At 71.2% G+C, this 112655-nt stretch carries 105 protein-coding genes and 3 pseudogenes; 55 read left to right on the plus strand and 53 right to left on the minus strand.

Features of this window, described 5'->3' with window-relative positions:
- Positions 1-122 precede the first annotated feature (122 nt).
- From fxsT to ACFT32_RS37860, 5 genes are all read right to left on the minus strand, one after another.
- On the minus strand, positions 123-4625 hold the full coding sequence (fxsT, locus tag ACFT32_RS37840) for an FxSxx-COOH system tetratricopeptide repeat protein (RefSeq protein ID WP_382498232.1): 4503 nt from the start codon (positions 4623-4625) through the stop codon (positions 123-125).
- Entirely contained in the window at positions 4625-5716 is a 1092-nt protein-coding gene (locus tag ACFT32_RS37845; RefSeq protein WP_382498234.1) for an AAA family ATPase, read from the minus strand. Before ACFT32_RS37845 ends, fxsT begins: the two co-directional genes overlap by 1 nt.
- 16 nt (positions 5717-5732) lie before the next feature.
- Entirely contained in the window at positions 5733-7250 is a 1518-nt protein-coding gene (locus ACFT32_RS37850; RefSeq protein ID WP_382498236.1) for a hypothetical protein, read from the minus strand.
- A gap of 95 nt (positions 7251-7345) precedes the next feature.
- A complete protein-coding gene (locus ACFT32_RS37855) occupies positions 7346-9886 on the minus strand; it encodes a polynucleotide kinase-phosphatase (RefSeq protein ID WP_382498238.1) in 2541 nt (846 codons plus the stop codon).
- Positions 9883-11346, minus strand: coding sequence for a 3' terminal RNA ribose 2'-O-methyltransferase Hen1 (locus ACFT32_RS37860; protein ID WP_382498240.1), 1464 nt, complete (start codon positions 11344-11346; stop codon positions 9883-9885). Before ACFT32_RS37860 ends, ACFT32_RS37855 begins: the two co-directional genes overlap by 4 nt.
- Positions 11347-11509: 163 nt before the next feature.
- Here ACFT32_RS37860 and ACFT32_RS37865 point away from each other — a divergent pair, with 163 nt between their 5' ends.
- Positions 11510-12280 (plus strand): SAM-dependent methyltransferase, encoded by a 771-nt coding sequence (locus ACFT32_RS37865; RefSeq protein WP_382498685.1) that lies wholly within the window; start codon positions 11510-11512, stop codon positions 12278-12280.
- A gap of 67 nt (positions 12281-12347) precedes the next feature.
- Here the strand turns inward: ACFT32_RS37865 and ACFT32_RS37870 are convergent, their stop codons facing one another.
- Positions 12348-13271, minus strand: coding sequence for an LLM class F420-dependent oxidoreductase (locus ACFT32_RS37870; protein WP_382498241.1), 924 nt, complete (start codon positions 13269-13271; stop codon positions 12348-12350).
- A 239-nt stretch (positions 13272-13510) separates the two neighbouring features.
- Here ACFT32_RS37870 and ACFT32_RS37875 point away from each other — a divergent pair, with 239 nt between their 5' ends.
- Complete coding sequence (locus ACFT32_RS37875; RefSeq protein ID WP_382498243.1) at positions 13511-13684, plus strand: hypothetical protein; 174 nt, start codon at positions 13511-13513, stop codon at positions 13682-13684.
- 90 nt (positions 13685-13774) lie between these two features.
- On the opposite strand, the gene ACFT32_RS37880 is transcribed toward ACFT32_RS37875, so the two are convergent.
- The 4 genes from ACFT32_RS37880 to ACFT32_RS37895 all read right to left on the minus strand — a co-directional run bounded on the left by ACFT32_RS37880 (position 13775) and on the right by ACFT32_RS37895 (position 16428).
- The gene (locus tag ACFT32_RS37880) at positions 13775-14245 is read right to left on the minus strand and encodes a DUF6099 family protein (protein ID WP_382498245.1); all 471 of its coding nucleotides are present in this window, start codon (positions 14243-14245) and stop codon (positions 13775-13777) included.
- Between the two features lie 173 nt (positions 14246-14418).
- Positions 14419-14748 (minus strand): nucleotide pyrophosphohydrolase, encoded by a 330-nt coding sequence (locus ACFT32_RS37885; protein ID WP_382498247.1) that lies wholly within the window; start codon positions 14746-14748, stop codon positions 14419-14421.
- Complete coding sequence (locus ACFT32_RS37890; RefSeq protein WP_382498249.1) at positions 14741-15940, minus strand: ATP-binding protein; 1200 nt, start codon at positions 15938-15940, stop codon at positions 14741-14743. The genes ACFT32_RS37885 and ACFT32_RS37890 overlap by 8 nt, the downstream gene beginning before the upstream one ends.
- A gap of 92 nt (positions 15941-16032) precedes the next feature.
- The gene (locus ACFT32_RS37895) at positions 16033-16428 is read right to left on the minus strand and encodes a cell division protein SepF (RefSeq protein ID WP_031134653.1); all 396 of its coding nucleotides are present in this window, start codon (positions 16426-16428) and stop codon (positions 16033-16035) included.
- A 194-nt stretch (positions 16429-16622) separates the two neighbouring features.
- Between ACFT32_RS37895 and ACFT32_RS37900 the strand changes: the two genes are divergently transcribed.
- Together ACFT32_RS37900 and ACFT32_RS37905 are read left to right on the plus strand one after the other, a co-directional pair.
- Positions 16623-20735, plus strand: a complete 4113-nt coding sequence (locus ACFT32_RS37900; RefSeq protein WP_382498251.1) for a molybdopterin-dependent oxidoreductase — start codon at positions 16623-16625, stop codon at positions 20733-20735.
- Positions 20736-20818: 83 nt separating this feature from the next.
- A complete protein-coding gene (locus ACFT32_RS37905) occupies positions 20819-22549 on the plus strand; it encodes a hypothetical protein (RefSeq protein WP_382498253.1) in 1731 nt (576 codons plus the stop codon).
- A 5-nt stretch (positions 22550-22554) separates the two neighbouring features.
- On the opposite strand, the gene ACFT32_RS37910 is transcribed toward ACFT32_RS37905, so the two are convergent.
- Positions 22555-23070 (minus strand): YceI family protein, encoded by a 516-nt coding sequence (locus ACFT32_RS37910; protein ID WP_382498255.1) that lies wholly within the window; start codon positions 23068-23070, stop codon positions 22555-22557.
- A 119-nt stretch (positions 23071-23189) separates the two neighbouring features.
- On the opposite strand from ACFT32_RS37910, the gene ACFT32_RS37915 reads away from it, so the two are divergent.
- The 5 genes from ACFT32_RS37915 to ACFT32_RS37935 all read left to right on the plus strand — a co-directional run bounded on the left by ACFT32_RS37915 (position 23190) and on the right by ACFT32_RS37935 (position 27260).
- Positions 23190-23693 (plus strand): MarR family winged helix-turn-helix transcriptional regulator, encoded by a 504-nt coding sequence (locus tag ACFT32_RS37915; RefSeq protein ID WP_382498256.1) that lies wholly within the window; start codon positions 23190-23192, stop codon positions 23691-23693.
- A 212-nt stretch (positions 23694-23905) separates the two neighbouring features.
- Positions 23906-25240, plus strand: coding sequence for a hemolysin family protein (locus ACFT32_RS37920; protein WP_382498258.1), 1335 nt, complete (start codon positions 23906-23908; stop codon positions 25238-25240).
- Positions 25237-26259, plus strand: coding sequence for a hemolysin family protein (locus tag ACFT32_RS37925; RefSeq protein WP_382498260.1), 1023 nt, complete (start codon positions 25237-25239; stop codon positions 26257-26259). The genes ACFT32_RS37920 and ACFT32_RS37925 overlap by 4 nt, the downstream gene beginning before the upstream one ends.
- A 401-nt stretch (positions 26260-26660) precedes the next feature.
- Positions 26661-26888 (plus strand): hypothetical protein, encoded by a 228-nt coding sequence (locus tag ACFT32_RS37930; RefSeq protein WP_382498262.1) that lies wholly within the window; start codon positions 26661-26663, stop codon positions 26886-26888.
- A gap of 204 nt (positions 26889-27092) precedes the next feature.
- A complete protein-coding gene (locus ACFT32_RS37935) occupies positions 27093-27260 on the plus strand; it encodes a hypothetical protein (RefSeq protein ID WP_382498264.1) in 168 nt (55 codons plus the stop codon).
- Here the strand turns inward: ACFT32_RS37935 and ACFT32_RS37940 are convergent.
- From ACFT32_RS37940 to ACFT32_RS38000, 13 genes and pseudogenes are all read right to left on the minus strand, one after another.
- Positions 27229-27340: pseudogene (locus ACFT32_RS37940) on the minus strand (DNA-binding protein); the annotation flags it as partial. The gene ACFT32_RS37935 and the pseudogene ACFT32_RS37940 overlap by 32 nt on opposite strands.
- A 29-nt stretch (positions 27341-27369) precedes the next feature.
- Complete coding sequence (locus ACFT32_RS37945) at positions 27370-27600, minus strand: DUF2945 domain-containing protein (protein ID WP_382498266.1); 231 nt, start codon at positions 27598-27600, stop codon at positions 27370-27372.
- A gap of 55 nt (positions 27601-27655) precedes the next feature.
- On the minus strand, positions 27656-28747 hold the full coding sequence (locus ACFT32_RS37950) for an acyltransferase family protein (RefSeq protein WP_382498268.1): 1092 nt from the start codon (positions 28745-28747) through the stop codon (positions 27656-27658).
- Positions 28748-28888: 141 nt separating this feature from the next.
- Positions 28889-30592, minus strand: a complete 1704-nt coding sequence (locus tag ACFT32_RS37955; protein WP_382498270.1) for an ABC transporter ATP-binding protein — start codon at positions 30590-30592, stop codon at positions 28889-28891.
- Entirely contained in the window at positions 30589-31383 is a 795-nt protein-coding gene (locus ACFT32_RS37960) for an ABC transporter permease subunit (RefSeq protein ID WP_382498272.1), read from the minus strand. The genes ACFT32_RS37955 and ACFT32_RS37960 overlap by 4 nt, the downstream gene beginning before the upstream one ends.
- Positions 31380-32339 carry an ABC transporter permease gene (locus tag ACFT32_RS37965; RefSeq protein WP_382498687.1) on the minus strand — a complete coding sequence of 320 codons (960 nt, stop codon included), beginning with the start codon at positions 32337-32339 and terminating at the stop codon, positions 31380-31382. Before ACFT32_RS37965 ends, ACFT32_RS37960 begins: the two co-directional genes overlap by 4 nt.
- A gap of 65 nt (positions 32340-32404) precedes the next feature.
- Positions 32405-33970, minus strand: coding sequence for an ABC transporter substrate-binding protein (locus ACFT32_RS37970; protein WP_382498274.1), 1566 nt, complete (start codon positions 33968-33970; stop codon positions 32405-32407).
- A 24-nt stretch (positions 33971-33994) separates the two neighbouring features.
- Positions 33995-34801 carry a class I SAM-dependent DNA methyltransferase gene (locus ACFT32_RS37975; RefSeq protein WP_382498276.1) on the minus strand — a complete coding sequence of 269 codons (807 nt, stop codon included), beginning with the start codon at positions 34799-34801 and terminating at the stop codon, positions 33995-33997.
- Entirely contained in the window at positions 34798-36021 is a 1224-nt protein-coding gene (locus tag ACFT32_RS37980; protein WP_382498277.1) for an MFS transporter, read from the minus strand. The genes ACFT32_RS37975 and ACFT32_RS37980 overlap by 4 nt, the downstream gene beginning before the upstream one ends.
- Entirely contained in the window at positions 36005-37057 is a 1053-nt protein-coding gene (locus ACFT32_RS37985; RefSeq protein ID WP_382498279.1) for a dipeptide epimerase, read from the minus strand. Before ACFT32_RS37985 ends, ACFT32_RS37980 begins: the two co-directional genes overlap by 17 nt.
- Complete coding sequence (locus tag ACFT32_RS37990) at positions 37054-38145, minus strand: PLP-dependent cysteine synthase family protein (protein ID WP_382498281.1); 1092 nt, start codon at positions 38143-38145, stop codon at positions 37054-37056. Before ACFT32_RS37990 ends, ACFT32_RS37985 begins: the two co-directional genes overlap by 4 nt.
- Positions 38142-38981: a Rossmann-like domain-containing protein gene (locus ACFT32_RS37995; RefSeq protein WP_382498283.1), complete on the minus strand. Its 840-nt coding sequence runs from the start codon at positions 38979-38981 to the stop codon at positions 38142-38144. Before ACFT32_RS37995 ends, ACFT32_RS37990 begins: the two co-directional genes overlap by 4 nt.
- Positions 38978-40234 carry an ATP-grasp domain-containing protein gene (locus tag ACFT32_RS38000; RefSeq protein ID WP_382498285.1) on the minus strand — a complete coding sequence of 419 codons (1257 nt, stop codon included), beginning with the start codon at positions 40232-40234 and terminating at the stop codon, positions 38978-38980. Before ACFT32_RS38000 ends, ACFT32_RS37995 begins: the two co-directional genes overlap by 4 nt.
- A gap of 91 nt (positions 40235-40325) precedes the next feature.
- Here ACFT32_RS38000 and ACFT32_RS38005 point away from each other — a divergent pair, with 91 nt between their 5' ends.
- Entirely contained in the window at positions 40326-41816 is a 1491-nt protein-coding gene (locus ACFT32_RS38005; protein ID WP_382498287.1) for an alpha/beta hydrolase, read from the plus strand.
- Between the two features lie 12 nt (positions 41817-41828).
- Here ACFT32_RS38005 and ACFT32_RS38010 read toward each other — a convergent pair whose 3' ends face one another.
- On the minus strand, positions 41829-42890 hold the full coding sequence (locus ACFT32_RS38010; RefSeq protein ID WP_382498288.1) for an N-acetylmuramoyl-L-alanine amidase: 1062 nt from the start codon (positions 42888-42890) through the stop codon (positions 41829-41831).
- A gap of 249 nt (positions 42891-43139) precedes the next feature.
- On the opposite strand from ACFT32_RS38010, the gene ACFT32_RS38015 reads away from it, so the two are divergent.
- Positions 43140-44579: a hypothetical protein gene (locus ACFT32_RS38015; protein WP_382498290.1), complete on the plus strand. Its 1440-nt coding sequence runs from the start codon at positions 43140-43142 to the stop codon at positions 44577-44579.
- 31 nt (positions 44580-44610) lie between these two features.
- On the opposite strand, the gene ACFT32_RS38020 is transcribed toward ACFT32_RS38015, so the two are convergent.
- The 5 genes from ACFT32_RS38020 to dctA all read right to left on the minus strand — a co-directional run bounded on the left by ACFT32_RS38020 (position 44611) and on the right by dctA (position 50226).
- The gene (locus tag ACFT32_RS38020; protein WP_382498292.1) at positions 44611-45885 is read right to left on the minus strand and encodes a phosphatase PAP2 family protein; all 1275 of its coding nucleotides are present in this window, start codon (positions 45883-45885) and stop codon (positions 44611-44613) included.
- Positions 45886-46065: 180 nt separating this feature from the next.
- Entirely contained in the window at positions 46066-47172 is a 1107-nt protein-coding gene (locus ACFT32_RS38025; RefSeq protein ID WP_382498294.1) for a tartrate dehydrogenase, read from the minus strand.
- Positions 47173-47285: 113 nt separating this feature from the next.
- Positions 47286-48221, minus strand: a complete 936-nt coding sequence (locus ACFT32_RS38030; protein ID WP_382498296.1) for a LysR family transcriptional regulator — start codon at positions 48219-48221, stop codon at positions 47286-47288.
- A 37-nt stretch (positions 48222-48258) separates the two neighbouring features.
- Positions 48259-48612 carry a glycerate kinase gene (locus ACFT32_RS38035; protein WP_382498298.1) on the minus strand — a complete coding sequence of 118 codons (354 nt, stop codon included), beginning with the start codon at positions 48610-48612 and terminating at the stop codon, positions 48259-48261.
- 192 nt (positions 48613-48804) lie between these two features.
- Complete coding sequence (dctA, locus tag ACFT32_RS38040) at positions 48805-50226, minus strand: C4-dicarboxylate transporter DctA (RefSeq protein ID WP_382498300.1); 1422 nt, start codon at positions 50224-50226, stop codon at positions 48805-48807.
- Positions 50227-50445: 219 nt separating this feature from the next.
- On the opposite strand from dctA, the gene ACFT32_RS38045 reads away from it, so the two are divergent.
- Genes ACFT32_RS38045 through ACFT32_RS38060 form a run of 4 tightly spaced genes read left to right on the plus strand, consistent with a single transcriptional unit; the run spans position 50446 to position 55464 of the window.
- Positions 50446-51096 (plus strand): (2Fe-2S)-binding protein, encoded by a 651-nt coding sequence (locus tag ACFT32_RS38045; protein WP_382498301.1) that lies wholly within the window; start codon positions 50446-50448, stop codon positions 51094-51096.
- 9 nt (positions 51097-51105) lie between these two features.
- Positions 51106-52086 (plus strand): FAD binding domain-containing protein, encoded by a 981-nt coding sequence (locus ACFT32_RS38050; protein ID WP_382498302.1) that lies wholly within the window; start codon positions 51106-51108, stop codon positions 52084-52086.
- The gene (locus ACFT32_RS38055; protein WP_382498304.1) at positions 52083-54278 is read left to right on the plus strand and encodes a xanthine dehydrogenase family protein molybdopterin-binding subunit; all 2196 of its coding nucleotides are present in this window, start codon (positions 52083-52085) and stop codon (positions 54276-54278) included. The genes ACFT32_RS38050 and ACFT32_RS38055 overlap by 4 nt, the downstream gene beginning before the upstream one ends.
- Positions 54279-54297: 19 nt before the next feature.
- Positions 54298-55464, plus strand: coding sequence for an XdhC family protein (locus tag ACFT32_RS38060; RefSeq protein WP_382498306.1), 1167 nt, complete (start codon positions 54298-54300; stop codon positions 55462-55464).
- Here the strand turns inward: ACFT32_RS38060 and ACFT32_RS38065 are convergent.
- Entirely contained in the window at positions 55447-56316 is an 870-nt protein-coding gene (locus ACFT32_RS38065) for a helix-turn-helix domain-containing protein (protein ID WP_382498308.1), read from the minus strand. The genes ACFT32_RS38060 and ACFT32_RS38065 overlap by 18 nt on opposite strands.
- Positions 56317-56499: 183 nt before the next feature.
- On the opposite strand from ACFT32_RS38065, the gene ACFT32_RS38070 reads away from it, so the two are divergent.
- The 9 genes from ACFT32_RS38070 (at position 56500) to ACFT32_RS38110 (ending at position 63683) form a co-directional block, all read left to right on the plus strand.
- Positions 56500-57516 carry a zinc-dependent alcohol dehydrogenase family protein gene (locus ACFT32_RS38070; protein WP_382498310.1) on the plus strand — a complete coding sequence of 339 codons (1017 nt, stop codon included), beginning with the start codon at positions 56500-56502 and terminating at the stop codon, positions 57514-57516.
- A 27-nt stretch (positions 57517-57543) separates the two neighbouring features.
- The gene (locus tag ACFT32_RS38075) at positions 57544-58209 is read left to right on the plus strand and encodes an SDR family NAD(P)-dependent oxidoreductase (protein WP_382498312.1); all 666 of its coding nucleotides are present in this window, start codon (positions 57544-57546) and stop codon (positions 58207-58209) included.
- Between the two features lie 17 nt (positions 58210-58226).
- On the plus strand, positions 58227-58745 hold the full coding sequence (locus ACFT32_RS38080; RefSeq protein WP_382498314.1) for a cyclophilin-like fold protein: 519 nt from the start codon (positions 58227-58229) through the stop codon (positions 58743-58745).
- Between the two features lie 34 nt (positions 58746-58779).
- Entirely contained in the window at positions 58780-59547 is a 768-nt protein-coding gene (locus ACFT32_RS38085) for an SDR family NAD(P)-dependent oxidoreductase (protein WP_382498316.1), read from the plus strand.
- 61 nt (positions 59548-59608) lie between these two features.
- Positions 59609-60334, plus strand: a complete 726-nt coding sequence (locus ACFT32_RS38090) for a GntR family transcriptional regulator (protein ID WP_382498318.1) — start codon at positions 59609-59611, stop codon at positions 60332-60334.
- A gap of 106 nt (positions 60335-60440) precedes the next feature.
- Positions 60441-61526, plus strand: a complete 1086-nt coding sequence (locus tag ACFT32_RS38095; RefSeq protein ID WP_382498320.1) for an Ldh family oxidoreductase — start codon at positions 60441-60443, stop codon at positions 61524-61526.
- Positions 61523-61825, plus strand: a complete 303-nt coding sequence (locus ACFT32_RS38100; RefSeq protein WP_382498322.1) for a putative quinol monooxygenase — start codon at positions 61523-61525, stop codon at positions 61823-61825. The genes ACFT32_RS38095 and ACFT32_RS38100 overlap by 4 nt, the downstream gene beginning before the upstream one ends.
- A 14-nt stretch (positions 61826-61839) precedes the next feature.
- Positions 61840-62262 carry a cupin domain-containing protein gene (locus tag ACFT32_RS38105; protein ID WP_382498324.1) on the plus strand — a complete coding sequence of 141 codons (423 nt, stop codon included), beginning with the start codon at positions 61840-61842 and terminating at the stop codon, positions 62260-62262.
- On the plus strand, positions 62259-63683 hold the full coding sequence (locus ACFT32_RS38110) for an aldehyde dehydrogenase family protein (protein ID WP_382498326.1): 1425 nt from the start codon (positions 62259-62261) through the stop codon (positions 63681-63683). Before ACFT32_RS38105 ends, ACFT32_RS38110 begins: the two co-directional genes overlap by 4 nt.
- On the opposite strand, the gene ACFT32_RS38115 is transcribed toward ACFT32_RS38110, so the two are convergent.
- The 7 genes from ACFT32_RS38115 to ACFT32_RS38145 form a co-directional block, all read right to left on the minus strand.
- Positions 63626-64279, minus strand: a complete 654-nt coding sequence (locus ACFT32_RS38115; protein WP_382498328.1) for a DUF3105 domain-containing protein — start codon at positions 64277-64279, stop codon at positions 63626-63628. The genes ACFT32_RS38110 and ACFT32_RS38115 overlap by 58 nt on opposite strands.
- Before the next feature lie 109 nt (positions 64280-64388).
- Complete coding sequence (locus tag ACFT32_RS38120) at positions 64389-64778, minus strand: hypothetical protein (RefSeq protein WP_382498330.1); 390 nt, start codon at positions 64776-64778, stop codon at positions 64389-64391.
- A gap of 39 nt (positions 64779-64817) precedes the next feature.
- A complete protein-coding gene (locus ACFT32_RS38125; protein WP_382498332.1) occupies positions 64818-65486 on the minus strand; it encodes a DsbA family protein in 669 nt (222 codons plus the stop codon).
- A gap of 59 nt (positions 65487-65545) precedes the next feature.
- The gene (locus ACFT32_RS38130) at positions 65546-66145 is read right to left on the minus strand and encodes a hypothetical protein (RefSeq protein WP_382498334.1); all 600 of its coding nucleotides are present in this window, start codon (positions 66143-66145) and stop codon (positions 65546-65548) included.
- 129 nt (positions 66146-66274) lie between these two features.
- Positions 66275-66877: a response regulator gene (locus ACFT32_RS38135; RefSeq protein WP_382498335.1), complete on the minus strand. Its 603-nt coding sequence runs from the start codon at positions 66875-66877 to the stop codon at positions 66275-66277.
- Complete coding sequence (locus ACFT32_RS38140) at positions 66874-67989, minus strand: sensor histidine kinase (protein WP_382498337.1); 1116 nt, start codon at positions 67987-67989, stop codon at positions 66874-66876. The genes ACFT32_RS38135 and ACFT32_RS38140 overlap by 4 nt, the downstream gene beginning before the upstream one ends.
- Entirely contained in the window at positions 67986-68204 is a 219-nt protein-coding gene (locus ACFT32_RS38145; protein ID WP_382498339.1) for a hypothetical protein, read from the minus strand. The genes ACFT32_RS38140 and ACFT32_RS38145 overlap by 4 nt, the downstream gene beginning before the upstream one ends.
- 164 nt (positions 68205-68368) lie before the next feature.
- On the opposite strand from ACFT32_RS38145, the gene ACFT32_RS38150 reads away from it, so the two are divergent.
- Positions 68369-69253, plus strand: a complete 885-nt coding sequence (locus tag ACFT32_RS38150) for an ABC transporter ATP-binding protein (protein WP_382498341.1) — start codon at positions 68369-68371, stop codon at positions 69251-69253.
- A 56-nt stretch (positions 69254-69309) separates the two neighbouring features.
- Complete coding sequence (locus ACFT32_RS38155; protein ID WP_382498343.1) at positions 69310-70029, plus strand: ABC transporter permease; 720 nt, start codon at positions 69310-69312, stop codon at positions 70027-70029.
- 44 nt (positions 70030-70073) lie between these two features.
- On the opposite strand, the gene ACFT32_RS38160 is transcribed toward ACFT32_RS38155, so the two are convergent.
- Complete coding sequence (locus ACFT32_RS38160; protein WP_382498345.1) at positions 70074-70892, minus strand: hypothetical protein; 819 nt, start codon at positions 70890-70892, stop codon at positions 70074-70076.
- A gap of 235 nt (positions 70893-71127) precedes the next feature.
- On the opposite strand from ACFT32_RS38160, the gene ACFT32_RS38165 reads away from it, so the two are divergent.
- The 14 genes from ACFT32_RS38165 to tgmB all read left to right on the plus strand — a co-directional run bounded on the left by ACFT32_RS38165 (position 71128) and on the right by tgmB (position 84774).
- Positions 71128-71649, plus strand: coding sequence for a DUF4232 domain-containing protein (locus ACFT32_RS38165; RefSeq protein WP_382498347.1), 522 nt, complete (start codon positions 71128-71130; stop codon positions 71647-71649).
- Positions 71650-71680: 31 nt separating this feature from the next.
- Positions 71681-72223 carry a hypothetical protein gene (locus ACFT32_RS38170; protein ID WP_382498348.1) on the plus strand — a complete coding sequence of 181 codons (543 nt, stop codon included), beginning with the start codon at positions 71681-71683 and terminating at the stop codon, positions 72221-72223.
- Positions 72224-72414: 191 nt separating this feature from the next.
- Entirely contained in the window at positions 72415-72924 is a 510-nt protein-coding gene (locus tag ACFT32_RS38175; protein ID WP_382498350.1) for a CinA family protein, read from the plus strand.
- Positions 72925-73045: 121 nt separating this feature from the next.
- Positions 73046-73402, plus strand: a complete 357-nt coding sequence (locus ACFT32_RS38180; RefSeq protein ID WP_382498352.1) for an ArsR/SmtB family transcription factor — start codon at positions 73046-73048, stop codon at positions 73400-73402.
- Entirely contained in the window at positions 73399-73713 is a 315-nt protein-coding gene (locus ACFT32_RS38185) for a hypothetical protein (protein ID WP_382498354.1), read from the plus strand. The genes ACFT32_RS38180 and ACFT32_RS38185 overlap by 4 nt, the downstream gene beginning before the upstream one ends.
- Positions 73714-73914: 201 nt before the next feature.
- Positions 73915-76002: an MMPL family transporter gene (locus ACFT32_RS38190; RefSeq protein WP_382498356.1), complete on the plus strand. Its 2088-nt coding sequence runs from the start codon at positions 73915-73917 to the stop codon at positions 76000-76002.
- Positions 76003-76328: 326 nt separating this feature from the next.
- Positions 76329-76739 carry a hypothetical protein gene (locus tag ACFT32_RS38195; RefSeq protein ID WP_382498357.1) on the plus strand — a complete coding sequence of 137 codons (411 nt, stop codon included), beginning with the start codon at positions 76329-76331 and terminating at the stop codon, positions 76737-76739.
- 3 nt (positions 76740-76742) lie between these two features.
- A complete protein-coding gene (locus ACFT32_RS38200; RefSeq protein ID WP_382498359.1) occupies positions 76743-77717 on the plus strand; it encodes a tyrosinase family protein in 975 nt (324 codons plus the stop codon).
- 356 nt (positions 77718-78073) lie between these two features.
- Positions 78074-80173 (plus strand): bifunctional polysaccharide deacetylase/glycosyltransferase family 2 protein, encoded by a 2100-nt coding sequence (locus ACFT32_RS38205; protein ID WP_382498361.1) that lies wholly within the window; start codon positions 78074-78076, stop codon positions 80171-80173.
- A gap of 19 nt (positions 80174-80192) precedes the next feature.
- Entirely contained in the window at positions 80193-81548 is a 1356-nt protein-coding gene (locus tag ACFT32_RS38210) for an LCP family protein (RefSeq protein ID WP_382498362.1), read from the plus strand.
- A gap of 282 nt (positions 81549-81830) precedes the next feature.
- The gene (locus tag ACFT32_RS38215; protein WP_382498364.1) at positions 81831-82592 is read left to right on the plus strand and encodes an RNA polymerase sigma factor; all 762 of its coding nucleotides are present in this window, start codon (positions 81831-81833) and stop codon (positions 82590-82592) included.
- A complete protein-coding gene (locus ACFT32_RS38220; RefSeq protein ID WP_382498367.1) occupies positions 82580-83443 on the plus strand; it encodes a hypothetical protein in 864 nt (287 codons plus the stop codon). Before ACFT32_RS38215 ends, ACFT32_RS38220 begins: the two co-directional genes overlap by 13 nt.
- Before the next feature lie 192 nt (positions 83444-83635).
- Positions 83636-83827 carry a putative ATP-grasp-modified RiPP gene (gene tgmA / locus ACFT32_RS38225; RefSeq protein WP_382498369.1) on the plus strand — a complete coding sequence of 64 codons (192 nt, stop codon included), beginning with the start codon at positions 83636-83638 and terminating at the stop codon, positions 83825-83827.
- Between the two features lie 14 nt (positions 83828-83841).
- A complete protein-coding gene (tgmB, locus tag ACFT32_RS38230; RefSeq protein ID WP_382498371.1) occupies positions 83842-84774 on the plus strand; it encodes an ATP-grasp ribosomal peptide maturase in 933 nt (310 codons plus the stop codon).
- A 391-nt stretch (positions 84775-85165) separates the two neighbouring features.
- Here tgmB and ACFT32_RS38235 read toward each other — a convergent pair.
- Positions 85166-85363, minus strand: a pseudogene (locus ACFT32_RS38235) (alpha/beta fold hydrolase); the annotation flags it as partial.
- Positions 85364-85418: 55 nt separating this feature from the next.
- Between ACFT32_RS38235 and ACFT32_RS38240 the strand changes: the two are divergent.
- The 3 genes from ACFT32_RS38240 (at position 85419) to ACFT32_RS38250 (ending at position 87696) form a co-directional block, all read left to right on the plus strand.
- Positions 85419-85814: a winged helix-turn-helix transcriptional regulator gene (locus ACFT32_RS38240; RefSeq protein ID WP_382498373.1), complete on the plus strand. Its 396-nt coding sequence runs from the start codon at positions 85419-85421 to the stop codon at positions 85812-85814.
- A gap of 306 nt (positions 85815-86120) precedes the next feature.
- The gene (locus ACFT32_RS38245; protein ID WP_382498374.1) at positions 86121-86633 is read left to right on the plus strand and encodes a hypothetical protein; all 513 of its coding nucleotides are present in this window, start codon (positions 86121-86123) and stop codon (positions 86631-86633) included.
- A 343-nt stretch (positions 86634-86976) separates the two neighbouring features.
- On the plus strand, positions 86977-87696 hold the full coding sequence (locus ACFT32_RS38250; protein WP_382498376.1) for an ABC transporter ATP-binding protein: 720 nt from the start codon (positions 86977-86979) through the stop codon (positions 87694-87696).
- A 288-nt stretch (positions 87697-87984) separates the two neighbouring features.
- Here the strand turns inward: ACFT32_RS38250 and ACFT32_RS38255 are convergent, their stop codons facing one another.
- The 3 genes from ACFT32_RS38255 to ACFT32_RS38265 all read right to left on the minus strand — a co-directional run bounded on the left by ACFT32_RS38255 (position 87985) and on the right by ACFT32_RS38265 (position 92039).
- Positions 87985-88278, minus strand: a complete 294-nt coding sequence (locus tag ACFT32_RS38255) for a putative quinol monooxygenase (RefSeq protein ID WP_382498378.1) — start codon at positions 88276-88278, stop codon at positions 87985-87987.
- Positions 88279-88293: 15 nt separating this feature from the next.
- Positions 88294-90855 carry a GH32 C-terminal domain-containing protein gene (locus ACFT32_RS38260; protein WP_382498381.1) on the minus strand — a complete coding sequence of 854 codons (2562 nt, stop codon included), beginning with the start codon at positions 90853-90855 and terminating at the stop codon, positions 88294-88296.
- A gap of 221 nt (positions 90856-91076) precedes the next feature.
- Entirely contained in the window at positions 91077-92039 is a 963-nt protein-coding gene (locus ACFT32_RS38265) for a carbohydrate kinase (protein ID WP_382498383.1), read from the minus strand.
- A gap of 246 nt (positions 92040-92285) precedes the next feature.
- On the opposite strand from ACFT32_RS38265, the gene ACFT32_RS38270 reads away from it, so the two are divergent.
- From ACFT32_RS38270 to ACFT32_RS38285, 4 genes are all read left to right on the plus strand, one after another.
- Entirely contained in the window at positions 92286-93308 is a 1023-nt protein-coding gene (locus tag ACFT32_RS38270; protein ID WP_382498384.1) for a sugar ABC transporter substrate-binding protein, read from the plus strand.
- 136 nt (positions 93309-93444) lie between these two features.
- Positions 93445-94458, plus strand: coding sequence for an ABC transporter permease (locus tag ACFT32_RS38275; RefSeq protein WP_382498385.1), 1014 nt, complete (start codon positions 93445-93447; stop codon positions 94456-94458).
- Positions 94455-95288, plus strand: a complete 834-nt coding sequence (locus ACFT32_RS38280; protein ID WP_382498387.1) for an ATP-binding cassette domain-containing protein — start codon at positions 94455-94457, stop codon at positions 95286-95288. The genes ACFT32_RS38275 and ACFT32_RS38280 overlap by 4 nt, the downstream gene beginning before the upstream one ends.
- Before the next feature lie 64 nt (positions 95289-95352).
- Positions 95353-96384, plus strand: a complete 1032-nt coding sequence (locus tag ACFT32_RS38285; protein ID WP_382498389.1) for a LacI family DNA-binding transcriptional regulator — start codon at positions 95353-95355, stop codon at positions 96382-96384.
- Between the two features lie 39 nt (positions 96385-96423).
- On the opposite strand, the gene ACFT32_RS38290 is transcribed toward ACFT32_RS38285, so the two are convergent.
- Positions 96424-96774: a hypothetical protein gene (locus ACFT32_RS38290; protein WP_382498391.1), complete on the minus strand. Its 351-nt coding sequence runs from the start codon at positions 96772-96774 to the stop codon at positions 96424-96426.
- A 299-nt stretch (positions 96775-97073) separates the two neighbouring features.
- Between ACFT32_RS38290 and ACFT32_RS38295 the strand changes: the two genes are divergently transcribed.
- The gene (locus tag ACFT32_RS38295) at positions 97074-97694 is read left to right on the plus strand and encodes a DinB family protein (protein WP_382498393.1); all 621 of its coding nucleotides are present in this window, start codon (positions 97074-97076) and stop codon (positions 97692-97694) included.
- Between the two features lie 887 nt (positions 97695-98581).
- Here the strand turns inward: ACFT32_RS38295 and ACFT32_RS38300 are convergent.
- Complete coding sequence (locus ACFT32_RS38300) at positions 98582-99691, minus strand: SPFH domain-containing protein (protein ID WP_382498395.1); 1110 nt, start codon at positions 99689-99691, stop codon at positions 98582-98584.
- A gap of 29 nt (positions 99692-99720) precedes the next feature.
- Positions 99721-100158, minus strand: a complete 438-nt coding sequence (locus ACFT32_RS38305; RefSeq protein WP_382498397.1) for an NfeD family protein — start codon at positions 100156-100158, stop codon at positions 99721-99723.
- Positions 100159-100626: 468 nt separating this feature from the next.
- On the opposite strand from ACFT32_RS38305, the gene ACFT32_RS38310 reads away from it, so the two are divergent.
- Positions 100627-101313: a DUF4232 domain-containing protein gene (locus ACFT32_RS38310; protein ID WP_382498399.1), complete on the plus strand. Its 687-nt coding sequence runs from the start codon at positions 100627-100629 to the stop codon at positions 101311-101313.
- 220 nt (positions 101314-101533) lie between these two features.
- On the opposite strand, the gene ACFT32_RS38315 is transcribed toward ACFT32_RS38310, so the two are convergent.
- Positions 101534-101698 carry a hypothetical protein gene (locus tag ACFT32_RS38315; RefSeq protein ID WP_382498401.1) on the minus strand — a complete coding sequence of 55 codons (165 nt, stop codon included), beginning with the start codon at positions 101696-101698 and terminating at the stop codon, positions 101534-101536.
- Positions 101699-101780: 82 nt separating this feature from the next.
- A complete protein-coding gene (locus ACFT32_RS38320; protein ID WP_382498403.1) occupies positions 101781-103022 on the minus strand; it encodes an MFS transporter in 1242 nt (413 codons plus the stop codon).
- Between the two features lie 135 nt (positions 103023-103157).
- Between ACFT32_RS38320 and ACFT32_RS38325 the strand changes: the two genes are divergently transcribed.
- From ACFT32_RS38325 to ACFT32_RS38335, 3 genes and pseudogenes are all read left to right on the plus strand, one after another.
- Positions 103158-104075 carry a helix-turn-helix transcriptional regulator gene (locus ACFT32_RS38325; protein WP_382498405.1) on the plus strand — a complete coding sequence of 306 codons (918 nt, stop codon included), beginning with the start codon at positions 103158-103160 and terminating at the stop codon, positions 104073-104075.
- Positions 104076-104227: 152 nt separating this feature from the next.
- Positions 104228-104461 carry a Rieske 2Fe-2S domain-containing protein gene (locus tag ACFT32_RS38330; RefSeq protein WP_382498407.1) on the plus strand — a complete coding sequence of 78 codons (234 nt, stop codon included), beginning with the start codon at positions 104228-104230 and terminating at the stop codon, positions 104459-104461.
- Positions 104458-104721, plus strand: a pseudogene (locus ACFT32_RS38335) (helix-turn-helix domain-containing protein); the annotation flags it as partial. The gene ACFT32_RS38330 and the pseudogene ACFT32_RS38335, both read left to right, overlap by 4 nt.
- A gap of 415 nt (positions 104722-105136) precedes the next feature.
- Here the strand turns inward: ACFT32_RS38335 and ACFT32_RS38340 are convergent.
- Positions 105137-106264, minus strand: a complete 1128-nt coding sequence (locus ACFT32_RS38340) for an alpha/beta hydrolase (protein WP_382498408.1) — start codon at positions 106262-106264, stop codon at positions 105137-105139.
- Positions 106265-107057: 793 nt separating this feature from the next.
- On the minus strand, positions 107058-108251 hold the full coding sequence (locus ACFT32_RS38345) for an MFS transporter (RefSeq protein WP_382498410.1): 1194 nt from the start codon (positions 108249-108251) through the stop codon (positions 107058-107060).
- 105 nt (positions 108252-108356) lie between these two features.
- On the opposite strand from ACFT32_RS38345, the gene ACFT32_RS38350 reads away from it, so the two are divergent.
- Positions 108357-108965 (plus strand): TetR/AcrR family transcriptional regulator, encoded by a 609-nt coding sequence (locus tag ACFT32_RS38350; protein WP_382498412.1) that lies wholly within the window; start codon positions 108357-108359, stop codon positions 108963-108965.
- Here ACFT32_RS38350 and ACFT32_RS38355 read toward each other — a convergent pair.
- Positions 108877-109167, minus strand: coding sequence for a hypothetical protein (locus ACFT32_RS38355; protein WP_382498414.1), 291 nt, complete (start codon positions 109165-109167; stop codon positions 108877-108879). The genes ACFT32_RS38350 and ACFT32_RS38355 overlap by 89 nt on opposite strands.
- Positions 109168-109310: 143 nt before the next feature.
- Between ACFT32_RS38355 and ACFT32_RS38360 the strand changes: the two genes are divergently transcribed.
- Complete coding sequence (locus ACFT32_RS38360) at positions 109311-109715, plus strand: hypothetical protein (RefSeq protein WP_382498416.1); 405 nt, start codon at positions 109311-109313, stop codon at positions 109713-109715.
- Between the two features lie 15 nt (positions 109716-109730).
- Positions 109731-110153: a hypothetical protein gene (locus ACFT32_RS38365; protein WP_382498419.1), complete on the plus strand. Its 423-nt coding sequence runs from the start codon at positions 109731-109733 to the stop codon at positions 110151-110153.
- A gap of 59 nt (positions 110154-110212) precedes the next feature.
- On the opposite strand, the gene ACFT32_RS38370 is transcribed toward ACFT32_RS38365, so the two are convergent.
- Entirely contained in the window at positions 110213-111172 is a 960-nt protein-coding gene (locus ACFT32_RS38370) for an alpha/beta hydrolase (protein WP_382498421.1), read from the minus strand.
- A gap of 307 nt (positions 111173-111479) precedes the next feature.
- Positions 111480-112601: a PP2C family protein-serine/threonine phosphatase gene (locus ACFT32_RS38375; RefSeq protein WP_382498423.1), complete on the minus strand. Its 1122-nt coding sequence runs from the start codon at positions 112599-112601 to the stop codon at positions 111480-111482.
- Positions 112602-112655 lie beyond the last annotated feature (54 nt).

The following is a 112655-nucleotide window of genomic DNA, read 5'->3' on the forward strand; positions in this document are numbered from 1 at the left end:
CGCCCCTCGGCCCGTGAGTATCCCACCGCACCCGCCTCACTTGTTTGTTCAAGCCCGCAAAACAACGGGTGGCGGCCCGGGGCGGGGGCGGGTGCCGGGGCCGCGGGCCTCATCCGTTTGCGTCACATGGGCATGGGAGCGATGTCGCACTCGATGCGGCGACGCTGGCGGGCGGCCTGGAGCCAGGGGTGGTCGGTGCGCAGCACCGCGGCGAAGCCGTCCACCGCCTTGCGCTGGAGGACGTCCGCCTCGTCACCGCGCCCGAGGCCCCGCAGATCGAGGGCGAGGTTGGAGGTGCAGGACAGGGTGAGCGGGTGGTCGTCGCCCGCCACCTCGGTCAGCAACGGCAGGTTGGCGGCGTCGATCGCGCGCGCCCGCTCGAAGTCGAGCCTCGCGTAGGCGGTGTTGGCCTGGCCGATGCCGACGGTGAGAGTGATGATGTGGTGCGCTCCGACGGTGTCGCCCAGCCGGCGCACCACGTCGTCCTCCAGCTCCTGCGCGGTGTCCAGGGAACCCAGGGCCCGCTCGGTGGCGGCCAGGTTCGCCCTGGTCACCAGGGTGTGCGCATGGTCCCCGCCGAGGCGCCGCACCAGCCTGCCCGCGGTGGACTCGGCGAGTCGGAGGGAACCTTCCAGGTCCCCGGCCAGACGCCGGTCGACGCACACGTTGGTCGCCGTGGTCAGCGAGTCCATGTGCTCGTCGCCGTAGCGGGACTTGAAGTTGCGCAGGGTCTCCTCGGCGAGCTTGGCACCCTCGGCGAGGTCTCCGTCCCGGCGGCGGCAGACTCCGAGGTCACGGGCGATGCGCAGGGTCAGGGGGTGCTTGTCGCCGAGCGCGGTGAGCGCCCGGCGGTAGACGTCCTCCTGCCATTCGCGCGCCTCGGGGTACCGGCCCGCCTCGCGCGTGTCGATGCCGACGCAGTGCAGGGTGTTGAGCGTGAAGAAGCTGGCGTCTCCGAGCAGCATGTCGCGCTGGCGGGCGGTCTCCTGGTCCAGCGGCAGCGCTTCCCTGAACTCCCCGCACAGTCTCAGGTCGACGCCCCAGCTGTGGCTGCTCCGCAGGGTGGCGGGATCATCCGGGCCGAACAGCGAACGGGCCAGTTCAGTGGCCTCCTTGCCCAGGTCCCGCGCCTCCTGGAACCGCCCCTGGTACCGGCGGGCATCGGACATCTCGCACAGGGAGTCGATGAGTTCCTCGGGCTCGACCTGCACCCGGCGGGAGACCTCCAGCGCCTTTTCGGTGAGCGGGATCGACTCGGCGATCTGGCCGACCTGACGCAGCAGGAACGCGAACCCCTTGGTCATCCGGATGACATAGACGTCCTCCTCGCCCGATGCGGCGAGCCAGGCGCTCCATGCCTGCCGCCCGAAGGCCGCGGCGTTCTCGTGGTCGCCCCAGTAGTAGAGGAACCACATGGTGTCGTAGACCAGGTCGCGCACATAGGGGTCGGTGCTGGTCACCGCCTGGGAGGCGAGAACGTGCGGGAGCAGCGCCTGATAGTCGCGCCACCCCTGGGAGGCTCCGTAGGAGCCCCGGTTGGCGGCGGACAGCAGTTGGTGGGCGGCGTCCCGCATCCTCTCCCGTTCCTCCTCGCTCAGCTTGGCGAGGAGCACGGTCTGGAGCAGGCGGTGCATCTGCAGGGTGCCCGCGCGCGGGTCGACCTTGATCAGGGAGAACTGGCTGAGGTCGCGGATGGCCCGGTTCAGTTTGATCGGCTCGCGCAGCATCGGGTCGATCTGCGGCGTGATGTTGAGGCCTCGGCTGCTGCGCAGGATCGACCGCGGGATCGGTTCGGGGGCCATGCTGGCGCAGATGTCGAGAAGCTGACGGGCGCCCGGGTTGTTCTCCCTGATCCGCTCCAGGGAGATGTCCCAGGCGGCGGCGACGGAGACCGGATAGTCCGGGCTCTGCTCGATCTCGAGGATCTCCGGGCTGCGCTGGGCGAGCAGTCCGAGGTACTCGTCGACCTCCATGCCGGTGACGCCGAGCCATGCGCCCGCCTGTTCCACGGCGAGCGGCAGGTCGCCGAGTGCTTCGGCAAGCCGGTCGGCGTCCTCCCTGGGCAGGTCCTGGGCGCGCTTCTGGAGCAGCTCGATGGACTCGTCGCGTTCGAAGACGTTCACCGGCAGCGAGGTGGCCACCCGTTCCCAGCCCCGGTTCCGGGAGGTGACGATGACCTTGCCCGGACCGTTGTGCGGGAAGTAGCCCCGCACCGCCTCGATGTCCTCGGCGTTGTCGAAGACCAGCAGCCAGTTGTCGTACGGCGTCCCCGTGCGCAGCGCATCCAGTACGGCGGGCACGGCGGTGTTGGCCGCCGCGGCGCCCAGGCTGTCCTGGCCCGACGGGGCGACGCCCAGCTGGGAGGCGAGGGAGGAGAGCGCGGCCAGGATGAGACTCTCGCGTTCGGCGGGGATCCAGCAGATGATCCGGTAGTCGCGCTGGTGGGTGTAGATGTACTCCAGCGCCAGCTGGGACTTGCCCACCCCGCCGAGGCCGTGCAGGGCGTTGGGCAGCACGGCTGCGGTGTCCTGGGCGGCGAGCTGCTCCTCCACGGCCCTCAGCAGCGCCTGGCGGCCGACGAACGAGGTGTTACGCATGGGGACGTTCACCAGTAGGGCCGGCGTTGCGGTCGTGGTGCTCTGCATGAGCGGCTCTGCCTCCGGGGTCTCTTGTCGGTGCGCGCCGGCCGTCGGAGCCGGCGCGGATTCTCCAGTCAAATCGGAAATTTCCGAATCGGGGTCACTGCCCGCTGGGCTGGATGGAGTCGCTTCGCCCGGGATATTCACCTTTGGGGGTGGATGGGCGGACGCGCTGTTCTCCGCCGGTACGGCTGGGGCGGGCCCGTTCCTCGACAGATTCGGTTCGATGCGCCTGGCCCGCTCGGAGTAGGGCCCCGACAGGGCTCGCATCACCGCCAGTTCGCTGCGGGCCCAGCCGCCTTCGGCAGGGTCGGGCAGCCTGGTCCGCAGCGGGTCGTGCAGGGCGGCACGCAGCGCGACGCCACGCTCCCCGGCAGCGGGCAGCTCGCCCACCACGCTGACGGTGCGGGCGAGCTGGCTGCGCGTGGTGGTCGCGAGCAGCGCCTCGCGGACGCCGTCGGCGAACTCGGGGCGCCCCTCCCCTCCGCCCTCCCAGTCGATCAGACCGCCCATGAGGATTTCGGCGAGGTGATCGGGACCGGTCTCCGGCATGACGCGTCGCCGCAACTGCTCGACCAGGTCGAAGTCGAAGGGAACGGCGGCAAGTTCTGTGGCGAGCCGGCGAGCTGAGGGGGTGGCGAGGCTGAAGAAGCGTCGTACGGCGGCCGTGGCCGCACGGGGCAGACGCGGGGCGCGCAGACCGGGAGCGGGCGCGCCCTTGCTCAGGGCACCTGCCAGGACGACGGGCAGCGAACGGCGTACGCCGCGCCCACCGGTGACGAGATCGGACCAGGCCGCGAGGGAGGCGGGCTTCAGGGAGAGCACCGGGACGGCGACGGAGCCGTCGCCCGCGTCGGGCAGAGGGCGCATCGGGTCGGGGCCGCCGGGCGGCGCCCAGTGCCCGAGGCTGTCGTTGGGGGCGCCGAAGCCTCCGGCCTCCAGGACGGCGGGGTACGGGTAGAGCGAGGACCGGTGGCGCAGATGCGGCGGCAGCAGGTGGACGAGGGCGGTGGGGCCCGCGTGGGCGAGGCGGCCGAGGAGTTCATCGGCGGCGGTGGCGGCCCAGCCGTGGGCGAGTCCGTCGGTGACGACGAGGAAGATCCGGCTGCCCCGGCCGTCGAGCAGTTCGGCGGGGGCTGCGACGGCCCGCCCCGTGGACCAGCGCAGGGCGGCGGTGCCGGTGCGCGGCACCGTCGCCCGGATCGTGCGCACGCTGCGGAAGGCACCGCTGTGCTCGGCTGCGCGGGCGAGGCGCGCGGCACTCTCCTCCCAGATCCGCATCGTGGGCGCGTCGTCGAGCAGCAGCACCAGGTCGAAGGCGGAGACCCGGGCGGGCCGCAGGAACGGCATCCACAGCCCGTCGACCAGGCCCTGTTCGGCGGTCGTCTCCTCGTCCAGCTCCAGCCTGTCACGGGACGGGATGCGGCGGGCCAGGTGGTGCAGGGCGCGTGCGAGCAGGGCCGTGACGCGGCCGGGGCCGGACGGGTCGGGTTCGGCCCGGGGCAGCAGCGGCGGCCCGAGGTGCAGGGTGAGGCGGCCTTCGGGGTGAGGTAAGAGACGGCCGGCGGCCTGGGCGACGGCTCGGCCGGAGGAGGTGAGCGATGCGGCGGTGGTGCGGCTCACCGGCGGTGGCTCGGGAGGAGCGTCCTCGTCGTCGGCCCCGGGCAGACCGAGGAGTGCGTCGTCGGCCACCGGTGGGGCGGCCGGTCGTTCGGCCTCGGCGTCCTGCGGGTGTACGGCCTCCACCGCCGGGCCCGGCGCCTCCTGAGCCGCGTTGCCGGGACCGCCGTACCGGCTCCGGTGCGCGGCGAGCCATACCGCGTCGGCGAACTCCTGCCAGCGCGGCAGGAAGTGGTCGGGAGCGGCCTGGACCCGGTCCCCGCGCTCGCTCGCGTGCGCGAGCGGCTCGGGGTACACCGAAGGAAGCGGCGACGATCCCGATGCGGGATCCCCGTCGCCCGGTCCGGATGCGCGCTCCCGGGTCATCAGCGGCCCTTCGCGAGGTCGCGGAGCAGCAGTTCGACGAGCTTACGCCCGTCACCGTCAGCCTGAAAACCACCCGCAGTAGTCATCTGGACAGCGTTGAGCAACTGGTCCAGGGAGTGGGTTCCGCCGGCCTGGACCCGCTGAACGAACAGGTCGACGAGGTCTTCGGTGCCCCGAGCCCTGAGCCCCAGATGCCCTTCCACCATGGCCAGCAACTGCTCCCGGGTGGGGGTGTGCATCTCCATCGGCAGACAGCGGCGGCGGAAGGCGGCGGGGAATTCCCGCTCCCCGTTGCTGGTGATCACCACGACCGGGAACTCCCGGCACTCGACCCGTCCGTCGCGTACCACGGCCCGGCCTCCCGGGTCGCTGGTGTGCACGCGCGCCGCGTCGGCGGCGTCGCGCACCAGCTCCGGAACCTCATAACTTCCATTCTCCAGAACGTGCAACAGGTCGTTCGGCAGGTCGATGTCGCTCTTGTCGAGTTCGTCGACGAGAAGCACCCGGGGCCGTTCGTAGGGCAGCAGGGCAGTGCCCAGCGGCCCCAGTGTAATGAACTCGCCTATAACCGGCGCAAGTTGACGATCCTTTGACGCGGTCGACAGGTTGACGGCCTGTTCGCCGTCTTCGAACACCGGCTCCGTCCGTGCCGTGTCGCGCAGTCCCGCCTGCCAGGCGGCGATGGCTTGGGCACGACCCATGGCATCGTGGACGTACAGGCCGTCGCGCAGGCTGGTACGGCTCACGATGTTCCATTCCAGTACCCGGCCGAGCCCCATCTCACGCGAGATCAGGTAGGCGAGCGTCGACTTGCCGACGCCCGGGGGGCCGGTGATCAGCAGAGGGCGGCGCAGCAGCAGGGCAGCGTTGACCGTCTCTATCTGCTCCTCGTCGAGCTGGGGTGTGAGGCCGCCGGGCCCCAGGCGGCGCAGCGCGGCCTCGGCGTCGTCCGCGGGTGGGGCCTCGACCGGACCGCCACGGAACCTCCGCCAGGGCGGCGGGTCCGGCAGCACGGATGGGGCGTCCTGCGGGCGTCCGGTGGCGTGGAAGACACGCCAGTCGTCCGCGGCCGTCCGTTCCTGTGCACTCATGCCGAAGCCTCCTAGCTCAGCTGGCGAGATCGCCGGGGTCGGTGGTCTGGAAGTCGACGACTCGCGTGGGGTCGTCCCACAGGAATCCGACGTTCCGGGCCAGATACTGGACCGCGTCCTCCGCGCCGCTCTCGGCGTTCAGACGCATGCGGTGAATGACGGAGGGCAGCTGCACGGGCATCGCGACGGCCGCGAAGACCGCGGTCACCACCTCGCGCCTCTCCTCTTTGAACACACCTCTGCGGTCCCAGACGGCCAGCCCGATCCCCTCCGCGATCGCCGCTTTGAGTGCCGCCAGGGTCGGCGCCCCCGTCGGCGCGTCCAACAGCACTGCCGTACTTCTTGATTCCCCGGCGAGCGCGATCTGCCACGCGCGCAGCCGCCGGGCGTCCGCCTCACTCCAGGCATGCACAGTGATCCCATGCTGCTTCAGAGCGGCCCAACGCCGCTGCCACTGCTGCCGGACCACGGCGTTGTCCGTACGCATGCGTTCAAGGCTGCGTAGATGCACCCCGTACCGCAGACCGAGCGGAGTGGGCTCACCGTCCCCCACGGCGAACGTCAACCCCGCCACATCGTGGTTCATCAGATCGTACGGAAGGAGGAACTCTATGTACGCAGGCGGCTCCTGGAGTCCGCTCGAGTCCGGCTCGCGCGGCACCAGCCAGAGTCGGGTGCCGCGCCGGAGTGCGTGGTCGACCGCTCGGCCGAGGTCGTCCAGGGGGATCGTGTCCGGCTCGCCGGGGCGTGGGTCCCAGCGCCCCGGGGTCGCGTTCGTCCAGGTCCGCACGACCACATCCGTGCTGCCGTCCCGGGCCGGGTCGACGGCGACGACCAGGGTGCGGGGGATGTCGGGCGACCACACCACCGCGGCACGTCTCTCCCGGCGCTCCGCCAACTCCGCTCTCAGGCCCGCGCGTCCGGCCCAGTCGTCGGCCCACGCGGTCAGTGCGAGGCGGTGATCGACGGTCCGGGCGAGACGGGCCGCGTGGTCGAGGAGGAGGACGGCGGGCGGCAGTCCGTCCTCTTGCACGTTCCATTCGAGAAGGTGCGTGAAGAGTTGCTCGGGGGTGAGTCCGTCGGGCATGTCGAGCCCGACGAGTTCCTCGGCCAGGCCGTCCCGTAAGCGTGCGGCGGGCAGGTCGCCGCGGGAGAGCGCGACGCGGGCGCTCTTCTCGTCCTCCTTGGACAGCGGTCCGGCCAGGACGGGGGCCGGAGCGATCAGCCGGTCGAGTTCGTCTCCGGCCGGGGCGCCTTCGAGGATGCGGACCACCCCGACAAGTACGTGTTCCCCGCCCGCCACGCTCAGCGCGGCGGTCACCAGACTCACCACATCCTCACGGAGCCTGACGCCGCGTAAGTCCACCGGCCGACAGAGCTGGCCTCCCAGCAGACTGGCGAACTGCACCCGGCTCGGCGCGTCCTCCACGCAGCTCAGCTCGCAGAGGACGTCGGTGAGCTGTAGCAACAGCTCGAATTCCGATGGATGTCCGGATTCGCCGCCGGACCCGCCGGGCGCCGCACCTGTCTGCACCGACTTTCCCCCTGAGTCGGTTCACCTGCATAGACCGACCAGCGAAGTTAGCACGGCAACCAACGGTTAACCAGGGACTGTTGGGAAGCCACGGCTCACAGCCTCGGGTCCACCGGCTCCGATTCCAGGGCCAGCACGCCGAAGACCGCCTCGTGCACGCGCCACAGCGGTTCGCCGTCGGCCAGCCGGTCCAGGGCCTCCAGACCCAGGGCGTACTCGCGGATCGCCAGGGACCGCTTGTGGTTGAGGAACCGGGAGCGCAGGCGCGCCAGGTTCTCCGGGCGGGTGTACTCGGGGCCGTAGATGATCCGCAGGTACTCGCGGCCGCGGCATTTGATGCCGGGCTGGACGAGGCGACCCTGGGGGTCGCGGACGAGTGCGCCGGCCGGCTTGACGACCATGCCCTCGCCGCCGCGGCCGGTCATCTCCAGCCACCAGTCGACTCCGGCCCGGACGGACTCCTGGTCGGCCGTGTCGACGTACAGCCGCCGGGTGGTCCGGAGCAGGCCGCTGCCGTCGTGCTCGACGAGCCGGTCGAGCAGGGCGAGCTGCTCCTCGTGCGGCAGGGCGGCGAGGCTGCGGCCCTGGACCGCGAGGATCTGGAACGGCGCCAGGCGGACACCGTCCAGGCCGTCCGTGGTCCAGCAGTAGCGGCGGTAGGCCTCGGTGAACGCGGCGGCGTCGGCGGACCGTTCGCGGGTACGGGCCAGCAGGCCGGTCACGTCCACGCCCCGCGCGGCGGCGCCCTCCAGCGCCGCCCGTGCTCCCGGGAGCACCGCGCCGGAGGCGGCACCCACGGCGGCGTACTGCGACCGCAGCAGCCCGGACGCCTTCAGCGACCAGGGCATCAGCTCGGCGTCCAGCAGCAGCCAGTCGGTCGCCAGTTCGTCCCAGAGGCCGGCCTCGCCGATCGCCGTGCGCAGCCGGTCGAGGATCTCCGCGGTGAGGGTGTCGTCGTCGAGGAAGGGGCGGCCGGTGCGGGTGTAGAGGGACCCGGCGGGCCCGTCCACCCCGAAGTGCTTGCGCGCCGCGTCGGCGTCCCGGCACACCAGGGCCACCGCCCGCGAACCCATGTGCTTCTCCTCGCACACGACCCGCTCGACTCCGTCCGCCGCGTACTGCGCGAAGGCCTCGACCGGGTGTTCGAGGTAGCCGTCGACCTTGCTGGTCGCCGTCGGTGCCATCGTCGGCGGGAGGTACGGCAGCAGCCGCGGGTCCACCGCGAAGCGGCTCATGACCTCGAGGGCCGCCGCCGCGTTCTCCTCGCGGATCGAGATCCGGCCCTGGTGCCGGGTCTCCACGACCCGGCGGCCCTGCACGTCCGCCAGGTCCAGCGGACGGCCGTCGTGCCCGCCGGGGGCCTCGGTGCGCAGCGGCTTCACCGGCTCGTACCAGACCTGCTCCGCCGGTACGTCGACCAGCTCGCGCTCCGGCCAGCGCAGCGCGGTGAGCTTGCCGCCGAAGACGGCGCCGGTGTCCAGGCAGATGGTGTTGTTGAGCCAGGTGGCCTCCGGAACGGGGGTGTGGCCGTAGACGACGGCGGCCCGGCCTCGGTAGTCCTCCGCCCACGGGTAGCGCACCGGCAGCCCGAACTCGTCGGTCTCCCCGGTGGTGTCGCCGTACAGGGCGTGGCTGCGGACCCGGCCGGAGGTGCGGCCGTGGTACTTCTCGGGCAGCCCGGCGTGGCAGACGACCAGCCGGCCGTCGTCGAGGACGTAGTGGCTGACGAGGCCGTCGAGGAACTCCCTTACCTCGGCGACGAACTCCTCGCTCTCGCCCGCCATCTGCTCGATGGTCTCGGCGAGGCCGTGGGTGTGCTGGACCTTGCGGCCGCGCAGGTGACGGCCGTACTTGTTCTCGTGGTTGCCGGGCACGCACAGGGCGTTGCCGGACTTCACCATCGTCATGACACGGCGCAGCACGCCCGGGCTGTCGGGGCCGCGGTCGACGAGGTCGCCGACGAAGACGGCGGTACGGCCCTCGGGGTGGACTCCGTCGGTGTAGCCCAGCTTGCCGAGCAGCGCCTCCAGTTCGGCGGCGCAGCCGTGGATGTCGCCGACGATGTCGAAGGGGCCGGTGAGGTGGGTCAGGTCGTTGAAGCGCTTCTCGGTGACGACCGTGGCGTGCTCGACCTCGTCGACGCCGCGCAGGACGTGCACCTTGCGGAAGCCCTCGCGCTCCAGGTGCCTGAGGGAGCGGCGCAGTTCCCGGGTGTGGCGCTGGATCACCCGGCGGGGCATGTCAGCGCGGTCGGTGCGGCCCGCGTTGCGCTCGGCGCACACCTCCTCGGGCACGTCGAGCACGATGGCTATCGGCAGGACGTCGTACTGCCTGGCCAGCTCGATCAGCTGACGGCGGGCGTCGGGCTGGACGCTGGTCGCGTCCACGACGGTGCGGCGGCCGGCGGCGAGGCGCTTGCCCGCGATGTAGTGCAGGACGTCGAAGGCGTCCTTGGTGGCGCCCTGGTCGTTCTCGTCGTCCGAGACGAGGCCGCGGCAGAAGTCGGACGAGATGATCTCGGTGGGCTTGAAGTGCCTGCGGGCGAAGGTGGACTTGCCGGAGCCGGAGGCGCCGACGAGCACCACCAGGGAGAGGTCGGTGACGGGCAGGACCCGTCCCTCGCGTACGTCGGTCATGCCGCCTTCGCCTCCTTCGGGCCGGTCAGGGTGAACACGGCCATCTGGGTGGGCGGGCCCACCTCCGGGTCGTCGGGGCCGACGGGTACGAACTCGGCTTCGTACCCGTGCCGTCCGGCCACCGCCTCCGCCCAGGCCCGGAACTCCGCGCGGGTCCATTCGAAGCGGTGGTCGCCGTGCCGGACATGGCCGGCCGGGAGGCTCTCCCAGCGCACGTTGTACTCGACGTTCGGGGTCGTCACGAGGACCGTGCGCGGGCGGGCCGAACCGAACACGGCGTACTCCAGGGCCGGCAGCCGGGGCAGGTCGAGGTGCTCGATGACCTCGCTGAGCACGGCGGCGTCGTAGCCCTTGATCCGCCGGTCGGTGTAGGCGAGGGAGCCCTGGAAGAGCTTGACGCGCGCGGCCTGCCGCTCCCCCATGCGGTCCAGCTTGAGCCGCCGGGAGGCGATGGTGAGCGCCCGCATCGAGACGTCCACGCCCACGATCTCGGTGAACGCCGGGTCCTTGAGCAGGGTCTGCACCAACTGGCCCTGTCCGCAGCCGAGATCCAGGACACGGGCGGCCCCGGACGCCTTGAGCGCGGCGGTGACGGCCTCCCGGCGCTGTACGGCCAGCGGGGTCGGCCGCTCCTCGGTCTCGGTCTCCGCGCCGACCGCGTTGTCGATCTCCTCGACCTCGCTGTCGTCCGTCTCGGCCAGCCGTACCAGCTCCAGCCGCTCCGTCGCGGCACGGGTCAGCGACCAGCGGCGCGCGAGGTAGCGGCTGGTGATCAGCTTCTGCTCCGGGTGGCCGGGCAGCCAGCCCTCACCGGCGCGCAGCAGCTTGTCGACCTCGTCGGGGGCGACCCAGTAGTGCTTGGCGTCGTCCAGGACCGGGAGCAGGACGTAGAGGTGGCGCAGGGCCTCGGCGAGGGTGCGGTCCGTGGACTCCAGTTCGAGCCGGACGTAGCGGGAGTCCCCCCACTGCGGGAACTCGGTGTCCAGCGGCACGGGTTCGGCGGTGACCGTCCAGCCCAGCGGCTCGAACAGCCGCCGTACGAGCCCGGGGCCGCCGCGGGCGGGCAGCGCCGGCACCTCGATACGCAACGGCCTGGGGACTGCGGGCAGTTCGGGCCGGGCGTTGCAGACGCCCTTCATCGCGCTGGAGAAGACACTGCTCAGCGCCACGGCGAGCAGGGAGGAGGCCGCGTACGGACGGTCGTTGACGTACTGCGCGAGCGCCGCGTCCGGGGCACCGCCCCGGCCCTTGCCCTTGCCGCGCCTGACCAGTGCGACCGCGTCCACCTCCAGCAACAGCGCCGCCGTGCAGCGCTCGGCGTCCGCCTCCGGGTAGAGGACATGGGCCGTGCCGTAGGAGGTGGAGAACGTCTGGGCCTTCTCGGGGTGCTTGTGCAGCAGGTAGCCGAGATCGGTCGCGGGGCGTTCCGGGGTGCCGGTGGTGGTGATGGTCAGAAACACGGTGGTGAGCCTCGAAGTAGGGGCTGAACTGCGGATCCACTCACCGTACAGAGGGAACATCGGCAGCATCCGGGAATTTTCGCTAGCCTCCGGTCGACCGGGCGTTCGAGGAGGATGTGCGACTGTGAGCACCATCGACACCAGCAAGCCCCATTCGGCGCGGATGTACGACTACTTCCTGGGCGGGAAGGACAACTATCCGGTCGATGTGGCGGCGGCCGAGCAGGTGACCTCGCACTTCCCCGCCGTGAGCGCGATGGCGCGGACCAATCGCGCCTTCATGCACCGCGCCTCCCGGCTGCTGGCCGAGCGGGGCATCCGCCAGTTCCTCGACATCGGGACCGGCATCCCGACCGAGCCGAACCTCCACCAGATCGTCCAGGGGATCGCCCCGCAGGCCCGGGTGGTCTACGCGGACAACGACCCGATCGTTCTCCGGCACGCCGAGGCCCTGCTGCACAGCGCGCCGGAGGGGAGGACCGCCTATGTCCAGGCCGATGTGCGGGACCCCGGAAGGATCATCGCGACGGCCCGGGAGACCCTCGACTTCAGCCGGCCGATCGCCCTCTCCCTGGTGGCACTCCTGCACCTGGTGGGCGACGAGGACGAGCCCCTCCGGCTCGTACGCGAACTCCTCGAACCACTGGCCCCCGGAAGCCACTTGACGCTTTCGCACGCGACCGGCGACTTCGACCCGGAGACCTGGGAGCGGGTCGTCGAGGTGTACCGCAAGGGCGGCACGGCGGCACAGGTGCGCAGCCTCGGAGAGTTCTCGGAGTTCTTCACGGGCCTCGAGCTGGTGGACCCCGGCGTGGTCCTGGCCGCGCGCTGGCACCCCGAACTCGGCGAACCGCGCGGAGGCGACGGCGGGGCCGCGGAGATCCCCCTCGGCGAGGAGATCCCCCTCTACGTGGCGGTCGCTCTCAAGCCCTGACGGAGGCCCGGCGGATCGCGCTCCACTGCGGCCCGATCCGCCGGGCGGCCGACGCGCCGTGCCGGCCTTACGACAGCTGCGACTGCACCTGCGAGGAGATCAGCTCCAGGTGGTCGAGGTCGTCCAGGTCGAGGATCTGGAGGTAGATCCGCCGGGCGCCGATCTCGGCGTAGCGGCCGATCTTGTCGACGACCTCGGACGGGGAGCCTGCCAGGCCGTTGAGCTTCAGTTCGTCGGGCTCGCGGCCGATCGCGGCGGCACGGCGGGCGACCTCCGCCTCGTCGCGGCCGACGCAGACGACGAGGGCGTTGGAGTAGGTCAGCTCGTCGGCGTCGCGGCCGGCCTCCTCGGCGGCGGTGCGTACCCGGCCGAACTGGCGCTCGCTGTCCTCGACGGAGGCGAAGGGCATGTTGAACTCGTCGGCGTACCGCGCGGCCAGCCGCGGGGTGCGGGTGGCGCCGTGGCCGCCGACGAGCACGGGGATCTTCCGCTGCGCGGGCTTGGGCAGCGCGGGAGAGTCCGTGAGGTCGTAGTGGGTGCCGTGGAAGTCGAAGGTCTTGCCGAGTTCCGTCGCCCAGAGGCCGGTGACGATCTCCAGCTGCTCCTCGAGGCGGGCGAACTTCTCCTTGGGGAACGGGATGCCGTACGCCTTGTGCTCCTCCTCGAACCAGCCGGCACCGAGGCCGAGTTCGACGCGGCCGCCGGACATCTGGTCGACCTGCGCGACCTGGATGGCGAGCACGCCGGGCAGCCGGAAGGTGCCGGCGGTCATCAGGGTGCCGAGCCGGATCCGCTTGGTCTCACGGGCGAGTCCGGCCAGGGTCAGCCAGGCGTCGGTGGGGCCGGGCAGGCCGTCCCCGGAGCCCATGCGGAGGTAGTGGTCGGAGCGGAAGAAGGCGTCGAAGCCCAGGTCCTCGGTGGCCTTGGCGACGGCGAGCAGCGTGTCATAGGTGGCCCCCTGCTGGGGCTCGGTGAAGATGCGGAGATCCATGCTTCCATCCTGCACGCCGGGGTGTGGGGCGACGAGGTCGGTCCCCCGTCCCCCCGCGCGCCCCGGTCGGGTGAAATTACGTCCATACCGCTGGTCACGCGCGCTCCGGCCAGTGACCGGCCCCGGTGGTGATCGTTGGCTCGGGCGGAGCCGGAGCCCCCGGCTTCCGCACCGGCCGGCGACCGCCGGGGCGTCACCCGCGTCGGCCTCCCCGGGGGCCATGGGCCGAGGAGGCCGTCATGTCCGAAGAGACCGTGCCGCAGCAGGGCGGGACCGGGCAGCCGAAAGGGCTGTTGCAGCAGATGGAGGAGCTGATGGCGGCGTTGAATGCTGACCTGTCGGCGTTGGATGCTGATCTTCAGGCAGCAGGGGATGCCGGCCGGGGGCCCGGCGAGGAGGGTTCTGTGGGCTGAGGGCGGTGTCGTCCGGGATCGGCGCCGAGTGGTTGCCGGCCCTGCTCTTGCTGCGGCGCCGTTGTGGCCGACGCTCCAGCGGTCCCTGACCTAGCCCGCTTCCCGCTCCGGTACCACCTGCTCGCGGTCCGCGAGTCTGCGGAGCATTTCGAGGACGCGGTCGCGGGACTCGTCCGCCGCGTCGATGGCCTCCATGCACTGCCAGTACGTGCCCTCGTCGTCCGCGGCGCAGGCGAGGCCCACCAAGGCGATGCCGACCTCGCCGAGGAGGCCGCCGAGGAACATCAGGGTGTGGCGGGCGTCGCCCAACTCGGTGAGATGGCCCGCCCGCAGCTCACCCGGGGCCAGTTCGGGCGGGTCGAGGACGCCGCAGCCCCGGCCCGCCAGCTCTGTCAATCCCAGTGCCTCGCCGCGCAGTTCGGGCGGTCCGGCGACCGCGAGGCGGCTGCCTATCGCCTGCGCGAGGGCCTGCGCCTGCCACACCTCGGCCAGGACCTCCCGCTGGTCGCCACCCGCGGCCAGGGACCGCCTGCTCGTCACGATGAGCCGCACCGCGTCCATGCGCTGCCCCCGTCTGTCCCGACGCGCTCCCGCGCGTACGCCTGCCCGAACTCACTGGTTCACTACCCAGAGTGAAGGGCCGTGAGACGAAAAGCCAGAGGAAGACGGAAATCTGCGGACAACAATTCGGATTCGGGCCGCATTTTGGTTACGCAGCGTACAAGTGGACTTTGCTACTCCTGGATCGGGAACCTCCGCTCGTTCCGGTCGATCTTCGCGTTCAGCGCGGCCAGCGGGTCGATGCCGAGCACCTCGCAGAGCTGGAGCAGATACGCCAGCACGTCGGCGACCTCGTCGGTGACGCGTGGCGCGGCCTCGGGGTCGGTCATGACGCGGGCCGACTCCTCGGGGGTCAACCACTGGAAGATCTCGACCAGTTCGGAGGCCTCCACGCTGAGCGCGGCGACCAGGTTCTTGGGGGTGTGGTACTGCTGCCAGTTCCGCGCGGCGGCGAAATCGGCCAGGCGGCGTTGCAGTCCGGCCACGTCCAGGGGATCAGTCACGGTCCAGGTGTACCACCGTGACCCCCTCCGTCCCGGCGGCCCAGGAAGCGTCGCTCACCGCGCCGACGAGCCGGATGTGCCCCCGCTCGCACATCCGGGCCCCCAGCCGCAGCAGTTCCAGCCGCTGCCGTCCGTCCAGGCCCCGGTCGAAGCCGTCGGCGAGGACGGTGAGCGTCTGGAGCGCGGCGGGCACCTCGCCCGCCGGGTCGACCTCCAGCACGCCCGGTCCCGTGAGCAGGACCAACGCGAGGGCCACGTAGCGCAGTTCGCCGTCGCCGAGCCGTCGCAGGTCCGTACGGACGCCGTCGCCCCGGTCGAGCGTGGCCCGGACCGCTCCCGTCGCCTCCTCGGCCCGGGTGAGCACGTCCGCGACCGGCCCGGCGCAGCCGGCGCGCACCGCCGCGACGAACAGCGCGTGCCGTCGTCCGCACTCGGTGCGGGTGCGCCCGAGCACATCGGCGAGATTCCCGCAGCCACCGAGCAGCCGGCCCGAGCCGGACGGTACGGGTCCGCGCATCCGGGCGGGCTGGGGGTCGCAGGCGAAGACGGAGCGCAGGGCGACCACCATCTGCTCGGCGGCGGCCAGCACCCTGCGCTGGCCGGGTGTCTTGCCGGCCACGCGCAGCGGCAGCAGGGCCGTGCCGAGCCGGTCGTCCGGCAACGGGCCACGGGTCACCGGTGTCGGCCCTGCCGTGTGCCAGGCGGCCTGTACGGCGCGCTTCCCGGGGTCGCGCAGGGCGGTCTCCAGGAGGACCAGGCCGTCGGCTGTCAACCGCTCGCCCACGACCCGCAGTTCGGGCTCGGCCTGCACGGCCACGTCGAGCCGGACCGGGCCCGCGGGGCCGTCGGCCGTGCAGCCGATGCGGAAGCCGCGGCGGCGCTGCGCGTCGGGCCGGGCCCGCTCCGGGACGCAGGCGACGGGGTCGGGGAACGCCTCGCCGAGCCCGGCGCCGCCGCCGAGCCGGGCCAGGGCCTCGTACGCCCGCAGTGCGCTGGTCTTGCCGCAGCCGCTGGGGCCGGCGAGGAGGGTGAGCGGCCCGAGCGGGAACGCGGCGCGGCGGTGGGTGGTGAAGGCGGCCAGGCGCAGTTCCGTGAGGCGGGGGCGGTCGGGCTGCGCGAGGGCTGCGGAAGGTGCGGGAGGTGCGGGAGGAGTCGGGGATGTGGGGGGTGTGGGTGCGGGGGGCTGGGTCATATCCGGACGGTAGGGCTCCGGCGACAGGACGAACCGTTCCGTCTCCGGGGCGTTCCTACGATCGAGCTACCGTCACACCGGTCGAGCCGACGTCACACCCCGGGAAGCCCGGCTCCCTCCATCAGCCCCGTCACCTCGGTGCCGGCCGGCGTCAGCAGGAAAACGTTGCGATCCACCCGGTGCATCCCGCTGGCCAGGCCGAAGACGACGCCCGTGCTGAAGTCGAGGACGCGTTTGGCGACCTCCGTCTCCGCGCCGGTCAGATCGAGCAGCACGGGCACCCCCGCCATCAGCCGCTCGGCGACGTCACGGGCGTCGGCGAAGACGTTCACCCGCAGGACGACGAAGCGGCGGCGGGTCTCCGTCTCGGCCTCGGGTATGGACCGGTGGCCGACGGAGGACGGCCAGGCGTCCCGGCCCCGCAGCGGCACGACCTGGGCGAGCCCCTCCCACTGTTCGTCGGTGACATCGTGGCTGTTCACCGGCATGCTCCGTCCTGGCTCGCACTGACTGTCTGCATCGGGCAATTCTTGCGCAGAGTCACCCGTTCGGCCCAACAGCGACACGCTCCGCGACCTCAATGCACCTCACATCGGCCGGAAGGCGGCTGTGTGACGGGCGTAACTCCTCGTGATCAAGCAATGTGACACCTGCGTAACGGGGTCTTCGTACCGTCGACGGCATGACCACGACTCCCCGGCCGCAGCAGGAGACGAAGCAGGTGCGCACCGTCTGCTCGTACTGCGGTGTGGGCTGCGGCCTCGTCCTCGATGTCGGGGCGGGGCCGGACGGCCGGCGCAAGATCTTGAAGGCGTCCGGCGACAAGGCTCATCCGGCGAACGCGGGGCGGCTCTGCACCAAGGGCGCGACCACGGCCGACATGCTCGCCGCGCCCGGGCGGCTGACCGGTGCGCTGGTGCGGGACGACCGAGGCGAGGAGCCGGTCCCGGCGCCGGTGGCCGACGCGATCACCGAGACCGCCGCGCGGCTGCGGGCGATCGTCGACGAGCACGGGCCGGACGCGGTCGCCTTCTACGTCTCGGGGCAGCTGAGCCTGGAGGCGCAGTATCTGGCGAACAAGCTGGCCAAGGGGTTCGTGCGGACGAATCTGATCGAGTCGAACTCGCGGCTGTGCATGGCGAGCGCGGGCACCGGCTACAAGCTGTCGCTGGGTGCGGACGGGCCGCCCGGGTCGTACGAGGACTTCGATCAGGCGGATGCCTTTCTCGTCATCGGGTCGAACATGGCCGACTGCCATCCGATCCTCTTCCTGCGGATGATGGAGCGGGTCAAGGCGGGCGCCAAGCTGATCGTCGTCGATCCGCGGCGGACCGCGACCGCGGCGAAGGCCGATCTGTTCCTCCAGGTCAGGCCGGGTACCGACCTGGCGCTGCTGAACGGTCTGCTGTATCTGCTGCACGAGGGCGGGCACACCGACCCGGAGTTCATGGCCGCGCACACCGAGGGCTGGGAGGCCCTGCCCGGGTTCCTCGCCGACTACGCCCCTGCCGCGGTCGCGGAGATCACCGGGATCGCGGAGGAGGATCTGCGGACGGCCGCCCGGCTGATCGGCGAGGCGGGCCGGCGGTGGATGAGCTGCTGGACCATGGGGCTCAACCAGTCCACACACGGCACCTGGAACACCAACGCCCTGGTCAATCTGCATCTGGCGACAGGGGCGATCTGCTGCCCGGGCGCCGGGCCGTTCTCCCTCACCGGTCAGCCGAACGCCATGGGCGGGCGCGAGATGGGCTATATGGGCCCGGGGCTGCCGGGGCAGCGGTCGGTACTCGTGGACGAGGAGCGGGCGTTCACCGAGGACGTGTGGGAGCTGCCGCCGGGGACCCTGCGGAAGGACGGCGTCGGGAAGGGCACCGTCGAGATGTTCCGGAGGATGGCCGACGGGGAGATCAAGGCCTGCTGGATCATCTGCACCAACCCGGTCGCCTCGGTCGCAAACCGCCGTACGGTCATCGAGGGCCTGGAGGCCGCCGAGTTCGTCGTCACACAGGACGTGTTCACCGACACGGAGACGAACGCCTATGCCGATGTCGTCCTGCCGGGCGCGATGTGGACCGAGGCGGAGGGCGTCTTCGTCAACAGCGAGCGAAACCTCACGCTGACCCGGCCGGCCGCGGACCCGCCCGGGGAGGCGATGGCCGACTGGCGGATCATCGCGGAGGTGGCGTGCGCGATGGGGTACGAGAAGGGGTTCTCGTACGACAGCGCCGAGCAGGTCTTCGAGGAGATCCGGCGGTTCTGGAACCCGAAGACCGGGTGGGACCTGCGCGGGGTGTCCTACGAGCGGCTGCGCGAGACGCCCGTGCAGTGGCCTGCCGCGCGGGAGGACGGGCCGGCGCGCAATCCCATCCGGTACGTCGGTGACGAGGGGCTGCGTTTCCCGACGGCCTCCGGCCGGGGCGTGTTCTTCGCGCGCCCGCATCTGCCCGCCGCCGAGATGCCGGACGACGACTATCCGTTCGTGCTCAACACCGGGCGGGTTCAGCACCAGTGGCACACGCTCACCAAGACCGGGAAGGTCGCGAAGCTCAACAAGCTGAACTCCGGGCCCTTCGTGGAGCTCCACCCGCTGGACGCGGCCGCGCTCGGCGTCGCGGAGGGCGATCCGGTCGAGGTCGCCTCGCGGCGCGGGCGGGCCGTGCTGCCGGCGGTGGTGACGGACCGGGTGCGGCCGGGGTGCTGCTTCGCGCCGTTCCACTGGAACGACCTGTTCGGCGAGTATCTGAGCGTCAACGCGGTGACCAGCGACGCGGTGGATCCGCTGTCGTTCCAGCCGGAGTTCAAGGTCTGCGCCGTCTCCCTGGCGAAGACGGCGCAGCTGGCGAAGGCGGCGACGCCCGTACCGGAGGCGGCCGCACCCGTGCGCACGGAGCCCGCCCCGGCCCTGACGCCCACGACGGTCACTCCGGGTGCCGCCGATCCCTTCGGCCTGGAGCCCTCCCCTCCGCCGGTCCTCTCCGCTCAGGAACGCCGGTATCTCACCGGTTTTCTCGCCGGGCTCGGCTCGGGCGCACTCGGCGGTGTCCCGGTGCTGCCACCCGACGCGCCCTTCTCCCCCGAGCACGCCCTGTGGGTCAACGGGGTCCTCGCCGGCATGTACTCCCGGACCTCCCCGGCCGCGACCGCCGCGCCACAGGAACCCGTGGGCCGCGAGATCGTCGTGCTGTGGGCCTCGCAGACCGGGAACGCCGAGGAGTTCGCCTCCGCCACCGCCGAGCGCCTGAACGCGACCGGGCATCGCGCGCGTCTCGTCGGCATGGACGAGGCCGACGTCGGGGCGCTCGCCCGCACGGCCGACCTGCTCTTCATCACCAGCACCTTCGGGGACGGCGACGCGCCCGACAACGGCAGCGGCCTCTGGGACGCGCTCTCCGGCGAGCCGGCCCCGCGGCTGGACGGGGTGCGGTACGCCGTGCTCGCCTTCGGGGACTCCTCGTACGACGACTTCTGCGGGCACGGGCGGCGGCTGGACGCGCGGCTCGACGAGCTGGGCGGGGTGCGGCTGGCCCCGCGTACGGACTGCGAGCCGGACTACGAGCCCTCCGCCGGGCAGTGGCTCGACCAGGTGCTCTCGGCGTTGAGCGGCACGAGCACGGCCCCGGCTCAGGCCCCGACTCCGGTGACCGCCCCGGCTCCGGCCGAGATGCCGAGGACCGGCTCCAAGCCCGCCGCCACCGCACGGCTCGTCGGCAACCAGTTGCTCAGCCGGCCCGGCGCGGGCAAGGAGGTCCGCCGGTTCACGTTCGACACGAGCGGTACGGACCTGGCGTACGAGGCCGGGGACGCGCTCGGCGTGCGGCCGGTCAACGCGCCTTCCCTCGTGGACGAGTGGCTGGCGGTGACCGGCCTGGACGCGACAACGGCCGTGCGGGTCAAAGGCGTTGGCGAGGTACCGTTCGCGGAGGCCCTGCACCGGCATTTCGACATCACGAGGATCACACCCGATCTGCTGCGCTTCATCGCCGAACGCGCCCGGGACAAGCACGAGTTGCGCAGGCTGCTGCGGCCCGACAACAAGGACGGGCTGGCGCAGTGGAGCTGGGGCCGACAGGCCGTGGACGTGGCCGCCGAGTACGCGGTGCGGGCCAGTGCCGAGGAGTGGGCCGGGGTGCTGCGGGGGCTCCAGCCGCGGCTGTACTCCATATCGTCCAGCCCGCTGGTGGACGCCCGGCGGGTGTCGCTGACGGTGTCCGTGGTGCGGTACGAGAACCTGCGCGGCCGGGCGCGCGGCGGGGTCTGCTCGCCCTTCCTCGCGGATGCCGAGGCGGACACGGAGGTGCCCGTGTTCGTGCAGCGCTCCCCGCACTTCCGGCCCCCGGGCGACGCCTCGACGCCGATGGTCATGGTCGGGCCGGGCACCGGCGTCGCGCCCTTCGTCGGCTTCCTCCAGGAGCGCCGGGCGCTCGGCCACCGGGCTCCCAACTGGCTGTTCTTCGGCGAGCAGCACCGCGCGACGGACTTCTACTACGAGGAGGAGCTGACCGCGCTGCTCGACGAGGGCGTCCTCACCCGCCTGGACACCGCCTTCTCCCGCGACCAGCGCAACAAGGTGTATGTGCAGGACCGGATGCGCGAGCACGGGCCCGAGCTGTGGCACTGGCTGTGCGAAGGGGCCCGTTTCTACGTCTGCGGCGACGCCTCCCGTATGGCGAAGGACGTGGACCGGGCGCTCAGGGACATCGCGGTGACGCACGGCGGGCTGAGCGAGGCGGAGGCCGCCGCGTACGTGAAGCAACTCGCGGCGGACAAGCGGTATGTGCGGGACGTGTACTGACCTGAGCACCTTTACTCGCCTCACACCGGACTCTTCACCTCCACCCGGTCCTCGCTCACCGGCGGCGATTAGCGTCCTGCGCCGTGTACTCGGCAGAAACCACGCTGGTGGTGCCCGGCCCGCGGACGCAGTCGGGGGTGGCCGTACCGCCGCCCCCGGCCCCGTGGCACCGCGTCCTGACCCTGCTCGCCGACATCAGCCTGCTGATCGGTACGCGTGCCGTGTGGACGTCGGCGGCCGGTCACCGGCCGGCCGTGGCCGCGGTGATCTCGGCGTGCTACGCCTCGGTCCTGGTGTGCGGGGTGCTGGCCCTGGTCGTGCGCCGGGCCCGGTCGCTGGCGCGGGTGGACCTGTGCGTGCTGGTGACGGGCGTGACGCTCACCCTGTGCGCGTGGGTCATGCTGCACGGCGGCTCCGACGAGGCGTTGCTCACCACCCAGGCGGCTCGGGAACTGGCGGCGGGGCACGCGGTGTACGGACAGCCGTGGCCCTGGCTCTTCGGCCACGGCGTGGCCCTCACGCCGACAGTGACCGGTGGCTACGACTTCACCTACGGCTATCCGCCGCTGGCCCCGCTGCTGACGGTGCCGCTGCTGTGGCTGGGCCATGGCGGTGCTCCGGCGACGGCGTTGAGCACGGGCGCGCTGGTCGCCGGCACGGTGACGCTGTGGCGGCTGCTCCCGGCGCCGTGGCGGCCGGCGGCGACCATGGTGTGCCTGGGCTTCGGGATGCTGCCGTCGTACGGGCGGCTCGGCTACCCGGCGATCGTGGCCCTGGCCCTGCTGGTGCCGGTGGTGGTGCGCTGGCCGGGGACGGGTGAGGGCGGGCGGCTCGGCGGTGCGGGTCTGGCACGGGCCGCGTGCCTGGGGGCGGCGTGCGCGGCGCAGCAACTCCCCTGGTTCCTGGTGCCGTTCCTGCTGGCCGGGATCCACGCCGTGCGACGCGGTGAACTGGGCGGACGGGCCGCGGCGTCGGTGGTGCTGCGGTTCGCCGGTGCCGCGGCGACCGTGTGGCTGCTGATCAACACCTATTTCGCCGTCAGCGAGCCGGGCGCCTGGCTCAGGGGGATCGCCCTGCCCCTGACGCAGGGCGCGGTGGTCCACGGCCAGGGCCTGGTGGGCATCTCGCTGTATCTGACGAACGGCGGCGACCGGCTCGACTGGTACTCCCACGCGAGTCTGCTGCTGTTCGCCGGTCTGCTCGTGCTGTTCGTGCTGTTCGTACGGCGGCTGGGCCCGGCCGCGGCCGTCCTGCCCTGGTGCGCCTTCTTTCTGGCGACCCGCTCCCAGGACGGCTACTACCTGATGATGACGCCGCTGTGGCTGGCGACGGCGGTGACCGCTCCCCAGTCGGCGTTCGCCGGGGCGTGGCAGCCTCGTCCGCGTCTGCTGTCGGGCCCGCGGCGCGGTCCGGCCCGGATCGTCGCGACGGCGCTGCTGCTGGCGCCGGCGCTGGGCGGTGCCGCCGTGGCGGCGACGGGCACACCGCCCCTGCGTATGCGGGTCACGGCCGTCAGCCGTCCCACCCCGGTGACCGTCTCCCGCCTCACCCTCCAGGTCAGCAACAGGGAGGGCACGGCGCTCACCCCGCACTTCACCCTGACCACGGGCCAGGGCATGGACCCCTACTGGCGGGTTGTCCGGGGCCCGCGCACGCTGGCCGCGCACAGCACCGCACGGTACGAACTCCGCCCGCCCTCGGGCCGGTTCGCCCTGCCCCGGCCGGGTGTCCGGGTCCGCCTGCGCGCGTTCACGGCGTCGCCGCAGACGCTGTCGAGCGCGGATGTGCGCCAAGCGCTCGGCGCCGCGGACTGAGGCCGTCAGCCCGTGGCGCGGACGAACCGGAGGGCGGCGGTGACCGTGGTCCGGCCGCGGATCATGCCCAGCTGGTTCCAGCCCATGCCGAACTGGTCCCGGTCCACGCTGAACTCGGTGTCCAGGGTGAGCCCGGTGGCGTCCCCGTCCCTCAGGCGGGCGGTGAGGGACAGCGGCCTGCTGATGCCGCGCACGGTCAGCTGGCCGACGACATGCACCTGGTCGCCGTCGCGGAGTTCGGCACCGCGGGCCGCGAAGGTGATCTCGGGGTGGTTGTCGGCGTCGAAGAAGTCGGCGGACCTCAGATGGGTGTCGCGCTTGGCGTTCCCGGTGTCGAGGGAGGCGACGTCGAAGGTCAGGGTGCCGACGGCGGACCCGTCGGGCCGGACCTCGCCCGTGCCGCTCAGCGCGCCGAACGCCCCCTTCACGGTGACCAGGCCCCACATGGTCCTGTGCCGGATGCCGACGGTCGAGGCGGTCGCGTCGAGCTGCCACAGTCCGGTTTCCACGGCGACGGTCATGATCCTTCTCCCACTCGTATCGTCCAAATTTGGATGACTGCAATGACTGCACGCTAGCGGCTCGTCCAAAATTGAACAACCCCCTGTTCCAAATTTGGACGACAGGTACGCTTGACGGCATGGCCGACCCCCAGGAGCACCCCGCCGACCTGCCCGGATGCCCGTCCGCCGAGGGCAGCGGGCTGCTGCCGGCCGAGCTGCGCGCCTGGATGCTGCTGCTGGCCGCGACGGGAGCGGTGGAGCAGCGGCTGCGCGCGGCCGTGAAGGAGAAGCTGGACATCTCGCACGACGAGTTCCTGATCCTGTGCCTGCTCGCCGAGCAGCCGGAGGGCGGTCTGCGCATGACGCGCGTCGCGGAACTCCTGGGCCGCCCCAAGACCCGCCTCACCTACCAGATCGCCTGCCTCCAGCACTCCGGCCTCGTCACGCGCAGATCGGTGTGCGGGGACAAGCGCGGTATCGAGGTCGCCCTCACGGACAAGGCCCGGGGCCTCCTGGCCGAGGCCTCCGGCCCGCTCGCCGAGACGGTCACGCGGTCGCTCGCCCGGTTCATGGGACCGGACCAGCGCGCTGCGCTGTGCGGGCTGGTGCCGGACCTCGCCGAGGAGTCCCGTCCCGAATGAGGGGCCACCCCTTGCCGACCCGGATCGGGGCACTGTTCTCTACAGCGTCGTAGAATCCGGGAACACGGGCGCGACGACGGTCGTTGACCCGAGTACACACCACACATGAGGAGCGACTTCTTGTCCGCCAGAACGACGGACCCTCCGGGGCACAGTCCCCGACCATCCCGCCACGGCATCAGTGATCGCGGCACACGGCGGGGTGGTGTTGGATGAGTGCCGCCGAGGCCCTGCTGGGCCTGCTCGCCGTGTTCGTGCTGACCGCCGGTACCGGCTACTTCGTCGCCCAGGAGTTCGCCTACGTCTCCGCCGACCGGCTCGCGCTCGCGCGTGCGGCCGAGGCCGGGGACCGCAAGGCCGCCCGGGCCCTGAAGGTGCTGGAGCGGCTTTCCTTCATGCTGTCGGGCGCGCAGCTCGGCATCACCGTCACCGGCCTGGTGGTCGGCTTCATCGCCGAGCCGTCGGTGTCCGCGCTGCTGCGGCCCGCCCTGTCCGGGCTCGGCCTGCCCGACGCGGCCGTGAGCGGCATCGCCGTCGTCCTCGCCTTCGTGCTGGCCACGGTCGTGCAGATGGTGCTGGGCGAGCTGGCCCCGAAGAACCTCGCGATCGCGGTGCCCGAGCGGCTGGCGAAGGCCCTGGCCCCGTCCACGCTGGCGTATCTGAAGGTCGTCGGCCCCGTCGTCCGCGTCTTCGACAACGCGGCGAACAAGCTGCTGCGCAAGGTCGGTATCGAGCCGGTCGAGGAACTGCACCACGGCGCCACGCTGGAGGAGCTGGGCCATCTGATCGGCGAGTCCCACGAGCGGGGCGCGCTGCCCAAGGACACCGCCGCGCTGCTGGACCACGCGCTGGAGTTCTCCGAGCGCACCCTCGACGAGGTGATGGTGCCGCGCGCCGACGCCGTCTTCGTCCGCAAGGACGCCGGTGCCGACGAGGCGATCGGCCTGATCGCCGAGCACGGCCACTCCAACTACCCCGTCCTCGGCGACCACCCGGACGACATCGCGGGTGTGCTGGGCGTGCGCGAGCTGATGGCGCTGTCCGCCGACCGCATCGCCGGCGCGACCGCCGGTGAGGCGGCCCGGCGGCCCCTGCTGCTGCCGGACACGCTGGCGCTGCCCGACGCGGTGACGCGGATGCGGGAGCAGGACGACGAGTTCGCGGTCGTCCTCGACGAACACGGCGGCGTGGCGGGCATCGTCACCTACGAGGACATCGCCGAGGAACTGGTCGGTGACATCGCGGACGAGTCCGACACCGTCACCGTGCTCGCCGTCGCGGACGGCGACGGCTGGCTGGTGGACGCCGGCCGCCGGGTGGACGAGGTGGCCGAGGCCACCGGCGTCCGGCTGCCGGAGGACGACGACTACGACACCGTGGCCGGTCTGGTCGTGGACCGGCTCGGCCGCTTCCCGACGGTCGGCGACCGGGTCACGGTCGAGCTGCCCGAGGGCGGCCGGGCCGTGATCGACGTCCGCACGCTGGACCGGCACGTGGCCGACCGGGTGCGGATCAGCCGGCTGGTGGAAGCCGAGGAGATGGCGTGAGTTTCCCCATGGCGGTCTTCGTGACCGTGCTGCTGCTGATCGGCAGCGGTTTCTTCGTGGCGGCCGAGTTCGCGCTGGTCGCCGCCAAACGGCACCGCATGGAGAAGGCGGCGGCCGAGGGACGGCGCGGGGCCGGGGCGGCCCTGGCCGGCATCCGCGAGCTGTCGCTGATGCTGGCCGGCGCGCAGCTGGGCATCACCGTGTGCACGCTGGGCCTCGGCTCGGTGTCGAAGCCGGCGATCTCGCACGAACTCGACCCGCTGCTGCACAAGCTGGGCCTGCCCAGTGCCGTGAGCTACGGCGTGGCCTTCGCGGTGGCGATGGTCGTGGTGGTGTTCCTGCACATGGTGGTCGGCGAGATGGCGCCCAAGTCCTGGGCGATCGCCCACCCCGAGCGTTCGGCGATGCTGCTCTCCCCGCCGTTCCGGGCCGTGGTGCGGGCCGTGCGCCCGCTGATCCGGCTGCTCAACGCGGTGAGCAACGCGCTGGTACGGCTGTGCAGGGTTTCCCCGCGCGACGAGCTGGCCTCGGTGCACGACCGGGAGCAGCTGACGCACCTGGTGGAGGAGTCCGAGCGGCTGGGCCTGATCAGCGCGACCGACTCGGAGCTGCTGACCCGCTCGCTGACCGAGCCGGAGACGCCCATCGCGGCGTTGCGGATCCCGGCCGCCGAGATCACCTGGGTCGAGGGCGGCGCGGACGTCGACGCGCTGCTGCGTTTCGCCGCCGAGCACGACCGCACCCGGCTGCTCGTCCGGGAGAACGGCGTCGTCCTCGGCTCGGTCCACGCCCGTGACGCCCTGGTCGCCCGGGCCCGGGGGCGTGCCACGACCGCGCGCGAGCTGGCCCGGCCGGTGCCCGAGCTGGCGGAGGCGGCCACGGTCGCGGACGCGATCGAGGTGCTGCGCCGCCGCCGGGCGTCCCTGGCCGTCGTCCGCGACCCCGCCGGCGGCCTCACCGGCCTGGTCACCCTGGACGACCTGCTGGCCCGTCTGATGCAGCCGGCCGCGGCGGCCTGACGGGGCGACCTGGCGGGGCGGGACCGAACATCCAGCACATCTGCACACCGCCCGCCAGGACGCCGCAGGGCGGTGCACCCGGCGCCAAGTCCGTCCCGCGGCATGGGAACTTGGCGCCGAAGTGCCCGCTTCGGAATTCGGGAGGCAATACACCCGTGTGCCGCCGGGCGACGGGGTGTGTGAAGGAGTGTGCGTAATTCGGTGACCTCGTGGTCATGGCGGTGAAGGCGGTCACCGGAAATGCGGGTGCGGCGTCGGCGGGCGGCTGGCCGTCCGGCTCCGGGGAATGCTTTGATCCTGCGCACGGCGGCGCCGCCGGAGCGGAATCCCGGTTCCCGGAATCCCGCTATCACCCGCGTCCCACCGCCATTGCGCACATTCACGCGAAGGGAAACACCCCCATGAACCTCACCCCCCGGGTCGACATCGCCGAGCTCTCCGACGCGGACCTGGACCAGGTCTCCGGCGGCAACGCGGGCGGCGCCGCCTCCGCGGGCCTCGCGGGCGGCCTCTCCGCCGGCCTGGTCGGGCCGCTGACCGCCGAGGTCTGCGGGAACCTGCAGGCGGCGCTGTCGACGGAGGGCGCCGCGGCGGGCGGGAACGTGGGCGTTCACACGACCTCGCTCTGAAAAACCCCGCGTAAAGGGCCCCGGGACGCTTCCCGGGGCCCTTCGCCTTGCCACGCCGCCTTGCCGGGCGTCGCAAATGTTGAGAATTCGCGAAGATCATGACGGAATTCTGGACATGACGGGGGCGGTCGACAGGGCGAAGGGGCATGACGCAGACTTACAGCGCCCCTCAGACCCCGGCTGTAAAGCGATAGGACCAGCCCCGTGATATCCGACTCGACCCGGACCGAAGAACTGCCGATCTACGAGAGCCTCGTACGCGAACGCGGTGACGTCGTGGAGGAGGCCCGCGTGGTGGCCGAGGAGACGCAGCACCAGGTGACGCAGGCACTGAACGGTGTCACGCCGACGGGTCATGGCCCCAGTTCATGAGTGAGTGACGCCACCGGCTGTCCTGCACGTCGCCGCTCAGCGATGCGCCGGCCGGAGGCGTGTCCGGTGGACTCGCCCCCGCCCTGCACTCCTCGGCACCCGAGCCGCCTCACTTCTTCTTCTTGAGCGCGGACGGCTTGTGGACGGCGGACCTGCCGGACTTGTCGCTGCGCACCTGGTACTGCGGATCGTCGGGCGAGGCGTCGACCGTGCGGCCCGCCGCCCGGGTCCGCTCGGTGATCTCCTTCTCCACCTCGCCCTCGGTCCTGCTGCCGTGACTGCTCCAGGTGACCTTGTCGCCCTTCTTCGGCTTCCCGCCCTCACCGCGGCGCTTCGTCATGCCCGTGCTCCCTCGCGGAGAAGTGTGCTGTCTCTCCAGCGTGCGGGTCCGACGCTCACCCCGCAGCTCGGCGGAAGGCCCACCGCATCCCGGGTTCCGTCACGCAGCGGAACAGACGCCGTACCGACGGCGTGCACAGCGCGGTCATGACCGCGGCGGCCACCAGGGTGGCGGTGAGCGCGCCGAGGGGCCCCTGGGCCCAGGCCGGTTCGTACCAGCCCCAGTGCTTGGCGGCCTGCGCGACGAAGCCGTGCAGCAGATAGCCGCACAGCGTGCCCGCGCCCAGCGCGGTGAACCACATCCGGCGCCCCGGCACCCAGGCAAGGAAGCAGGCGACCAGGACGACCGAGCAGCCGAAGGCGGCCAGGGTCATCAGGGGCCCGTACCAGAAGGGCGCGGCCAGGGCCCGGGCGCTGTCGGCGTGGAAGAACCAGGCGTAGTTCATCCGCGGCACCGCCCAGTACGCCACGGCGAGGGCGCAGCCGGCGACCGGCACGGCGAGGAGGCGCACCTTGCGCCGGCGCACCAGCCGGAAGTGCTCCGGCCGCAGCAGCAGTCCGAGGACGAAGTACGGCAGGAACTGCAGGGTGCGCTGCAGGTCGAGGTCGTTGCCGATGGACGGCGAGAGCGTCGCCAGCATCGCGATGACGAAGGCCAGCGGCAGCGGCCACCGCACATGACGCCACAGCGGTGTGGTCAGCCGCCAGATGAACAGCGCGGCGAGGAACCAGGTCAGATACAGGGGATCCAGCAGGCTGACCGGCCGGTCGGGGTCCTGGCTGGTCCAGCGGGTGAACAGGGTGTACGCCGTCTCGAACACGACGTACGGGACGACGACGCCGGTGAACAGGCGCTTCAGCTTCGCCGGGCTCCCGTCGAAGGTGCGCGAGAAGTAGCCGGAGATGATGATGAACGCCGGCATGTGGAAGGCGTAGACGAGCATGTAGAGGGCTGTGACGGCCCTGCTGCCCGGCCGCAACGGCTCCCAGGCGTGGCCCACGGCCACCAGCACGATCGCCAGGTACTTGGCGTTGTCGAAGAACGCGTCCCGCCGCCGGACCGGCCGGGCCGGTGTGTCCTGCTCTTTCGTCCGAGTGGCCCGGGCTTCTTCGGCCGCCGGGCGGGCCGTTGTCACCGTGTCACTCACGGGCCCTCCCCCAGCGACTCGAAGCGGCCGTGCCTCGTCTTGCCCGGAGTAAGGGTGAGGGGTCTGCGCAGAACATCGCCCGCACCTTAATCACAGGGCCGTGCCCTCGTTCAACTCGTAACGGGTGTGACTCGCTTCGGCTCATGCCCGGGTATACGTATCGGAACGGGCGATCGTCTCCGCGAGGGCGGCGGTGAAAGGATGCCGCGGCTCGGTCAGGACCCTTCGGGCCGGGCCCTGTTCGACGAGTTCGCCCCCGTCCAGTACGGCGATGCGGTGGGCGAGTGCCGCCGTGTCCAGGTCGTGGGTGATGAGCACGAGGGCGAGGTCGTCGCGGTCGCGGACCAGTGCGGTGAGCAGGGCGAGGATGCCGCGGCGGGTGACGGTGTCGAGGCCGGAGGTGATCTCGTCGCAGACCAGGACCCGGGGGCGGGCCAGGAGGGCTCGGGCGAGGGCGGCGCGCTGGAGTTCACCGCCGGAGAGCTCGCCGGGGCGGCGGCGGACGAGGCCGTCCGGGAGCCCGAGGCTCGCGAGCGTGGCCGTTGCCTCGTCCAGGGCCGTCCTCTCGTCGGTGCCGCGCAGCCGGACGGCGGTGCGGGCGACTTGGGCGAGGACAGGCCGGTGCTCGTCGAAGGCGGCCCGGGCGTCCTGGAAGACGTACTGCACGGCCGCCAGTTGGACACGGCTGCGCTGCCGCAGGCTGCGCGGCAGCGCGGTCCCGTCGAGCAGGATCTCACCGTCCTGGTCCCGGTGGAGCCCGGCCAGACAGCGGGCGAGGGTGGTCTTGCCACTGCCCGAGCGGCCCACGACGGCCAGGCATTCGCCGGAGTGCAGGACCAGGTGCGGGGCGCGCAGGACGGTGGTGGTACCGCTGCGGGCGCCGTCGTGGTGCCGGGCGGTGAGATGGCTGACGCGGAGGACGGGGTGAGGGGCCAAGCCGGGGGTGCCCTCGGCGGCCTGGGCAAGGGCGGGGGGATGGTCGACGGCCGGGCTGGCGTCGTCCTGCGCCCGGGTGGCCAGGTCGCGTACGCGCAAGGCGGGGTCGGGGACAAGGGCGGGGCCGTCCTGCGGCAAGGCAGGGCCGCCCTCGTCGGCAAGGGACGGGACGTGTTCGGCGAGCAAGCACCGGGTCCATGAGTGGCGGGGGGCGTGCCACAGGCGTTGGGTGGGGCCCGATTCGATGACCCGGCCCGAGCGCAGGACGAGGACCTCGTCGGCGAGGGCGCGGACCACGTCCAGGTCGTGGCTGAGCAGGACGACCCCGATGCCGCGGGCCGCGACCGCCGCCAGCCGGCCGACGATGCCGCGCTTGGTGAGCGCGTCCTGGCCGGTGGTGGGTTCGTCGGCGACGATGACGCGGGCGCCGAGGAGGAGGGCCTGGGCGAGGACGACGCGTTGCTGCTGGCCGCCGGAGAGCTGGTGGGGGTGGCGACGCAACAGGGCTTCGGAGTCGGTGAGTTGAGCGGCTGCCAGCGCTTCGCGTACCCGTTCCCGGGCCGCCGCGCGGCGCTGTGCGCGGGGCAGGTGACGTACCTGGGCGCGGGCGATGTCGTCGAGCAGGGCGCTGACGCGGCGGGCCGGGTTGAGGACCTCGGCGGGGTGCTGGGGCACGTACCCGACCGGGCCGTCACCGGGCCGGCGCACCTCCCCGCTGACCCGGGCGCCGGCCGGATACTCCCCCAGCAGCGCGAGGCCGGTGGTGGTCTTGCCGCTCCCGGAGGCACCGACCAGGGCGGTCACCCGGCCGGGGAGCACACGCAGGTCCACCCCGTCGACGATGGCCCGGCCGTCGATCTCCACGCGCAGGTCACGGATCTCGGCGACCGGATCGGTCTCTTGGCTCACGGGCGTCGCCCTTTCTTGTCCAGTGCGGCGTCGAAGAGCAGGTTGGTGCCCGTCGTCAGGGCGACGATCAGCAGGGCGGGCACGACCACGGCCCAGGGCTGGATGAACAGGCCCGTGCGGTTGCGGTCGACCATCACCGCCCAGTCGGCGGCGTCCGGGGCGACACCCACGCCGAGGAACGCGGCCGTGGACACCAGATACAGCACGCCGGTCAGCCGGATCCCCGCGTCGGCGGCCAGAGTGCGCAGGGCGGAGCGGCCGACATAGCCGACGGCGACACGCCACCACGACTCGCCCTGCATACGCAGCGCCTCCACGGCGGGCCGGGCCGCCGCCTCGGCCGCCGCTGCCCGTACGATCCGGGCGGCGTCGGGCACGTTCACCAGCGCGACGAGCAGCGCGAGGCCGGCCGCGCCCGGTGAGAACACGGACGCCACCAGCAGGATCAGCAGCAGCGACGGCACGGCGAGCAGCACGTCCAGCGGCCGCATCAGCAGTTCCTCCAGCCACCTTGCGCGGGTGACCGCGGCGGCGAGTCCGACCGGCAGGGCGACGAGGTAGGCGAGGGCCGTCGCGGCGAGCGCGGTCAGCACGACAGTGCGGCCGCCGTGCAGCACCTGCTGCCAGACGTCCCGGCCGACGAAGTCGGTGCCGAGCCAGTGGCCGCCGCCGAGGGTGAAGGAGACGGCGCGCGGGCCGGGGTCACCGGCGAACAGGGGCCCCAGGAGGGCGAGGAGCAGGGGGACCGCGACGACGGCGAGGCCGAGCAGCAGTCGGCGCGGGACCCTCACACCGCCACCCCCGCCCGCGGCGTCAGCCGGTACGCCACCACGTCCGCACCCAGGTTCAGTACGACGGTCAGCACGCCGAACACCACCGCCAGCCCCTGCACCACCGGCACGTCCCGCTCGGCGACCGCGTTGAGCAGGACCGTGCCCAGGCCGGGGATCACGAAGAGCGCCTCCACGACGATGACCCCGCACAGCAGCCAGTCGACGGTGCGGGCGAGTTGCTGCGCCGCCGGGGCGAGCGCGTTGGGCAGGGCGTGGGCGTAGCGGACACGGGCGCCGGGGACGCCGTAGCGGCGGGCGTGGGCGGCGTAGGGCGAGGCGAGGGCGTCGACCATGCCGGCCCGGACCAGGCGGGACAGGGAGCAGACCGGGCGGGCCAGCAGGACCAGCACCGGCAGGACGAGCACGGCCGGGTGGCCGAGCAGGTCCGTGCCGTAGCCCACCGCCGTCGGCGGCAGCCAGGCCAGCTTCAGGGCGACGACCGTCACCAGCAGCACCCCGAGGGCGAATTCGGGCACGGCGTACACGGCGAGCGTCACGGAGCTGATCAGCCGGTCGATCAGCCGCCCCTCGTGGCGGGCGGCGAGCACGCCGAGCCCGAAGCCGAGCGGGACGAGCAGGGCGACGGTGAGCGCGGCCAGCAGCAGGCTCGGGCCGAAGCCGTCCGCGATGTACTGGGCCACCGGGCGGCCGGAGGTCAGGGAGGTGCCGAAGTCGCCGTGCAGGAGGCCTGTCGCCCAATCGGCCAGCCGTGCGTAGGCGGGCCTGTCCAGCTCCAGGGTCTCGCGGATCGCGGCGATGCGTGCGGGGTCGGGCTGGTCGCCCGCGAGGGCCACGGCGGCGTCGCCCGGGAGGGCCTCGGTGAGGGTGAAGACCAGAAGGACGACGGCGAGTGTTTGGGCGAGGCCGAGGGTGAGGCGCCGGGCGACGAAGGAGCGGAGGCCGCCGGGCGCCACGCTCGACGTACGGCTGCCGCGCCGTCGTGGCTGGTCGCGCAGTTCCCCGCGCCCCTTTGGGGCACTCACGCCAGCCACACCTTGTCGAAGCGCGCCCAGTCGAGGGTGTTGGCCGGGGCCTTGGTCTCGACTCCCCTGACGCCGCGGGCCGTTCCGAGGATCCAGTCGGCGAAGCCCCAGACGAGGAAGCCGCCCTCGGTGTACAGGCGGCGCTGCATCCGCTCGTAGACGGCGGCCCGCTCGGTCTTGTCGCGGGTGGACTGCGCCTGCTGGTAGAGGGCGTCGAAGTCCTTGTGCCGCCAGTGGGTGGCGTTGGTCGTGGAGTCGGTGAGCAGCCGCTGGGAGATGTGGGCCTCGATGGGCATGGCGCCGGAGCGGTAGCAGCACAGGGTGCCGCCGTCGAGGATGTCGCTCCAGTAGGAGTCCTTGCTGCCCGTCTTCACGTCGATCGTGACACCGGCCTTGGCGGCCTGGTCGCGGAAGATGCCGGCCGCCTCGGCGAAGCCGGCGGCGACGGCGGAGGTGTCCAGGGTGACCTTCAGCTTCTCGGCGCCGGCCTTCTTCAGCAGGGCGCGGGCGCGGTCGAGGTCCTGCTCGCGCTGGGGCAGACCGTCGGCGTAGTACTCGTAGCCCTTGCCGAACAGGTCGTTGCCGGCCTCGCCCGCGCCGGACAGGGCACCGTCGACGAGTTCCTTCCGGTCGGCGATGAGGAAGAACGCCTCGCGCACCCGCCGGTCGTCGAAGGGCGGCCGGTCGGTCTTCATGCAGAACGCCTGCATGGCGCTGTTGCGCAGCCGGACGATCTCGATCTGTCCCCGGCCCTCGTGGGCGCGGGCGGTGGTGGGGTTGAGTTCGTGGGCGTACTCGACCTGGCCCGCGAGGAGGGCGCTGACGCGCGCGGACTCCTCGTTGGCGACCACGAATTCGAGCTCGTCGAGGTAGGAGGCACCGTCCCAGTAGTCCTCGTGGCGGCGGAAGACTGCGGAGCGGCCGGGCGCGAAGGAGACGAAGCGGAAGGGGCCGGAGCCGATCGGCCGCCGGTCGAAGTCGGTCGCGTTCTCGGGGACGATGTAGGCGCCGAACGCGGCCAGAACGTTGGGGAATTCGGCCGTAGGGCGCTTGAGGACGAACTCGACCGACCGCTCGCCGGTGGCGCGGCTGGCGTCGAGGTCGATGGGTTCCAGGGACGCCTTGGCGCGGAACGCCTGCTTCGGGTCGGCGATACGGCGGTAGCTGTGGAGGACGTCCTTCGCGGTGACCGGCCTGCCGTCGTGGAAGGCGGCCTCGCGCAGGGTGACCCGCCAGCGGTCGAGGGTCTTGTTCGGCTCCCACGCGGCGGCGAGGCGGGGACTGGCGGAGAGATCGGCGTCGTAGTCGGCGAGCTTGTCGTAGAGGGCCTTGGCGCGGGCGACATCGGCGAACAGGCTGGCCAGATGCGGGTCGAGGGTCTCGCTCGCGCCGCCGCCGGCGAAGGCGGCGCGCAGCCGTCCGCCGCGCTTCGGCGTTCCGCCGCCGCTGTCCTTCTTGTCGTCCGTGCCGCCGCCGCAGCCGGTGAGGGCGAGGGCGGCGGCGCCGGTGGTGGCGGCGAGGAAGCCGCGCCGGCGCAGGCCGGGAAGGTGTTCGTCGTTCATGGCTGGTCCTTCGTGTCCTTCGGGTCAGGGGGTCTGGAGGCGCGCGACGACGTGCAGCCGGTCCCCGTCGGTGGTGGTGCCGGGCGACTCGCCCTGCCGCCAACGGGGCTCGGTGCGCGGGCCGGGACCGTCGTGCAGTTCGAGCACCTCGAAGCCGTGCGCGGTGAGGAAGCGCCGTAGCTCCTGCGGGAACAGCAGTCGCCAGGCGGAGTGCTGTGCGACGGGCGGGGCGCCGTCGTCCGTCGTCCAGACGCGGGTACGGCGGAGGAGCTGGGCGGTGCGGTCGACGGTCAGCGTGGTTTCCGACCGGTAGGCCGTGCCCTGCCAGGCGAATTCGTCGACGATCGGCCGGTCGAGCAGGTCGGTGCGGCCGAGGAAGTACGCCCCGTTGCGCATCTCGGCGACCAGCAGGCCGCCCGGGGCGAGGGCGTGGCGGCAGGAGGCGAGGAAGCCGTCGAGCTGGCCGTCGGTGTGGCAGTAGAGCAGGGAGCTGTCCAGGCAGACGACCGCGTCGAAGGTGTCGCAGCCCAGGTCGAAGCCGTGCAGGTCGGCCCGGACGTACGCGGGGCCGGGGTGGCGGGCACGGGCATGGGCGAGCATCGCCTCGGAGAGGTCGGCGCCGGTCACGGTCCGGCCGGACCGGTGCAGGGCGGCCGCGTCGCGGCCGGTGCCGCAGCCCAGGTCCAGGGCGCGGGGCCCGGCCCCGTGGCGGCGCAGACAGTCCTCGGTCCACCGGGCGGCCAGCCGTTCGGGGTCGGGGAAGCGGGCCTCGTACAGCTCCGGGTGGTCGGTGAGGAGGTTGGCGGGCTCACCTCCGCGGAAGGCGCTCATGCGGTGCTCCGCTCGCGCACCGGCTCCGCGGGGGCCGGTATCGCCCCGCGGCGGTACAGCCAGGCCACCGCGCCCGCCGAGCCCAGCCCGAACAGCGCACAGCAGACCCACGGCAGCCAGGGCTGCCCGTCGCTCTCGCCCGTGTCCATGGCCCAGCCGACGGCCGTGTTGCCGAGGGCGGCGGCGACGCCCGAGACGACGTAGAAGATGCCGAAGTACGTGCCGGTCAGCTCGGGCCGGCCGAAGCGCGGGATCAGCTCCATCACGAACGGCTGCGCGATCATGATGCCGAGGTAGAGCAGCAGCGCGCCCGCCAGCACGGGCACGGCTCCCGCCATGAGGGCCGGCGGCAGGAAGGCGAGCCCCATCACCGCGAGCCCGACGGCTATCCAACGCGCCCTGTCGCCACAGGACTTGAGGCGCTTGGTGATCCTCAGCTGAAGCGCCAGGTTGGCGACCGTGCCGACGAGGAAGACGATGCCCGCCGCCCCGTCCCAGCCGGTCGCCTCCCTGGCCCCGGCGGGCAGCAGCAGATACAGCTGGTTCTCCAGGGTGAACATGCCGACCATGGCGAGCGCGAAGGCCACGAAGGGCCGGTTGCCGAGTACTTCGCGCCAGTCCCCGAGGACGCCGCCGACGCTCGGCTCGACCTTCCGCGCGGGCAGGACCAGCGCCTGCGCCACGGTGAGGACGGCGAAGATCCCGGCCGCGGTGAGCGCGGACGTGCGGAAGTCGACGAGAAGCAGGGCGCTGCCCAGCAGCGGGCCGATGAGCGCTCCGGTCGTGGCGAACACGTTGAACAGCGCGAACGCCTCCGCCTTGCGCTCCCCGGCCTCCTGCGCGAGATACGCCCGCACGGCCGGGTTGAACAGCGCCCCCGCGAGCCCGCTCAGCACGGACGCGGCGAGCAGCACCGCCAGCCCGTCGCCGAGCGCGAACAGCGCGAACCCGAGGGTGCGCAGGGCACAGCCCGCGATGATGACGCCCCTTGCGCCGAGCCGGTCGGAGGCCGAGCCGCCGATGATGAACAGGCCCTGCTGGCTGAGGTTGCGGACGCCGAGGACGATGCCGACGACCGCCGCCGACAGGCCCAGATTCTCGGTGAGGTGGGTGGCGAGGTAGGGGATGAGCAGGTAGAAGCCGGTGTTGACGCCGAGCTGGTTGACCAGCAGGAGCCGCACGGCGAGCGGGAAGCGCCGTATCTCATGCCACGTCCGCACGGGCCGCCACCTCCTCGATTCCCAGGCCGGCGAGGCCGCTGGTGCGGACGACGCCGTCGGCGCCGCCGATCCCGGTCCACGGGTCGTGGGCGAGCAGCAGATGCCCGTCGAGGTCGGTCCAGCGGGCCCGGTCGGCCAGGTGGACGGCGGGGGCGAGTCCGAGGGTGCTGGCGGTCAGGCAGCCGAGCATCAGGCCGGTGCCGCTGCCCTCGATCAGCTCGGCGACGCGCAGGGCCGCGTGTACGCCGCCGCACTTGGCGAGCTTGACGTTGACGCCCTGGACGCGTCCGGCGAGGCGGCGGACGTCCTCCGGGGTCACGGCGTCCTCGTCGGCGATGACGGGCAGCGGTGCGCGCTCCGCGAGGGCGCCCAGGGCGTCCGGGTCGCCGGGCGGGACGGGCTGCTCGACGGCTTCGACGCCGAGGTCGGCGAAGCGCGGCAGCAGGGCGTCCGCCCGCGCCACGGACCAGGCGCCGTTGGGGTCGAGGAGCAGCCGGGCCCGGGGAGCGGCGTCGCGGATGACGCGCACGCGCTCGACGTCGTCCTCGGGGTCGGGGGCGCCCGCCTTGACCTTGATGACCTCGAAGCCGCTCGCGGCGAGACGCCGGGCCTCGGCCGCCGCACGGACCGGGGCCGTGATGCCGATGGTGCGGGCGGTCGCGGCGACGGGCGGGGCGGTGGTCCCGAGGAGTCGGTGCACGGGGACGCCCGCGCGCTTGCCGGTCAGGTCGAGCAGCGCCGACTCGACGGCGGCGGTGACCGCGGGCGGTACGTCACGCGCGGGCCGCTCCCCCGCCCGCAGGGCCTCCAGCGCGCTCTCCGGGTCGGCGAAACGGCTCAGGTCCACGGCGGCGAGGAGCCGTTCGAGCGTCTCGGTGCCGAGCCCGTAGTACACGCTGGTGACGGCCTCGCCGTGGCCGCGCAGTCCGTCGTGCTCGACGGTGAGCCATACGGCGTCGCGTGCGGTCATGGTGGAACGGGAGATGCGCAGCGGCTCGGCGAGTTCGAGGCGTACGGTGCGCAGGCTGGACTTCACGGGCTCTCTTTCTTCTGCGGGGCGGGGGCGGTGAGCGGGTCGCTGACGCGGGTGCAGCGGACCCAGCCGGCGGCCTCCGCCGCGTGCGGGTGCGGTATCTCGACGGGCCGGGTGGCCGCGGCGGCCGGGTCGAGGCCGTGGGCGGCGGTGAAGTCGTCGTCGTAGACCGTGCCGAGGTAGCGGTGCGGGCCGTCGGGGAAGACGGTGGCGACGACCGCCCCTGGGTGGACGCGGGCGGCCCAGGCGGCGACCCGGGCGGCGGCGCCGGTTGACCAGCCGCCGCTGACGAAGGCGCCCCGCGCGAGCCGACGGCAGCTGTCGACGGCCTCGGCCGGGCCGACCCAGTGGACCTCGTCGAAGGCGTCGTAGGCGACGTTGCGCGGGTGGATGCTGCTGCCCAGGCCGCGCATCAGCCGGGGCCGGGCGGGCTGGCCGAAGATGGTGGAGCCGGTGGCGTCGACGCCGATGAGCCGCAGGGCGGGCCAGTGCCGGCGCAGCGGGCCGATGATGCCGGCGCTGTGGCCGCCGGTGCCGACGCTGCACACCAGGATGTCCAGATGGTCGAGTTCGACGGCGATTTCGGCCGCGAGAGAGGCGTAGCCGGCGGTGTTGTCGGGGTTGTTGTACTGGTCGGGCCAGTAGGCGCCGGGCAGTTCGGCCAGCAGTTCCCGCAGCCGGGCAAGGCGCGCGGCCTGCCAGCCGCCCCGCTCCGCCGGGCGGTCGGCGATCTCCAGCCGCACCCCGTGGGAGCGCAGCAACTGGCGCATGGACGGCTCCAGTTCCCGGTCGCCGACCAGCACGACGGGATGGCCGAGGGCCTGCCCGGCGAAGGCGAGCCCGATGCCGAGGGTGCCGGAGGTGGACTCCACCACCGGGGCGCCGGGAAGCAGTTCGCCGCGCTCTCGGGCGCCCAGCAGCATGGACACGGCGGCCCGTGCCTTCATGCCGCCCGCGGCGAGCCCTTCGAGCTTGGCCCAGAAGCCGGGGTGCGGGCCCGGCAGGTCGGCGGTGATACGGGCCAGCGGGGTACGGCCGACCAGGGAGAGCAGTTCCCGTCGCGCGGGCGGGCGGAGCGCGGTCGCGGTCATCGCCCGCCTCCCGGACAGGAGCCGTCGTAGCGGTGCAGGACACCGGGGCCGCCGTCGAGCCAGAAGAACGGGTACGGCTCCGCGCACACCGCGCTCACGCCCTGCCCGAGGAAGCGCGGCAGCACGGCGCTCCCGGTCTGGGCGAACATCACCAGTTGCTTGCCGTATGTCAGCGCGTGCCGCCGCAGCGGTTCGAAGGTGCCGTTGCCCAGGGTCATGCCGGAGACGAGCAGCGCGTCACACCGGCCCGCCGCGGCGAGCGCGTCGGCGACGACCGGCTCGTCCCACTCGGTCGCGCCGCCCTTGAGGTCACAGGGGATGTAGCGCAGATCGCGTGAACGCAGCGCCTCCAGAAGGGAGTTGACCACTCCCACCACGAGCACCGTGGCGCCGGGCGGCAGGTCGAGCAGGCCGACGACCACCCGAGCCCGGGCCCGGGACTTCTCCAGGGACGACCCCGCGGGCAGCGGGACGGGGTCGGCCCCGTTCGCCGGGGCGTGTGGCAGGACGTGCATCAGATAGGCGTCGAGGGCCGCCACCCGCACCGCCGGCAGCGGATGCTCCAGCAGCCGGGCCACGTCCGCGCCCACACATTCCTCGACCGCGCTGTCGGGCAGCGCCCCGGGTTCGACCGCGCAGGAGCCGACCGCCTCGGCGAGACGCAGACTGAGCACCTCGTTGCGGTAGCCGGTGCCCCGCCCGGCGTGGCGAACTGCCTGCCGGGTGGTGAAAGCGACGGCGATACGCAGCGTGCCCGGGTCGGGCCCGAGGGCCCCGGCGCGCACCTGGTCCACGAGGCCGTCGTACGAGGTGCGGGTGCCGGTGAGGGCGGTCATCGGATCACCAGTCCGGCCCGCAGCCCGTCCAGCAGGGTCTCGACGCGGGCGCGGGCGCCGGGTCCGTCGGAGTCGCCCGCCATGACGTGCCCCAGGTACTCGTTGTTGCTGCCCGCCGCCTGCACCGCCCGCCCGGGTTCGGCCAGTTGCGCCTCCAGGACACCCGGCAGGTCGCGCACACCCTCGCCGTCCAGGGCTTCGAGGGTGCCCGAGGATCCCGGCACCAGGAAGCCGACGGCCGCGCTGCGCAGCCCGGTGTCCGTGTGCCGCAGGTCGGGTGCGCGGCCCAGGGCGACGTCCACGAAGGCGGCGGCCAGGTCGATCCCGGTGACGTGCCGTACGAGCTCGGTGATGCGGTTCCCGGCGGGCCGGGGGTTGACCTCGACCACGCGCGGCCCGGCGGAGGTCAGCTTGATCTCCGTGTGCGCCACGACCCCGTCGGTCAGTCCGAGGGCCTTGAGGGCGGCCAGCGCGGTCTGTTCGGCGGCCTCGGCGTCGGCGAGGGGCAGCGCGGCCGGGAACATGTGCCCGGTCTCGACGAAGGCGGGCGCCCCGCCGACGCTCTTGTCGGTCACGCCCACCACATGGACCGCGCCCGCGTACGACACCGTCTCGACGCTCACCTCGGGGCCGTCCAGCAGCTCTTCGAGCAGCACCACGGGCGTCCGCCGCTGTCCGCGGGCGTTGACCGGGAAGCCGGCCAGGGCCCGGCAGGCGGCGGCGAGCTGGGCCTCGTCGTCCACGCGGCGCACGTACATGCCCGCGCACAGGTCGACAGGCTTGACGACCAGCGGATAGCCGATGTCCCGCGCGGCCCGCGCGATGTCGGCCCACTCCTCCCGGACGGCGAAGCGCGGGCCCGGCACCCCCGCGTCGGCGAGGACGCGCCGGGTGGCGTCCTTCCGGCAGGCGTTCCGCACCGCCTCGGGCCCGGGGCCGGGCAGACCGAGGCGCTCCGCGATCCGCGCCACGGCCGGCAGGTAGTAGTCGCAGGACGTGACGACCCCGTCGAAGCCGAACACCCCGTGCAGCCGCTCGACCTCGGGCAGCAGCGCCTCGACGTCGTTGGTGTCGGCGGTGACGACATTGCGGGCGCCGAGCAGCGGATGGGCCGTTCCCTCCGGGGCCGAGCGCAGGTAGTGGTGCAGGTCACGGGTGAGGAACGTGAACGTGTGCCCGTTCTCCCGGATCGCCCGCGGCAGCAGTCGGCTCATGGACCCGACCCAGCTCTCGACCACCAACAGATGAGCCACAACTCCCCCTTTCAAAAGGTTGCCACCCGGAGACGCTATCGATAATCATTTTCATTGTCATCTTCTTGAGTGAAGTTCCCCGGAGACTCTCTTGACTCGTTCTCTGCGCCGCACCGCACTCCTGTGCGCTCTCACGGCCGCCACAGCCGTGCTCCCCGCGGGCCCGGTACGGGCGGCCGAGCCGCCCGCGCGCCTCCGCTTCTCCGCCTGCCCTGAAGCCGTCCCCCGCCCGGCGGCACCGGACCGTGTCGCGTGCGGACGGCTCACGGTGCCGCTGGACTGGCACCACCCCTCCGGGCCGCGCATCGAGGTGGCGGTCTCACGGGTCCGCGCCTCGGGCACCCCCGCCGAACGGCGCGGCATCCTGCTGGTCAATCCGGGCGGCCCGGGCGGCTCCGGGCTCCCCTACGCGGTCACGAAGCGGGCCAAGCTCCCCGAGAGCGTGCGGCGCGCGTACGACGTGGTCGGCTTCGACCCGCGCGGCGTCGGACGGAGCGCCCCGGTCTCCTGCGGCCCGATGGGTGGCCTCTTCGACAGCCCGGGCCCCGACCCGGTGCCGGCCGGGGCCACGGCGGAGCGGGCGTACCTGTCGTCCCTGCGCGACTTGGCCGACGACTGCGCGACGCACGCGGGCCGGCTGCTGCCCCATCTGTCCACCGAGCAGACTGCGTACGACATGGACGCGATACGCCGGGCCCTCGGCGAACCGCGGACGAGCTTCCTCGGCGTCTCCTACGGGAGTTGGCTCGGCGCCGCCTACACCGCCCGCTTCCCGCATCGCGTCGGCCGGATGGTGCTGGACAGCGTGGTGGGGCCGTGGGACTGGTACGACTTCGACGTGATCCAGAGCCGGGCTCTGCTGCGTCAGCGCGGGACGTTCTTCGCCTGGACGGCCGCCCATGGGGAGCGTTTCGGCCTGGGAGGGGCGCCGGGAGCGGTGCGGGAGGCGTATCTGCGGGTGCGCCGGGGACTCACCGCGCGGCCGGCGGCGGGCTTCGGCCCGGCGGAGTTCGACCGGGCGGTGTACCGCGCGCTGGGCCGCACCGAACGCTGGCAGGGCCTCGCCGACGGACTGCGCGGCTACCTGGCCGACGGCGACCCGGACGGGCTGCGCCCGGCCACCGCCTTCGACAGCCCGGAGTCACAGAACTACGAATCGGCCAACCGCGTCGTCAAGTGCGCCGACGGGCCGGGCCCCAGCCCCCGCGACATCGTCACGGACATCCGCCGCACCCGCCGTCTCGACCCGCAGCCGGTCCTGACGGGCATGGAGGCGAGCACCTGCGCCTACTGGCACCACCGGGCAGGCCACCGCACCCCGCTGGGCAGTCCGGACGCGCCGCCGGTCCTCCTCGTCGCCTCCGCGCACGACCCCGTCACGCCCGTCGAGGGGGCCCGCGGGCTGCGGCGCCTGCTGCCGGGCGCCCGCCTGGTCACCCTCGAGAACGACTACTCCCACGGCGTGTTCGCGAGCCGTGGCGACGCGTGCGTGGACGACACCGTGGCGGCCTATCTGGTGCGCGGCACGGTGCCGTCGGCGGACGTGCGCTGCGCGGGCCCGGGCCTTCCGACGGTCCGGTAGCGAGCGCCGGCCTCAGGCCTCCTTCCACACCAGCACGGTCAAGACCGCGTTCGCGACGGTGACCGGCGCGGCGGCCTGGCTCAGCAGCCGCACCCGCATACTGCGCCCCGAGGCGAGCCGCTTCGTCAGGGGCACGACGACGAAGCTTCCGCCGCCGGTCCCGGCGATCTCGTGGATCGGGTGGTCCGCCCGGTGCTCGTCGCCCTCGTACTCCGACATGCGCGCCTGAACCACCGCACCCGCCGGCAGACCGTCGATCTGGAGGCTGAGGGTCCCGCTGAAGCGGGCCGGGCCACGGGCGAACACGCTGCCGCCGGTGGCGTGCTGGCCGGTCTCGTCGGTCCACTCCGTGGTGAACTCGACCGAGTCCCAGGCGCCGGGCGCGAGCTCGTACTCCCCGGCGACACCTAAGTTGACGTACTGGGGCATGGGGTCCTCTCCTTCCCACCGGCCCGCCGGGAGGGCCAGGGCGTCGGCGACATCACGGCGGAAGTCGGCCATGTCGAATCCACGCGGGTCGACCTTCCAGTCGCTCCATTCCAGGTGGCCGATCGCGCTCTTGTGGCCCCAGCCGTGCGCGCGGCAGACCGCGACGGTGGCCTTGACCATGGCGAGGTACTGCTCGCGCGGCCACGGGTCCTTGCCGTCGCCCTTGTTCTCGCACTCCCAGCCGTAGAACCGGGCGTTGCCGTCGACCGCGCCGGCCGAGCCGTCGTGCTCGTGCGTGGCCGGCGGGTAGGTGCCGTACGACTCGCCTATGACGGCGTTCAGCACGTCACCGTCGCCGCCGCCGGCGTGGTTGGCCCGGCCGTTGCCGGTCAGGTGGACGACACCGTCCTTGGTGATGCACCCGGCGGCGAGCGGACCGGGCAGGGCGCTGTGGCCGTCGTAGATCAACCCGACGACGTCCGTGCCCGGTCCGGTGACGGTGTGGTGGATCACCACACCGTGCACAGGGCCCCAGGGGCCTATGTGATTACGGTTGTTGGTGCGCCAGCCGCTGACCTCGTGGACGGCGCAGCCCTCGGCCTTCAACGCGGCGACGAGCCGGGTGGCGGTGAGTGGTGTGGCCATGCGTCGGTCCTCCGTTTCGGCGCGCTCACGCCGGTCCGAAGACTGCGGGCCCGGCGGCGGAGCGTGCCTGCGGAACGCTTCGCCCGAACCTGCCCTGGAAACTCGCCAGGCCCTCACTCACCATTGTTCCGCCGCTTGCCTCCCCGCTCACCTCGCCGTGCCCCCGCACACAAATTCGGCGGGATTACGACCCTGCCACGGCAGGCGGGGCGGGGGCACTGTCAGTGGCCCGGCGTAGGGTCCGCTGCCATGAGCATCCCCGCCGTCGAGGAGTCCCGGGCCCGCATCGACGCCTGGCTGACCCGGCACGCTCCCCTCACCGACCGTGCGGACGCGCTGCCCATCACCCCGGGCATCGCCGGGCGTTCCTCGCTGCCTCGCGTTCTGGCCGACTTCGCGGACGCACTGGAGGGCGGCCTCCCGTTCCTCGGCCGGATCCCTCTCGCCGTGGACGGAAAACTGCTGTGGGAGGAGGAGAGAACCGTGCCCGCCGACCCGGTCTCCCCGCTGAGCCACGCCGGCGCGCTCGCCGAGCCGGAGCCGGAGTCGGGCCCGCCCTTCCCCCGACGGCCGGTCTTCCCGAACCAAGCCGAAAGTACCGTCCCGGAATCCACACATCGCGTCACCGAGGGAGGGACGCGGAGACTCGCCTTCGTCCGCACCGGCCGCCCCCAACCCGAACCGCTCCCGGACCAGCCGGACGTGGCGTTCGCCGCGGGGCTGACGCCGGGCGAGATGCTGCGCCGGCTCGGCGCGGTCCCCGCCACCGTCCGGCCGCGCGACCGCCGACAGGCCCAGCGGGCGGTGGAGTCGGCGTGGGCCGCGCACCGGCCGCTGGTCCGTGCGGGTGCCGTCGGCGGATGGGCGTACGCCACGGCCGAGGGCGGCGCCGCGCAGTTCGCCCGGCCCGAGGTGCTGCGCGCCCTGTCCGCCGGCACGCGGGTGCTGGTCCTGACCAGGCAGGGACCCGAGGTCGCTCTCACCTTCGCGGAGGACGGCGTGCCGTGCCCGGGGGAGGACATCCGGCGCGTCATGTCACCACGGGAGGGCAACCACGCCGGCGGACCGTGGGCGCGGCGCCTCGGTGTGGACCTCTGGCCCGGATCCACCGCCGCCTACACCGCCTTCCTGGCCGTCCTGGAAGGGGAGTTCGGGATCGCCTACGACCCGCACGCGGAGGGGCCGCAGGAGCTGACCAGCGCTCTTGTGCTGCCCCTCCTGGACGACCTGCCGGAGCGCGAACCCGAGGCGTGCGTACGGGACTTCGACCTGGCCGGGCTCGTGGAGCACACCCCGACCCGGCGACTGCGCACCGCCGTCGCGGCCCAGCTGGCCCGGCTGGCGGCCGAGACGCACCTCGACACCCACCCGGAGGTGACGGAGGCCCTCGAGCGGATCCGGCACGGCCTGCCGGTCGACTGCGACCAGCACGATCCCCTGGCCCTGCGGATCCGGACCCTGGCCGCGGAGGTGCACGCGACCAGGGCGACGCTGTCCGGCGGCGACGGCGGGCCCGTGTCCGAGGACGACCTCACCGCATGGGTCGCGCGAAGCGACGCGGCCGACGCGCTACGGACCTTCCTCCGCCACCCGGTTCCCGTCGCCGCCGAGGCGGTCCTCCAGCAGCGGATCTCCCCCCACTGGCGGGACGAACTCGCCGCCGACCTGGCCGACCTGGGCGACGTGTAAGCCGGCGGCGTGGCGCCCCGTTCCGCCGCGGTCAGACCATCTCGGGCTGGGGTTCCGGCTTCGGCACCGGTGCGGCCTCGGGCTCCCACACCCGCGTGGTCCGCATGTAGCCGTAGATCACGGAGCCCATCGCCGCTATGAGGAGGGGTCCGAACACCTGGGGGTGCGCGGCCATCTCCACCGGCAGATAGCGGTACGACACCAGGAGCGCGGTGAACACCGTCGTGCCGTAGGTGACCAGCTGGATTCCGGACCGGTCCCAGCCGCGTGCCTGTGCGCGCAGGGCCGCCTCGATGGTGAGCGTGAACACCACGCCGGCGATGAGATCCACGCCGTAGTGGTAGCCGAAGCCCAGCGTCGCGGCGAGGGTGGCGATCAGCCAGAACGTGCCCCCGTAGCGCAGCACGCGCGGGCCCCGGCGGGAGTGGAGGAAGATCGCGGTGGCCCAGGCCGTGTGCAGGCTCGGCATGCAGTTGCGCGGGGTGATCCCGTCGAACGGCATGGACTGCGGGGCGCCGATCGGCGGCGGCAGGTCGGGCCACAGGTTGGCCAGCGCCCAGTGGCCGCCGTCGGCACCGTAGGCGTAGACCGGCCCGACCACCGGGAAGATCATGTAGATGCCCGGCCCGAGGAGGCCGATCACCAGGAACGTGCGCACCAGATGATGCTTCGGGAAGCCGCGCTCGGCCGCCACGTTGCGCAGCTGGTACAGCGCGACGACGACCGCGCCCACCGCGAGCTGCGCGTAGACGACGTCGAGCAGCCCGACACCGACCGGACCGGTCGCCGTGACGATACGGCCCACCAGCCACGACGGATTGCCGAGCGCGTGGTCGGCGGACGCCAGGTACTGGTCGAGAACCGTCGGCTGGGTCTTCGACGTGATGAGCAGCCAGGTGTCGCCGGTCTTACGGCCGGCCACCAGCAGCAGTCCGAGCCCGACGCCCTTCAGCAGCAGAACGCGCTCCAGGCCGGTGCGGCGTGTGACGGCCATGACCGCTATGCCCAGGATCACCCACAACGCGCCGTTGCCGAACGGGTGTCCGTCGGCCAGGAACGGCGCGCCGATCGCCCACCGCACCAGTTGGAAGACGGCGTCGATGCCGACCGCGATACCGACCGCGATGAACCGTTGCCGCCGGTTGAGCACCACCAGCGCCATGGCCAGGCAGGCATACAGCAGCCAGCCCGACTTGGGAGGAAGTATCACCTCTTGCACCTGGCAGGTGATCGGCCCCGGCACGCCGTAGCGACGCGCGGCGATCTCCAGCACGATGAGGAATCCGAGGGTGATCACCCCCGCCATGGCCCATAGCAGCACACGCGGTTGACGCCATCCGGCGAACGTCGTTCTGCTGCCTATTCGCGCAAACCAGCGCGATGCCATGGATATCAATTTTTTAGTCAGTTTTCCGGTGAAGAAGGGCGATGGGTGCTGATCACAAGCTCGAACATGCTAGCGGAGCGATGCGGATGAGTCTCGCGATTACGGGTGATTCGAGCCGACTCGGATGGTCAGGGCATCGATCAGGGCCTTGGTGACGTCCTCCGTGGTGGCGGTGCCGCCGACATCGCGGGTGAGGGTGCCCGCGGCCGTGGTCGCCTCGATCGCGTTCCGCAGCCGGGCCGCCTGGTCCGGCAGGCCGAAGTGCTCCAGCATCAGGGCCGCGCTTCCGACCGCGCCGATCGGGTTGGCCAGGCCCTGGCCCGCGATGTCCGGGGCGGAGCCGTGCACCGGCTCGAACATGCTCGGGAAGCGGCGCTCCGGGTTGAGGTTGGCGCTGGCCGCGAGGCCCAGGCTGCCGGCCAGGGCGCTGCCGAGGTCGGAGAGGATGTCCGCGTTCAGGTTCGAGGCGACGACCACCGACAGGTCCTCGGGGCGCAGGACGAACTTCGCGGACATGGCGTCGACCAGGACGCTCTCGGTCTCCAGGTCCGGGTAGTCGGCGGCGACCCGCCGGAAGACGTCGTCCCACAGGACCATGCCGTACTGCTGGGCGTTGCTCTTCGTCACCGACGACACCTTGCGACGGCTGCGCGTGCGGGCCAGGTCGAAGGCGAAGCGCATGATGCGTTCGCAGCCGACCTCGGTGAACAGGGCCGACTGCACGGCGACTTCCCCGCCCGGCCCGCGACCGCCGAGGTTGCGCCCGCCGAGCCCGGCGTACTCGCCCTCGCTGTTCTCGCGGACGACGACCCAGTCCAGCTCGGTATCGTCCGCCTTGCGCAGGGGGCTGACGACGCCCGGCAGGAAGTGCACGGGGCGGACGTTGGCCCACTGGTCGAAGCTCTGGCAGATCTTCAGACGCAGGCCCCACAGGCTGATGTGGTCGGGGACGGTGGGCCAGCCGACGGCGCCGAAGTAGATGGCGTCGAAGTCCTTGAGCCGGTCGAGCCCGTCCTCGTCCATCATCCGGCCGGTGCGCTCGTAGTACCCGCAGCCCCAGGGGAACTCCTCCCACTCGAACGCGAAGGCTCCGCCGGAGTCCGCGGCCAGGGCGTCCAGGACGGCCCGCCCGGCGGCGACGACCTCCTTGCCCACGCCGTCGGCGGGAACGGCGGCGATTCGGAACGTGCGGGGTGCGGTGGTCATGGGTGCCTCCGGCTCGCTGTGAAGGGATCGGTTGCGAGTCAACACAGGGCGGTCGTACGGCGTCCAAGACCTGCTTCCGATGCGACGTATAGGCGCCGCCGATCGGTCACGCGTCAGGCGCCGTGTGCCGTTCGCCGGTACGGGCTGCCGGTGTCGGCCGCCGCCCGCCGCCGGGCGAGCGATTCGGTGAGGGCGAGGAAGGCGCGCGCGGCCGGCGTGAGGTGCGCGGGCAGGCTGACCATCGCCACGTGGAGTTGAGCGGTCGGCTCGATGGGCGCGACCACGGCACCGCAACGGCGGGCCAGCCGGGTCCAGGAGGACGGCAGGACCGCGACGCCCACGCCCGTGAGGACCAGCGGCAGGATCGAGGTGCGGTGGTCCACGACCGTCACGATCTCCGTGCCGGTGCCGCCCGCGGTGATGTCGTCGACGATGCTGCGCATCAGGCTGCCGGTGCGGGAGGCGATGAGTTTCTGCCCGGCGAGGTCCCCGGGGCGGATGGTGACGTCGTCCTCGATCGCCCCGCCCGGGGCGGCCACGACCACGAACGGCTGGTCCTCGACGTGCAGGACGTCCAGCCCGGCCGGCTGCACCGGATCGGCGCTGCCCAGCAGCCCCAGCTCGCACGCACCGCTGCGGACCAGGGACAGCACCTCGTCGGGGGTGAAGGCGGCCTGGGTGCTCACCGTCACGGCAGGATGCAGCTCGGCGAAGCGGTGGACGAGGGTCGTCAGCGGTTCGATGCCGGGCGAGGGCATGGTGGCGACCTCGACCGTGCCGCCGTGCAGCCCGGCGAGAGCGGCGGCGGTGTCCCGTACGGCCGCCAGGTCGCGCAGCACACGCCTGCTCGGCTCCAGCAGCTCCTGGCCGGCCTCGCTCACCACGACGCCCCGGCCCACCCGGTGGAAGAGGGCCACCCCGAGGTCGGCCTCCAGGTTCGCCATCGCCTGGGACAGCGAGGGCTGGGCTACGTGCAGGACGGCGGCGGCCTTGCTGAAGCCGCCGTGCTCGACGATGGCGAGGAAGTACTCCAGTTGCCGGGCGTCCACGGTGCCTCCCCGCTCCGTCCTGGTGCGACAGGCGAGCCTACCTGGCGGTTTCCGTTCTCTCTCGTCCCTCCCGCCCTTCCGAAGCGGCGGACAAGTCGCCGTCGTGCGCGCAGTCCTGGTCCGTGAGTTCCGTCAGCGCCTGGACGGAACGGAAGTGGGCGGCGGTCCGCTCGGCGGGCAACGTGCAGCGGCCCGCCACCGCGTGCACCTCCGTGCCGTAGCGGCGGGCCCGCCGGGCGAGCGCGACCGGCAGCTTGCCCGCCATGGACTGCTCGTCGAGCCCGCCTGCGGCCCCGGCACCTGGGGCCTCGGCATGCCTTGCGGCGTCCGGGACGCCCTCCGCCGCCAGCAGGCGTACGAAACCGGTGAGGGCGTCGTCCAGTTCCCGCACTTCTGTCCTGGTCGACGTCTTTCAGTGCGGCCCGGGCTTCGGTGATGTCGACGGTGTGGAGGTCGGCCAGTCCGCCACCACCCGGGCCGATCGCGGTGCCGTCCGCGCGGGCGAGCACCGGATCGCCTCGACGAAGACGGTACGTCCGTGTACCGCGACACCGGCGGTGGCAGGCTGCGCGGGCGGACGCCATCAGGGCGTCACCTCGGCGGGTTCGACGGGAGAGGGCTGGACGGGGGCGGGCGCACCGGCCCGGCCGGTCTTCTCGGACTCGGATTCGGACTCGGAGGTCGCCGGTGGTTCTCCCGCCTTGCCGGCGAGGACCGCGCGAGCCCTGGCGAGGTCGAGGCCGTTCTCCCATGTGGCGACGAACAGGGTGGCTACGGCGTTGCCGAAGAAGTTCACCAGCGCCCGGCACTCCGACATGAACTTGTCGATGCCGAAGATGAGCATGATGCCCGCGGCCGGGACGGAACCGACGGTCGACAGCGTCGCGGTGAGCGCGATGAAGCCGCCGCCCGCGACGCCCGCCGCGCCCTTGGACGTCAGCAGCATGACGGCCAGCAGGCCGAGTTGCTGGCCGAGGGAGAGGGAGGTGTCGGTGGCCTGGGCGATGTAGAGGGTGGCCAGCGAGAGGTAGATTGCCGCGCCGTCGAGGTTGAAGCTGTATCCGGTCGGCACGACCAGACCGACCGTGGAGCGCTCGGCCCCCATGAACTGCAGCTTGCGCATCAGCCCGGGCAGCGCGGGCTCGGCGGTCGAGGTGCCGAGGACCAGCCAGAACTCCTCCTTGAAGTAGCGGAAGAGCTGGAAGATGTTCAGCCGCACATACAGGGCGAGTACTCCGCCGAGCACGACCACGACGAACAGGGCGGAGGTGACGTAGAAGAGGAGGATCAGCGAGCCGAGGCTGGTCAGCGTGGACAGGCCGAACTTCCCGATGGCGTACGACATCGCGCCGAAGGCGCCCAGCGGCGCGGCCTTCATGACGAAGGAGAGGACCTTGAAGACGACCTCGGTCAGCCGTCCCACGGCCGCGATGATCGGCTCGCCCGTCTTCCCCACCATCTTCAGCGCGATGCCGAAGACGACGGCCAGGAAGATCACCTGGAGGATGTCGCCCTCGACGAACGGGCCGAAGAAGCTGTCCGGCACGATGTCGGTGAGGAACTCCCACCAGTGCTGGTGCTCGCCCTGGTCGATGTACTGGCTCGCGTCGCCCGAGGTCTTGAGCGTCGACGGGTCGGCGTGCACGCCGTCGCCGAGCCGGAAGATGTTGATCGCGACCAGGCCGGTCAGCAGGGCGACGATCGTGCCGACCTGGAAGTAGGTCAGCGCCTTGATGCCGGTACGGCCTACCTTCTTCAGGTCGGCGACCCCGGCGATGCCGCCGATGATCGTCAGGAACACGATCGGGCCGATCAGCATCTTCATCGCGGTGATGAACGTCGTACCGATCGGCTCCATGCCGGTGGCGAGATCCGGCCATCGCCAGCCCAGCACGATGCCGATCACGATCGCCACCAACACCTGTACGTACAACTGCCGGTACCACGGCGTCCCGGCGATGCGCACGGCTTGCTCGGCTCGCTCGTTGCCCGGGGTATGCGTCATTGCAGCCTCCCTGATCGCGCGACACCGGGCCCGACCGGTCCGCGCCAGCTTGCGCCACAGTGAACCGGCGCGCCGCTCAGGGGGTCCACGACCAAAAATCGATGCCCCGTATAGGCAGGGCCTATGGGGGGACGAAACTCTCCCTGCCACGCGTGGTGCCGGTGGTGCCAGACTCCCGACTGACCAGCCCCGCTGCCAAGGTGATGCGAAGGCGTACGTATGTCTGCTGAACTCCCCGGGCCCGCCGCCCCACCCCCCACCGGCCCCAGTGACCCCGCCTCGGCTCCGAGTCGGCGCACGTTCATCGCCACCGGTACCGCGGTCGGCGGCGTCGTCGTCGCGGGCGGCGTGATCGGAGGGACCCTTGTCGGGGACGCGGGCGAGGCGAACGCCGTCGACAGGCCGCCCTCCAGCCGTTTCTCCCTGACGGTCAACGGCACCCGGCGGACCGTGACGGTGGACAACCGGACCTCGCTGCTCGATCTGCTGCGCGAGCACTTCGGCCTGACCGGCTCGAAGAAGGGCTGCAATGCCGGGGCCTGCGGGGCGTGCACCGTGCTGGTCGACGGGCGCCGGGTCAACTCCTGTCTGACGCTGGCGGTACGGCTGGAGGGCGCCGAGGTCACGACCATCGAGGGCCTGGCCGACGGCGACCGGCTCCACCCGCTCCAGCAGGCGTTCATCGACGAGGACGCCTTCCAGTGCGGGTACTGCACGCCCGGGCAGATCGTCTCCGGGGTCGGGTGCATCGAGGAGGGACACACCGGCTCGCCGGAGGAGATCCGGGAGTGGATGAGCGGCAACATCTGCCGCTGCGGCTGCTACGTCAAGATCGTGCGCGCGGTCGAGCAGACCGCGCGCCGGAAGTGAGGCCCGCCGATGCACCCCTTCGACTTCACCAGGGCGTCCGACACACGTGAGGCCCTCGACGCGGGCCGCCGCGGCGGCCGTTACATCGCCGGCGGCACCACCTTGGTCGACCTGATGCGCGAGACCGTCGAACGCCCCGGAACCCTCGTCGACATCTCGCCCCTGCCGCTGCGCGAGGTCGCCGTCACCGAGCGCGGCGGGCTGCGCATCGGTGCCCTGGTCTCCATGTCCGAGGCCGCCGCCCACCCCAAGGTGCGCACCCTGTTCCCCGTGATCTCCGAGGCACTGGAGCTGAGCGCTTCGGCCCAGCTGCGGAACATGGCGACCCTCGGCGGCAACATCATGCAGCGCACCCGGTGCACGTACTTCCGCGACGTGACCGCCGACTGCAACAAACGCGACCCCGGCTCCGGCTGCGCCGCCCTGCGCGGCCACAACCGCACCCACGCGATCCTCGGCACCTCCGACCACTGTGTGGCCACCCACCCCTCCGATGTGGCCGTGGCGTTCGCGGCGCTGGAGGCGCGGGTGCGTCTGCTGGGGCCGGACGGCGAACGCCAGGTCCCCTTCGCCGACTTCCTGCTGCGGCCGGGCAACACCCCGCAGCGCGAACAGGCCATCAAAGAGGGCGAGTTGATAACCGCCGTCGAGATACCGGCGCAGCCGAGGCCGCTCAAGTCGGGCTACCTGAAGGTGCGCGACCGGCAGTCGTACGAATTCGCCCTGACCTCCGCGGCCGTCGCCCTGCATGTGCGCGGCGGGGTGATCCGGGAGGCGAAGGTCGCCGCCGGAGGCGTGGGCGCCGTGCCCTGGAAGCTGTCCGCCGTCGAGCGGCACCTCATCGGGGAGCGGCCCTCCGAGGGCCTGTGGGAGGCCGCCGCCCGGCGGGCCGCCGACGGTGCCCGCCCGCTCCGGCACAACCGGTTCAAGGTCGAGCTGCTCAAGCGGACCGTCGAACGCCAGCTGCGCGTCGTAGGAGGTACGAAGTGAGCCCCCAGCCGCGGTCAGCCGTGGGTGCGCCGCTGTCCCGGGTGGACGGCCGGCTCAAGGTCACCGGCAAGGCCCTCTACGCCGCCGAGCACGACATCGACGGGACGGTGCACGCCGTCATCGTCGACGCGTCCGTCGGACGCGGCCGCGTCACCTCCCTCGACACCCGTGCCGCCGAAGCCCACCCCGGTGTGCTGAAGGTGATCCACCACCGCAACGCGCCCGAGCTGCCGTACCGCGACAACGCCGGCTCGAACAACCCGCCCGGGCGCAGGCTGCGGGTCTTCCAGGACGACCGGGTCCGCTTCCACGGCCAGCCGGTCGCCGTCGTCGTCGCCACCACCCTGGAGGCCGCACAGCACGGCGCGAGCCTGGTCGAGGTCGGCTACGACGCCGAGCAGCCCTCGACCGATCTGCGCGAGGCCACCCCCGGCACACCGACGGCCTACGCGCGCGGTGACGCCGAGGCCGGACTGCGCGACGCCGCCGTACGGCTGGACCTGACCTACCGGACCGCCCGCAACCACCACAACCCGATGGAGCCCCACGCCACCATCGCCCGCTGGGACGGCGGCAGGCTCACCGTCTGGGACAAGACCCAGTGGGTGGTCGGGACGCAGACCGAACTCGCGGCGGTGTTCGGCCTCGGCATGGACGCCGTGCGGGTCATCTCACCCTTTGTCGGGGGTGGTTTCGGGTCCGCGCTGCGCTGCTGGCCGCATGTGGTCGTCGCCGCGCTGGCCGCCCGGGAGACGGGGCGTCCCGTCAAGCTCGTCCTGAGCCGCAAGCAGATGTACCTCGGCACCGGGTTCCGGCCGTCGTACGAGTACCGCCTGCGCCTCGGCAGCGACCGGCGCGGCCGGCTGAGCGCCGCGGTCCACGAGATGGACGCCGAGACCTCGTCGTACGAGACGTTCACCGAGGGCGTCATGGCGGCCGGTCAGATGCTCTACAGCATGCCCCACGTCCGCCAGGCGTACCGGACGGTGCCGCTGGATCTGCCCACGCCGCTGTACATGCGCGGCCCCGGCTTCCAGACGGCCTCCTTCGTCATCGAGTCGGCCATGGACGAGCTCGCGGACCGGCTCGGCGTCGACCCGATCGAGCTGCGCCGCCGCAACGAGCCCTCCGAGGACGAGTCGAGCGGGCTGCCGTTCTCCACCCGCCGGCTGCGCGAGTGCTACACGACCGGCGCCCGCGAGTTCGGCTGGCACCGACGCGTGCAACGGCCTCGCTCGCGGCGCGAAGGCGACTGGCTGATCGGCATGGGCATGGCCGCGGGCGTGTACGACACCGCGCGCATGCCGGCCCGGGCCCGCGCCCGGCTGGACGCCGACGGCACCGCGCGGGTCGAGGCCGCCGCCACCGACATGGGGCCCGGCACCTACACGTCCCAGACCCAGGTCGCCGCCGACGCCCTCGGGCTGACCATGCGTACGGTCACCTTCCGGCTCGGCGACTCCCTCTTCCCGCCGACCCCGCCGCACGGCGGCTCGATGACCATGGCCAGTGTCGGCTCCGCCGTCCTCGACGCCTGCGACAGGCTCCGGAAGCAGGCCATCCGGCTGGCCGTCGAGGACGAGGAGTCGCCACTGCACGGCGTGCCGGCCGACGAGGTCGAGGTCCGCGGCGGACGGCTGCACGTACGCGGGAACCCGGCGCGCGGTGAGACGTACCAGCGGCTGCTGACCCGCAACGACCGCGCCCGCCTGGAGGCGGAGGGCTCCTTCGCACCGCCGTCGGGGCCCGAACGCCACTCCTTCTACGGCTACAACGCGACCTTCGCCGAGGTCGCCGTGGACGCGGCCCTCGGGCTGGTACGGGTGCGGCGCGTGCTCGGGGTGTACGACGCGGGCCGCATCATCAGCCCCAAGCTGGCCGACAGCCAGGCGATCGGCGGCATGGTGGGCGGCATCGGCACGGCCCTGCTGGAACACACCGTCACCGACCACCGCGACGGGCGGATCGTCAACGCCAACCTCGCCGACTACCTCGTGCCCGTCAACGCCGACGTCCCCGATCTCAAGGCGATCTATCTGAACGGTGAGGACCCCGAGGCCGACCCGCTCGGCGTCAAGGGCCTCGGCGAGCTGGTGATGATCGGCGTGGCCCCGGCGATCGCCAACGCGGTGTTCAACGCCACCGGCCGCCGCATCCGCGAACTGCCGATCACGGCCGAGGCGTTGCTGTGAGCACCGGGGAGCCGGACCCGTGCTGAACATCGCGGACACCCTGCACCGCTGGTGCCGCGAGGCCCGCCCCTTCGCCCTGGCCACCGTCGTCGACGTGCACGGCAGCGCACCCCTGCCGGCCGGCACATCGGTCGCGGTGGATGCGGACGGGACCGCGGTCGGCAGTGTCTCGGGCGGCTGCGTCGAGGGGGAGGTGTACGAGCTGTGCCGGCAGGTGCTCCGGGAGGACGACGGTCCCCGGCGCGCCCGGTTCGGCTACTCCGACGACCACGCCTTCGCCGTCGGCCTGACCTGCGGCGGCGAACTCGACGTCCTCGTCCAGCGCGTCGATCCCGCGACCGGGCCGCACCTGGCCGCCGCCTTCGCGGACGTCGTGGCGGGGCGGCCCGCAGCCGTCGCCCAGATCGTCGACGGGCCGGAAGAGCTGCTCGGCCGGACCGTGTACGCCGACGCCGCCGGAGGCACACATCACGGCACCCATCAGCATGCGTTGACCGATGCGCTGCGCGGGGAGGTCGGCGCACGGGCGCACGCGCTGCTCCGAGCCGGACGCACCGCCCGGGCGGACGTCGGCGGGGAGTACGACGGCTGCCCGGAACGGCTGACCCTCCTCGTCCACGTCCACGCGTCCCGGCCCCGCATGCTGGTCTTCGGCGCGGTCGACTTCGCCGACGCCCTCAGCCGGGCCGGCCGCTTCCTCGGCTACCGGGTCACCGTCTGCGACGCCCGCCCCGTCTTCGCCACCACCGCGCGCTTCCCGCACGCGGACGAGGTCGTGGCCGACTGGCCCCATCGCTACCTGGCACGGACCGAGGTGGATCCCCGCACCGCCGTCTGCGTCCTCACCCACGACGCCAAGTTCGACATCCCGCTGCTCCGCCTCGCCCTCGGTCTGCCCGTCGGATACGTCGGCGCGATGGGATCCCGGCGCACCCACGACGAACGCCTGCGGCTCCTGAGCGAAGCCGGTGTGTCCGAGGAACGACTGGCCCGGCTGCGCTCCCCCATCGGCCTCGACCTCGGCGCGCGGACGCCCGAGGAGACAGCCGTCTCCATCGTGGCGGAGATCATCGCCCACGCCCACCAGGGGACGGGCCTGCCCCTGACCGGGGGCGCGGGCTCGATCCATCGCACGCGGGCACAGGCCCGGTTGGCCGGGGCGGTGCCGTCAGCCGGGCGGTTGTGAGGCCGACAGGTCCTGGTCGGTGGCCCAGGAGGCGAGGATGCGCAGGCGTTCATGGGTCGGGGAGCCGGGCGCGGCGGTCCAGACGGTCAGGTGCTGGTCGGGGTCGGTGTTGGCGGTGAGGGTGTCCCAGTCGAGGACGAGTTCGCCGACGACCGGGTGGTCGAGGGTCTTGGTGCCGACGGTGCGGGCGGCGACGCGGTGGTCGCCCCACCACTGGGCGAACTGTTTGTCCCGCAGGGACAGTTCACCGACCAGCTCGATCAGGCGCGGGTCCTCGGGATACTTCGCCGCCTCCATCCGCAGCTGGGCCACGGAGATGTGCGCGGAGGTCTCCCAGTCGGCGTACAGGGTGCGCATGGCCGGATCCGTGAAGATGATCCGCGGGTAGTTGCGGTGCTTCTCCGGGACGCGGGAGAAGTCGGTGACCAGGGCGGCGGCCAGCGCGTTCCAGGCGAGGATGTCCCCGCGCCGGCCCTGCACGATGGCAGGGGTGGCGGTGAGGTCGTCCAGGACCCGCTGGAGTTGCGGCTGGACCGTCTGCCGGCCGCGGTGCCGGGCGCGGGTGGTGGTCTTGCCCGCGAGCTGGAAGAGGTAGCCCCGCTCGTCGTCGTCCAGGTGGAGGACCCGGGCGAGGACGTCCAGCACGGGCGCCGACGCCTGCATACGGCCCTGTTCGAGACGGGTGTAGTAGTCGGTGCTGATGCTGGCGAGCTGGGCGACCTCCTCGCGGCGCAGCCCGGCCACCCGGCGGGGCCTGCCGCTCTCGGGCAGGCCGACCGTGCGGGGGCTCAGCTCCGAGCGGCGCTTCTTGAGGAATTCTCCCAGCTCATTGAGGGGGACGTTGCCGGTCATGCTTCCCAGAATGACATCGATCGAGCCCGGGGAAGGGGGGAGGAATCACTCCCAGGATGTTCCCCTCCCAGGATGGATCCCTCCGCTTTTCGCCCGCGCCCCGCGGTGTGAGGCTCGACCGTGAGCAGCCGTGCCCGACCCCGGCTGCGGCACGCAGATCCTCGCGGCAAGGAAGGTCCACCCATGCGCGGAGCAGTCATCCACTCCCCCGGCGACGTGCGCTTCGAGGAGCTCGACGACCCGAAGATCCTCAAGCCCACCGACGCGATCATCCGCACGGTCGCCACCTGTGTGTGCGGGTCCGACCTGTGGCCCTACCGCGGTCTGGAGCCCGTCACCGAGCCCCATCCCATGGGGCACGAGTACGTCGGCATCGTCGAGGAGATCGGCAGCGAGGTCACCTCGGCCAGGCCGGGACAGTTCGTCGTCGGCTCCTTCGCCACCTCGGACAACACCTGCGCGAACTGCCGTAACGGCTGGCAGTCCTCCTGTCTGCACCGCGAGTTCATGAGCACCTGCCAGGCCGACTACATCCGCGTTCCCAACGCCCACGGCACCCTCGTCGCCACCGACGGCCACCCGGACGCCGAGCTCGTGCCCGGCCTCCTCGCCGTCTCCGACGTGATGGGCACGGGCTGGTACGCCGCCCTCGCCGCCGAGGTGAGGCCCGGCTCGACGGCCGTGGTGGTCGGAGACGGCGCGGTCGGTCTCTGCGGTGTCATCGCCGCCAAGGAGCTCGGGGCGGAAAGGATCATCGCCATGAGCCGTCATGAGTCGCGCCAGCGGCTCGCCCGGGAGTTCGGCGCCACGGACATCGTCGGCGAACGGGGCGAGGACGGCATCGCCCGCGTCAAGGACCTCACCAGCGGTATCGGCGCCGACTCGGTGCTGGAGTGCGTCGGCACCCCCGAGGCCATGCGGCAGGCCCTGCACTCCGCCCGGCCCGGCGGCAACGTCGGCTTCGTCGGCGTACCGCACGAGGTCCGGGTCGACGGCGAGGAACTGTTCTTCTCCCATGTCGGCCTGCGCGGCGGCCCCGCCCCCGTACGCCGCTACCTGCCCGACCTGATCGAACGGGTCCTCGCCGGCCGGATCGACCCGGGCAAGGTCTTCGACCTCACCCTGCCTCTGGAACAGGTCGCCGAGGGGTACAGGGCGATGGACGAGCGCCGTGCCATCAAGGCCCTCCTCAAGCCCTGACCCGTACGCCCCACCGAAGGACTCGACGTGACCACCTTTGCCCTCGTCGGCGCCGGACCCGGCCTCGGACTCGCCACCGCCCGCCGCTTCGGAACCGCCGGCCACACCGTCGCCCTCCTCTCCCGCGACGCCCGGAAGCTGGAGGAGCTGACCTCCGAACTGGCCCGCGACGGCATCCAGGCCCGCGGTTTCGCGGCCGACGTCCTGGACCCCGCCTCCCTCACCACGGCTCTCCGGGAGGCCTCCGAAAGCCTGGGTCCCATCGAGATCCTCCAGTACAGCCCCGTGCCACGGGCCGACTTCATGAAGCCGGTCCTCGACACGAGTGCCGACGATCTCGAAGCGCCCCTGTCCTTCTCCGTCAAGGGACCCGTCACGGCCGTGAACGCCGTCCTGCCCGGCATGCGCGCCCTCGGCCGCGGCACCCTGCTGTTCGTCAACGGCGGCAGCGCCGTACGCCCCCACCCCGGCCGGGCCGGCACCTCGATCGCCTTCGCCGCCGAGAGCGCCTACGCCCGTATGCTGCACGACGCGCTCGCCCCGGAGAACATCCACGCCGCCCAGCTGATCATCCCGGGCGCCATCCGGCCCGACGCCGAGCACAGCAGCCCCGAGGTCCTGGCCCGGCGCCTGTACGACCTCCACGTAGAGCGCGACGGTTTCCGGCACTACGCCGAGCCGCTGCCCGACTGAGTTCCCGGACGGCATCCATGACCTCGGCAGCCCTCGCCCGGGCCGTACCGGCCGCCGCTCTGCTCCTGGCCGTGACCGCCTGCGCTCAGGACCCGCAGCGGTCGTCCCGGCCCGCGCCGCCCGCACCGCAGGAACGAACCGCGACGGGCCCGGCACCCACCCATCCCTCCGGCAGGACCAGCACCGTGAACATCCGGCTCACCCTCGACGGCCACCCGGTCGACGCCACCCTGAACGACAGTGCCGCCGCCCGCGACCTCGCCGCCCTGCTTCCGCTCAGTCTCGATCTCGAGGACTTTCACCGGACCGAACGGATCGCCTATCCGCCGCGCAAGCTGGACACCTCCGGCGCGCCCGACGCGGCCCGGCCCCAGGCCGGTGACCTGGCCTACTACGCGCCCTGGGGCAATCTGGCGCTCTTCTATCGCGACGGCGACTCGCCCTCGACCGGCCTGGTCCTCCTCGGCAAAGTCGCCGACGGCCACACCGAAAGGCTCGCCACCGCCGAGCACGTCACCATCGAAGCCGCCCCCTGACCGGCTCTCGACGGGAGAACGGGAGAAACACCGTATGAACCCCACCTACGACTTCAGCGGCCAGGTCGCCCTCGTCACCGGGGCCGGCTCCGGCATGGGCCTGGCCACCGCCCGCGCCTTCGCCGAATCCGGTGCCTCCGTCGCCCTCACCGACGTCGACGAAGCCGCGCTCGACACGGCCGCGAAGGAACTCACCGACGGCGGCCACCAGGTCCTCGCCCTCCCCTGCGACGTCACCGACGAGGACCAGGTCGCCGCAGCGGTCGACCGCACCGTCGAGACCTTCGGCCGCCTGGACATGGCCTACAACAACGCCGGCGTCCAGATCCCGCCGAGCGACGCGGCCGAGGAACCCGCCGAGCGGTTCGACCGTGTCAACGCCATCAACCTGCGCGGTGTCTGGGCGTGCATGAAGCACGAGCTGCGGCACATGCGCGCCCGGGGCAGCGGAGCCATCGTCAACTGCTCCTCCCTCGGCGGCCTCGTCGGCCTGCCCGGCCGGGCCTCCTACCACGCCTCCAAGCACGGCGTCATCGGCCTGACCACCAGCGCCGCCCTCGAGTACGCCCCGCGCGGCATCCGCGTCAACGCCGTCTGCCCCGGCACCATCGACACCCCCATGGTCAGCGACATGATCGCCAAGGGAGAGCTCGACCGGGCCGAAGCCGAGGCCAACCAGCCCATCAACCGCCTCGGCACCGCCGACGAGATCGCCCAGGCCGTCCTGTGGCTGTGCAGCCCGGGAGCCGGCTTCGTCGTCGGCGTCGCCCTTCCCGTCGACGGCGGCTACGTCGCCCGCTGACCGGCTCCTCGCCGCTAGGCTGTATACAGCACGATGTGCGGTCTGGCGACGAGGGAGTGTCATGGTCCGGGCGACCGGCAAGAGCGAAGCGGTGTACGAGCGGCTGAAGGGCGACATCGAGTCGCTGCGTCTGCGCCCCGGGGCGAAGCTGAGCGAGATCCAGCTCGGGGAGGAGCTGGGGGCGTCCCGTACCCCGGTGCGCGAGGCGATCCGGCGGCTGGCCCGTGAAGGGCTCGTCGACTTCGTGCCGGGCGAGGTGGCCCGCGTGGCGGGGATCTCGCTGGGCGGGGTGCGCGCCCTGTTCGACTTCCGGATGCTGCTGGAGCCGGAGGCGGCCGCTTCGGTCGCGACGGCGGGCACGGCCCGTGAGCAGATTCTCGCGCCGTTCCGGGAGCTCCTGGAGCAACTGGACGAGTTCGACGCGGCGTTCCGGGTGCTGAGCGCGGCCGAGCAGGAGCGGGCCTACCAGGGCTTCTACGATCTGGCCGAGCGGTTCGACCAGGCGGTCATCGCGGCGTGCCGCAACCCCTACCTCGCCCGCACGATCGGCGACCTGCGCAGCCAGACCGTGCGGCTGCGGCATCTGTCGCACAGCGGACCGCGGCGCATGCTGACGTCGCTTGAGGAGCACCGCGCCATGCTCAGGGCGATCGCGCGGGGCGACGCACAGGCCGCGTCGGCGGCCTGCCGCCACCATCTGGCGCAGACGCTGCAGGCCCTCATCGACAGCCTGACCGCCCAGGACTTCGCCCTCGGCGGCGAGGTGCGGCTCGGCGTCGTCGGCTGACTTCCCCCGCTCCGGCTCCGGAGCGGGGACATACGCGTTCTCGGACTCCGGGTTCCGCACGCGCCTCGCTTGATGTATACAGGAGTGGATACAAGACCGTTCGCAGGTGAGAGGCCCTCTGATGCCGTACACCGTCGCGGCGGCGGATCTGCTGGGATTCGCCGCCGCCACCACAGAAGCCCACGGCGTTCCGCCCGATGACGCCCGTCTGCTCGCGGACACCCTGGTGACCGCGGAACTGTGGGGGCATCCGTCGCACGGGATGCTGCGTCTGCCGTGGTACCTCGCCCGGATCGCGAGCGGGGCGACCGCCGCCACCGCGACCCCGGAGGTCGTCAGCGACAACGGCGCGGTCCTCGTGCTGGACGGCCGCGCCGGTCTGGGCCAGGTGCTCGCCGACCGCGCGACACGGCTGGGGGTGGAGCGGGCCCGGGAGCACGGCATCAGTGCGATCGCGGTCCGCGACTCCGGGCACTTCGGGACCGCCGCCTACTTCACCCGCAAGGCGGCAAAGGAGGGCTGTGTGGCGCTGCTGGCCACCAATGCCAGCCCGGCGATGGCGCCTTGGGGCGGAAGGGAGAAGCGGGTCGGCACCAACCCCTGGTCGATCTCCGCGCCCGGCGGCCGCTACGGCACGGTCGTGATGGACATCGCCAACACCGCCGTCGCGCGCGGCAAGATCTACCACGCCAAGGAGCGCGGCGAACCGATCCCCGAGGGCTGGGCGGCCGACGCTGACGGCGTGCCGACCACCGATCCGCGCCGCGCCGTCGAGGGCCTGATCCTGCCGATGGCCGGCCACAAGGGCTATGCCATCTCCTTCATGTTCGACGTGCTGGCCGGCGTGCTCACCGGCAGCGCGTTCGGAACCGGCGTCGTGGGCCCCTACCGGCCGACCGGCCGCAGTGGCGTGGGCCATCTGCTGATCTGTGTCGACATCCGCTCCATGGCCGACCCGGCCGAGTTCGAACGGCGGATGGAGGCCCTGATCGAGGAGACCAAGTCCGCCCCCACCGCCCCGGGCACGTCCGAGGTCTTCGTCCCCGGCGAGCCCGAGGTGCGCACCGCCGAGCGGCTGCGGACCGAGGGCATCACCCTCGCCGACGACACCTGGGCCTCCCTCTCCCGCGTCGCCGACGCCACCGCCGTGCCCCTGCCCACCCCGGCCAACCCCCAGGAGCTGCCCGCATGATCACGCTGACCGTGTCCCTCCGGGTCGTCCCCGGCTGCCGTGACGCGTTCCTGGCCGCCATCGAGGAGAACGCCGAGCGCTCCTTCACCGACGAGCCCGGCTGCCGCTACTTCGACGTCGTGTGCGACCTGGACGACGACCACCACTTCGTCTTCCACGAGCTCTACGACGACGAGGCCGCCGTCGAGGCCCACCGCGCCGCACCCCACTTCAAGGTCTGGCGCGAGGCGGCGGCCCGGTACGTCGTCCCCGGCAGCCAGGTCAACACGCTCTCCCGCCGCCTGTTCCACCACTCCTGAACGGAGCCGCCCTGATGTGCACTCACCATCTGATCGTCCACCCCGACGAGGTCGAACGCTTCGACCGCGGCGGCGGTGTCGCCACCATCCCCTACGTCGGCAAGTGGAACTCCGAGAAGGCGGTCATCACCACCGGGCAGACCGTCTTCCAGCCGGGTACCGGTCTGCCGCTGCACAGCCACAACGTCGAGGAGTCGGTGCTGATCCTCGAGGGCGAGGCGACCGCCGAGATCGACGGCGAGTTCTTCGACCTGGAGGCCGGGCAGGCGACCTGGGTCCCGGCCGGGATCCCGCACCGGTTCTTCAACCGGGGCGAGGGCGTCATGCGGATCTACTGGGTCTACGGCGGCCGGGACGTCACCCGCACCATCACCGCGACCGGCGAGACCTTCGAGCACCTCTCGGAGCACGACAAGGGAGGGGCGCCCACCGCATGAGCGGCGTCATCACCACCGTCAATCCGGCCACCGGGCAGCCGTTGGCCATCTACGAAGCGTGGGACGGCCCCCGGATCGAGGCCGCCGTGGAGCGGGCGCACACCGCGTCGCGTGCCTGGGCCCTGGTCCCGGTCGCCGAACGGGCCGCCCGTGCCGCCCGCCTGGCCCGCACACTGCGCGAGCACGCCGGCCGGCTCGCCGAGCTGGCCGTGGCCGAGATGGGCAAGCCCGTCACCGAGGCCGCCGCCGAGGTGGAGAAGTCCGCGCTGACCGCCGACCACTACGCCCGTGAGGGTCCGGGCATCCTCGCCGACCAGCCGGTGACCGTCGAGGGCGCGGAAGCCTGGGTGGCCTATGAGCCGGCCGGCCTGGTGCTGGCCGTGATGCCGTGGAACTTCCCCGTCTGGCAGGTCATGCGCTGCGCCGTCCCCTCCCTGGTGGCGGGCAACGGCATCCTCCTCAAGCACGCCTCCAACGTCACCGGCAGCGCCCTCGCGTTGCAGGACCTCTTCGTCGAAGCCGGCTTCCCCGAGCACCTGGTGACCGCACTGCTGATCGCGGACGCGGAGGTGCCGGGGACCACCGCCCGGCTCATCGAGGACGACCGGATCGCCGCGGTCACCCTCACGGGCAGCAACCGGGCCGGTGCGGCCGTCGGGGCGGCGGCCGGGCGCGCGGCGAAGAAGTCCGTGCTGGAGCTGGGCGGTTCGGACGCCTTCGTGGTGCTCGCCGACGCCGATGTCGAACAGGCCGCGGCGGCCGCGGTCAAGGCCCGGTTCACCAACTCCGGACAGAGCTGTGTGTGCGCCAAGCGGTTCATCGTCCACGCGGCCGTCGCCGACGCCTTCACCACCGCCTTCGTCAGCGCCGTGGAGGGCCTGCGCCTCGGTGACCCGCGCGAGCGGGACACGCAGGTCGGCCCGTTGGCGCGGGACGACCTGCGCGGGGCGGTACAGCGGCAGGTCGAGGAGTCGGTGGCGGCCGGTGCCCGCCTGCTGACCGGGGGCAAGCCGGTGCCGGGCGAGGGCTTCTTCTACCAGCCCACCGTGCTGGCCGGCACCGGACCGGGCATGGCCGCCTTCGACGAGGAGACCTTCGGCCCCCTGGCCGCCCTGGCGGTCGCCCGCGACGACGAGGACGCCGTCCGGCTGGCGAACGCCACGGACTACGGCCTCGGCCTGAGCGTGTGGACCGCCGACACGGCCCGCGGCGTCGAGGTCGCCCGTCGCGTCACCAGCGGCGCGGCGTTCGTCAACGCCGTCGTCGCCTCCGATCCCCGCCTGCCGTTCGGCGGCACCAAACGCAGCGGCTACGGCCGGGAGCTGGCCGCCGCCGGCATCCGCGAGTTCACCAACACACGCACCTACTGGGTCAGTCCGTTCGTGCAGGCGGCGCCCGGTTCGGGGGTCTGCGAGCCCTGAACGTACTTGGTCAGGAACTGCTCGACCCGCGGGTCCGATGCCTTGTCCACGGTGAGCTGGTAGCCCCAGGCCGAGAGCATGATCGTCCCGGACTGGTCGTCGACCGGACTCATCAGTGTGTAGGGGGTCTTGGAGACCTTGTCAGCGAGCGCCTTGACGTCGGCGTCGGCGGCCTTGTCGCTGTACGTCACCCAGACCGCCCCGTGTTCGAGGGAGTGGACGGCGTTCTCCTTGCCTATGGCCTTGGTGTAGACGGTGCCGTCGCAGGTCATCCAGGCCTGGTTGTGGTCGCCGCCGACGGGCGGGTTCATCGGGTAGTCGACGGCGGTCCGGACGTGATCGCGGCCGAGTTTCTTCGCGTTCCACGTCTTCTCGCCGCGTACGGGCTTCTTCGCGGCGGCGGCCTGCTGCTCGTCCTTCTCGTCGGCCTTGTTCAGGGCGTAGGCGCCGAAGCCGGCGAGTCCGGCGACGATGAACGTGCTGAGCGTGATGGTGATGACGCGGTTGCGGCGCTCGCGGGCTCTTTCGGCGCGGCGCATCTCCTCGATCCGGGCCTTGCGGGAAACGGCGTCGGCCTTCTTGCTGGTCTTGCCCATGGCTGGGTGTCCTTCTTCCTTCACGCCGTACGGCGGTCGCTGCGGGGGTGGCAGGGATGTCTCAGGGCGCCGTCCGCTCGCGTGAGCGCACGGCGTCATGGCATCCGGCTCAGGTCCGCAGCACCTGAAGGACGTGCAGGTCGGGAGCGCCGCTCGCGGGTGGGGGCCGGCCGAGGAGCGCGGGGCCGCCGTGCGGCCTGGGGAGATCCGGCATGCGGGGCAGGAGCGCCGGCATCGGTTGTACGGGGGCCGCGAGCACCCCGGCCGCCGGGTGTACGGCCGGGGCACAGCACGCGTCGCCGGTGGGACAGTCGTCCAGATGCACGACCGTCACCGCGTGATGCCCGGCCCGGTCGTCGCCGGCACCGTGCTCCGCGTACCCCAGGCACACCACCACCGCCGCGAGCAGGACGGCGAGAGCAGGACAGAGGACCCGGGCCCACGTGGTCCACCACGTTCCCCGGGATCTGCGCTGCGTCAGCGGCGTCCTGCTCGTCATCACGGTGATGTTAAGCGGTTTCTGGGGGTGCCGAGGCGGTCAGTCGCCGAGCCTGTCCTCGATGAGCGCCTTGAGCTCCTCGTAGGAAGCGGGAGGTTGAACCCTGGTTCCGTCGACGAGGAAGGTCGGGGTGCCCTGGACGCCCAGGCCGAGGCCGTCGCGCTGGTCGGCCTGAATCCGGCCGGCCGTCTCCGGATCGGCGAAGTCGGCGTCGAACTTCTTCATGTCCAGGCCGAGTTCCTTCGCGTAGCCGCGGAAGACTGGCTCCTTCCACTCCTGCGACTCGCCCCACTCCTTCTGCGTGGTGAAGAGCTTGGTGTACATCGCCTCGAACCTGCCCTGGCGGGCGGCGGCCTCGGCGGCGCGTGCGGCCGGCTCGGCGTTGCGGTGTCCTGGCATGGGGAAGTAGCGGGCGACGAAGGTGACCCGGTCGCCGTACTCCTCCCGCAGCCGCTCCACGACCGGGTAGTACGCCCCGCACGCCTCGCACTCGAAGTCGAGGAACTCGACGATCGTGAGCTCGCTCCGCTCCGGCTCGGTCAGCCGGTGGCTGGAGCCCCGGACGGGCAGCGCCTCGGCGGCGGGCCGCACGTCCGCCCCGGCGCCGCCGCGGTCGTCGGGCCGCAGCAGCAGGTAGGAGCCGAGGGCCATGGCGAAACCGGTGACCAGGACGGCGGCGATGATCAGGTGCTTGTACAGCTTCTTCATGATTCCTCGGTGGGGGTGACGGCACCGGCCCGCCGGCCGTCGTCCCCGCCGTGTGCCCGTCAGGGCAGGCAGGGACCACCGATCGGCATCGGCCGGAGAAGGGGCGGGACGAACGGACCGCGCCCGTGACGCGGAGGCGCCCTGCCTTCGTTCAGCCGCACCAGCAGCGCCGACACCGGCGGAGCGGAGCTCTCGCGCACAGCGACCTGAGGGCCGTTGCCGTGGCGGCCGCCGAGCAGCGGCCACAGGAACAGCAGCAGACGTCGTACAACGGCCCAGAGCGTCCCGCTCTGCCACAGCAGCCGCTCGGTGAGGCCCAGCAGCCGGGCGGCGAGCAGCAGCGTGACCGCGTGACCGGCCTGCATCACCGGAGCACACCCGCCCGGCAGGGAGTACGCGGCGTGACAGGCCAGTTGCGCGGCGGCGAGCACCGCGAGCACCTGGGTGTCCGTCAGTCTCCGCCGCGTCAGCACCGTCGCGCCAGGCACCGCCACCGCGGCCGCCCCGGCCACGATGATCCACCGAGGGGCGTGGCACTGCGCCAGCACGTGCCCGGCCAGCGGCAGCAGCACGCACAGCGCGGCGAGCGCACCCGCCCTGATCCCGCGCAGCACACCGGACGCCGGGGAGGCGGGTCCTCGCGGGCGGTGCGGTCGCATCAGGTCCGGGCCTTCGGGAGCCGTCCGGGGCCGGACGGACGGGTGGGCATCAGGCTGCGAGGGCTCGGTTCCCCGCACGTGCCTCGGCAGCGTACCGGGCGACGGCCGGCGCTCCCGAAGCACCTGCCCCTACAGCCAGTCGTGCTCCCGCGCGTAGCGGGCCGCTTCGTGCCGGGTCCGGGTCTGGGTCTTCTGCATGGCGTTCGAGAGGTAGTTGCGTACGGTGCCTTCCGCCAGGTGGAGGCGGGCGGCGATGTCGGCGACGGGATAGCCGTCGCGAGTGACGCGCAGGACGTCGATCTCCCGGTCGGTGAGGGGGCAGTCGTCGACGACGGCGAGCGCGGAGACGTCCGGGTCGATCCAGCGCTTGCCGGCGTGCAGCGTGTTGATGACCGCCGTGATGTGCGCGGGTTCCGCCGACTTGCTGACGAAGCCCTGGACGCCCAGTTTCAGGGCCTTGCGGAGCACTCCGGGCCTGGCATGGCGGGTCAGCATGAGGATCACCTGCTCCGGCCGGGCGCGGCGGATCTCCGCGACGGCGCCCAGTCCGTCCACGCCGGGCATCTCCAGATCGATGACGAGCACGTCGGGCCGGTGCCGGAGCGTAACCCGTACCGCGTCTTCGCCGTCCTGTGCTTCGGCGAGCACGGTGATCTCGTCCTCGAGGCTCAGCAACGCCGCCAGCGCTTTGCGGAGCAGGGCCTCGTCGTCGGCGAGCACCACGGTGGTCATCGGTCGGTCCTCCCGTTCGAAAAGGCCGCGGCCGTGAGGAAGCGCCCGTCCGTCCGCTCCACCGTCAGCTCCCCTCCGTTGTCGCCCACGCGCTCCCTGAGGGTGGACAGTCCGCTGAGCCCGGAGAGCGGAGCCGTCCCGGCGCCGTCGTTGACGATGGTGATGCCCGACTCCGCGAGGGTGATCCGCACCTGGGTGGCTTGCGCGTGGCGCAGGATGTTGGTCGTCGTCTCCCGCAGGACCTGCCCGAGCAGCTCGTTGACCCGCTCGTCGACATCGGCCTCACGGTCGACCCGCACGCGGATGCCCGCGGCTTCGAAGAGGTTCTTCGCGTTCTCCAGCTCCACGGACAGATTGAGCCGCCGCTGCGCGTACGCCAGCTCCTTGGTCTGGGTGATGGTGTCGCCGACCAGGGCGCGCACCTCCCGCAGTTCCTCCTCCACCCGCCCGATGTCACTGCGCACCAGCTTCTCGGCCAGCGCGATCTTCAGCTTCACCACGTGCAGTGTGTGGCCCTGGATGTCGTGCAGATCACTGGCGAAACGCACGCGTTCCCTCACGACGGCCAGCTCCGCTTCGCGTTCCCGAGACTGCTCCAGTTCCTCGACCAGGTCGTAGAAGACCTGCCCGGCGAACATGCTGCCGGTCACCACGACCGTGACGCCCACCGGGATGAGGACGTAGAGGATCAGGACCTCCGCCACATCCGCCGGCGCGACCAGCAGCCGGGCCGCGCCCACGGCGGCGACGAAGGCGATCAGCCCGACGGCGGCCAGGATGCGGTGGCGCGGCAGCTTGGGCGCGTACAGGGGGCCCAGGACGGAGATGCCGTAGAACGCCGTATGGCCGCCCACCACCAGCACCCCGGCGATCCAGACCAGCGCGGTGACGATCAGGCACGGCAGGACGACCCGCGGGATGCCGCTCGCCGTCCACCGCGCGGAGGCGACCAGTGCCGCGGCCACGCCCAGGCTCAGGATGACGGCGTCCCACCACGTCCGGGCATCGACGGCCACCAGCAGTGCCCCCGAGGAGACGGTCACCGTGACCATCGTCCTGACGTTCAGCCGGCGCAGCCGTTCCCGTGTTCCCTCACGGTCCGGCGGCTTCACCGCCGAGTCCGCACGCTGAGCACCGGGATCGCCGAGGCGCTCGCCGCGGTGAGGGCCGCGGCCGTCCACATCAGCCACTGGTTGCTCTCGAGCCAGGACTCCATGTCGTCAGGGTAGAGACCGAGGCCGAGGTGGTGGACGAAGAAGACAGCGCAGACCAGGAGGAAGACGGCCGTGTTGGCCGTCAGCAGTATGCGCAGGGGTCTGGTGTCCATGTACGGCGCTCCGGGGTCGAACAGCAGGAACTCCCCGTAGTGTTCTGCCTGGTCACGGGCGGTACCAGTGACACCGTGTCATGGGTTCACCCCCCGGGATGTCACACCGCGACGATGACACCACGGCACTGCCGGACAAGCCCGACGACGGCTGAGATCGACGCATGACCTCCACACCAGTCATCGACGTTGACCGACTCAACCTCAGTTACGGCGACTTCCACGCCGTGGAGGACCTGTCGTTCCAGGTGCGGCAGGGGGAGCTCTACGCGCTGCTCGGCACGAACGGGGCCGGCAAGACCTCGACCCTGGAGACCGTGGAGGGCCACCGTGCGGCCACCTCGGGCACCGTGCGGGTCTTCGGGCAGAGCCCTCGCGACCGGCGGTCCGTGCGGCCCAGGATGGGCATCATGCTCCAGGAGAGCGGCTTCTCCCCGGACCTGACGGTGAAGGAATCCGTCCGGATGATCGGAACGCTCTCCCGGCGCAAGGACAGGGTCGATCGCGTCCTCGGCATCGTCGGTCTCACGCACAAGGCCGGCACCAAGGTGTCGCAGCTCTCCGGCGGTGAGAAACGACGTCTGGACTTCGCGACGGCCGTGTACGGGAAGCCTGAGCTGATCTTCCTCGACGAGCCCACCACCGGCCTGGACATCCAGTCACGGGACGCCCTGTGGGATGCCGTGGACAAGCTGCGCGAGGACGGCTCCACCATCGTGCTCACCACGCACTACCTGGAAGAGGCCCAGGCCCGCGCCGATCGCATCGGGCTCATGCACAAGGGCGCCTTCCACCAGGAGGGGACCGTCGCCGAGCTGACGCGGACCCTGCCGGCCGTCATCCGCTTCTCCCTCCCGGCCGCCGCACCCGCGCTGCCGCTGGGGGCCACGCGTGAGAGTGACGGACGGTTCCTCGTCGAGACGTTCGGCCTGCAGGAGACCCTCTACGCCCTGCTCGACTGGGCGCACGCCAACGGGCTGGAGCTGGGGGAACTGGAAGCCGGGCCGACCCGGCTCGACGACGTCTTCCGCGCCATCGGCAACGACTAGCCGCTCGCACACCCGGTCAGCCCCCTTCGGAACCTCCCAGGAAGAGACCTTTCACCATGCTCACAATCGCTCTCGGCGAGCTGATCCAGATCTTCCGGAACCGGCTGGTTCTGGTCACCAGTTTCATCATGCCCACGGCGGTCAGCGCGTACTTCATCCGCCAGCACGAGGTCTTCACGGACCTGGGCAGCCTCGGCTACATCGCGGCGGTGGTGGTGTTCACCGTGGGGGCGTTCGGGCTCTACACGACCACGGTGACGACCCTGGCCTCGCGCCGTCAGAACCTGTTCCTCAAGCGGCTGCGCTCCACCCCGGCGGGCGACGCCGGCATCCTCTCCGGCCTGATGCTCCCGGTCACCGTCCTGGCGCTGGTCCAGGTGGTCGCGATCCTCGCCGTGCTGGCCTCGGTCGCCGGCGAACCGGCCAGTGTTCCGCTCCTGGCGGCGGCGGTCCTCTCCACGGTCGTCATGATGCTCGGCCTGGGACTGGCCACCGCCGGCCTTACGAACTCCCCCGAGCACGCCCAGGTGACCACCCTGCCGGTCAGCCTCGGCACCATCGCCGTCGCCAGCTGGGTGGGGATCAGCGGCACCGAGGAACTCACCCTGCTCAAGCGGCTGCTCCCCGGCGGCTCGGCCACGGAGCTGGTCCTCAACGCCTGGAACGGCGGCGTCCCCGTGGCGGACTCACTGCTCCTGCTGGCGCCAACACTGGGCTGGGTCGTCGTCGCCATCGCGCTGGCCTCCCGCATGTTCCGCTGGGAGCCGCGCCGGTGAGCGGGAACGAAGGAGGCAGAACCGGAGGAAACAACCGCGTTGCCTCAGGGTGCTGGTGTCGGCCAAGGGAAGCGGTCCAGCAGACGCCGTAGGTGCTTCTTGCGGTTTCCCTGCGGCAGTTCCCCGAAGTACGTGCGGAGCCGGTGGACCACCCCGATGCCGACCTGTTCCGGGCCGATGACGTCGGTGATGTTCTCCAGTGCGCGGATCCCCCGGCTGACGTTGAAGGCGAGGTCGTCCTTCAGGACGGCGTCCAGCAGTGCGTCCAGACAGCGGGGATCCGGATCGAGGAAGAGGCGGGTGTAGGCGGCGAGCCGCAGTCCGCCGTTCTCCGACTCCAGCCAGGAGGCGAGCGGCGGGTCGGTGATACGCCCCGTCTCACGGACCAGCTCCCCGAACACCTGCTGCATCAGGCGCGTGCGCTCCTGACCGGCGGGCAGGTTCCGGCGCAGGGCCAGATAGTCGGCGGCCAGGCCGTTCACCCTCTTCACCGGATCGGTCCTCTGCTCGCCCGAGGTGCGGTCCTGTGCCGCGGTCAGGGCGACCTGGGAGGTGTCGGCAGCTCCTTCCACCGCTCGTTCCAGGCGGGCTGTGACCGCCTCGCTCTCCTCCATCCGCGCGGTCAGCCGCCGGAACTGCACACCCGCGCCGCCGGGAAGAGTGATGCTGTCGAAGATCCCGCCCAGCCAGGGGACCACGGCGATCACCAGCAATGTCACCGTCACCGCGTCCAACTCGATGTGCGGCCACACCAGATGGACGACCGCGGCCACGACCGCGATCGCCGTGACCGCCGCGGCCGTGTACCTCCGTCGGCGAGCCTCGCTCCGCGCACCGGCCGCCCCGGGTTCCCCCTCCGCCATGGGCCCAGCATTCCAGAGTCGCACGGCTGGGCCGGCCGGCGCGGTCTCCCCCGTCGTCTCCCACGTCCCAGCACCCCGTTCCAGGCCACCGGCATCTCTGCTGGTCAGACCCCCTACCAGCGTTCCGGCGTCCCATAATCACCTCCGTCTGTGGCGGGCGGGACGGATCGCGGAACAAGCTGCGGTCATCCCAGCAGCCCGCTGGACTACCTACCTCTGCACGATGGAGATCTCGATGCGTTCCCGCTTTGCCGCCCGCCCCGCAAGCCTCGCCCTGGCCGCCGTCGCGGCGGTGGCCCTCACCGCCACCGCCACCGCGACCGCCACCGCCGAAAGCCGAGGCAGCACCGCGCGGGCCTGCGTCACCAAGGACCTCACCTTCAAGATCACCACGGAGACGCAGGCGGGTGGCTACTACCTCCTCACCGCCAAGGCCAAGTCGGGCGTCACCTGCTACCTGAAGGGCGTCTTCCCCTCCGCGTCGTTCGGCTCGGCCGCCGACACCGAGGTGGGACCGGCCGAGCACGCCGTCAGCGAGGACGTCGTCCTCTCCGGCTCCGCCAAGGCCTACTCCGGCATCAACCCCAAGACCACCAACAACGATTTCGGCAAGGAGTTCGAGCGGATCCACCTGTCCGTCGCGGGCGACGAGGCCAACTCCATCAGCCTCGACCTCCCCGACACCGCCCTGGTCGACAGGCCCGTCGCCACCAACTGGCACGCCGACCCGGCCGACGCCGTCCCGTTCTCCGGCTGACACACACGCCGGGCGCCTCCGCCGCGCCCTCGTGAAAGGACCGCACCCCCGGCCGGCGTACGCACCGTCGGCCGGGGGTGTCCCCCGCATCCTCTGGGGCGGCCCCGCACACGGCATCACCGGCGTACACGAGTGGACCTTCACCGAGGACGGCGACGGCGTCGTGGTCCGCACCCGGGAGTCCTGGTCGGGCGCGCCGGTCGACGCCGACCGGGACGATCTCGCCGCCGCGCTGGACGCCTCGCTGAGCAGCTGGCTCAACGCCCTGAAGAAGGGGCGGAGTGGCGCCGTTTTGGGCGAGTTACGTATTCGGTCCTGGTTCGTTCAGCAGGGCATGACCAACACGCGACGCACGCTCGCCGCCCTGGCGCTCGCCGGAGCCGCCCTGACCGCTGCCGGCACAGCCCACGCCGCCGACCCCGGCGACAAGGGCGACCAGACCAAGGGCCAGTCCAGCAGCACTGCCGTGAGCACGAGCGAGGACAACCTCCTCAGCAGGTCCACCAAGGCACTCAACGCAATCAACCCACTCACCAGAATCCTCCCGGTGAACATCAACGACCTCGGCCACTAGACATGTGTCTCCGCTGTAAGGCGTGACACGACTCCGGGCCCCGGGGATCCCATGGGATTCCCGGGGCCGACCCATGGGGTGTCCGGCCCCGGGCAGGGGAAGTCGCCGCCCGGACCATGCGCGTCCCGGCTGATTCAATGAGCACGCGCGGCGACGGGCACCCCGGCGCCTCCCGCTACGGAGGAGTCTTTGTGACACTGCAGGACATCGCGGCACGGCTCGGTTCGCTGCTCCGCGCCGGCGGTCTGTCCGTCAGCACGGCGGAATCCCTCACCGGCGGCATGCTCGGCGCGACGATCACCGGCACCCCCGGCGCGTCGGACTACTACCGCGGGGGCGCGATCACCTACGCGACGGACTCCAAGGCGACGGTCCTCTCCGTCGCGGAGACGACCCTCGCCTCCGACGGCCCCGTGAGCCCTGCGACGGCCGAGCAGATGGCGCGCGGTGTACGGGAGTTGTTCGGCAGTTCGCTCGGAGTCTCGACCACCGGCGTCGCCGGCCCCACCGGCCAGGACGGCAAGCCCGTGGGGCTCGTCTACATCGGCGTCTCCGACAGGGAGCGCACGGTCAGCCACGAGTTCCGAAGCACCGGCTCGACCCGCGACGAGGTGCGCCGCCAGGCCGTGGAGCGGGCACTGAGCCTGCTGGTCGACCACCTGGACCGGCACCACAACACACCACCCCTGACGCAACCCTGAGACATCCCCCAGGCCTCCCCCATCTGTCCCCCATCCGCCCCCGATATGTGTCAGAAATCTTTGACAGGTATCAGAGGGCCCTGTCAGCCTTTTCTGACAGGTACGACGGAAAGGGGCCGCGATGCCCGAGGTCCCGCCTCCGGCACCGACGGGCGACGAGTTGCTGAAGGTGCTCTCCGCCCTGGGCAACCCGCACCGCTTGCGGATCGTCGCGGCGCTGCTGGAGAGCCGGAACTACGTCAGCGCGCTGGCGCGCGAGATCGGGATGAGCCGTCCGCTGCTGCACATGCACCTCCAGCGGCTGGAGGCGGCCGGACTGGTCGTCGGCACGCTCGAACTCGCGGAGGACGGCAAGGCGATGAAGTACTTCGATGTCACGCCGTTCTTCTACGAGTTGACCCCCGGCGTCATCGCCCGGGCGTCCGCGACGCTCAGCGAGTCCGAGAAGACCGAGGCCGAGAAAGAGGAAGCGAAGTGAATGGGGAACAGGTGACGCTGGCCGACAGCGCCGACGCCGTGAACGCGCTGGTCGGAGCTGTGGGCGCGGGCGGGCTCTTCACTCTGCTGATCGTGATCGTCTGGCAGACCGCCGCCACCTGGCGGGCCCGGATGCTGGCCGCGCGCGAGCAGCAGTACAAGGACCTCGCGGCCAAGTACGCCCAGCTCCTCGAGGACACCGTGGAACTGCAGCGCCGCACGGTCGAGGAACAGCGGCAGACCCTCGACGAGCTGACGCAGACCCGGCTGTCGGTGTCCTCGATGGAGAAGATGATGCGCGAGATCGAATAGCGCCCCGAGGCGCACCGAGAGAGACGTACGGCCGGGAGCGGCAACTCCCGGCCGTACAGCGGAAGAACACACCCTTCGGACACACCACCCGTACACCACGGCAGGTCGTCACAACCGCAAGCGCCGTGGTGCGGGTCCCATGCGCCCTGGTGCCGGTCGTCGAACGACCGGCGGCGCGCTCCCTGCGTAAGGAGACTACTCATGCGTGCGCTGCTCCAGCACGTCGCCCGCGCGCCCGCCGGGCGCCGCGCCAAGTGGCTGGTCCTGGCGGCCTGGCTGATCCTGGCCGTCGCCCTCGGCCCGCTGGCCGGCAAGCTCGGCGACGTCGAGGAATCCGGGCCCAACGCCTTCCTGCCGCGCGGCGCGGAGTCCGCGCTGGTCAACGTGGAACTGGAGAAGTTCCGTACGGACACGGTGATGCCGGCCGTCGTCGTGTACACCGGCGACGGGGCGGAAGCAGCTGCGACGGCCGACCGCGACGGCTTCGCGCGGTACGTCCCCGCCGGTCAGGAGGTCTCGCGGCCGATCCCGTCCGAGGACGGCAAGGCGCTGATGACGATCGTCCCGCTGGACAGCGAGGACGGCGTCACCGACAAGGTGGACGAGCTGCGTGGGGTGGCCGGCGCCAACGCCCCGCCCGGCGTGGACGTCGAGGTCGGCGGCCCCGCCGGCTCCCTCGCCGACTCGGTGGCGGTCTTCGACGGCCTCGACACGACTCTGCTGCTGGCCACCGGCCTGGTGGTGGCCGTCCTCCTGCTGCTGACCTATCGCAGCCCGGTCCTGTGGCTGCTGCCCCTGGTGTCGGTGGGCTTCGCGGCGGTCCTCACCCAGGTGGTCACGTACCTGCTGGCGAAGCACGCCGGACTCCCGGTCGATCCGCAGAGCGCGGGCGTGCTCATGGTCCTCGTCTTCGGTGTCGGCACGGACTACGCCCTGCTTCTCATCGCCCGCTACCGCGAGGAACTGCACCGCCACGAGGACCGTCACGAGGCGATGCGGATCGCGCTGCGCCGCTCCGGCCCGGCGATCCTGGCCTCCGCCGCCACCATCGCGGTCGGTCTTTCCTGCCTGGCGTTCGCCGACATCAACTCCTCCCGCTCACTGGGGCTGGTGGGCGCGGTGGGCGTCGTCTGCGGCTTCCTCGCCATGGTCACCGTGCTTCCGGCGCTGCTCGTCATCACGGGCCGCTGGGTGTTCTGGCCCTTCGTCCCGCACCACGGCACGCCCGCCCGCAAGCCGCGCACCGTCTGGTCCCGGGTCGGGGCCGCGGTCGCCCTGCGCCCCCGCTGGTCGTGGCTCGCGTCGGTCGCCGTCACCGGTGTGCTCGCGCTGAGCGCGGCGGGCGTCAACATGGGCCTGACACAGGCGGAGATGTTCCAGGACAAGCCCGAGTCGGTCGTGGCCCAGGAGAGGATCTCTGCGCACTACCCGTCGGGCGCCTCCGACCCGGCGGACATCGTCACGCGCTCCGACCGGACCGCCGAGGTCAGGGCGGCAGCGTCCTCGGTGGCCGGGGTGGCCCGGGTCGAGAACGACACCGCCCGCACTCCGGACGGCGAACTCACCACGCTGTCGGTGGTCTTGAAGGACGCCCCGGACAGCCGGGCCGCCAAGGACACGGTCGACGCCCTGCGCGACGCCGTGCACCCCATGAACGCTCTGGTCGGTGGTACGACCGCGGAGGCCCTCGACACCCAGCGGGCCGCCGACCGCGATCTGACGACGGTCGTTCCGATCGTGCTCCTCGTCGTCCTGGGCGTCCTGATCCTCCTGCTGCGGGCCCTGATCGCCCCGCTTCTGCTCCTGGCCACGGTCGTGCTGTCGTACGTCGCGGCCCTCGGCGCCTCGAATCTCCTCTTCGAGCACGTGCTGGACTTCGCGGGCGTCGACTGGTCGATCCCGCTGATGGGCTTCGTGTTCCTGGTGGCCCTCGGCATCGACTACAACATCTTCCTCATGCACCGGGTGAAGGAGGAGACCGGGAAGCTGGGCCATCATCACGGCGTCCTGGAGGGCCTGACCAGCACCGGAGGCGTCATCACCTCGGCGGGCATCGTCCTGGCCGCGACCTTCGCGATCTTCGCCGGCCTGCCGCTGGTGACGATGGCCCAGATGGGCGTCCTGGTCGGCATCGGCGTCCTCCTGGACACCTTCCTCGTCCGCACGATCCTGGTACCCGCGCTCGCCCTCGACCTCGGCCGCTGGTTCTGGTGGCCGGGCAGCCTCTTCCACACCCTGCCCACCGCACGCACCACGCCCGAGAACACCCTCTCCCACAAGGTGGCGTGAACACGCGGCGGCTCCTCCTGACGGAAGACGGGAGGAGCCGCCCGGTCAGCACCGGGGAATGGAACGAAAGCTGGGCAGAGAGGCCGCGGCCACCCGATGGGAGGGGCTCTTTGAAGCTGTCACGCCCCAGAGCCGCTTTCTCTGCTACGCGAAGAACGTCGAGCTGCCACCGCAGGGCTGGTGACCGCTGGTAAGCGACCGCGGTTTACGCCTGTGGACACCTGATTGCCGTGCTTGACGTGCAGCCGATTCCGCCCGCTCCGAGACTCGGAGCAGGAGTCATCGTGCCGATGGCCCGAACGTCTCGCGCTCCAGAAAGGTGTCTCGTGACCCCGGAGGAAATGGCCGCGGCCGCCGACCCCAGGATTCTCGGAAACTACCTGGCGGAGTTGCCTGAGCAGCCGCACCACCACGGACCACTGGTCAGCATCCGCGAGGACGAGTTCCAGGGCCACCACATCGTCATCAAGACGACCTACAAGATCACGGTGGACGGTGCACCCCTCACCGCTCCGCTCATCGTGACGAACGACGGGCAGGTCCACAGCCACGCCCTGCCCACCTACGAGTTCCTGTCGGCGACGGACATCGTCCGGGCTCTGATCGAGAACTTCCCCGACGACTTCCCGGGCGGCCACGGCCCCGGTGACGGCCCTGGTGACGGCCCTGGTGACGACGACAACGGAGGCCATCCGGACCACCACGGTCACGGACCCGACCACAAGAGGGGCGTCTGACACATGGCCGTCGTACGCAGGAGCATCACCACCAGCCCCGACGCCCGGGACGCCTTCATCGAAGGTGTCCTGCGCCTCAAGCGGGAAGACTCGACACTCAAGACCACCGCATTCGGAATCGCCGGGCCACCCGCGCCGGTACGGACCTATGACCTGTTCGTCATCTGGCACGTCAAGGCGATGATGACTCCCGTCCCGCCGAGCGGGAGTGTGAACATCCGTAACGCGGCGCACCGGGGCCCGGTTTTCCTGCCGTGGCACCGTTTCATGCTGAATCTCCTGGAGGCGCACCTCCAACGAGTTCTGGACGATGCGAGCTTCGGACTTCCGTATTGGGACTGGTCGATCGACGGATCGCTGCCGGCTCCCGAGACGGCGCTGATCTGGAAACCGGATTTCATGGGCGGGCAGGGTGACCCGGTGACCGACGGGCCGTTCGCCTTCAAGCCCAGCGACCCGAATGGCTTCAGGGTCAGACTGGAGGCTCCCCCAGGCATCAGCCTCCGCCAGACCGACAGGGGCTTGCGCCGGAAATTCGCGAGCGGTTCTCCGACTCTCCCGAATGCCCTGGACGTGGGGGCCGCCTTCAATACGCAGTCGGCGCCGGCCGGGGACCCGGACCTCGCCACATACGACTTCGCACCCTGGCTCCACAACTCGCGAGGATTCCGCAGCCGGCTCGAAGGCTTCACCGGCACGGGGCTCCACAACCAGGTGCACCGGTGGATCGGCGGCGACATGGCGCCGGCCTCGTCACCGAATGACCCGGTCTTCTTCCTGCACCACGCCAATGTGGACCGGCTGTGGGAAGCCTGGATGAATCGGCACGGGCGAACCTATCTCCCCACGATGTCGGAATCAGCGGACCTCCTGGGCCATCGGATCGACGACCCGCTCATCTCACCCCTGGGCGCGAACGCCACTCCCCGGAAGACGCTCGACAACACCGCCCTGTTCACCTACGACGTGGTCCCCTGAATCAGCGAAGTCCGTTTCGACGGGGGGCGAATGTGAAGACACACTTCGCCGCACCCCACCTCTCCAGCGCAGCGGCGGTGCCGAGTGTCACACCTTCCGCTCCGGGCGATGCTCTGCTTGTTCCCGGCGCTTTCGGGGCTTCTGCTGTGACTACACTCGCCGCCCATGCAGGAGCTCGACCCAAAGACAAACCATCAGAAAACGCTTCAACGTTCATCGGGCCTCGACGGCGTCCCCCCGCATGTGAAGAGGGTGTGGCATGTGGCCGAAACCGTCGTCCGCACGGTCAGACGGAGAGGCGGCCCCGCGACAGGCCCCGATGGCGCTGTGATTAACGCCATACCCGGGACGGCTGTGTGAGTCGCTCGGCACATCGTCGGCACGCCCGTTCCCGCGACCCCCGTGGACACTGGCGGCTGCTCGCCCTGACCCTGTCCGTCGTCTTCGTCGTCCTGCTCTTCGAGGGCTGGACCATTCACGAGGTGGACGCCGCCAAGTCGCGCCGCCCGTGCACCGAACCCGTACCCAAGGCCGTGGACAAGAGCGGCCCCGTCCTGCGCGGCATCGACGGGGACAAGGTGTCCTCCGCCGCCGCGCCCGCGCGCACCGTCGCCCTCACCTTCGACGGCGGCCCCGACCCCGAGTGGACGCCACGCCTGCTGGACCTGCTGCGCGAGCACCACGCGCACGCCACCTTCTTCGTGTTCGGCGCCCAGGCGGCACGCCACCCGGATCTCGTCCGCCGGATCCTCGCCGAGGGCCACGAGATCGGCTCCGGCACCTACACGGGAGCCGACCTGGGCTCCTCCTCGCGCGTCCGCTTCGGAATGGAACTGGGCCTCACCCAGAAGACCCTCGCGGGCACGTCCGGCATCCGCACCGACCTGCTGCGGATGCCGATGACCACCGAGGTGGACACCCTGTGCGGTGCCGAGTGGCAGGCCGCCCGGAAGGCCTCCGACGACGGCTATGCACTGGTCGCCGCCAACCGCCCGACCCGCGACCCGGCACGCGGCCTGATCCGGCAGTTCAGCCAGACGGAACTCGCCTACGACGAGACGAAGCGGTTGCTCGACCACCCGCACGCCGACCGGTTCACCACCGTGACCGACGCGGTCGGCATGCCGCCCGCCGACACCCGGGTGTCCACCGCCGAACGGTGGCAGGGCAAGGCCCTGAACTGGACCGTGACGGCCGGCAGCACGTTCACCCAGATCATGATCTGGGTGCTGGGCGTGGCCGGAACACTGGGCCTGCTGCGGCTGCTGTCGCTGGTCTTCTTCGCCCGCACCCATGTCCGGCGCCTCACCCGCGCGCGCCCCGGCGCGCCCTGGCTGCGGGAGATCAACGCCCCCGTGACCGTGCTGGTGCCCGCCTACAACGAAGCGGCCGGCATCGAGTCCACCGTCCGCTCCCTGCTGGCCTCCACACATGAGTACCTCGAGGTCATCGTGATCGACGACGGCTCGACGGACGAGACGGCGGACCTCGCCACCTGGATCAATGACGCCCGGGTGCGGGTGATCCGGCAGCCCAACTCGGGCAAGGCGGCCGCGCTCAACACCGGTCTGGCCCACGCGTCCCACGACATCGTGGTGATGGTCGACGCCGACACCGTCTTCGAGCCGGACGCCCTGTACCGGCTCGTCCAGCCGCTCGCACATCCTGCCGTGGGCGCCGTCAGCGGCAACACCAAGGTCGGCAACCGCCGCGGGCTGCTCGGCAGATGGCAGCACCTCGAGTACGTCTTCGGCTTCAACCTCGACCGGCGCATGTTCGAGGTGCTGGAGTGCATGCCGACCGTCCCGGGCGCCATCGGGGCCTTCCGCCGGGACGCCCTCATGGGCGTCGGCGGGGTCAGCGAGGACACCCTCGCCGAGGACACCGACCTGACGATGGCCCTGTGGCGGGCCGGCTGGCGGGTGGTCTACGAGGAGTCGTCCGTCGCCTGGACCGAAGTTCCGACGTCCCTGCGGCAGTTGTGGCGGCAGCGCTACCGCTGGTGCTACGGCACGCTGCAGGCGATGTGGAAACACCGCCGGGCCGTCGTCGAAGTGGGCGCGGCCGGACGTTTCGCCCGCCGCGGGCTGAGCTATCTGGCGGTCTTCCAGGTGGTCCTGCCGCTGCTGGCGCCGGTGGTCGACCTCTTCGCGGTGTACGGGGCGCTCTTCGCCGACCCCGCGCAGGCGGCGGGCGTGTGGCTCGCCTTCCTGCTGGTCCAGCTGATGTGCGCCGGTTACGCGTTGAGACTCGACGGCGAGCGGCTGCGGGCGCTGTGGTCGATGCCGTTGCAGCTCTTCGTCTACCGGCAGTTGATGTACCTGGTGGTCATCCAGTCCGTGGTCGCCTTCCTGCTCGGCACCCGGCTGAAGTGGCACCGCATGCAGCGTTCCGGCACGGCTGCCACCCAGCAGCTCAGGCAGCCGGTCGCCGAACGACAGCTGTCATCGAGGTGATGGAGGGATGGTTCACCCCATGAGTGACGGACCGGGCATGTGGCCCGGCACCGGCCGGCGGGACGAGGACGGGGAGCCCCGGACATCCCGGGCGGTCACGGGCCGGGTGTGGCAGAGCGGCACCGCGCCGCCTCCGCCCCCGACGCCCGTCCGGCCGTATGAGGGATACATCGTCGGGCCGTACCCGTACGACGGCCACGACACCGCAGGCCTCGGGCCGTACCCGTACGACGCCGCGGCTCCGGCACCGGCCCCGACACCGCCACCTGCTCAGGCACCGATTCCGTACGACAGCCCTGTCGATGAGCCGGGCTCCGGCCCCGCTCCCGCTACCGGTTCCGAACGCGGCGGACACAGCACCAGCACCCGGCCCCCTCGGGTGCGGCCCGGCCGGTTCCGGCGGGTCGCGCGCCTGCTGGCGGTAGTGCTCTGCGCCCTGGTCCTCACCGGCGCGGGCACCTACGCCTGGGCCGACTTCAGGCTCGACAGGTCGGTCGATCTGGGCGGGGGCACGGACCGTCCACCGCGGGGGAAGGGGACGAACTACCTCATCGTGGGCTCGGACGGCCGGGACGGCCTGTCCGAGCAGGCCAGGAAGGATCTGCACACCGGCACGGCCGGAGGCAGCCGCACCGACTCGATGATGATCCTGCACACCGGCGCGGACGGGGCCACGATGGTGAGCCTGCCGCGCGACTCCTGGGTGACCATCCCGTCGTACGTCGACCCCGACACCGGCAAGTTCCACCGGGCGGCGAAGAACAAGCTGAACGCGGCCTACTCCCTCGGCGGACCCAGGATGCTGACGCGGACCGTCGAGCGGAACACGGGCCTGCGCATCGACCACTACGCGGAGATCGGCTTCGCGGGGTTCGTCGGCGTCGTGGACGCGGTGGGCGGTGTGGAGATGTGCGTGGACCGGAACATCGACGACCCCAAGTCGGGCCTGAGGCTGAGGAAGGGCTGTCACGACCTGACCGGCGCCCAGGCGCTGGCGTTCGTCCGCCAGCGGCACCAGGAGGCGGACGGTGACCTGGGACGCTCCAGGAACCAGCGCAAGTTCCTCTCCGCCCTGGCCGCCAGGGCCGCTGCGCCCGGCGTCGTGCTCGACCCGTTCCGTACGTATCCCGCCCTGGGCGCGGGGCTGGACACCCTCGTCGTGGACAAGGACATGGAACTGCCGAGGCTGCTCTCGCTGCTGCAGGCGATGCGGAGCGTCTCGGGAGGCGAGGGCAGGCAGCTCACCGTCCCCGTGGTCTCGCCCGGCTTCCGCACGGCCGGCGGGAGCGCCCTGAAGTGGGACGGGGCGAAGGCGCGGAAGCTCTTCGGCGAGCTGCGGACCGACCGTCCCGTGAGCGCCCCGGAGAAGGGCTGACCGGCCGGGAGAGCTGTGGGCGGCCGGGCCCCGCGCAGTGGACGGAACCCGGCCGCCCCGTCCCTCTCCGTCCGACTCCCGGGGGGAGTCAGGAGCGGCACGGAGAGAGCTGTGAGGGACGGATCGACGCCGCCGGACCGTCCGGCGCGGACGCTGTACCCACCCAGCGCACGGCAGGTGCGGAACGTCACCCGAGTGACGCGTGGTGACACTTCCGCGGGATCGGACGCTGGTCATCATGGGGCTGTCGAAGCGAACGGGGCGCGTCGGGCGGCACTGGCAATGAACCCGGCGCGAACGAGGACGGTCTTGGGTCAGGAACGGCAATCCCGCCACACACACGTCCTCGACGAGGAACTGGGCGCGGCCGTCGCACGGGCCCAGGACGGCGACGAGGCCGCGTTCACGGTGCTCTACCGGATCGTGCAGCCGGGCCTGCTCGGCTATCTGCGCGGACTCATCGGCGAGGACGCGGAGGACGTGGCGTCCGACGCCTGGCTGCAGATCGCCCGGGACCTCGGACGGTTCAAGGGCGACGGACCCGGTTTCCGCGGCTGGACGGCGACCATCGCCCGGCATCGGGCCCTGGACCATCTGCGCCGCCGGAGCGTGCGCCCCCGGCCGGGGGCGATCGAGCAGGACGTCCTGGACCTGCCCGGCCCGCACAACACTCATGAGCAGGCCCTTGAGTCCCTCTCCACCGAGCGGGCCCTGGACCTGGTGCGCGGGCTGCCGCAGGACCAGGCGGAGGCCGTGCTCCTGCGCGTCATCGTCGGCCTGGACGGCCCCGCTGCCGCGCGCGTCCTCGGCAAGCGCCCCGGTGCGGTGCGTACCGCCACCTACCGGGGGCTGAAACGTCTCGCCCGCCAGCTGGGCGCCGGGCGGGAAGCGGAAGAGGGTGTGACGGATGAGACATCCCGGCCGCTGGAGAGTCGACATGAGCCACGACGGCGTCAGTGGACGGGCGGTCCGGCAGCACAACCCGGCATGCCGGACACTTCCAACAGAACAGGCAGGAACGGACAACGGACATGGGTGATCTGAGCCACGACGAAGTCACGGGCCGCCGACGCGTGCATCCCGGCGAGGCCGTGCCCGGCCCGTGGGTCCTGCGGGACGGGACCACGCTGCCGACGGCCCTGGCCGCCGCCCTGCTCACGGGTGACCCCGGCCCGGAAGCCGAGCAGCGTGCCGTGGCCGCCTTCCGGACCGTCGTTGACGCCGGGACGCCCCGGGCGCGCACCCGGGGCCGTGACGACTGGCGGCCGGCCGCGGAGCGGCGGGCCGGGCGCCCGGTGAAGACGGTGTTCGCCGCCGCGTTCACCAGCATCGCCCTCGGCGGGGTCGCGGTCGCCGCCATCGGTTCGGTCGACACGTCCACGCCCGGCGCCGGGCAGCGGACCGCACGCCCCTCCGCGGCCGCCTCCGCCGGACCGGTCGGCACGGCCTCACCGACTCCCTCCGGCAGCCGTGGCCACCGGGACGGCTCGCCCTCCGCCCGGGACACCGAGGCCCACTGCCGGGCCTATGAACAGGTCAAGGACCGCGGCAAGGCCCTCGACGCGACGGCCTGGAAGCGGCTCGTCGCGGCGGCCGGCGGCAAGGACGAGGTCGACGCGTACTGCGCCGAACGACTGGCGCGCGCGTCGGCCGCGCCGAACGGACCCCACAAGACGAACGGCCCCGGCGAGGGCGGCGCGGACGCCGGATCGGGAACGGGCACGGGCTCAGGCGCGGACACCGGTTCAGGGGCGGGCGCCGGCTCGGGAACGGGCGCGGGCTCGGGAACGGGCGCCGGCTCCGGTACGGGCCCGGGCTCGGCGGGGAACGCCGGTACGTCGGGCAAGGAGAACGCCGGCAGCGGCCGGGCGGGCGGCGGCAAGGGCGGCGAGTAGCCCCCGCACCCCTTCGCCGGCCGGGCCGGCGCATCACCGCAGCAACCACGCCGTGGTCAGGGCCGTCGGCATGCCCTGTGACGAATGCGGCGCCTCATCCGATGTGTAAGTAGTGAAGGAATTGAGTTCAGCCGATGCCAACGATGTGGATGAGGCGTGATGAGTTACCCCTTGCGAGCCCGGAGGTTTCGAGTGCGACCGTTCACCCTCAATTACGCCTTCCCCAGGGCGCTTACGGCCGCGACGACGCCCTACCGCTTCGACGAGTCGCGCCAGTTGAACGTGCTGCCCGACGGCAGCCCCGCCGTCAGTGACCCGGACCTGCTCCTGGCCGCCGGTACGACGGTGTCCACGGCCGGTTCCAAAGCGCACTTCGACGACTGACGGTCCGCGATCGCATGACCGTACTGATCCTGACCTCCAAAGAGGACGTCACCGCCGACATGGTGGTGACCAAGCTGCACGACACGGCGGTGCCCGTGATGCGGCTGGACCCCGCCGACCTGCCGGACAAGGCGTTGTTGTCCACGCTGTACACCCAGGGCGACTTCGAGGGCCATCTGTCCGCGCACGGACACCTGCTCAGCATGAAGGGTCTGCGGTCCGTCTGGGTGCGCAGACCCGGCGAACCGGCCGCGCACGCGGCGGAGCCCTCCGCGTGGCTGACCGCGGAGACCCGTCAGGCACTGTTCGGGATGCTCTACTCGTCCTCCGCGCGCTGGATGAACGATCCGCGCAACGCGGACCGGGCCCGCCTGAAGCCGTGGCAGTTGAGGGCCGCGCACCTCAGCGGGTTCGCAGTACCGCCGACCGTCATCACCACGTTGCCGCGCCTGGCACGGCAGTTCGCCGAGCAGCACCGGGAGGTGGTGGTGAAGTCCGCCTCGGGGCCGCCGCCCGGTGAACCCACGCTGACCCTGCCCACCACGCTGATCGGCCCCGACTCGGACTTCTCCGGTGTCGCGGCCGGTCCCGCGCTGCTGCAGCGGTACGTACCCAAGCGTGCCGACATCCGTCTGACCTGCGTCGGGTCCCGGCTGTTCGCGGCACGCAAGACGGCTGAACCGCACCAGGTCGACGGGCGCTACGGCGACACCGAGCACGCCTGGGAGCCGGTTCCGGTGCCGGACCGTGTCGGCACATCCGTGCACGACTACGTCGCCGCGGCCGGACTGGCGTACGCCGCCTTCGACTTCGCCGAGGACGAGGACGGCCTCTGGTGGTTCCTGGAGTGCAACCAGAGCGGCCAGTACGGCTTCATCGAACTGGAGACCGGCCAGCCGATCTCGGAGGCGGTGGCCCTGTGGCTGTCCCGATGGGCCGACCGCTGAGGCCGCTCACGAACGCCGGCGGTTCGGATCAGCCCGGGCCGCGGTCCCCGAACCGGCGGTCAGTCGGCGACGTCGCTGCCGTAGCCTCGAGCGAGGTCGGCCAGGCCATGCTCGTACCCCTGCCCGACGGCGCGCCTGGTACCTGTTCCTGTGCGTCCACCGCTCGTCGGCGACCGGACGGGAGAAGGCGCACATCCTCCTTGAGCCCGGGCAGTGCGAATCGGTGCGAATCATGCGGGGCTGGAAGATGCGGGGGCGGTGGAAGGTCCAATTCGAGAACTCCACCTCGAGATGAATCCCCCATAGCACCGGCGCTCACGCAGCGGCGGTAGCGGCCCCACAGCTCATCGACGGAGCCCTGGCTTCTGCCGTCCTCCGATCCTGCTGCGCATCAGCGTTCGGTGGTGCGGTCCAGGACTACGGCGGCGAGCGGCGCGTGTACCTCGCGCGGGAGCGCGTGCCCCATGCCGGGGATCTCGGCGATGCGTGCGCCCTGGATCGCCTGGGCGAGGTGGTGAGGATGCGGCGGCGGGAAGACCGGGTCGGTGGGAGCGGAGATGACGAGGGTGGGCACCGTGGTCCGGGCGAGCCCGCACCCCGATCAATAGGGCACATTTCGGTACCCCGGTTCTCTGGAGGTAACCATGAGCGGCACAGCGGGCGGCGAGTCGCGGTCGGCACGGCCGGAGGACCCGTGCGAGGCCCGTGAAGTCCTCGGCATCGTCGGCGACAAGTGGTCGCTGCTGATTGTGCGTAACCTCAGCCAGGGGCCGCGCCGCTTCACCGAACTCAAGCGGGCCGTCGACGGGATCAGCCAGCGTATGCTCACCGTCACCCTGCGCGGCCTGGAACGCGACGGGATCCTCACACGGACCGTCCGCAACGTCATGCCGCCGCACGTCAGTTACGAACTCACTCCGATGGGCAGGACCCTCCGCGAAGCCACCGCACCCCTGTTGGAGTGGAGCATCGCGCACCTGGCGCACATCGACGCCGCCCGCGCCGTGTACGACGCTCGCCCCAACACCCCGCCCGCCTGACCCCCGCCGCCCGGTTGTGCTCACCCATCGGCAGGTACGGCTCGATGAGCTTCTCCTGGTCAGCGGTGAACTGTCGCCATGTCACATCCTGCGTCCCATCGCGACCAGCCTCGCCCGGGCAGCAAAATACGCATACTGATCACGACCGCACACAGGCACTAGCCCTGGCCGGGGTCGTCGGGGGGTGATGCCGTAGGCGGCGACGGCCAGTTGCCTCCACGTGTCGCCCGTGTGCTGATTGCGGGAGGTGGCCGTGCGGTGCACGCACTGTGCCGGCACTGCCTGTCGGCAGAAGCAGGGGGGACGATGGACCTGAACCTTGTGACGTTGCTGGTTTCAGTGATCGCACTTGTCACATCAGCCTGGTTGGCGTGGAGTCAGCTCAGGTCATCTCGGAAGTCGACTGTGCTGGCGATGATCCTGGAGGGGTTTCGGGACACCCGAGGCGATGACTACCTCAAAGCAGTCGAGTACGTGCTGTACCGGCTGACAGTGGAACACCCACATCCCGTCGCCTACCAGCAACTCCCAGAGGAGAGCAGGCGGTACATCCAGCGTGTCGGTCTGTTCTACAACGACCTCGGCAAGCTGGTCGCCCACGGTCTGGTCGACGAGTCCCTGATCATCGGCGCGTACGGCGGGAGCCTGCTGCGAGCGTGGAATCTGCTGGCCCCCTACGTCTACCTGGAGCGCCAAGAACATCAGCGGCAACCCATGCGCTACTTCGAGGACCTGGCTTGGCGAGTGTCATCCAGGCGCCCGGAAACTGTGTACCGCGAGTTGGGCCTGCACGTACTTCCGCCTAACACCATGCAGTGAACGCTGAACAGTTCGGGACCGGCCACCTCCTCGGAGGCTTCGCCGCGTGCAGGAGCCGGCCGGGGACCAGGTCCGGTTAACCTCCGCTGGAAATCTGCTGGGAAAGGCCTGGGCATCGCCAGTCGGCAGGGCACGTGATGCGGCCCCGACGACGGTGTGCGCCCAGTATTTCGGGGCGGGAAGCGCCACGGAGCGGCAACGGCCGCCCTGGCGCTGCCGCGGCACTCGGCGAACTCCCAGAATTCACGCAGTTCCGCGTGACATCGCTCTGGCACGGTGACGGCATGGAGACACGCAGGAACCGCCTGAGCGCGGAGCACAACTCCCCGCGAGAGACCGACCGATGATCGAAGTCAAGAACCTGACGAAACGGTACGCGGACAAGGCCGCCGTCGACCATCTGACCTTCACCGTGGCACCCGGCGTGGTGACCGGCTTCCTGGGTCCCAACGGGGCGGGCAAGTCCACCACGATGCGGATGATCCTGGGCCTCGACACCCCGACCGCCGGTACGGCGACGGTGGCGGGGCGGCCGTACCGGGAGCTTCCGGAGCCGATGCGGGCGCTCGGTGCGCTGCTGGAGGCCAAGGCGGCGCACCCGAGCCGCACCGCCCGGCACCATCTGGCGTGCCTGGCCGTCAGCAACGGCCTTCCGGTCGCGCGGGTGGACGAGGTGCTGGAGCGGGTGGGTCTCCAGGGAGTCGCCGGCAAGCGCGCGGGGCAGTTCTCGCTCGGTATGAGCCAGCGGCTGGGTATCGCGGGCGCGTTGCTCGGTGACCCGGAGGACTTCGTCGAGTCGAGCTCCGAGCGGACCGTGCTGGTGCGCACTCCGTCCGCAGGCTCCTTCGCCGAGGCGCTGCGCGGCAACGGGGCGACGGTCAGGGCCGAGCAGGACGACCGGCTGGTGGTCGGCGACATGGAGAGCCTGGACATCAGCAAGCTGGCCGGGGCCCACGGTGTGCTGCTGGCCGAACTGACGCCTCAACGCACCTCGCTCGAGGACGCGTTCATGCGGCTCACCCGAGACAGCGTCGAGTACACCGTGGCAGAAGGAGCGCGCTGATGACGGTCACGACCGTGACCACGGCTGCGCGAGGCCGGGCGACGTCACGCCCGTACCGGGTGAAGGACGTGCTGCGGTCCGAGTGGATGAAGATCCGTACGCTGCGGTCGACGACCGCCGGGGGCATCAGACAGGCCCAACCTGGCCAGCAAGATAAGGCAGGTCCGTGAAGGAGAAAAGCCCGGCGCCAGACACCGTCAGCCAGCGCGTGGGACCTACCTGTCCCGTGCGGTGCAGGACGCCGGCCGAGCCGCTGTGCGGGCCCCGCCACTGCGACACCGAGGGCCGTCAGGTCACCGCATCGAGGAAGGTCAGCACCGAGGCGTCCTCCTCGATCAGCGGAGCGAGGGCGGTGTTGAACGGGCCGCCGTACGGGGCCTTCAGGTGTGCCTGGAAGGCGTCCTCGTCCCGGTACGCCTCGAAGATCCAGTAGGCGCGAGGGTTGGCCGCCTTGGTGTAGACCTCGAAGGTGAGGTTGCCCTCTTCCCGGCGCACCTTCTCGGCGTACTCCAGGATCATGCGGGCGACCTCGTCCTCGGCACCCTCGCGGGCGGTGAACTCGGCGAGCAGGGTCTTCGTCATGGTCTGGTGTCCTTGTCAGTCGTGAGCGGAGTCGAGGTGCCAGACGCGGGCCTGGTCCAGCTTCACCGAGCCGTTCTCGGCGAAGACCTGCACTCCCCGGCTGGCGGGGTCGGGGAAGATCTGGTCGGTGATGACTGCTTCGCCGCTGCCGCCGAAGACCTCGACGGAGGACCAGTCGACGAGGATCCGCAGCTTCACCTTGCCGTTCTCGGCCTTCAGCGGTGCTGTCTGGACGCCGGGGAAGGTGCTGCTGAAGTCCACGGCCCCTGAGCGGGTGCGGTCGACGTACAGCTCCTGGGTCGTGGTGTCGTAGCCGATCACGGTCTCCTCGCTCCCGGCGCCGGTGCGTACCTTCAGGCCGAAGCGTTCGGCGTCCTTGAGGGAGAAGGTCGCCTCGATGTCGAGGGCCTTGCCCTTGGCCGCAGGGCCGATCAGGGGCTCTGTGGTGCTCTTGACGGTGACACCGGACGCCGTCGCCGGGCTCTTCCGGCGGAGCGACTCCAGGCTGTTGACCGGCCGGCTGGTCAGCCGGACCCGGCCGTTGACGGTGCGCAGCGCCATTTCCCGTGGAACGCTCTGCGCGCCGCGCCAGGGTGAGGTGGGGACGGCCCCGCTGTAGTCCCAGTTGTTCATCCAGCCGACCATGTACCGCTTGCCGCCCGGGGCGTTCTCCCAGGACACGGCCGCGTAGTAGTCCTTGCCGTAGTCGGCCCAGTCTGCGCGCTGCACGACGGACTCGGCGGGGGCGTCGGCAGCGGTGAACCGGTCGGCCAGGATGTGGCCCCAGCCGGCGTTGTTCATGTCGACGATCTGGATACTCGCCTTCTTGCCGGCGTAGGGGCGCAGGTCGAAGGATGCCCAGTCCAGGGTCTCGCTGTTGGCGCCGGTGGCGCTGCGGACGACCTGACCGTCGACGATCAGGTTGACGGACGTCTCCTGGGAGACGGGCCGGGCCTTGGTGTCGGACAGCATGATGTGGTCGACGTTGACGTGGCCCCAGCCGCCGGTGTTGTCGTCGACGATCCTGATCCGCGCCCTCCTGCCGGCGAGGTCCTTGACGTCCCAGGCAGCCCAGTTGAGCGCCTCTCCGTCCTTTCCGGTCGTGCTGCGCACCACCTGGCCGTCGACGAGGAGTTCGACAGCGGTGGGGTCGGCGGAGCCGGAGGGGTGGTTGCCGCCGCCGACGAGGAAGTTGACGTAGTCCTTGTCGATGGTGAATTCCGGCGAGGTGAGGGTGCCGGTCGTGGAGTCGCCGTTCAGGTAGCTGTTGGCCAGGCCGCTGCCCAGGAATCCGGAGACTTCCTGCTGGTCGGGGAGGGTGCCGGTGGCCGGTGCCGAGCCGAAGGCGTCTCCGGTCGTCGTCCAGTCGCCGTAGCCGCCGCCTTCGAAGTCGGCCAGGACCGTCCCCGCGGGCGGGTCTCCCTGTTCCAGGAGTGTTCCGGGCTCGTGCGGGTGCCGTCCGCCTCCGACCTTGAAGTTCAGGTAGCGGCTGTCGACGGTGAACGCGGGCGAGGTGAGGACGCCGGTGGCCGCGTCACCTCCGTGGAAGCTGTTGGCGAGGCCCTTGCCGTCGAAGCCTTCGACGGTCCCCTGCCCGGCCACCGCACCGGCTGCCGGTCCGTCGCCGAACGCGGCGCCGGTGGCCGTCCACGCGCCGAAGTCGGTGTTCTCGAAGTCCTGCGTCACCGTGCCGGTGGGCGGGGTGTAGGTGCCCTTGTCGTCGGCGGTGAACTTCTTGCCGTCGAAGTCGCCGACGAAGTACTGGGCAGCCGAACCGCCCGCGATTCCACCGGGGTTGATGTTGACGACCAGGACCCACTTGATCTTCTTCTTGTCCCCGTCGACCGCGAGCGGGAACAGGTCGGGGCACTCCCACACGCCGCCTGTCGCGCCGGCCGGCCCGAACTCGCTGAGCATCTTCCAGTCCTTGAGGTTCTTGGACGAGTAGAACCGCACCTTGTGCTCGGTGGACAACGACACGCTCATCAGCCAGCTCTTGGTCGGCTCGTACCACTGGACCTTGGGGTCGCGGAACTCCTTGGAACCGATGTCGAGGACAGGGTTGCCCTGGTACTTGGTCCAGGTACGGCCGCGGTCGGTGCTGTAGGCGAGCGACTGGGCCTGGATGCCCGTGCCCTTGTCGAAGCCGGTGTAGATCGCCACCATGGGCGGGTTCTTCCTGGTGCCGAAGCCGGTGGTGTTGTTCCGGTCGACGACCGCGCTGCCGGAGAACACCATCTCCTTGTCGTCGTGCGACAGGGCGAGCGGCAGCTCCTTCCAGCGCACGAGGTCCTTGCTCACCGCGTGCCCCCAGGACATGTCGCCCCACGAGTTGCCGCCCGGGTTGTACTGGTAGAAGAGGTGGTACTCGCCCTTGTAGTACACGAGACCGTTGGGGTCGTTCATCCAGTTCTTCTCCGGGGTGAAGTGGAACTGGGGCCGGTAGGTCTCGGAGTACGGCGGGGCGTCGGCAGCGACGGCCCGAGGGGCCGGCGGCGCTGCGGACAGAGCGCAGACGGTCGCCACCGCCGCGATCATCCGTATACGGGCATGCCGGGATACACGTCCTGAGCTCATGGTGTCTCCTGTGCTGCGGCCGTCCGCGCGGCGGAGCCTGATGCCCGAGCGGAACCCACCGAAAAGTGACGCTTTCTCGGCGCCGTCGTCCACAACGCCGAGCAGAAGTGTCATCGTTGACTTGTGTCATCGATGACATCGAGTGGGCCCGATGATGGACGCAATCCGGTCGGCACGTCAACGGTTCGGTCGGGATGTCCGCTACGCAACTCGCCTGTTCGTCATGCGAGATCGGCCGTGGCGATCTGCTCCAACTGGCTCCGCCACGGGGGGTTGGGACCGGAAACCGAGCAGGTCAGAGCAGCGACCCGGGTGGCGAACCGGCAGGCTTCCGCGACGTCGTCGAGCCGGATTTCCGCCAGCCGGCCACCGAGCAGGCCGCGAGCACCCAGGCTGTGCAGCAACCCGGCCGTGAAGGAATCCCCTGCCCCGACCGTGTCGGCGACACTCGTCGGCACGGCGGGCACCTGAATCCGGTCGCCGTCGAGTGAGGCCAGGGCGCCGTCGGCGCCTCGGGTGATCACCACGAGGCGCGCCCCGGCGGCGTGCCAGATGTCGCACGCCTCCTCGGGCGGCGTGCCCGGCAGCAGGAGTTCCAGGTCGTCCTCGCTCAGCCGCAGCACGTCGGCGAGGCCGCACCAGTGCGCCAGCCGGGCGCGGTAGACGTCGGGGTGCACCAGCAGCGGCCGGACATTGGGGTCGATGCTGATGGTCGCGTGAGGGGCTGCCGCCGCCAGGAACTCCTCCACCACCACGGCTCCGGGCTCCTGAACCAGGGCCAGGGATCCGGTGTGCACGCAGGCGGTCCCGGACAGATCCACCCGTGCCAGTTCATCGGCCGTCCACTGCCAGTCGGCCGTGTTCCGCGCGTGGAAGGAGAACGCCGCCTGCCCCTGGGCGTCCAGTTCCGCCACGGCCAGCGTGCTGGGTTCCGCGGCCGGGACGGCGCTCGACAGGTCCACTCCCGATGTCTCCAGGTGGGCGCGGAACAGGCGCCCGAACACATCACCCGACAACCGCGCGAGGAAGCGGGCCGGGGTGCCGAGCCGGGCCAGGGCCACTGCCGTGTTCGCGGGTCCGCCGCCGGGCAGCACCCGCAGGGCGAGTTCGTTCGAGGCGCTTGCGGGTTCGGCGAACGCGTCCGCGACGCACTCTCCCAGGACGGTGATCTGACGCGAGCTCATGGGCTGCTCTTCTCTGACGGACGTACGGGCACTCCGGGCGTCGTGGTGCGGCTACCGGATTGCCAGTGAGAGGGCGGCCGCGAGCGTTGTCGATTTGTGACGCGTGCAAGGCATTGACGTTTCCGGGAGACGGAGTCCATCATCCTCGCCATGCGGTGTCAACGATGACATAAGTCAACGATGACACTCCGGGTGGCCTGCTCCGACATCAACCACGTGCCGCTCGCCATACCTCAGGAGTCGATCATGCCTCGCACCACTCGTCTGTCCTCCTCCCTCCTCAGAGCGGCCGCCGTCGCCGGCGTCGCGGCCCTCACCCTGACGGCCTGCGGTTCCGGTTCCGGCTCCGGGTCGGGCTCTTCCAGCTCCGGTTCGGGCGACGTCAAGGTCGGCCTGATCACCAAGACCGACACCAACCCGTTCTTCGTGAAGATGAAGGAGGGCGCGGAGAAGGCAGCGAAGGCCGAGGGCGTGCAGCTCATGACCGCGGCGGGGAAGTTCGACGGCGACAACGCCGGTCAGGTCACAGCCGTCGAAAACATGGTCGCCTCCGGCGTGAAGGGCATCCTGATCACCCCGAGCGACTCCAAGGCGATCGTGCCCGCGCTCGAGAAGGCCAAGGCCAAGGGCGTTCTGGTCATCGCCCTGGACACCCCGACCGAGCCGCAGAGCGCGGTCGACGCCCTCTTCGCCACCGACAACCTCAAGGCCGGCGAGCTGATCGGCGAGTACGCCAAGGCCGCCATGAAGGGCAAGACGGCGAAGATCGCCGCCCTCGACCTCGCGCCGGGTGTGTCCGTCGGCGTTCAGCGCCACAACGGTTTCCTCAAGGGCTTCGGCGCCACCGACAAGGATGTCGCCTGTGCTCAGGACACCGGCGGCGACCAGTCCAAGGGCCAGACGGCAATGGAGAACTGTCTCCAGAAGGAGCCCGGCATCAACGTCGTCTACACCATCAACGAGCCGGCGGCCCTGGGCGCGTACACCGCGCTGAAGGCCAAGGGCCGGGAGAAGGACGTCCTGATCGTCTCCGTGGACGGCGGCTGCACCGGCACCCAGGCGGTCAAGGACGGCAAGATCGCCGCGACCTCGCAGCAGTACCCGTTGAAGATGGCCGCCGAGGGCGTCAAGGCCGTCGTGACGTACGCCAAGGACGGGAAGAAGGCGTCCGGTTACACCGACACGGGCGTCACCCTGATCACCGACAAGGCGCAGGACGGAGTCACCTCCAAGGACACCGCCTACGGCCTGGAGAACTGCTGGGGCTGAGCCGCCCCCGACGACCGTACGCCCCTAAGCCGGGCGGTCGGCTCCCTCCTCCCCGGCCGGGGGACGGCCGCCCCCTCGTTCTCTTGTCCTCCGGCAAGGAGAGACACGGACTTCTGTCTTCCGACAAGGACTTCGCATGACCGCCACGTCCACGCCCCCGAGCACGTCCTCGCCGTATGCCGGGCTCAAAGCGCCGACCACGGCCCGCAGGCTGCTCACGGCACCGACCACCGGCCCACTGGTCGCCCTTCTCCTGGCCTGCGCCTTCTTCTCCTTCTCCACCGACCAGTTCCTCACCGGCGGCAACTTCTCGCTGATCGTGCAGCAGGTCATGGTCGTCGGTACCCTCGCCATCGGTCAGACCCTGATCATCCTCACCGCGGGCATCGACCTGTCGTGCGGCGCCGTGATGGCGTTCGGCAGCATCGTGATCGCCAAGTCGGCCGCCGAGGGCTCCCTGCCACCGCTCGCCGCCATCGCCCTGGGCATCGCCGTCTGCGGCGGCTTCGGCATGCTCAACGGGGCACTGGTGAAGAAGATCCCGCTGCCGCCGTTCATCGTCACCCTGGGCATGCTCAACGTGGCGTTCGCGCTGACGCACATCTACTCCGAGGAGCAGACGGTCAGCAACCTGCCCGGCCCGCTGACGGCTCTCGGTGAGACCTTCCCGCTCGGCAAGACCGACATCACCTACGGCTCGCTGGTCACCATCGCTCTGTTTCTCCTCCTGGCCTACGCGCTGAGCAGCACCGGCTGGGGCCGGCACGTCTACGCACTGGGCAACAGCCCGGAAGCGGCACGCCTGAACGGCATCCGCACCTCCCGCCTGACCATCGGCGTCTACACCGCGGCAGGTGTCCTCTACGGCATCGCCGCCCTGCTGCTCATCTCCCGCACGGGTGTCGGCGACCCGCAGGCCGGGCAGACCGACAACCTCGACAGCATCACCGCCGTGGTCCTCGGCGGCACCAGCCTCTTCGGCGGACGCGGGTCGGTGCTGGGCACCTTCATCGGCGTCCTCATCGTCGGTGTGTTCCGCAACGGCCTGCAGTTGATGGGCGTCGCCTCCATCTACCAGACCCTGATCACCGGCGTCCTGGTGATCCTCGCGGTGACCGTCGACCAGATCTCCCGGAAGAAGGTCCGATGACCACCACCACCGAGACCCCCGTTCTGCAGGCTCGCGGTCTGGTCAAGCGCTACGGCCACGTCACCGCCGTCGACGGCGCCGACTTCGACCTGATGCCCGGCGAGGTCCTGGCCGTCATCGGCGACAACGGAGCCGGCAAGACCAGCCTGATCAAGGCGCTCACCGGCGCGCTGGTCCCCGACGAGGGCGAGATACGCCTCAACGGCAAGCCGATCCAGTTCTCCGGTCCGCAGAGCGCCCGCGCCCACGGCATCGAGACGGTCTACCAGGACCTCGCCGTGGCCGCCTCCATGGACATCGCGTCGAACATGTTCCTGGGACGTGAGCTCCGCCGCCCAGGCGTCCTCGGCAGTGTCTTCCGCATGCTGGACAAGAAGCGCATGCGCCAGGAGGCCGCCGAGCACATGGCCGACCTGAAGATCGGCCTGCGTTCGCTGACGCAGTCGGTCGAGACGCTCTCCGGCGGACAGCGGCAGGCCGTCGCGGTCGCCCGGTCCGTCGCCTGGGCGCGCAGTGTCGTCGTCATGGACGAGCCCACCGCCGCCCTCGGCGTCAAGGAGTCCGGCCAGGTCCTCGACCTCATCCGCCGGGTCCGGGACAAGGGCATGCCGGTCGTGCTGATCAGCCACAACATGCCGCACGTCTTCGAGATCGCCGACCGGATCCACGTCCACCGTCTCGGCCGGCGCGCTGCCGTGATCAAGCCCTCCGACTACTCCATGGCGGAGGTCGTGGCCATCATGACCGGCGCACTCACCGTCGATGCGGCCGGAGGTACTGTCGTAGCCGATTCCGAGGCGGCGAAGGCCGCGGGAGTCCAGGCCAACTGAAGCACTCACAGGTTCCGGCCGAGGCCGCGGCCGGGACCGACGAGCACAGGAGACTGTTTCCTCCATGGCAGCGAACCGCCGCCCGACCCTGGCAGACGTCGCCCGAGAAGTGGGCGTCAGCGCCAAGACCGTCTCCCGCGTCCTCAACGAGGACGGCCCCGCCTCGGCCGAGACCAGGGAACAGGTGCTCGCCGCGGTGGCCAAGCTCGGCTTCCAGCCGAACCTCATGGCCCGCAACATCCGGGTGGGCGGGCCCGACACCACGATCGGTCTCGTCATCCCCGACCTGGCCAACCCCTTCTTCGGAGCCGTGGCCAGGAGCATCGAGGACACGGTCCGCGACCGCGGCCTGACCCTGCTCATGGGCTCCTCCGCGGACGATCCCGACCGCGAGCGGTCGTTGACGGACAAGTTCCTCGCCCGCCGCGTCAGCATCCTGATGGTCGTGCCGTCCGTCGGCGCCGACCACTCCCACCTCAAGACCCACCGCGCCGCGGGACTGCCGGTCGTCTTCATCGACCGCCCGGGGGCGGGCCTGGCCACGGACAGCGTCGTCAGCTCCAACCGTGACGGCTCCCACGAGGGCGTCGCCCACCTGATCGCCCACGGACACCGGCGCATCGGCTTCATCGGCGACCTGCCGACCAAGCTCTACACCCGTCGCGAGCGCCTCGCCGGTTACCGTTCGGCCCTGCAGGAAGCCGACCTCCCCTATGACCGCTCGCTCGTCGCCAGCGCACACGACCAGCAAGGGGCAGAAGCCACGACCTCGAAGCTGCTCGACCTCGCCGACCCACCCACGGCCCTCTTCGCCGGCAACAACATCATGGCGCTGGGCATAGTCGCCGAACTCGCCCGCAGCAAGCGCAAGGACGTGGCCGTCGTCGCCTTCGACGACGTCTCGCTCGCCGAGGCACTCGAACCAGCCCTGACCGTCGTCGCCCAGGACCCCGAGGAGATCGGCAGAACAGTGGCGACCACCGCCCTGACCCGACTCGACGGCGACCGCTCCCGTGCTCGCACCATCACCGTGCCCACCCGGTTGATCGTCCGCGGATCGGGCGAACAACCCGCGGCCGGCACGCGGGAGACCTGACCGGGTCACGGAAGCCTTCCCTTCTACTCCTCCGCATCTCTACTCCTCCGCATCGTTCGCGAACCGCAGGGAGATGCGGCGAAGGACGTCCGCGGCAGAGACGTCGGTGCGTCCTTCGTCATGGACTTCGGCGAGTTGCACGAAGGCGAAGGAGAAGCAGTTGGCGATGCTCACGATGGTGGGCCCCAGCTCCTCGGCGACGAGGTCCGCAGCCGCGCGGCCGCCGGCATCCGCAGGAAGGTGGATCTGCGGCAGGGTCTCTGCGAGAAGCGCGGAGACAGCCCCGGTCAGCGCGACCTGCCCATCGGGGTTCTCGCGGACCTGCCGCCGCATCTCAAGCGCCTCGGTGAGCATCCCGACGACCTTCTGCATGATCTCTCGCTGCTCCATGGGCGCAGCCTAGACGTGCTGATGCCCCTGGACGGGGCTGTCCATCGGGCAGGACATTCATCCGATGCACGTGGCAGGCGGACTGGAAGGAACAGCTCCTACCGGCGCTGCGCGGCCACAACATGATCGAGGCCGGCCGCTGACCGCTGGATGAGATGTGATCACGTCGTTCGCCAACGCGCGGTCCGGCTGGCGAGGCCTTCGGTCGGGCTTTCGGCACTAGAAATGAGACGCGGCTGTGGTGCTGGCTGTGCCAGGCTGGCGGATCGCCCAGGACCAGTTCGACACAGGAGCACTAGATGACGGCACCGTCCCGCCTGTCTGCGTTACTGGAGCAGTTCGACTTCGCACGCGAGCGCCTCGCCCACCGCATGACCGGGCCCGTCATGGACAGCGGCGACGGGACGGACACCCAAGTCGACCCCATGACCGACGAGGAATACCTCTGGGAGCCGGTGCCCGACTGCTGGTCGGTCCGGCGGCGCGTGAACGGGCCAGGGCCGCGCGCGACTCTCCTTGCCGGCACCGGCGACTGGGGACGCGACGCCGCCGCATACCCGCACCCCTGGCCCCCTCCCTTCACCACCCTCGCATGGCGCCTGAGCCACCTCAGCGAGATGCTCACCCTGCGCGCCGACCACACCGCCGGCACCCACGCGCTGACCCGCGACGACTTTCCTGTCCTCGGGGACGCCGCAGGGGCGGTCGCCGCCTTTGACGCCGGTGCCGCGGCCTGGCGCAACGCGCTGCTGAGCGCAGACGACGCAGCACTCGACACCGTGGGGTACTGCACCTACCCGCACGGCAGCGACCCGGACGAGCCGTTCATCGACATCGTGTGGTGGGTCAACCAGGAACTGCTCCACCACGGAGCCGAGATCGCCCTGCTGCGCGACCTCTACCGCGCCCGACGTCACTGACCCCCGCCACCAGCCAACTCTTGTCAGTGGGAGCCGCCCGGCTCATGCGATGACCTTGGTTGGCGAACTGTTCTTCGCCTCCCAGCGTGGCAAGACCACGGAGATCATCGGACTGAACGAGCCCAGCGCCCGCATCCACGGGACCCCCAGTGTCCAGGTGATGGCCAAGCACCTCGATGGCTGCCGTTGTCTCCCGGCTGCCCGCAGCCTGATCGCGGTCCCGGAACCGGTCGGTGGGCGGCGCTTCCGTCCGGCTCAGCGGTGCTCGGGGTTGTCCGCCCCGGGCGGCAGCCCGCGTCAGCGGCGTCGTGATGCCCAGCAACCGCCGCATACCGGGCCACCGGCGCCATCCGAAGGGCCGGTCGATGGCGAGCCCCGCGGCAAGGAAGACCTGGGCAGGGACAACGCCCTCTTGGACACCACCCGGGGCAGCACAGCCGCCCCCAGCGCCCCAGGCCCAGACAGGACAGACGCAGACCACGTCCGAAGGCGTGACTGCGACCTCCTGCCCGACGCTCGATCACTCCCAGGCCTCGTGTGTACCCCGTCCACACCGGTGCCTCGCCCGAGTACGTCACCGAGCTCGCTGCCTGCCCGTTTGCAGCGGACGAGGTGGGGGTGGGTCAGCGCACCGAAGCGGGCGGCGCATGACCTGGCCACCGCCGCGCCGTCACCTGCTCACCCCAGCGGCGATACGGCTGTTCCGCATTCCGGCCACCATGGCCGCCGTGTAGGTCGCCGCGACGCGGCAGGACGGACGTACCCACGCCGGGCTTCGCGGCTGCCCTGAGCCTCGGTCACAGCGCGACCCATGTGCGTGAAACGCGGCTTGCCGACCCTGCGCGCCGTGGGTGCTCGCAGGGCACCGGCGATGACCGAGGGTGGGCTCAGCCGCCGGACGTCTGCCCCCGGCGCGGCGTCTGGGGCGACTTCGCAGCCTCGGCCTCCGCCTTGGCGTCGCTCACCGCGGCGGCGGCCTGCTTCCCGGCCTCGTCAGCAGCCGCGGCGGCGTCGAGTGAAGGCGTCCAACGCTCATCGAGCTCCGGAGTCCGGCCTTCGTCCGACGTGTGGTCAGCGCCGGCGCCGGCTGCTTCCTCAGGTTGCGCGGTTGTGTGAGGACCCCCCGCCGGCTGATCACCGAACGCGCGGGTGACGGTCCGGACTGCCTCGGTCAGCTCCCCCGGGATCACCCAGAAAGTGTTGTTGTCACTGCTCGCCAAGTGCGGCAGCGTCTCGAGGTACTTGTAGGCCAGGATCTTCGGGTCGGCATTGTTGCGATGGACGGCCTGGAAGACGAGCTCCACCGCCTTGGCCTCACCGTCCGCCCGAAGGATCATGGCTTGTTGTGTGCCCTGCGCCTCCAGGATGTCCTTCTGCTTCGTGCCTTCCGCGGTGAGGATCTTGGCTTGCCGCTCCCCTTCGGCGTGCAGGATGGCCGCGCGCTTGTCACGCTCGGCCCGCATCTGCTTCTCCATCGCTTCCTTGATGGTGTGCGGTGGATCGATGGCCTTGATCTCGACGCGGTTGACCCGGATGCCCCACTTGCCGGTGGCGTCGTCGAGGACGGCGCGCAGCCGTGAGTTGATCTCCTCGCGCGAGGTGAGCGTCTCCTCCAGGTCCATGCTGCCGATGACGTTCCGGAGCGTGGTCACCGTGAGCTGATCGATCGCGTGCAGGTAGTCGGCGACCTCGTAGGCCGCTGCCCGTGGGTCGGTGATCTGGTAGTAGAGCACGGTGTCGATGTTCACCACGAGGTTGTCCTCGGTGATCACCGGCCTGGGATCGGACGAATAGACCTGCTCGCGCACGTCGAGTTTGGTGTTGATGCGGTCCGCCACCGGGACGACCAGGTTCAGCCCGGGTTGCAGCGTCCGGCGGTATCGGCCGAACCGCTCGATGTTGTACCGGCGCGCCTGCGGGACGATCCGCACGGTGGAGGCCACGAGGAAGACGACGACAAGGGCCGCCACAAGAATGGGGATGACAACTGGATCCACAGTGCCTCCATTGCTGTGTGTTCAGCCGTTCAAGGAAGGAGTTCGCGGGGGTAGACGATGGCCGTGGCGCCTTCGATCTCCATGACGTCCACCCACGCTCCCACCGGGATCACGTGGCTCTCGTCGAGGGCGCGGGCGGACCATTCCTCACCGGAGAGTTTGATCAGGCCGCGGGTCGCGGTGACCTCCTGCTTGACCTCGGCCCGCTTGCCGATCAGCGCGTCACTGCCCTCGAGGGTGAGGGGCTGCTGTGCCATATGCCGCCGCGCGACAGGACGGACGATGACGAGGCCCGCTGCCGCCGCTGCGCCCAAGGCCAGGAGCTGGCCGAGAAGGCCGATGCCCACACCGGCGACTACGGCGGCAACCAACGCGGCGCCCGCCAGCAACCCGAAGACCAGTGTCAGGGTGAAGAACTCCGCGGCACCCAGTGCCGCGGCGGCGAGCAGCCATACGAACCACGGCATCGCATCGCCCTCCTTATGGGGCCTTCTCCACCAAGCTACCGCCCGGAAGGCCGGGCAGACAGGGCACCGGAGGTGCGGGCAGCCGGCGGCCACCGTGATCATGAGCCATCGGCACCGGCGTAGCCTCCGGCCCTGGCGGCGGGCACGGACGGATGAGGGGGAGCCGTACAGGACCACAGGCCGCAGCCTGGTCGTCGAAGTCGAGACGGGCACAACACGACCCGCGACAGTGGCAGTCACGCGGATCCGCTGAGAAGAGAGTTGGTGCCGTAGTGCCATGAGCACGGCATGACGGCGTTCCTCAGAACCCGAACGCGCAGGCCGACGAGGTCATGGCCGAGGAGTCCGGTGGCCTGCTGCGTCGGCCGCCTGTGACAGAACGAAGACGCCTCGGAAGATCGCCTGTAACTCGGTGCGAGATACAAATACTTCAGACCACACGCACCGCGCACCTTCTGGGGGAACACCGTGAAGTACACCCGCATCGCCGCTCTCGCTGCCATCGGCGTCGCAGCGTCCCTCTCCCTCACCGCCTGTGGCGGCAATGACTCCGGGAAGGACTCCTCCTCCAAGCGCTCCTCTTCCTCGTCTTCTTCGTCTTCTTCGTCCTCGGAAGACGGCTCGAAGGCGGAGAGCGGCTCGGACTCCGACAGCTCGAAGTCGAAGGCCGGCGGCGCGAAGTCGGGTTCCGGACAGGACACCAAGGCCGGTGCCGGCGCCGCGAACGGCGCGACGGAGACCGGCGGCAAGGTCACGTTCTGCAAGACGCAGGACCTGGCCATCGACGCCAGGGACGCCGCGACCGACGAGGCCTCCGGCAGGATCGACATCACCATGATCAACCGGGGTTCGACCACCTGCTCGGCGACGGGCTTCGCGGGCGTCGACATCAAGGACACCGACAACACCTCGAACCCCATCGAGCGCGGCAACGCCCAGCCGCGTATCACCACCCTGAAGCCCGGAGACGCCGCTGTCTTCAACCTCGCCTACGACATCGACAACACCGGCGACAGCCTCACGCACCCGACCGACATCCTGGTGACGCCCCCCAACGAGACCCACACCGTGAGCCTGAAGTGGCCCGCGGGCGCGGGAGAGATCAAGGGCGCCTACACCGATGTTCAGGTCTACCCCACGCACACGACCAAGTAGGGGTCGTGGCCGGCCCGGTGACCACCTCGGCGATCTCCACGGGCTGCGCGTAGCGCTTGAGCATCTGCCGTCCGGCGAGCGCGTCGCTGGCGTCCTGTGCGGCTGACCCTGATGCTCGCCCTCGGCGTCTTCGCCGCGGGCACGTCATCGTCGCCCTCAGTAGATGCCGATGCCGGCAGGGCTGTACTCGGAGACGATGTCGCCGGCCACCGCGATGGCCTCACCCCCGGCCTTCCACCAGGGCCGCGGTCTCCTCCAGCGAGGAGGCGTCCAGCTCGGTCAGTCCCAGGCGCGATCCCTCCGCGGCCAGCCGCAGCGCAGCCTGGCGGGCCACGCCGCCGCCTGCTCCCGTGACGGCCGTGACCGCGTTGGCGAGGCGTGCCATTTCGTTCCGCCTCTCCGTGAAGGGGGTGGGCTGCGGGTGCGCTTCTCTGTCCTGTGCGGCGTCGGTCTCCGCCGGACAGGTCCTAGCGGGCTGCCGCCGAGCGGCGCCGCTGGGTGAGGGCGATGGCGGTGGTGGGGATCAGGGTAAGGGCGGCGATTGCCGTGCCGACCACGGCCGGGCCGGTGGATCCCAGGCCGGAGTCGAGGGTGCGGCCGGCGATCCAGGAGCCGATGGCGGTGCCGAGGTTGAACGCCGAGACGGTCAGTGCCGAGGCCAGGACGGGTGCCTGGCGTGCGAAACGCACGGCCAGGGCCATCAGCACCGGGTTGGCGCCGAGCCCGAAGAAGCCCAGCAGGGCGACCAGAATGATGGTGGGCACGGCGTAGCCGGCCAGCAGGGAGATCGCCAGGAGCAGGAGCGTGGCTCCTGCGGCGGCCACGAGGGTCACGGTGTGCGGGCGGCGGTCGCCCAGACGGCCTCCCACGAGCGAGCCGGCCAGGGCACCGAGGCCGAAGCCGACCAGGACCAGCGGCACGGTCCCGGACGCGAGCCCCGACCGGTCGGTCAGCAGCGGCGAGATGTAGGAGTACGCCGCCAGGACACCGCCGGTCGTGGTGGCGCAGGCCGCCAGCACCAGCCACAGACGGCCGGAGCGCAGCGCGGTCAGCTCGGACCGGAGCGACACCGCCTGCTGGTCGTCACCGTCGTGGGGGACGGTGCGGGCGATCAGTGCGACGGCCGCGGCGGCGAAGGCCGCCAGTGCCCAGAACGGTCCGCGCCAGCCCATGAGCTGCCCGGCGAACGCGCCCAGCGGCACACCGACGACGTTGGCGAGCATGGCTCCGGCGCCGACGAGCCCGAGGGCGCGGGAACCGGCGGCAGGGCCTGCGGCGCGTGCGGCGGCCACGTTGGCCACCGCCCAGAAGGCGCCGGTGGCGATCGCGGTCAGGAACCGTGCCGCCAGGAGCAGTGTGAAGTTCGAGCTGAGGGCGACGATGACGTGCCCGGCGGCGAAGACGCCGAGGGCGAGCATCAGGGTCAGCCGCTTGGGCAGCCGCAGTGTGAGCATCGCCATCAGCGGCGCGCCGACGATCATGCCGACGGCGAAGACGGTGATCATCAGTCCGGTCTGGGCGACGCTGACCCGCAGGTCGCCCGCGATCTCGGGCAGCAGGCCGGCCACGACGAACTCGGTGGTGCCCATCAGGAAGGTGCCGAGCGCGAGCACGTAGACGACGAGCGGCAGCCGGGCGGACGGAGGCTGGGGGTTGTCAGCCCGTACGGTCTCGGCGGGGGCGTGGAGGGTTGCTCCTCGCGTACTCAAGGTTCATCTCCGTGGGGGTTGTGATCGGGGTGCGTCACCCAGGGAACAAGCCGCCCCGCCCTTGAGGAAGGTCGCGTTTATGGGGGGTACAAGCTCAACCTCCCTCCTTGCGAGCCGGTGGCTACCGTGGAGTTCATGGACCCGCGCCCCGACGACCGCCCTGACCACCGCACCGAGATCCGCGACTTCCTCGCCAGCCGCCGCGCGAAGATCTCCCCGGAGCAGGCCGGGCTGCCCACCAGCGGCCGGCGCCGAGTGCCCGGGCTGCGGCGCGAGGAGGTCGCCGTGCTGGCCGGGGTGAGCACCGAGTGGTATACCCGCCTGGAAAAAGGCCACATCAGTGGCGTCTCCGAGGACGTGCTCGCCGCGGTCGCCCAGGCCCTGCAGCTGGACGAGGACGAACGCACCTACCTGTTCGACCTGGCCCGCGCCGCCCGGCCCGCCCGGCGCACACCGTCCCGCCGCAGGGAGGTCGAGGTCCCGCCCCGCATCCAGTGGCTGCTGGACACCATCGCGATGTCCGGTGCCTTCGTACGGAACGGCCGCCTGGACGTCATCGCCACCAACCCGCTGGCCCGGGCCCTGCACGCCCCCATGTTCGACAGCCCCACCACCGACAAGCGCGGCCGCGCCAACTTCGCCCGCTACCACTTCCTCGACCCGGGTTCCCAGGACTTCTTCGTCGACTGGGACTCCGGCGCCGCCGCCACCGTCGCGCTGCTGCGTGCCGAGGCCGGGCGTGAACCGCATGACCGGGCCCTGCGCGAACTCATCGGCGAGCTGTCCACGGTCAGCCCCGACTTCCGCACCATGTGGGCCGCGCACGACGTCCGTATCCGCCACGACGGCGTCAAGCGCCTGCAGCACCCCGAGGTCGGCCCTCTGGAGCTGACCTACCAGTCCCTGCACCTGCCCGTGTCTCCCCGGGCCGTGCACGATCTGAGCCTCTACACCGCCGAACCGGGCAGCACCTCCGAAGAACGCCTCAGGATTCTCGCCAGCCTGGCAGCCACTCCCGTCCAGGCGACGGGGTCCACCGACCAGCTGCGCTGAGCAGGCAGCGTCTCAGGTCCATGTGCCGACTGTGATTCGGGCTGGAGGCGGGTCCCAGCCCCGGGCTGCGTCGCCAGCGTTGGCGATCGGCCGCGGTCAGCTGCGTGACGCTTCTGGCCGGCGCGGCCTGTCAGTTGCACCCGAGGAGAGCGATGCCCGGTAGCGGCTACACGTACCTCTGCGAGTTCGACGACTTGCAGGAGGGCGTCGCCCGACGGTTCGAGGTGGACGGGTGCACGGTCGAGTGCTGGCTGCACGCCTCCCGCTTCGGCCTGCGCACCGGCCACCCCCTCGACCCTCCGGCGACCCGCCCCGTCCCTGTGTACCCGGTGCGCATCGAGGACGGCTGCGTGTACGCACGTGTTGAACCGCGGAGTGAAAGGTGACGCAGGCGCCGGACGACGCCGCTGCCGAGCGGGCCGATGCCGCCCGCAACCGCGCCCGGCTCCTGGAGGTAGCCGCCCTGCTGGTGGCCGACCGGGGAGCGGAGCACGTGACGATGTACGAGGTCGCGCGGGCGGCGGGTGTGGGAAAGGGCACGCTCTTTCGCCGGTTCGGCGACCGCAAGGGCCTTCTGCTGGCTCTCCAGGGTGATGATCGCCCACACCCTGCTCGCTTTCACGACCTTCGAGACCGTGCACCACCTGCGCGACGAGTGCCAGGTCACCATCGCACGGCTACAGGCCACGTGGGAGCACCTGCCCCACAGCACCCGCCCCAGAACGGCGACACCCACGGCCGTCATGTGCACGGCTCCCGGGACGTCTCGGCCTGACAACGCGCGCAGCGCCGACTGGTCTCCGTGGGCCCAGGCCCGGGTCGCCGCGGCGATGGCGAACTCGTAGTGGGGCGGGGCCGCTGTGGCGAGTTCGTCGGTCGGCCGAACCAGGTCGCCCACATTCCACTGCTTACCGGTCAACTCCATGATGCTGATGGTGGAGCGCAACAGACCACGGGCGGGAATCGGTCTCGTGGTGCAACCCGCCTCGGAAGAAAGCACTAAAGACCAACGACCGCTCCTGAGCGAGCATCGGCTCGGCACAGCCGCGGGGCACTTCCGGTCAGGCGAGGTTCTTGGTGAAGAACGCGTCGAGCCTGTCGAAGGGGATGAGGTCCTTGCGGTCGTACAGGTCGACGTGGTCCGCGCCCGGGACGATCACGAGGTCGACGGTGTCGGGGGCCTTGGCCTGGACGTCCTCGGAGTAGTAGCGGGAGTGCGCGGCGGCGCCGGCCACCAGGAGGGCCTTGCGGGGCGCCAGCATGTCGATGTTCGTCATCAGCGGGAAGGCGAAGAACGACATCGGTGTGGTCCCGGTCCACGCGGTGGTGGAGTTGATCGAGCGCGGGTGGTAGCCGCGCTCGGTGCGGTAGTAGTCGAAGAAGCTCTTCGTGATCGGGTCGGCGTCCGCCGGGAGGGTCTTGGGCAGGACGTGGTTCGAGGGGGCGACGTCGCCGTTCTTGTCGAAGGGGACCTCGTGGGAGAGCCGCGCGTAGGTGCCCTTCTCGGCGTCGATCCAGCGCTGCCGGCTGAGGTGGTCCACGACCTTCTGGCGCTGCTCATGCGTGTAGTAGTCCTCGTGGCCGCGGGACATGCTGCGCGACATGTCGTACATCGAGGCCGTGGCGACCGCCTTGATACGGCTGTCCGCAGCCGCCGCGGTGAGCGCCATACCGCTCAAGCCGCAGATGGCCTGCGCGCCGATCCGTTCGCGGTCGACGACCTTCCGCAGGCCGAGGAAGTCGACGGCGGCGCTGTAGTCCTCGGTGTAGATGTCGGGCGAGGCCACGTCGCGCACCGTGCCGCCGCTCTCCCCGGTGAAGGAGGGGTCGAAGGCGAGGGCGACGTAGCCGCGCCGGGCGAACTCGTTGGCGTAGAGCCCCGAGGACTGTTCCTTGACCGCGCCGAACGGACCGCTGACCGCCAGGGCGGGCAGCTTGCCCCTGGCGTTCTTCGGCACGTAGAGGTCCGCGGCGACCTCGATGCCGTATCGGTTCTTGAACCGCACAGAGGTCCGCTTGACGTTCTTGTCCAGCGCGAAGGTGTAGCCGCCCTTGGCCGTGGCCTTGCCCTGTCCTGTGGCGCCCGCGGGGCGGCCGGTTTCCGCACCGAAGGAGGGCAGAGCTGTGAAGGAGACGGCGGTGGCGGCGCCGGTGCCGGCGATCAGTCCGAGCGCTGTGCGACGTTCCATCGAGTGGACCTCATATTCGATCGGTGGAAGAAACGGCGCGACGGTCCGTGGTGTCGTGACCGAGGCGCGATTCCAGAGAACCGCTTCTGCGCCAGGCGAGGCAGGTCGGGTTTATGGGGGGTACAAGCTCAACCCCCCACCTCCCGGGAAGGGGACATGGGTGAGCGGGCCGAGCGCGGTCAGCGAGCCCAGGACCAGGACGAGGGGCAGACGGCGGGGGTGGCGGCCTTGCGCCGGAGGGCGGGGCGCGTCTTCCGCGGTGGTGCTGGCCTGAGGGGTTGGGGACTTGAGGGTGTGGCGGAGGTCCTGGAGGCGGAAGTTGTCCGCCATGCCGACCTTCGACCTCGCCTTGCGCCACGCAAGGGCAGGGCCTGGCGTCCATGGGCAAGCCCGTCCGGCTGCGGGCCGCCAACCTGGTACGGCGGCGTGATGCACATGCTTGCCGCCCTCGACCTGCTCAAGACCCTGCACTCCCGCTGGCCTGAGGAGAAGCTGTACGTCGTCCCGGACAACTTCTCTCCCCCCACACACAAGCACGCCGAGGTCCGCACCTGGGCCGCTGGCAACGACGTCGAGCTGGTCTTCCTGCCGACCCACGGATCCTGGCTTCGCCCTCAACGGCACCGGCCATCGCACCCACGAGGAGCGAAACGCCGCCGCCTACATCTGCTGGCGCAACGCCCGCGCCGAGCCCAAGACCAACTTCGCCCCCGACTCGCCAGTCCGCCAGTGGACCGGATACCCGTCCAAGGCTGCATCACAAGCCACGAGGAGTGGTCCGGTCAGTTCTCGGTCAACGCCCTGCGGGGAAGGCTGCGCGCCGGCCGAAGCCGACCATGAGGAGCGCGATGAGTGTGAGAGCGATCATCCCTGCTGGAAGAACCGGTGCGCCCACACCATCGACGACCACAGCCCCCGCGGCACCACCCGCGAAGATCGCCATGTTGAAGGATGTCGTCAGCATCGCGTTCGCCGCGTCGGCGTTCTCGCCCGCGGCCTCCCCCATGGCCGTCTGCAACTGCGTCGCCGAGCCGCCGAACGCGAGGCCCCACAGGATGATCGCGAGCAGCGCGAGCACAGTGGACTGGTGCGCGGCGGCAAGAGACGCCCCGGCGACGATGAACAGGGTCACACTCGCCAGCGTGAGCCTGCGAAGTGCGCGGTCGATGAACACGCCGGTGATCCAGATACCTCCGAGCGCAGCGACGCCGAAGACGAGAAGTGTGATGTCGGGCCGGAGCGCGAGACGCATCTGCTGCAGGTAGGAAGCGATGTAGGTGTAGAGCAGGTTGTGCGCGAGCATCCAGACGAATACGACGGCGAGGATGGTCGCCACGCCGGGAATGCCCAGCACTCGGCCGAGCGGAGCGCGTGTCTGCGCCGACTGCCCCGGGGCGTCGGGCACGAGGAACTTCGCGAAGACCATGACGATGACGCTGAGCAGTGACATCGCGGCGAAGGACCAGCGCCACCCGACCGTCGAGCCCAGCCAGGCGCCAAGGGGGGTTCCGGCGGACAGCGCGACGGGGGTTCCGGTCATGGCGATGGCGAGGGCACGCCCGGCGTGCTCAGGCGCGGCGATACGCCGGGCGTATCCGGCGAGCATGCCCCAGAGCAGACCGGAGAAGGCTCCCCCGACGAACCGGGCGACTAGAGCGACGGTGAACGACGGCGAGAGCGCGGTGACGGCGTTGGCGACAAGGAACCCGAGCAGGCCCGCGAGGAGGAGCGGCTTCCGCCGTGCCCCGCGCGTCAGCGCGATCGCGGGTATCGCCGAGAGGACCGTTCCGATCGCGTAGGCGCTCACGAGCTGGCCGGCGCCGCCTTCGGAGACGTCGAGTCCGGCAGCGAGCTGCGGGAGCAGCCCCGCCGGCAGTGTCTCGGTCATGATCACGATGAATCCGGTGCACGCCATCACCACCAGTGCCGGAACGGGGAACGACTCGTGCACTCGCTCGCGGACCGGCGTGGGGCACGTTGTGGTCATCGGGTCGGACTCCTCCACTAGTTATGGATTGACTGATCCGATATTGATCGGCGTGCTTACGGGTGTCAAACTGGATCAGTCAGTCCGCAATAGAGGAGGTTCGCCGTGTCCCCCGTCGGCCGTCCCCGCATCTTCGACATGGAGGCCGTCCTGGAGGCCGCGATGCTGCTGTTCTGGGAACAGGGCTACGAAGCGACATCGCTGGCCCAGCTCCGCGAGGCCACAGGGCTGTCCTCCGCGAGCCTCTACGGCGCCTTCGGCTCGAAGGAGGGACTGTTCGAGAAGGCCGTTGAGCACTACATCGCCGGACCGGGCAGCGTCACCGATGTCGTGGCCGACGAGGCGGAAAGTCCCCGCGAGGCCATCGCCCGGCTCCTCCACGGGTCGATCACCATGCAGACCGACACATCCCACCCTCGCGGATGCCTCGTCGCCCTCTCGGGGACGGTCCGGGCACCGGGAGCGGGCGAGGCCGGAGCGCGAAAGGTCGTAGCGGCGCGCCGCGCAGCGGACCGAGCACGCATCAGGGCGTGCGTCGTGCGCGGCATCGCCTCAGGAGAACTCGCCGAAGGCACCGACGTGGACGGCGTCACGTCAATGATCCACGGCTTCTTGCTCGGTATTTCTACACAGGTCTGTGACGGCACATCAGCACGGCACCTGCACGCCGCGGCCGACGCCGTGCTCGCGAACTGGGACACACAGGGACGCTGACGCTCACGCGCACCACACGTCGACATCGGTCCACGCTCGGCCCCCGGAACCGCACGACTTCAGGCGACATGAATCGCGTGCACAACCGGCAGCGCACCTGGTCGCCCTGGCCTGCCGGCTGCCGGGCGCCCTTTGCAGGGAAGTGCCGGTAGAACGTCGCCTTCGTCACGGAAGCCTCGCTGACCAGACGCTCCACCCCCACGGCGTGGATGTTCCACGGCGCGTTTGCCGACTCCTCCAGCTGGAACAGCGTGGTACCCGGCCTGCGCGACCGCGGCGACGACTCATAGCGGCCCCGAACGAGCTCCGCGACGTCAACACCGACGCCGCCACGTCGCCTCCGTCGTGAAGACCGTGGACGGCCCTGCCGCGCTGGTCGGCCACTTCTACGGCGGTGCGGTGATCACACGGGCCGCGCAGGAACTGCCGATCGTGAAGGCGCTGGTCTACAGCGCGGCGTATCAGCCGGACGCCGGGGAGAACGCCTTCCAGCTCTCGGGTGCGACCAAGCTGGGCATGGACACCGCCACGGTCGTCATGCACCACGCCGAGCCGGAGCTGCGGGTCAAGCCGGAGACCTTCCGCGACGTCCTCGCCGCCGACCTGTCTGAGGAGAGGCCTGCAACACAAGGGCGGGCCGAACCTGCTGGTGCGCAGTGCTGGGCGAAGGTGCAGTCTGGAAGGTGGACGTTCAGGTCAGTGAGCCTGCCCAGTCAGGCCCTTACGAGGTCAGACAACGGTCTTCTCTAACCCAGGGAGTAGGTCATGCCATCCCTGCACTTCCACGTGAACTCCTCGATGAGCCCAGATGAGGTGATGGGGGTGCTGACGAACTTCAGCCCCTCCCGTGTCGAGGAGTGGCCTTCCATCGATGCCGAGCACTTCCAGGTCCACGAGCGGGGCGATACCTGGGCGGAGGTGACTGAGGGGAACGACAAGTCGTGGGAGCGTGCGCGCTACGAATGGGACCGCGCGACGAACAGGGTCACCGTCACCACGCGCGACTCGGTGCCCTTCGGCTCCGGGGGCTGGCAGTTTCAGATGTCTCCCACGGATAGCGGCACCCGCGTCGACGTCAGACTCGAACGGCACCCCACCTCGTTCAAGTCAAAGATGCTTTCGCCGATCATTCCCTTCGCCGGGCCCGTGTTCCGTAAGTCCTTCCGGGAACCCCTGCACACCACGTAGCCGCGCACGGGTCGTGCGGAGCCGAGCCGGGCCACCGGGCCGGCAGGTGCGACCGCTGTTCAGTCGGTTCCGAGCCCGGCGCGAAGGAACGATGTGGCCTGGTCGATGGCGGCTCGCGTGGCCCGGGTCTCGCTGAGCGCGTTGAGCAGCATGAAGTCGTGGATGGTGCCGTCGTAGCGCACGGTTGTCACGGGGACGCCCGCTGAGCGGAGCTTGGTGGCGTACGCCTCCCCCTCGTCGCGCAGCACATCGGCCTCGTCGACGCACACATAGGCGGGCGGCAGCCCGGTCAGCTGCTCGGTGCCGGCCTGGTTCGGTGATGCCGTGATCTCGGCGCGCTGTGCCGGGTCGGTGGTGTAGGCGTCCCAGAACCACTCCATCGCCTTGCGGGTGAGGTAGTAGTCGGTGGCGAACTGCTCGTATGACGCGGTGTCCATCGCCGCGTCGGTGACCGGGTAGTACATCGACTGCTGCAGGAAGGTGACGTCGCCGCGTTCCTTGGCCATCAGCGCCAGCGCGGCCGCCATGTTCCCGCCCACCGATTCGCCGGCCACCGCCATGCGGTCGGCGTCCAAGCCCTTGGACGCCCCGTACCGAGTGATCCACTGCGCGGTGGCGTAGCCCTGCTCGATCGCGGTCGGGTAGCGGGCTTCCGGCGAGTTCGGGTACTCCACGAACGCGAGCGCCGCGCCGGCACCGACGGCGAGTTCGCGCACGAGGCGGTCGTGGGTTTCGGCGTTGCCGAGGATCCAGCCTCCACCGTGCATGTACACAATGACCGGCAGCTTGCCTGTGGTTCCCCGCGGTTTGATGATGCGGACCCGGACGTCCCCGACCTGGCTGGGAACCGTGATCCACTCTTCGTCGACCGGGAGCTTGCTGACCGGCGCGGACTGCGCGTCTGCGAGGACCTTCCGGGCATCGGCCGGCGCCATCTCGTACAGGAACGGCGGTTTCGAGAACCCATCGGCGACCTTCTGTGCCGCAGGCTCAAGGACGACGGTGCTGGCAGCAGTCATGACAGCACTCCTCACGCGAAGGCTCGGACATGGACTTGGCCAAGAGCGCGCGGCGCCGATTCGTCACGCACCGGATTCTCCCGATCACCAGCTCCCGATCACCAGGCGATCGCGACCTGGTGGCTGCCCGCCGTTACAGCACGTCTCCACGCTCGTGACACCTTCTATTCAACACCCGCCACCAGGGCAGCTCCAGTCCGGGGCGATCGCCGTCCATCCGGCCGTGGGATTGGTTGCGAGGCCGGTCAGGGGCGCTGGAGACCACAAGGCGGGATCTCCAGCGGCTGGTGTGGCCGAGGCAGGCGGGTCAGACTGCCAGGCGGCGGATCGCGACGACGGCCGCGTCGTCGTCGAGGTGTCCGTGGACGTGGGCCAGCAGGTCGTCCCGGAGATGGCGCAGCAGTTCCTCGGGGTCGTCCTTGGTCCACTTAGCCGCCCGCTCGGTGAAGGGGTAGAAGCGTCCTTCGGCGTTGCGGGCTTCGATGACGCCGTCGGTGTAGAGGAGCAGCAAGTCGCCGGCCTCGAAGGCGAACGTCTGGACGTCGTAGGCGGTGAGGCCGAAGGTTCCGCCGAATCCGATGGGGAGGTGGCTGGCCTCGGGCATGAGTGGGGTGAGGTGTTTTCCCCGCAGGAGGAGCGCGGGTGGGTGTCCGCAGCTGATGAGGTGGGCGACCGGATCGTGGTCGGGGATGTCGAGCAGGATGGCGGTGGCGAAGTCCTCGGTGGTGTCCTGCTCTGTCTGTGGTCGCCATTGGCTGGTGTCCCAGCGGAGCGCGGCGTCGAGGTGGATGGCGAGGCGGGGGAGGGTGGCCTGGCGATGGGCGGCTGCACGGAAGGCGCCGAGCAGCAGGGCGGAGTTGTTGATCGCGCCCAGGCCGTTGCCTCGTACGTCGCCGATGAGGAGCCGGGTGCTGTGGTGGTCTGTGCGCGCGGCCGCGTACAGGTCTCCGCCCAGGTCGGCTTCTTCCACGGCGGGGAGATACAGGCCGGCGATCCGCAGCGGGCCGGCGCGTGCGGGTAGGGGCTGCAGCAGGACACTCTGCGCTGCCTCAGCCACCGACCGCACCCGGTGCAGCTGCTGCTCACGCCGGTCCCGCACCACGCAGACGGTGACACAGACGACGGAGACCACGACCAGGGCAACGACCTGCGCCTGGATGTTGGCAGTGGACAGCACCGCTCTGAGCACGCCGATCAGCACCTGGCCCGCCACCGCGAGAGCACCCATCAGCGCTGTCACACCGGCGCCGGCGAAGGCCACGGTGATCGCGGGTGCCGCCACCAGCAGCGGACCGAGGTGGATGTGCGGCGGAGCCAGTACATCCACCACACAGACCGTGACGATCAGCCCCAACGGGATCACGACCAGCGCGGGAGCATGACCCGGCCGCCAGGGACGCCGGAAGTCCAGCCATGGTCGAAAGGCCATGGCCCAAGCCTTCCACCTACCTCCGCGTAGAAGGATGCGCGCCGCTCCGGGAGC

Origin of the sequence: Streptomyces sp. NPDC057002, assembly GCF_042673825.1 — a bacterium.
GTDB lineage: Bacteria > Actinomycetota > Actinomycetes > Streptomycetales > Streptomycetaceae > Streptomyces.

What these genes read in the sequence shown, in the direction of transcription:
- ACFT32_RS38125 (WP_382498332.1), bottom strand. Translation starts at nt 65,486, where the DNA reads ATGAAGAAGCTGTACAAGCACCTGATCATCGCCGCCGTCCTGGTCACC.
- ACFT32_RS38275 (WP_382498385.1), top strand. Translation starts at nt 93,445, where the DNA reads ATGACCGCCACGTCCACGCCCCCGAGCACGTCCTCGCCGTATGCCGGG.
- ACFT32_RS38020 (WP_382498292.1), bottom strand. Translation starts at nt 45,885, where the DNA reads ATGGCGGGGGTGATCACCCTCGGATTCCTCATCGTGCTGGAGATCGCC.
- ACFT32_RS38045 (WP_382498301.1), top strand. Translation starts at nt 50,446, where the DNA reads ATGTCTGCTGAACTCCCCGGGCCCGCCGCCCCACCCCCCACCGGCCCC.
- ACFT32_RS38215 (WP_382498364.1), top strand. Translation starts at nt 81,831, where the DNA reads ATGAACCCGGCGCGAACGAGGACGGTCTTGGGTCAGGAACGGCAATCC.
- ACFT32_RS38065 (WP_382498308.1), bottom strand. Translation starts at nt 56,316, where the DNA reads ATGACCGGCAACGTCCCCCTCAATGAGCTGGGAGAATTCCTCAAGAAG.
- ACFT32_RS38100 (WP_382498322.1), top strand. Translation starts at nt 61,523, where the DNA reads ATGATCACGCTGACCGTGTCCCTCCGGGTCGTCCCCGGCTGCCGTGAC.
- ACFT32_RS38260 (WP_382498381.1), bottom strand. Translation starts at nt 90,855, where the DNA reads ATGAGCTCAGGACGTGTATCCCGGCATGCCCGTATACGGATGATCGCG.
- ACFT32_RS38255 (WP_382498378.1), bottom strand. Translation starts at nt 88,278, where the DNA reads ATGACGAAGACCCTGCTCGCCGAGTTCACCGCCCGCGAGGGTGCCGAG.
- ACFT32_RS38180 (WP_382498352.1), top strand. Translation starts at nt 73,046, where the DNA reads ATGCCCGAGGTCCCGCCTCCGGCACCGACGGGCGACGAGTTGCTGAAG.
- ACFT32_RS37880 (WP_382498245.1), bottom strand. Translation starts at nt 14,245, where the DNA reads ATGGACGCGGTGCGGCTCATCGTGACGAGCAGGCGGTCCCTGGCCGCG.
- ACFT32_RS38015 (WP_382498290.1), top strand. Translation starts at nt 43,140, where the DNA reads ATGAGCATCCCCGCCGTCGAGGAGTCCCGGGCCCGCATCGACGCCTGG.
- ACFT32_RS38280 (WP_382498387.1), top strand. Translation starts at nt 94,455, where the DNA reads ATGACCACCACCACCGAGACCCCCGTTCTGCAGGCTCGCGGTCTGGTC.
- ACFT32_RS38285 (WP_382498389.1), top strand. Translation starts at nt 95,353, where the DNA reads ATGGCAGCGAACCGCCGCCCGACCCTGGCAGACGTCGCCCGAGAAGTG.
- ACFT32_RS38160 (WP_382498345.1), bottom strand. Translation starts at nt 70,892, where the DNA reads ATGGCGGAGGGGGAACCCGGGGCGGCCGGTGCGCGGAGCGAGGCTCGC.
- tgmB (WP_382498371.1), top strand. Translation starts at nt 83,842, where the DNA reads ATGACCGTACTGATCCTGACCTCCAAAGAGGACGTCACCGCCGACATG.
- ACFT32_RS38165 (WP_382498347.1), top strand. Translation starts at nt 71,128, where the DNA reads ATGCGTTCCCGCTTTGCCGCCCGCCCCGCAAGCCTCGCCCTGGCCGCC.
- ACFT32_RS37995 (WP_382498283.1), bottom strand. Translation starts at nt 38,981, where the DNA reads ATGACCGCCCTCACCGGCACCCGCACCTCGTACGACGGCCTCGTGGAC.
- ACFT32_RS38130 (WP_382498334.1), bottom strand. Translation starts at nt 66,145, where the DNA reads ATGCGACCGCACCGCCCGCGAGGACCCGCCTCCCCGGCGTCCGGTGTG.
- ACFT32_RS38010 (WP_382498288.1), bottom strand. Translation starts at nt 42,890, where the DNA reads ATGGCCACACCACTCACCGCCACCCGGCTCGTCGCCGCGTTGAAGGCC.
- ACFT32_RS38340 (WP_382498408.1), bottom strand. Translation starts at nt 106,264, where the DNA reads ATGGAACGTCGCACAGCGCTCGGACTGATCGCCGGCACCGGCGCCGCC.
- ACFT32_RS37890 (WP_382498249.1), bottom strand. Translation starts at nt 15,940, where the DNA reads ATGACCCAGCCCCCCGCACCCACACCCCCCACATCCCCGACTCCTCCC.
- ACFT32_RS37900 (WP_382498251.1), top strand. Translation starts at nt 16,623, where the DNA reads ATGACCACGACTCCCCGGCCGCAGCAGGAGACGAAGCAGGTGCGCACC.
- ACFT32_RS38105 (WP_382498324.1), top strand. Translation starts at nt 61,840, where the DNA reads ATGTGCACTCACCATCTGATCGTCCACCCCGACGAGGTCGAACGCTTC.
- ACFT32_RS38325 (WP_382498405.1), top strand. Translation starts at nt 103,158, where the DNA reads ATGGACCCGCGCCCCGACGACCGCCCTGACCACCGCACCGAGATCCGC.
- dctA (WP_382498300.1), bottom strand. Translation starts at nt 50,226, where the DNA reads ATGACGCATACCCCGGGCAACGAGCGAGCCGAGCAAGCCGTGCGCATC.
- ACFT32_RS38025 (WP_382498294.1), bottom strand. Translation starts at nt 47,172, where the DNA reads ATGACCACCGCACCCCGCACGTTCCGAATCGCCGCCGTTCCCGCCGAC.
- ACFT32_RS38050 (WP_382498302.1), top strand. Translation starts at nt 51,106, where the DNA reads ATGCACCCCTTCGACTTCACCAGGGCGTCCGACACACGTGAGGCCCTC.
- ACFT32_RS37915 (WP_382498256.1), top strand. Translation starts at nt 23,190, where the DNA reads ATGGCCGACCCCCAGGAGCACCCCGCCGACCTGCCCGGATGCCCGTCC.
- ACFT32_RS38150 (WP_382498341.1), top strand. Translation starts at nt 68,369, where the DNA reads ATGACCTCCACACCAGTCATCGACGTTGACCGACTCAACCTCAGTTAC.
- ACFT32_RS37990 (WP_382498281.1), bottom strand. Translation starts at nt 38,145, where the DNA reads ATGACCGCGACCGCGCTCCGCCCGCCCGCGCGACGGGAACTGCTCTCC.
- ACFT32_RS38290 (WP_382498391.1), bottom strand. Translation starts at nt 96,774, where the DNA reads ATGGAGCAGCGAGAGATCATGCAGAAGGTCGTCGGGATGCTCACCGAG.
- ACFT32_RS38375 (WP_382498423.1), bottom strand. Translation starts at nt 112,601, where the DNA reads ATGGCCTTTCGACCATGGCTGGACTTCCGGCGTCCCTGGCGGCCGGGT.
- ACFT32_RS37870 (WP_382498241.1), bottom strand. Translation starts at nt 13,271, where the DNA reads ATGGATCTCCGCATCTTCACCGAGCCCCAGCAGGGGGCCACCTATGAC.
- ACFT32_RS38315 (WP_382498401.1), bottom strand. Translation starts at nt 101,698, where the DNA reads ATGGCACGCCTCGCCAACGCGGTCACGGCCGTCACGGGAGCAGGCGGC.
- ACFT32_RS38200 (WP_382498359.1), top strand. Translation starts at nt 76,743, where the DNA reads ATGGCCGTCGTACGCAGGAGCATCACCACCAGCCCCGACGCCCGGGAC.
- ACFT32_RS37855 (WP_382498238.1), bottom strand. Translation starts at nt 9,886, where the DNA reads ATGACCGACGTACGCGAGGGACGGGTCCTGCCCGTCACCGACCTCTCC.
- ACFT32_RS38245 (WP_382498374.1), top strand. Translation starts at nt 86,121, where the DNA reads ATGGACCTGAACCTTGTGACGTTGCTGGTTTCAGTGATCGCACTTGTC.
- ACFT32_RS38345 (WP_382498410.1), bottom strand. Translation starts at nt 108,251, where the DNA reads ATGACCACAACGTGCCCCACGCCGGTCCGCGAGCGAGTGCACGAGTCG.
- ACFT32_RS38265 (WP_382498383.1), bottom strand. Translation starts at nt 92,039, where the DNA reads ATGAGCTCGCGTCAGATCACCGTCCTGGGAGAGTGCGTCGCGGACGCG.
- ACFT32_RS38080 (WP_382498314.1), top strand. Translation starts at nt 58,227, where the DNA reads ATGACCTCGGCAGCCCTCGCCCGGGCCGTACCGGCCGCCGCTCTGCTC.
- ACFT32_RS38240 (WP_382498373.1), top strand. Translation starts at nt 85,419, where the DNA reads ATGAGCGGCACAGCGGGCGGCGAGTCGCGGTCGGCACGGCCGGAGGAC.
- ACFT32_RS38135 (WP_382498335.1), bottom strand. Translation starts at nt 66,877, where the DNA reads ATGACCACCGTGGTGCTCGCCGACGACGAGGCCCTGCTCCGCAAAGCG.
- ACFT32_RS37930 (WP_382498262.1), top strand. Translation starts at nt 26,661, where the DNA reads ATGAACCTCACCCCCCGGGTCGACATCGCCGAGCTCTCCGACGCGGAC.
- ACFT32_RS38250 (WP_382498376.1), top strand. Translation starts at nt 86,977, where the DNA reads ATGATCGAAGTCAAGAACCTGACGAAACGGTACGCGGACAAGGCCGCC.
- ACFT32_RS38295 (WP_382498393.1), top strand. Translation starts at nt 97,074, where the DNA reads ATGACGGCACCGTCCCGCCTGTCTGCGTTACTGGAGCAGTTCGACTTC.
- ACFT32_RS38085 (WP_382498316.1), top strand. Translation starts at nt 58,780, where the DNA reads ATGAACCCCACCTACGACTTCAGCGGCCAGGTCGCCCTCGTCACCGGG.
- ACFT32_RS38115 (WP_382498328.1), bottom strand. Translation starts at nt 64,279, where the DNA reads ATGGGCAAGACCAGCAAGAAGGCCGACGCCGTTTCCCGCAAGGCCCGG.
- ACFT32_RS38220 (WP_382498367.1), top strand. Translation starts at nt 82,580, where the DNA reads ATGGGTGATCTGAGCCACGACGAAGTCACGGGCCGCCGACGCGTGCAT.
- ACFT32_RS38210 (WP_382498362.1), top strand. Translation starts at nt 80,193, where the DNA reads ATGAGTGACGGACCGGGCATGTGGCCCGGCACCGGCCGGCGGGACGAG.
- ACFT32_RS37895 (WP_031134653.1), bottom strand. Translation starts at nt 16,428, where the DNA reads ATGCCGGTGAACAGCCACGATGTCACCGACGAACAGTGGGAGGGGCTC.
- ACFT32_RS37865 (WP_382498685.1), top strand. Translation starts at nt 11,510, where the DNA reads ATGTACGACTACTTCCTGGGCGGGAAGGACAACTATCCGGTCGATGTG.
- ACFT32_RS38365 (WP_382498419.1), top strand. Translation starts at nt 109,731, where the DNA reads ATGCCATCCCTGCACTTCCACGTGAACTCCTCGATGAGCCCAGATGAG.
- ACFT32_RS37970 (WP_382498274.1), bottom strand. Translation starts at nt 33,970, where the DNA reads ATGAACGACGAACACCTTCCCGGCCTGCGCCGGCGCGGCTTCCTCGCC.
- ACFT32_RS38190 (WP_382498356.1), top strand. Translation starts at nt 73,915, where the DNA reads ATGCGTGCGCTGCTCCAGCACGTCGCCCGCGCGCCCGCCGGGCGCCGC.
- ACFT32_RS38330 (WP_382498407.1), top strand. Translation starts at nt 104,228, where the DNA reads ATGCCCGGTAGCGGCTACACGTACCTCTGCGAGTTCGACGACTTGCAG.
- ACFT32_RS37975 (WP_382498276.1), bottom strand. Translation starts at nt 34,801, where the DNA reads ATGAGCGCCTTCCGCGGAGGTGAGCCCGCCAACCTCCTCACCGACCAC.
- ACFT32_RS38270 (WP_382498384.1), top strand. Translation starts at nt 92,286, where the DNA reads ATGCCTCGCACCACTCGTCTGTCCTCCTCCCTCCTCAGAGCGGCCGCC.
- ACFT32_RS38110 (WP_382498326.1), top strand. Translation starts at nt 62,259, where the DNA reads ATGAGCGGCGTCATCACCACCGTCAATCCGGCCACCGGGCAGCCGTTG.
- ACFT32_RS37875 (WP_382498243.1), top strand. Translation starts at nt 13,511, where the DNA reads ATGTCCGAAGAGACCGTGCCGCAGCAGGGCGGGACCGGGCAGCCGAAA.
- ACFT32_RS37910 (WP_382498255.1), bottom strand. Translation starts at nt 23,070, where the DNA reads ATGACCGTCGCCGTGGAAACCGGACTGTGGCAGCTCGACGCGACCGCC.
- ACFT32_RS38090 (WP_382498318.1), top strand. Translation starts at nt 59,609, where the DNA reads ATGGTCCGGGCGACCGGCAAGAGCGAAGCGGTGTACGAGCGGCTGAAG.
- ACFT32_RS38155 (WP_382498343.1), top strand. Translation starts at nt 69,310, where the DNA reads ATGCTCACAATCGCTCTCGGCGAGCTGATCCAGATCTTCCGGAACCGG.
- ACFT32_RS38145 (WP_382498339.1), bottom strand. Translation starts at nt 68,204, where the DNA reads ATGGACACCAGACCCCTGCGCATACTGCTGACGGCCAACACGGCCGTC.
- fxsT (WP_382498232.1), bottom strand. Translation starts at nt 4,625, where the DNA reads ATGACCCGGGAGCGCGCATCCGGACCGGGCGACGGGGATCCCGCATCG.
- ACFT32_RS37945 (WP_382498266.1), bottom strand. Translation starts at nt 27,600, where the DNA reads ATGACGAAGCGCCGCGGTGAGGGCGGGAAGCCGAAGAAGGGCGACAAG.
- ACFT32_RS38120 (WP_382498330.1), bottom strand. Translation starts at nt 64,778, where the DNA reads ATGACGAGCAGGACGCCGCTGACGCAGCGCAGATCCCGGGGAACGTGG.
- ACFT32_RS38305 (WP_382498397.1), bottom strand. Translation starts at nt 100,158, where the DNA reads ATGCCGTGGTTCGTATGGCTGCTCGCCGCCGCGGCACTGGGTGCCGCG.
- ACFT32_RS38370 (WP_382498421.1), bottom strand. Translation starts at nt 111,172, where the DNA reads ATGACTGCTGCCAGCACCGTCGTCCTTGAGCCTGCGGCACAGAAGGTC.
- ACFT32_RS37920 (WP_382498258.1), top strand. Translation starts at nt 23,906, where the DNA reads ATGAGTGCCGCCGAGGCCCTGCTGGGCCTGCTCGCCGTGTTCGTGCTG.
- ACFT32_RS37845 (WP_382498234.1), bottom strand. Translation starts at nt 5,716, where the DNA reads ATGAGTGCACAGGAACGGACGGCCGCGGACGACTGGCGTGTCTTCCAC.
- ACFT32_RS38070 (WP_382498310.1), top strand. Translation starts at nt 56,500, where the DNA reads ATGCGCGGAGCAGTCATCCACTCCCCCGGCGACGTGCGCTTCGAGGAG.